The sequence below is a fragment of the Rufibacter sp. JT3400010 genome (assembly GCF_054956755.1).
This window is the reverse complement of the sequence record NZ_JBUDXA010000001.1, coordinates 1-115,343: the sequence shown is the minus strand read 5'-3', so window position 1 is coordinate 115,343 and position 115,343 is coordinate 1. Positions and strand designations below refer to the sequence as shown.

Genomic DNA, 115,343 nt, shown 5'->3' with positions numbered 1-115,343 from the left:
GCCGGTTTCATCGGTTACATCTACCAGCCACTTCACAATGCCTTTGGCGACGTCTTCTTCGCTGCGTTTCTCCTGGGCTACTTTTTCTTTGACCGTCAGCTTCACCCCGATGGTCATGCCGGGGTACACGGGTTTGGTGAAGCGGCAGTTCTCCAGACCATAGTTCAGCAACACAGGGCCTTTTTTTGGGTCCACAAACATACCGGCGGCTTTGGAGAGAATGTAATAGCCGTGGGCCACGCGGCCGGTGAACAAGGTGCCTTCCAACGATGTGGCGTCTACGTGCGCGTAGAAATGGTCGCCGGAGACGTTGGCGAAGTTAGTGATATCGGCTTCGGTGACGGTGTGGCGGTGCGTCACCCAAGTCTCTGAGATTTCCAGCTCCTCAAAATGCTTCCGGAACGGGTGTACGTCTAGTTCTATCTGCTGTGCGCCTTGCTGATACACGCCCGTAATGGCGGTAATCATAGTAGGCGAACCTTGTATGGCGGTCCGCTGCATAAAGTGCTTTACGCCTCTGATGCCACCCATTTCCTCACCGCCGCCTGCTCGGCCCGGACCTCCGTGCGTGAGCATGGGCATGGGCGAACCGTGGCCGGTGCTTTCTTTGGCGCAGGCATTGTCCAGCACCAGAATACGGCCGTGGTGCGTGGCGGCGCCAATGGCAAATTCCTGGGCAATGGCGGGATCAGCGGTGGCGATGGAAGACACCAGCGAGCCTTTGCCCAATTTGGTGAGTTCAATGGCTTCGTCCAGATGTTGGTAGGGCATGATGGTAGCCACCGGCCCGAAAGCCTCTACTTCATGCGTGTCTCTCAGGCGGAAAGGCTCAGGATTCAGCATGACTATGGGCGAGATAAAGGCTCCTTTTTCGGCATCGGCACCAATCAGATTCACCTTTTCCAGGTCGCCGTAGATGATGGGGGTCTGTTTGGCGAGTTCTTTCACCTGCTCCCGTAGCTTCTTCAACTGCTCCCTTCCCACTAACGCACCCATGCGCACTCCTTCCGCCTGCGGATCACCGATGGCGGTTTTGGAAAGCTCCCGGCCCAGCGCAATCTGCACGTCCTCCACCAATTTCTCCGGCACAATGGCGCGCCGAATGGCGGTACATTTCTGCCCGGCCTTAGCCGTTATTTCCTTGCGTATTTCTTTGATGAACAGGTCAAACTCCGGCGTGCCGGGTACCGCGTCTTCGCCCAGCACAGAGCTATTCAGAGAATCAGCTTCCATGGTAAACGGCACCGCTTCCTGGATGAGCCGCGGATGGGCTTTCAGCAACCTTCCGGTATGCGCCGAGCCGGTGAACGTGACCACGTCCTGGTACGTGAGGTGGTCCAGAATGCCTTCACCGGTACCCGTGACTAACTGCAACGCTCCCTCGGGCAGTAGCTTGGAGTTGATGATCTCGCGCACCACGGCCTCCGTGAGAAACGCTGTAATCGGCGCTGGTTTCACGATGGCGGGCATACCGGCCAGCAGGTTCACAGCAATCTTCTCCAACATGCCCCACACCGGGAAATTGTAGGCATTGATGTGCACGGCCACGCCTTCTTTGGGAACCAGAATATGGTGCCCCATGAACGTGCCGCCCTTTGATAACCCGATGGGTTCATCTTCCACGTAGTACGGCTTGTCTGGGAACTGCTTGCGCAGAGATGCATAAGCAAACAGGTTGCCTATGCCGCCTTCAATGTCCACCCAACTATCTGCGCGGGTGGCTCCGGTGCGGTAACTGAGTTTGTAGAAGTCTTCTTTTCTTTCCGTCAGGTGCAGCGCCAGCGCTTTGAGCATACGCCCCCGCTCCTGAAATGTCATCTTCCGGAGGGCTTTGTTTCCCTTCTCCCGGCCGTATTCCAGCATGGCCTCAAAGTCTAACCCGCCGCTAAAGCCGGTATAAATGAGCTCACCGGTGACGGCGTCCAAAATCTCGCTTTCTTTTCCAGAACCAGGCGTCCATTGGCCCATGGCATAATTCTGCAATACTGCGGTCATATTTTTAGTTGTTAGTTTCTGGTTGTTAGTCTTTAATGTGCAGAAAAGTAGAGTTTGGTTGAAGTGCGTTTTGAAGCCGATTTTCAAAAAACAGGCTCTAAAAGTAGTTCTCTACTCGCCTTTCCGTTCGTTCCAGGTCTGGTAACTGGTGTTCTGCTTCTTTCGGTTCGCTGGTACATCGCGCAGCGGTTCACAGGGCTTCAGGGTCGCATAGCAATCAGCTGGAAGTTGCATGTAAATCTGGGTGCCTTCGGTTTTCCAGTTCAGCATTTCGTCGCTTACCTGCTTCACAATCTTATGCGGATTGCCTACCACTACACTGCGGGGCGGAATCTTCTCATCAGCGCGTACAAAGCAGAGCGCACCCACCACGCTTTCTTCGCCAATCTCTACACGGTCCATGATGACGGCGTTCATGCCCACCAACACATTCCTGCCTATAGTAGCGCCGTGAACTATGGCTCCGTGCCCGATGTGCGCCATTTCCTTCAGGTGCACCGTGGTGCCTGGAAACATGTGAAGGGTGCAGTTCTCCTGCACGTTGCAATTATCCTCAATGATGATTTCGCCCCAGTCACCCCTGATAGCCGCACCGGGACCCACATACACGTTCTTCCCGATGATGACATTGCCCGTGACCGTAGCCTGCGGATGCACAAAAGCGCTCTCATGCACCACCGGAACATACCCGTTGAACTCGTAAATCATACCCGCTCAATAATTACCGCGTACCCTTGCCCCACGCCCACGCACATGGTCACCAAGGCGTAGCGTTTTTGTTGCCGTTGCAATTCCAGCGCGGCGGCGTTCAGGATTCTGGCGCCGCTAATGCCCAGTGGGTGCCCCAACGCAATTGCGCCACCGTTGGGATTGATGCGGGAATCATGGTCGTCAATGCCCAGACCGCGCGTGCAAGCCAAGACCTGTGAGGCGAAGGCTTCGTTTATTTCAATCAGGTCGATGTCTTTTAGGGAGAGTCCAGCCCTTTTAAGCGCCATCTGAGTGGCGGGCACCGGCCCGAAGCCCATGTACTTGGGTTCTACGCCGGCGGCACCCATGGCCACGAAGCGGGCTTTGGGTGTGAGATTGTATTGTTTCAGGCCTTCTTCAGACGCCAATAAAAGCGCAGCGGCCCCGTCATTCAACCCAGAGGCGTTGCCGGCCGTCACGGTGCCTTCCTTGTGGAAAGCTGGTTTCAGCTTGGCCAGTACTTCCAGGGTGGTAGTTGGTTTCAGAAACTCATCCTGGGCAAACACCTTGGGTTCACCTTTCTTCTGCGGAATGTTCACCGGCACAATTTCCTGCGCTAGAATTCCATTCTCCTGTGCTTTGGCCGCTTTTTGCTGCGACCACACGGCAAACGCGTCCTGGTCTTCGCGGGTGATGCCTTCGCGCCGGGCTAGATTTTCAGCGGTCTCGCCCATGCCATCGGTCCCGAATACCTCATGCATCTTCGGGTTCACGAAGCGCCAACCGAAGCTGGAGTCAAACATCTGAGCATCTCTCCCGAACGGCGTACTGGTTTTGGAAATAACCCACGGACCGCGCGTCATGTTCTCCAATCCGCCAGCCACGTACAGGTCACCGTCGCCGCACTGAATTCCCCGAGCTGCCGCCACTGCCGCCGACAACCCGGAGGCACAAAGGCGATTAACCGTTTCACCCGGCACCGAAAAAGGCAAACCCGCCAGCAACAGCGACATACGCGCCACGTTGCGGTTGTCTTCCCCGGCCTGGTTGGCGCAGCCCATGATGACCTCGGCAATAGCCGCAGGGTCAGCCGATGGATTGCGTTTCATCAATTCCTGAATCACCAGGGCACCTAAATCATCTGGCCGTACAGTGGCTAATGCCCCGCCAAAGTTCCCGATGGGCGTCCGGATGCCGTCCACTAGATATGCTTGCTTCATTTTATCTTTATTATCTGGTTGAACCAGCGTCAAATCTTAAATTCATACTCGCTCGCCTCTGGCGAGTGTGGGCTACCTGCGGCCTCTGGCCGCTTCTCAGCTCTTTCTAAATAAACGCCCTCTATGCGGCGGGACGCCACACGTAGCTCACACTCGCCAGAGGCGAGCGAGTGAATAATAAACGTTTAAGCCTTTTTCCTAAGTGGTTAACCTAAAAATGTTCTGTTCTCTCGCACCATTCTGCGCAGCAAAGGGCTGGTTCGGTAGCGATCTTCGTGGTACTCGTGGTACAGATTATCCAGCGTCTCCAGCACTTTTTCAAGGCCTAGTTCATCGGCCCAGGCCAACAAGCCTTTGGGATAATTCACGCCTTTGGTCATGGCCAGTTCCAGGTCTTCTTTGGAAGCGACATTCAAGGCCAAAGCATCTACGGCTTCGTTGATGAGCATGACCAGAATGCGTTGGAGAATGGTTCGGCCCAAGGCTTCGTCTTTGTTAGGTTCGGGAGCCAGAGCACCTTCGCGGTAATCATAGAAGCCTCGCCCTGATTTCCGCCCGAAGTAGCCTGCCTCAAACAACCTTTTCTGGGTGAAAGAAGGTTTGTAGCGGGGGTCGTAGAAAAAGGACGTGAACACCGATTCGGTGACGCGGTAATTCACGTCATGGCCAATGAAGTCCATGAGGGTGAACGGGCCCATCTTGAAGCCGCCCAGTTCCGTCATGGCCCAGTCAATGGTGGCGATGTCCGCAATGCCTTCCTCTAGAATACGCAGGGCTTCGCCGTAGAACGGACGGGCCACGCGGTTCACTATGAAGCCCGGCATGTCTTTGGCGAGCACCGGCGTTTTGCCCCAAGACTCCACTATTTCTTTTATTTCCTGGGCCAGGCCCTCCTGAGTTTGCACCGCCTGAATCACCTCCACCAGCGGCATAAGCGGGGCTGGGTTGAAAAAGTGAATCCCAATGAAGCGCTCCGGTTTCTCACACGCTGAAGCGATGGAGGTGATAGACAAGGAGGAAGTGTTGGTAGCCAAGATACAATCCTGGGGTACAATCATTTCCAGCTCCCGGAATAAGTTTTGCTTCACCTCCAGGTCTTCTACTACCGCTTCCAGCACCAGGTCACAGTCACCGAAGTCCTGGTAGGATTCCGTGAAGTGCAGCCGGTCGGTGATGTCCATGACGGCAATTTCTGAGAGCTTACCTTTGGACGAAAGTTTCCCCAAGGCTTTCTTAATCTGCTGCGCGGCACGCTCCAGCGCCTGGGTGTTCTTGTCCAGTAAATGGACTTTGTGCCCCGCCGTGGCGATGACCTGGGCAATGCCGGCCCCCATGGCCCCACTGCCAATAATACCTACTATCATTGTCCTGTGAAATTAGGTTTTCGTTTCTGGATGAAGGCTTCAACCCCTTCCTGGAAATCCTGGGTCTTACCGGCTTTCTGCTGGTACACCGCTTCCTGTTGCAGTTGTTCGTCCAGCGTGTTCCCGAAGGTCTGGTTCAGGAGTTGTTTGGTGTACGCCAACCCTTTAGTAGGCATTTTGGCCAGATTCTGCGCCAACGTTTTGACCTCATTTTCAAAAATATCGTCAGGAAACACTTTATAAATCATGCCCATCTGTACGGCTTCATGGGCGCTCACCTTTTCCCCCGTCATCATCAAAGCCGAAGCCCGTTGCAAGCCGATTAGCCGGGGAAGGAAAAACGTACCGGCGCTGTCTGGGATTAGCCCAATTTTGCTGAAAGCCTGAATAAACGAGGCAGATTCTTTAGCGACTACGATGTCACAGGCCAAGGCCAAATTGGCCCCCGCCCCGGCGGCTACTCCGTTCACGGCAGCTATAATGGGTTTGTTCAATTCTCGCAACAGCAGGATGATGGGGTTGTAATGCTGCACTACAATCTCAGAGATTTCCATGCTGTAAGGACCGGTTGCCTCTGCCAGGTCTTGTCCGGCGCAGAAGGCTTTACCCTCACCGGTGAGCAGCACGGCGCGCACTTCCTCACTTTCGGCGATGGAGCGCAGGTGCTCTTGTAGAGCCAGCGCCATCTCACGGTTGAAGCTGTTGAAGACGTTGGGCCGGTTCAGGGTAAGCGTGGCCACGCCGTTTTCCAGGGAGTATTTGAGGTAGTCAGTTTGATTCATAGGTTTATTTGAGGCACTTGAAATAGTCAAAGGGTTCCAGGCAGTCATGGCATTGGTAATGGGCCTTGCAGGAAGTGGAGCCGAACTGACTAGTCAATTTGGTGTTTTCTGATTTACAAAGCGGGCAACGCACCACTGGGTCGCGACCGAAGAGCGCGTGAATGTCCCCGTTGGGTTCAACGGGCGGCGCGATGCCGTATTCCTCCAGCTTTTGCTTGCCTTCGGACGTGAGCCAGTCGGTGGTCCAGGCGGGACTGAGTTGGAGGTCCACGGCCACGTTTTTGAAACCTTCGGAGAGCAATTTCATCTTCACATCGGCGGCAATGGTGTTCATGGCCGGGCACCCCGAATACGTGGGCGTGATGGTCACCTGCACCCGGCCGTCTTCCTGCACCTGCACCTGGCGCAATACACCCAAGTCTAGAATGCTCAAGACTGGAATCTCCGGGTCAGAGACCTCTTCCAGCAACTGCCATATTTTCTCTTCGGTAGTCAATTTTGGGGTATCAAGTAGCACGTATCAGGTAGCAAGACAAAGGAAATTCCTGTGTTAATCAATTTCTGTTTTAAGCATCTTTTCTGGTAATCGGCTCCGAAACGGAAAGTACGACTACCACTCCAGACCCGGATAGGTTCTTTGCAGGTATTGCAGTTCAGTAAGTATGTAGCCCAGGTGTTCTGAGTGACGGCCGGTTTTGCCGCCTTTCTGCATGAACACATTCTGCGGAACCTCCAGCATGGCTTCAGAAAAGACTTTGGTTACGTGGGCTTCCCATTGAGGCAGAAGAGTGGCGTAGTCTGGAATAATACCCGCCTGGGCGAGTTGCTGCTCAGTATCCGTCATGTGGAAGAGCTCACCGGAGAACATCCAGAGGTTGTCAATGGCTTTCTGGATGCGTCGTCTGCTTTCCTCGGTACCATCGCCCAACCGGATAACCCATTCTGAGCTCCACTTGAGGTGGTAGCTGGCCTCTTTGAACGACTTGGCTGCGATACCTGCCAACCGTTGGTCAGAACTGTTTTGAAGGTCTTTCAGCAAAAAGAAGTGAAAACCGTCAAAGAGAAACTGCCGCAGTACCGTATCTCCGAAATCGCCGTTGGGTTGCTCCACCAGCAGGGGGTTCTTGTATTCCACTGCATCCCGCAGGTAGGCCAAATCATCTTCAGTGCGGCCTTTGCCTTCCAGTTCTGCGGCATACTGGTAGAGGCTGCGGGTTTCGCCAATTAAATCCAGCGCGATGTTGGCCATGGCTAGGTCCTGCTCCAGAATCGGCCCGTGGCCGCACCACTCAGACAGGCGGTGGCCCAGAATTAGGCTGGTATCCGCGAGTTGCAAGGTGTAGTCCAGCAGCAGTGCCCGCAGTTCCGGCGAATAGTCCTGCACCGCAGGGGTTTGGGTATGTTGAAGGTCCATGGCGCTTACATGTTTTTGATTTCCGCGGGCACCTCATAAAAGGTGGGGTGGCGGTACACTTTGTCGTTGGCCGGGTCAAAGAAAGCGGCGGCCTCGTCTGGGTTAGACGCGTGGATGTACTTGGACTCCACCACCCAAATGCTCACCCCTTCCATGCGGCGGGTATAGACATCGCGGGCGTTCTGAATCGCCATCTCGGCATCTGCGGCGTGCAGGCTGCCTACGTGTTTATGGTCAAGGCCTTGTTTGCTTCTAATGAAGACTTCCCACAGGGGCCATTCTTTTTGCTGGCTCATGGATTGATTGAGAGATTGAGTGGTTGAATGAGAGAATGAAATGCAGGAGTTAGGCCGTTGCTTCGCGTTGGGCACGTTTCTGGGCGTGGGCTAAGGCCGCTTCGCGTACCCAAGCACCTTCTTGGTGGGCTTTCACGCGGGTGCTGATGCGGTCTTTATTGCAGGGGCCGTTGCCTTTTACCACGTTCCAGAATTCTTCCCAGTCCACGTCCCCAAAGTCGTAGCCGTTTTTGGCTTCGTTCCACTTCAGGTCTTTGTCGGGCACGGTCAAGCCCAGGAACTCGGCCTGCGGCACCATCATGTCCACGAAGCGTTGGCGCAGTTCATCATTGGTGAACCGTTTGATTTTCCAGCGCATGGACTGCTCGGTATTGGGCGATTCAGAGTCCTTCGGCCCGAACATCATGAGCGTAGGCCACCACCAACGGTTGAAGGCTTCCTGCGCCATTTTCTTTTGGGCGGGTGCTCCGTTGCACAAGGACATCATAATCTCGAAACCCTGGCGCTGGTGGAAGCTTTCCTCCTTGCACACCCGCACCATCGCCCGCGCATAAGGTCCGTAGGATGTTCTAATCAAAGGCACCTGGTTCATTATGGCGGCACCGTCCACCAGCCAGCCAATGGCTCCTATATCGGCCCAGGACAAGGTAGGATAGTTAAAGATGCTGGAGTATTTGGCTTTACCCGAATGCAGGTCAGCAATCATCTGGTCACGGGAGGTGCCCAGAGTCTCTGCTGCGCTGTACAGGTAAAGTCCGTGCCCCGCTTCGTCCTGCACTTTGGAGAGCAGAATGGCTTTGCGCTTGAGCGATGGGGCACGGGTAATCCAGTTGCCTTCGGGCAGCATGCCTACAATCTCGGAGTGGGCGTGCTGCGAAATTTGGCGCACCAGCGTCTTGCGGTATTGCTCCGGCATCCAGTCCTTCGGCTCTATGCGGATGTCGTTCGCGATCTTCTCTTCAAATACTTCTTCCAGTGATTTCTCTATGATCGTTTCCATACCTTTCTAACAGTTGTACTGATACTTACGTTTCTTGAAGGCCTTGCGGCAGATGTTTCCGTTTCGGAGCCGTTTTTCTGAAAATTGGCTCCTAAACAGAATATTTCTTTGTAGGGGCAATCCCTTGTGGTTGCCCTTTGCGGTTGTCACTGGTATTAGGGCAACCACAAGGGATTGCCCCTACAGGTTTATTGGTCAAAATCCACTACTACTCTTTCGGTAAGCGGACGGGCCTGGCAGGTGAGAATGTAGCCGGCGGCCACTTCATCGGGTTCCAGGGAGTAGTTGACGTCCATTTCCACTTCGCCTTCCAGCACTTTGGCGCGGCAAGTGCTGCAGACGCCGCCCTTGCAGGAATACGGCACATCGGCGCCGGTCTCGGCAGCCGCGTCCAAGATGGTGTTGCCGTAGTACGACATCTCCAGGTTGAGGTAATTGCCGTCCAGTTTCACCTGCACCTTGCTTTTCTTGTCTTCATGCCCCAAGGCGTTTTCGGCCCGTTTTTGGGATTTCTGCCCTGAATCAGCGGTGGTGAACAGTTCAAAGTGGATGCGTTCTTTGGGCACGCCGGCTTCTTCCAGCGCTTCCTTCGCCCCGAAGATCATTTCCTCCGGTCCACATAAGAAGCACTCGTCTATTTCCTCGGCTTTGATGATTTTCTCTAGAAACAGCTGGGTTTTCTGCTTGTCAATCCGCCCGAAGTTCAGATCTGTATCGCCGTGTTCACGGCTGAGCACGTGGTAGAGGCTGAAGCGGTTCAGGAATTTGTTCTTGAGGCCTTCAATCTCTTCCTTGAACATGATGGAGTTGCGCCCGCGGTTGCCGTACAGCAGCAGCACCTGGCTTTTGGGTTCGCAGAGCAGCACGGTTTTGATGATGGAGAGAATGGGCGTAATGCCGCTGCCCGCCGCCACCATCACGTAGCTTTTCTGCTGCTCGGGATGCAGTTGAGTGTAGAACTTGCCCATGGGCGGCATTACCTCCAGTTCCTCGCCGGGTTGCAGCGCCTCATTGGCGAAGGAAGAGAATCGGCCCTCGGGCACTTTCTTGATGGCCACTTTCCAGATATTCTCCAGCGGACTGGAACAGATGGAGTATGACCTCCGGAGTTCTTCGCCGTTATGGTGCCGCCGGAACGTGAGGTATTGCCCCTGCGTGTAGCGGAAGGTGTCTTTCAATTCGTCGGGCACGTCCAGTGTCACGGTCACGCAGTCGTGCGTTTCGCGCTGAACCTGCTTTATCTTTACTTTATGAAATCTGCTCATAGGTTTGTGTTCTCTAACCCCCTGAATAAAATGGTGAGGATAGACTCTTCTAATTCCTGGGTAGAAATCCCGCGGTTAGGCTTCCACCAGAGTTCCACCCACCGCACTGCTGATAGCAGCGTGAACAGCGCCACCGAGGTGTTCACCGGTTTCAGTTCGCCCGCCTTCACGCCGTTTTCTATCAAAGCCAATAAACTCTTCTCATACTGACTTCTCAAGCCTTTGAATTCCTGCAACGTCTCCTCCGAAAGGTACTTCCAGTCATTGTTGGTGACGGACACCTCAGGGCCTTTGGTCGTCATCAGATGAATGTGCAGCCGGATGAGGTCTTTGATTTTTTGGGTAAAAGGAAGCGCTGCCTGCTCTATCTCCGCTAACTGCGTCACATATGTATGGGCAATACCGAAGCAGATGGTTTTCAGGATTTCGTCTTTGGAACTGATGTAGTGGTACATGGTGGCGGCATCCATCCCAACCTGCTCGGCCAAATCACGCATAGACGTTCCCCCGAAGCCTTTCTGTTTGAAAAGCTTGGCGGCCTCTTCTATGATGCCTTCGCGCCGAATGTCTTTCTTTTTTCGTGTTTTGTCCACTTGTTCTTCTGCAAAGAGGTTTGGTTAAGCGCCTGTTCTCAGGCAACAGCATAAAACTATAAGCAGATTTAAAACAAGTATACTGAGTTATGTTATAAAAGTCAAATGTTTGTTTGATTTTCTTTTTAGGTAATTTTAGGGAAGCTTCACCTACCCTCTCTGCTGAAGCGGGGAACCCACTGACGCATTTATGGCTATTTTGTGTAAACGGACCGCAAACGACTTTGGCACAGACGCTCCTCCTCTTGGCCAATCTCCCTCCATCTATGATGTTCTTTCAAGATTAACTCATCCCAGATTCTGACAGCAGAGCTACAATTTCCAGCTCAGAATGACTTTCTTATATCTCCCTCAGATAACCTTGACCACTATTGACTCAGGCGTTAGTATATTTTTATATAATATTAAAAAAATCCTAATTGAAATTCAGCCCAAATATTCCAAAACATTTTCTTTTCGTTTGTAGTAGAGAAGAAAAATCTAGTTTACTTCTTACCAACTTTTTACCTTCTTCAGCACCTAAACCTCTGGAAAGCTTTCTGTATAAGCTGAAGGGGATTGTTTTGGGAAAACGGGGAAAATTCAGTTTTCATCGTTTTTAATAAGTACAATTATTTACCTCTTACTTAATTCTCACCTATGTTTCACCTTTACTATTTGATGTATGAAGAAAGTACTAACCGTTATATGGGCAGCCTTGCTGCTGGGCCACCAGTCTCTTGCACAGGCTATCATTGATTCGCATCTAATTCAGGCACTTCAAACAGCGACTGCACCAGTACAAGTGGTGGTTACATTTACAGGTAATGGAGCGCCTACCCCAACCCACCTCCAACTTTTAAACACCTTGGGTTTAACCAAAGGGGTATTGTTCAAGAGCGTACCCATGGCTGGGCTTCTTGCTACTCCCGCGCAAGTAGAGGCTCTGTCTAAAAGCCCTTATGTCAAATCTGTTTACCTGAACAAGAAACTCACCTATTTCAATAGTAATAGCACCCACATTACAGGAGTGCAACGCTTGCGCACAGATCCAACTTTTATCTCTAAGAACAAAGGAGTACCGGTTTCTGGCAAAGGGGTGGGGGTCATGATCAATGACAGCGGCGTAGACGGCACCCACGAAGACATTAAACTGGGAAATCACTTGGTACAGAATGTTTTGGGCTCCATCAATCTAAACTCCCTTTCTACTTTACTTCCGGTTACTTATCTGGAAAACGTGCCAAATACAGATACTAACTCAGGGCATGGCACCCATTGCGCAGGTACGGTAGGCGGAAACGGCGCAAGATCAAGTGGAGAATATGCCGGGGCTGCTCCCGGAGCTAATCTGATAGGGTATGGTTCTGGCGCTGCCTTGTTTATTCTGGATGCCATTGGGGGCTATGATTACGCTTTAACGCACCAATACCAGTACGGCATTAGAGTAATCAGTAATTCCTGGGGTACCAGTGGCGACTTTGACCCAGCCGATCCGGTGAACGTGATTTCTAAAAAGGCTTATGACCTTGGTATAGTGTCTGTGTTTGCCGCCGGAAATGATGGCCCCAGTTCAGATACGCACAACCCGTATGCCATTGCTCCTTGGGTAATATCTGTGGGAGCGGGAGATAAATTCGGGAAATTGGCTGATTTCTCTTCCAGAGGGGTGAAAGGTGAAGGCGGAAGCTTTACCGTGAACGGGGAAAACTGGCAATACGAGAACCGACCTACCCTTGTAGCGCCTGGGGTTGATGTGGTTTCTACCAGAGCCATTGCACCGGTGGCTTCCTTATCTGTGCAGATGGATGCCGAGTTACTGGAACCTGCCTATATTCCCTTTTATACGCACATGAGCGGAACGTCAATGGCAACTCCGCACGTAGCAGGTATAGTAGCATTAATGCTGGAGGCGAACTCTTCGCTCACCCCTGCCCAGGTAAAGGAGATCCTACAGAAAACAGCAACCAACATGCCGGGGTATGACTCCTGGGAAGTAGGTGCGGGTTATGTAAATGCGTATGCCGCTATTGACAACATTTACAGAAATACTGCCTTTGGGTCTTACCTGAATTACAACCGGAAGTTCTACAGCACGGTGAACACTTCCACAGAAACTCAGAATTTCAGCATTAACTTCAACCCTATTCTGACTACCGGAAATCAAATCACCTTTCAGGTGGCTCCCGGCACCAACAGCTTAGAAGCTAAATTCAATGCGACCGGTTTGCTGGGCCAAACCGGAAACCCTGTAAATCTGATTTTACTATCTCCCAGTGGGCAAGAGTATCGCTCCGGTATTCCAGTGACCTTTGTGTTGTACCCAGACCGGGGAATGGCAGTGGCCTCTCCAGAGCCGGGCACCTGGACTCTGAAAGCCGAAGGCTTGAACGGAGTGGCATTCCCAGAAACAATAAACGGAACGCTCATCAGAACGCAGACCACCGGCACTAGTGGTCTTGGCGATATAGCTGGTCATCCCGCTGAGGCTTCCATCAAAATGGCAGTTTCTAAACGCCTGGTAGATGCTTTAGGCAATGGTTTTAAACCCAATGAAACTTTGAAGCGCATTCAGCTGGCTGAGTATTTAATGATGGGGCAAGGTGTCCGGCAATATAAGCCCACTACTGGCGCAACATCTGTGAATGACGTGAGCGGCGCCCAGTTGCTGCTGGCAGAATCGGTTTTAGCCAAAGGAGCCGCTCTCAAAGATCGGACCCAAATCTACCAAGGAGTAATGCAAACCTCCTCTACAGGTAAGTTCAATCCTTATGGCACAGTTACCCGGGCACAGTTAGCCTATTCATTGGTACAGTCTTTAGGGTTAGAAGAGTTTGCGGCACAACGCAATGGGCAGAAAGTAACCGTGACAGTAGATGGCAAAACGTACCCGTTAGATGACGCAGCCACCATTCCGGCGGGGCTTGAAGGTTATGTGAGTGTGGCGTTAGAGCTAAACCTCATAAATGCTTTTTACACCGTAAGCCAGGGGCCGTTTGACTTGCTGCCTAAACTGCATGCCAGCTTCAAACCATTGCAGAATGTTACCCGCGGCGAGTTTGCTGTGATTGTCACCCGTACCCATGACAGTTGGAACGCCGGTATGCAACCAGTAGCTACCAATTCAGCTGCCCTGCTAGGAATTCCCGCACAGGAAAACGGCAAAAACTTTTCTTATCCCAACCCCTTTTCAGGTAGCACTACTATCTCCTACTCACTGGAGACAGCTGGATATGTAACTGTTGAGGTATATAACCTGCAGGGTGGTAAAGTGCGCACCCTGGTAGCTGAAGAGAAAGCAGCCGGTACGTACACAGTACCTTTTCAGGCAGGCAATCTTCCTACTGGTACTTATCTCTACAAGGTGTCTACTTCTGGAAAAGAGATCAGCAATAAAATGGTACTGACGAAATAATACTTACTTTAATAAAAATAAGCGAGGTTCCTGTACAAGGGACCTCGCTTATTTTTTACAGTCTAAAGGTGCTTTCAAAATGGTTTTAGTACGAAGGAAAAATATTTTTTCTTTTAAAAAGATACTTTTGAACGTTTTTTTTACTTACTTGGTACTACCTGTATAATTAAAAACAATATGAACAACGGTAAAGTAAAATTCTTTAACTCCGAAAAAGGCTTCGGTTTCATTAAAGACAGCAATTCAAACCAAGAGTATTTCGTACACGTTTCTGGTTTGGTAGACGAAATCAGAGAAAATGACGAAGTTACATTTGAACTGAAAGAAGGCAAAAAAGGGCTAAACGCAGTAAACGTTAGACTCGCTTAGTCTTTAGTCATAAAGACATTGAATTAAAGCCTTGCCCTTTGGCAAGGCTTTTTTTATGCCCTTTGGTGAACTGTTTTCACGCCATTTTCTGTAAAACAAGCCCTAAACAAGATTCTGCTAATCCCTAAGAGTTTGGCAACACTTTCACTATTCTCAAAGTCACTCATCTTGGCAAAAGTAGTTTTTTACCAATACTCCTACAATTCGGACCACTTTCTGTATTTCATGCTATCCTGCCCACCAACTTTACATCTTTTACGTTAGTTAGAACATTCCACTTACACCACTACTCAACTCAACAACAGTGCAGCATACCAAAGACAAAGAAGCCATTCTTCACCTTTATAATAAAATTCTGCCCCAACTGGCAGAGCGCATCTATCAAAATTTAACAGAGGTATTCCCGCTTTTTGATGATTTCAATCTGGAGAAAGTGGTTGATACCTGGACCAAAGACCCCAACAACTACTCAGACCAGGAGATCAGTATAGACAATGGCAACGTGCAACAAGTGGGACTTCGGCTGCGGCTCAATGGTTTCCACCGGGCCGGAACTCAAACCTTCGATTTAAGCAAAGAGCTGGTATTTAAGTTAGCGTATTACACGTACCAGATTGGTCCAGACAAAAGTACCTCCTGGCTGGAAAAAGCTTATTTACAAGCTTGGTCTGGCCCTGAAATAGATGAAATAGCTGAGCGTCTGGCCGAAGAGGTAATTGAGGAAATCACCCAAAAATTGCAAAGTTTTTAATAGTTCATTTGATCTGCAGTTCTAATTGCACTCTCTTGATAAATGTGAATTTCTGCAAAAAAGACTGCCTGTCAAAGACTTATCTTCTGGTTGCATAGTCCAAAATTTAAAAAAGTATAACTGAATTCACTTTAAAAGCCTCTTAAAAGATTTTTGGGAGGCTTTTCTATCTTATCTTATCAGCAGTTTTTTTAACTGGAACAAAGAAATTAATTGCTTCTTAACTTTGTTCTGATGCTTTAGATTTAGTATTTTCCAAAGTTGTTTCTAGTATTGCTAATACAGTTATAGAGTTAACTACTTCATCTATGGACAATATTTATGGTAGTCACCTTAAGTCACATCAGTATTTTGCGCCAACAGAACAGTTGTCAGTAGCTAATCTGGTGCTTGCCATTCGGTTGAATCGGTTGGGGCATTCTTTAGATTATATTACAGATTTTGTCTCCGGTTCTTGGAACATGATGCCCTTGGCACCAGACATGCAAGCTCCTTGTCCAGAACTCACTTTACCCGGCAGAAATAAGAAATAGCTTTCTAGCAATGGTTTGTAAGGCTAATCAAGAGTGCCACTTCAGAGTACCTCCTTTTCTCTTAACATCATACTGGAAAGCACCTGTCTAGCTGGCAAAAAATCCTTCAGCAATGGTACTCTTTACCTGATTCTTCGCTAGATTTACTCAAAAGCCATCTGCCCATGCTTCCTCCCAATGACGATGAAGGCTTCGCCGTGCCTGAGCAACTCCCGTTGTACTTGAAAGGGCGGGAGATATTCAGCCTTACCAAAAAAATTGTGGCCTTGATTGAAGAGGAGAACGAAGTCCTTTCTTCTCTGAAGGAATTCATGTTGCTGGATGCTTCCTTCTTAACCGTGAAAGTTGCCGGCGCCGAGGCCGCTGATCTCTATGATTTACGCATGGAAAACGCTACCCTCATCAGGAAAGCGGCCCAAGACCTCCTCTCCCATTGCCATAGCCTGGAAATGTTCGGGTTTAAGGATGTCCATTATTTTCAACTGCTGCGCGATGCCGTAGAAGAATACCGCTTTCTGTTTGTGGACTGGGTACAAGGCTTTGACCAGTGGAACTACATCACCGACCGTTGGGGCCTGTTCAATCCGCCAGGCATTCAACCCCATGATGCTGAAGACGACGGTTTTTGACCCAACCTCTCCAGTTCTTTACCCATTCATCATCGTCTCATTCCATCAGAAATTCTCTTTTTGGCAGTTTTTGCAAAACCATTTTAAAAACCCTCCGCTGGCGCGAGCCCCCGGCTCGTGTCCGCACGCGTACATGATCCTCTTATGCAACTCAGCAAGGAAGAGTTCAGCTATGCCTGCGGACACGAGCGTGGGCCCGCCGCAGCGGAGGAGTCTGCATGGAAAAAGCTGAAATTATACTGCGTCCGTATTGGATAGTTGCTTACCTGAATCCACATTACTTTAGTTAAAACAGCCCTAAAAAACGCAGTAAAGGTTATTTACCTACTGTCAGAATCAAGCAGCCTGTTTCAATCCTGCTGGTCAGAGCCTTTGATAGGAAATAAATTGATCGGATTGAGAAGGGACATGCAACCTTTCAGGTGGTAGGTGGCTCTTGCTTGAAAGGCGTTTCTTTTTAGACATTAACTTATCCTCTAACTACACGTGTATGCAGAAAAAATCTACTCCTTTTTTTCAGCTGACATTCCTTTGGCTGGTCTTGCTTAATGGGCTGTTGCTGGGCTCTTGTACCGATGACTGTCAGTCTACCATCACTTACACGGTCTATGTACCGGTGTATATGACCAAAGCCGAACTCAAGAACTCGGTTAAAATTGAAGCGCCCCGAGAGTTGCAAAAGCCCGGAAAAATCTACTCATATGGGCATTATCTTTTCGTGAATGAGCAGCAGGAAGGCATCCATATCATTGACAACAGCAATCCGGCTGCGCCCCAACGACTCAGCTTTATCGCCATACCAGGCAATGTAGACCTGGCGGTAAAAGGAGATTTCCTGTACGCAGATAACTACATAGATCTGGTTGTTATGGACATCTCCAATCCTTTGACGGTAAAACTTCTAAACCGGGTTGAAAACATTTTCACCATCAACAACACCTTCATCAGCGCGCAGACGGAGACGTTTATAGCGAAATACAACGAAAAAGTAGTGACAGAACCATACCAGGGAGACTGCGATGGTAATAACCAAGGAGTAGTCTTTTTTGATAATGTGGGTTCAGGAGGATTTCAGCTAAACTCATCAAAAGCACCTTTGAGTACCGCTCCCGGCGGAAAAGGAGGTTCTATGGCTAGGTTTACCATTACCGGAGATCATCTTTACGCCGTGAATGCCAGCTCTTTGCAGTTATTTGACATTTCAGACCAGGCGCATCCGCAGAGAGGAAATACCATTCAGTTGGGCTGGGGCATAGAAACCATCTTCCCGTACCAGGACAAGCTCTTCATTGGTTCTACCACGGGCATGCACATCTATGACAACAGCAACCCGTCTAATCCGGTACGTTTGTCTACCTATGCGCACGTAAACAGCTGTGACCCGGTGGTGGTAGACGGAGACTTGGCCTGGGTGACTTTACGTTCTGGGAACGCGTGCAATGGCTTCACCAATCAACTGGAAGTGATCAACATTAAAGATGCGCGTAACCCGCAACATGTAAAAACTTATCCTATGCAAAACCCGCATGGGTTGGGCATTGACCAATCTTTGCTTTTCCTCTGTGAAGGCACCTACGGGCTGAAAATCTTTGATATCAAAAATCCGTTGCAAGTGACAGACAATCTGCGCAAGCACTTCCAGAATTTACATGCCTATGATGTGATTCCGCTGGGGAGCACGCTTCTTATGGTGGGGGATGATGGTTTGTACCAGTACGATTACAGCAACCCGACTGATATTAAACTAGTGAGCAAAATTCCGGTTAAACCTGCCCAATCTTAAATGAAGAAATTGCTTTTTGCTCTCCTCCCCTGGCTGCTGCTGTTAACTTCCGCCGCCCAAGCGCAGGAAAATAACCACGCAGTGGAAGCTCCCGGCAGATACCAGGGCAGCATTGAACTAGGTTTCCTGTACCAGGATAACAAAGACAATGCCCCTTCCACCGCAGATACATCACCTACCGTTACCATCTTCAACGGGTACCGTTTTCACCGTCTTTTTAGTCTAGGAGTCACTACGGGTTTGGATTTATACAACCAGGTCCTGGTTACTCCAATTGCACTCGGCCTGCGTGGCACCTTGCTGAACACCCGCGTGAGCCCTTTCTATAGTGTAGATGCCGGTTACGGAACCACCTTCCTGAGCGATGAATCTGATCAGATTGAAAATAAAGGCGGCTGGATGTTCAACCCTGCTTTGGGCATGCGCGTGTCTACCGGAAACAATACCGCCTTCAGCTTCAGTCTGGGCTACAAAACCCAACGCGCCACCACCAAAGAACCCCTACCCTGGAATAACAACGCTATTATCACTGAAGAGCATTCCTTCAAAAGGCTATCGGCGCGTATAGGTTTTATGTTTTAGGCGGGTAGGGACTTAATAAGCTATTTGTTCCTGTTTAAGGGCTGATATTCTAAAATCAGCCCTTAAACAGGAACTTACTTTTTACACCAGTGAAGCACGTTAGCGGAAGTCTTGCCCCGCGAAGCTTGCAAAGTATGATCATTTTAGTAGCTTTATTTCCTCTGTTCCACTCTACGAATGATCTATGCCGAAAATCTCTTTTCCTGATCTGCAACAGCATGTATTAGCTAGATTAAAGCAAGGGTTGTCTCCTTTGTTAACCTATCATTCGGTGGCCCATACCTTAGATGTGCTCACCCAGGTGGAAGCTATTGCGAAGGAAGAGGCTGTCACAGATGAGGAAGAACTTCTGCTGTTAAAAACCGGCGCCTTGTACCATGACACCGGCTTTCTGGAAACGTACCAGCAGCACGAAGAAAAAGGAGTAGAACTTGCCAAGATGGAGTTGCCCCAATTTGGGTTCACGCCCGCTCAGGTAAACACCATCTGCGGCCTGATCATGGCTACCAAAATACCGCAAAATCCTGAGACGAAGCTCCAGCAGATCATGTGTGACGCTGACCTGGATTACCTGGGCCGCTCTGATTTCTTCGAGATTGGGAATGAGCTTTACCTGGAGTTCTTACGCTACGGGGTAGTGACCAATGAAGTGGAATGGAACCAGTTGCAGGTGCGTTTTTTGGAGAGCCATCGGTTTTTCACCTTGTTTTCAAAAAATAAACGCGAAGCACAAAAACAGATTCACCTGAACATGATCAGGGCTAAGCTCCCGCACTAGTCGTTTCCTTCTCCACCATTTTTATGTCCATCTGCCGGAGCCGTCGGCACAGGGTTTTCAGGATTCCTTTCAGAACCTCGGCATTGGAAATCATGATCTCGTAGAAGGGTTCCTGGTCCAGTTTGAGCAGGATGGTTTCTTCTAGAGTAGTGGCACTGGCAGAGCGGGGTTCGGCATCCAGAATGGAGAGTTCGCCCAGAATCTCGTTTTCTTCTAAGGTGGCAAAGGTGTGGTCTGCATCGTGGATACGCACTTTCCCTTTGTAAATGAAGTACATGCTGTCTCCCTGGTCGCCTTTGGCGAAAAGTTGGGTATTTGCCTCCAGGTGGATCTCTTTCAAGGCTCCCGCCAGTTCCACCAAATCCGCTTCTGGCGTGTCATGGAAAATTTCAGAAGAGTGCAGGGTGAGTACTTTTTCTATCAATAACATTTTTCAGAGGTGGTAAGCTGGGATAAGACATAGCCTCTGGTTTGCGCAAACAATTCATCAGAGGCGTTAGTAGTTTTTAGCACCGGGGCCAGATCATAGGCAGGTACTTGCAGCATGCAGTAGCAGGCAACAGACTTGGTCCAGGCAGAGCAACCCGCCGGATTTTGGGTGACAATTTCTTTGAGAAGCTGAGGCACGTCCCAATTCCTTTTTTCGCCGCTGCTGAGCAGGTGTTTGTCTTTGTCCAGTTGGTAGTCCAGCAACGCTTCCAGCGGAATGAAATACCTCTTGGGGATCAGTTCTTCCAGCATTTCTATGGCGTTGGCTAGCTTATGCTCGGCACCTAAAGAAAGGAGATCCATTACCCGGTTAATCTGCTGGCGGTCATACAGCAAAGCCAATCCTTTCAAGAGTTTTTGGCAGTCCTGCTTCAGTTCTGAGGCCAGAGAAGTCACCAGCAAAGGCAGTTGTTTCTCCTGCACCAAAGATTGATGGTACAGCGCCTTTTGCCGGCTTTGCCCTAGTTTGTTTTTGAGCCATCCTTCTACCAATTCTTTGTCTCCGGAGGTTAAAAGAGCGTTTTTAGACCACAACGCCTCCAGAGTTTCGTCCTGTACTGCAACCTGTTGTTGGCTTAAAAAAGGAAGTAAAAATCTGGTAGATACGTCACCTTTCACCTTGCTGGCTCCTTTGATAAACGACGACAGAACCTCGCCCTCCACAAGGGAAACCGGCATGTGCTGCGGCGTGAAGTATTGGTCTCCCAGATGCACCACCGCTTTCTGCAAAGAATAAAAATACTTCTGTTCCTGGGCCACCTTTACCGCCATGGGCAGCAGTTGAACTGCTTTCACCTTTCCCACCGTTTCCATGGCTTTCTTGGCCACTTGAGTGACGGAGTCTTGCAAGAGTAACTCCAGCATAGGAACAAAGGCCGAGTTGGTAAAAGACGAAAGGATATCTAAAGCAGCCATTCGTTCGGGTACACTTTCGCTTTTGGCTAGCTGCGCCAAAGACCCAAAAGCAAGCTGCTGGGCTGCTTCCTCTTTCCGCATGAATAAACCGGTTAAAGCACCTTTTTGCACCTCCAGGTTAGTTGTTTGAGGCAAAGCCTGGGGGCTAGTGCTCAGGTAATAGTAGGCTTGGATAAAGGCAGGTTGGTTACTTTCCAGTTCCAGTTGGGAAAGACGCTGTTCAATCAAAGGCAAGGCTTCGGGTAAGTGCAGGGCGGTCACTCGGGAGAGCACATACTTCGTAACCCCCTCTGACGGACTGTTCAGGAGCGGCAACAACCTTTCTTTTAATTTGCTATACCCCGATCGCTCCAGCAATTCCAGCGCAAGAATGACCTCTTTGGGATTAGCGCTTTCCAGTTTCTGCAACAGCAGATTGCGTACGGGTTTGTCGTTCAGGAACAATTCTGAACCCGTGAAATAGCCTTTTTTGAGGGCGTTCACCAGGGTGTGGAGGTATTCTTTTTTAATCAGGAAAACGGAGGTAATCCAGATGACCTGTAAACCCACCAAAATCTGGCAAACGGTCACAATGGAGATTCCCTGGTTGTAATATTTGTACACCGCCAGAAATCCGCCCGTTATAAATAAGGCAAAAGGCATGGTGTAGCCCTTGGAGATAAGGTGTCCTTTTAACCGGGAATGCGGATCTAAGGGCTGAAACAACACAAAGAACGCGGGCTCCTGCACCGCCGATTTCAGTACTTCAGACAGCAGCACCATAATCCCGAACGTGTACAGAATGGTTTGCTCGCTTTCTCCCGGAATGAGCATAAAAGCAGAGATGAGCAGCAAAATGACCGGCGCAATAAGCAGCGAATTGGAAAGACCCAAGCGACTGATCATGCGGCTACTAAATACCAGCTTGATGAGCAAAGCCAGCACTCGGCCTACGGCGAAGAAAACCGCAATAAAAGTAGCCAGTTGCGGGCTGCTGGTGAACCTTGATTTTACTTCGGCTAACAGCGTGTAATCCAGTAAGGAGGAGACTGTAAAGGCAATCAACGAGAAGATGGTGATGCTGAATATGAGCCGGTTCTGGAAAAAGCGGGAGATAAAAGAAGCATCATGGTTGTTGGCAGGTCCGTGGGATTCTTTATGGTCCGGGGTGTGGCTGTGGTCGCCAGGCTCGTGCACAGAGATGGCCTGGTGCTCAAACTTCTTCAGGAAATAATAGGCTAAGACAAAACCGGCAATGGAAAACCAAAGCAAGTTCTCTACCCCCAGCACCGGTGCCAGCACAGAAACAGCCGTGTAGCCCATTAATTTGGCCGGAATATCACCGGCGCCCACCACTGAAAAAAGCCTTTTACTTTCGCGTACATTGAAAATGATAGCGGCCATGCCCCAGAAGGCGTATCCTACTAGCATGTAGACTACCATGTTCCAGGCAGACAGCACAAACGGCAGCCAGTTGGCGCCCAGAAAGGAAACACCCGCCCAGGTAAGCAGAATGGAAACGGTAGAGAAAATGATAATGGCCTGCAACACCTTTTTCGCCGGAAGGCTCGCCTCCAGTTTGGCATAGAAGGTATTGGCAATCAAGAGCAGCCCCGCCGAAACCAGGTACACTTTCGGGATTTCCCGTACCTCAAAGGTGTGCAGAAACATGGCAAGGGTACTGGTAAACAGAAAAGCCGTGGCAATACCCAAAAAGAACTGAACCAAAAACAACTGCTTCACCACTTTGGCTTCGGCAGGTTTTATATTTAACAGCAAATTGATTTTGCTATTCATCATCGATACGAAGGTTACGCAATTACTATACTTCCTGCCCTTTTACCCCAACTCCCTTGTAGGCATCCTTTCCGCTACGTGCTGTTCTGTTTCGCACTTCCTTTTTCAAAAACACTACAGAATTAAAGATAAGCAGACTATTTGAAAGCACCTTACCAAATAGCTTCTTTTGCGGTTGAAGCAAAGAAATCTTGCCACAACGGAGTGTTGGCGAGTCAGATTATAAACGTCTGGTTGAGTAGGAATGCGTACGCCCTTACAGGGTAACGGCGCTACAGAATACTGCACGCGTACCTCGTTACCCTGTAACGAGGTACGCGTGCAGAGGAACAAAAAAGCCAAACCTCTCTTACGTGAAAGGCTTGGCTTTTAATACATAACAGCAGTTTAGTACAACTACTGGAGGAAGTTAATTTCAGCTTGCTTTTGGTAAAACAGCCCTGAAACCTTACTCCAAAACTTCATACACCACCACCGGTTTCATCTTGTTTTTCATAGAGACCTCCCCAATCTTCTGGCAGCTAAAAGACTCTTTAATTCTCTCATGCAAGGCTTCGGAAATGGTGATCTGGTTGGGCTTGGCCGCCGATTGCAGCCGTTGCGCCAGGTTGACGGCGTCTCCAATAACGGTGTAGTCCAGCCGCTTGAGGGAAGCCGAACCAATGTTGCCTGAAATCATTTCTCCGGAGTTGATGCCAATGGACACCTGCGGCGTGAATTCTTTATCACCCATGGCAATTGCCTGGGCGTTTTTGATCTTTTCCCTAACAGCCAGAGCGGCATCAATGGCCCGGTCCATGTGGTAATCTCCTCTGAAAACCGCCATAACCGCGTCTCCCATGAATTTATCAATGTGCCCGCCCTGCTCAATGATTTCCTTCACCAGCATGTCAAAAATGCTATTGATGAGTTTGACCACGGTATTGGCAGAAACGTGCTCGGTAATGGCGGTAAAGCCACAGATGTCAATAAACATGACCGTGCCGTCAATGGTCTCATTTTGCAGCAGACTTTGCTCAAACTCCTGGTGCACCATGAAATTGAGCACGTTCTCGTCTACGTACATCTTCAGGATGTTATTTTCCTTGATGGCTTTCACCGTCTCCCGTAACTGAATGACGTGCTGCACGGTTTTATCCATGGTCAGTTCCAAGTCCTCAAAGTTGACGGGTTTGCAGACAAAGTCAAAGGCGCCGCGGTTCATGGCCATTCTGATGTTCTCCATATCGCCGTAGGCCGAGACAATGACAGCTTTGAGGATGGGATTTGCCTCCGGTAATTTACTCAGCAAGGTAAGCCCATCCATAACAGGCATGTTGATGTCGGAGAGAATGATGTCCAGGTCTGGGTGCTGCTGCACTTTCTCCAGGGCTTCTGCCCCGTTTTGGGCAAATACAAACTCGTACAAGTTCTCGCGTATCTTCCGCCGGAATTTCTGCTTGATGAGCAACTCAAGGTCTACTTCATCATCCACCACTAATATCTTGGCCATCAGGAAGCAAAGGTTTTAAGTTTATCTTTAAGGGCACGAAAATCCAGGGGTTTGGTCAGGAAATCATCGGCCCCGAACTGCATGGCCTGCTGGTAATTCTCGTCATCGCCGTAGGCGGTCACCATCATGATGGTAGGCGGGGCGGAGGCAAACTGCCCCCTGATCTGCCGTAGCAAATCGATGCCGCTCATGCCGGGCATGTTAATGTCTGAGAGAATCAAAACTATTTCAGAGAGGTGTTCCTGCAGGTAGGTGTAGGCTTCTTCGCCAGACAAGGCAAAGGTGAAATCTATTTCGCCATTTTTGATTTCCCGCCGGAAACGCTGCAAAAACAAAGGCTGAACATCGGCCTCGTCATCTACCACCAGAACTTTCATAGAATGCTATTTGGAATCAAATTAGAACTTCTTTCTCTCTTTTGCTAAGAAGCTTGCCAATTATTTAGGTTTACCGGCCTTCTTCTGTTTTAGATCGCCAGCCCTGTCAGGGCCTTCACAACATAATCATGACTGCGCGAATAGTGATTTCATGAAGTAGAAAAGCTTCAAGTTTTTATGGCTGATATGCTATGAAACAGCTATTTATGTTCTTTCATACCCAAGATCGTTTTTACTCTTGTTTTGCCAAAACAGGCCTATTTCGCTTCGGAAAGAACAGAGACCGTTTCATCTTCTCCTTTATTCTCCAGCGGAAGCAAAATAACGAATGCCGCATAGGAACCTTCTTCGCTTTCAATGATCATTTCGCCGCCGTGGCCTTTGGTGATGATGTCATAGGAAAGCGACAAGCCTAGTCCGGTGCCTTCGCCGGTGGGTTTGGTAGTAAAGAAAGGCTGCAGGATTTTGTTTCTGATGGCTTCTGAAATGCCGTTTCCGTTGTCTCTGATCTCAATTCTGATGCCTTTCTCCTCTTGCCTAGTGCTTGCCATGACCAGAGGTTTGTACCCGGTAGCGGCTGTTTTCTGCTTTTGCTGCACCGCATAAAAGGCATTGTTGCAAAGGTTCAGGAGAACCCGGCCTAGGTCTTGCGGCACCACCTGTACTTTCTCCAGGTCTGGGGCCAGGTTAAATACCAGTTCAGCATTGAAGGTGCTGTCTTTGGCCCGCAGCCCGTGGTAACTCAGGCGCATGTATTCATCTACCAGCGTGTTGACATCGGTGGGTTCTTTCTGGCCGGAATTGGCGCGGGAATGTTGCAGCATTCCTTTCACAATCCTGTCGGCGCGTTTGCCGTGGTGGTTTATTTTCTGGAGGTTTCCTCTCACATCCTGGGCCAACGCCATCGCCTCCTCGGTATCGCCTTTTTTAAGTTCTTCCTCCAGTTCCTCAATCAGCTCGGCACTTACCTCAGAGAAGTTATTGACAAAGTTGAGCGGGTTCTGTATTTCATGGGCAATACCGGCGGTGAGTTCGCCCAAAGAGGCCAGTTTCTCCTGCTGAATGAGTTGCGCCTGGGTAGACTGCAGCTCTTTGATGGTTTTCTGCAGTTCGTCTTTCTGGAGAATGAGTTCTGCGGTGCGCGAGGCCACAATGATCTCCAACTTGGTTTTCTTAATGGAAATGAATTTCTTCTCCTCTTCTTCCAGAATTCTCTTGTGGCGCTCTTTCTCCAGTTCCTTCTGCCCTCGCTGGTAACTCACCCGCACTGCAACAAAGTAGACAAACGATCCTAAAAGCGCCATCCCAAAGAAATCTTTCCATTGCGTATAGAAGTCCTCGGCGAACAGCTGCACCACGCAGGTGAACGCCATGATGGCAGCAAATGGATAGGTCGCCTGCAACCACGAAGGAGTCGGTTTGAAATCGGGCTCTTTCTCTACAAACGCCAGAATACCAAAGAAATAAAACCCGGCTACCAGGTCACGCACTTCATTGCTGAACGCTTTGCTGGTGAAAAAGAAGAGACCCACGGTCACCCAGCTGGCAATGTTCAGGAATCTTTCCCATTTGGCCGCCAAAGGTGTTTCCAGCATGTTTTTCCGTAATTGTCTTAAAAGGAGAAAGGCGGCTACAAAGGAAAAGACATGCATAGCTTGTAAGAGAGTTAACCAGAACTAAAGGTAAGAGTTTAGAGAAAATTATTGTTATGCGTTAGACTGAAAACCCACCTAGCCTCAGATTCCTGAATGTGCCCAAGCATTAAACAGGTGAATCAAGGTGATACGCCGCTGGGGTTGGTTGCGGTACGGTAACCAAGGGTAGCTTGATGACGAACTCGGCATACTCTCCTACTTCTGAGTGTACTTCCAGTTCACCGCCGTGCCCTTTGGTGATGATGTCATAGCTGATAGACAAACCTAAGCCGGTGCCTTGCCCGGTAGGTTTGGTGGTAAAGAACGGCTGTAGAATTTTTAGCTTGTTTTCTTCAGAGATGCCTACTCCGTTGTCTTTTACTTTGATCTCTACCGTAGAACCTACTTTCTTTATTTTGGCACAAACCTGCGGCTTAAAGTCAGGGCCGTTTACCTTCTGCTTTTGCTGAACCGAGTAAAAAGCATTGTTGAAAAAATTGAGCAATACTCTGCCCAGGTCCTGCGGAACCACTTCCACCAACTCCATTCCAGGGGTGAAATCAGTCAGTAACTCTGCGTTGAAGCTCTTGTCCTTCGCCCGAAGGCCATGGTACGAAAGCCGCAGGTATTCCTCACAAAGAGAATTGATGTTGACGAACTCTTTTTTCCCCGTGCTGGCCCTTGAGTGTTGAAGCATTCCCTTAACTATGCCGTCTGCCCGTTTGCCGTGGTGGTTTATCTTCTTAAGGTTTTCCTGTAGATCATTGACCAGAAGGAGGGCTTCCTTCACCTCTCCCTTTCTTAACTCCTCTTGCAATTCATCCAACAATTCCACGCTTACCTCAGAGAAGTTATTGACAAAGTTGAGCGGGTTTTGAATTTCATGGGCTATGCCAGCGGTAAGTTCCCCTAGCGAAGCCATTTTTTCAGCTTGAATTAATTGTTTTTGGGTGCTTTTAATAAACTCAATTGAATTGCGAAGTTCTTGCTGTAATTCAACCTGCTTTTTAAGAAAGCTTTCCATCAAAAAGTAGATGATACCTAGCGTGGCAATGATATTAAGAGCAAAAAACGCATTGATGATAGACCTGGGTAAAGCAATAGGCTCTTGGATGAAATACGTCTCTATGACAGAAGCAAGGCATAAGGCTATAACAAATGCAAAGAAGTATCTTCTGGCTGTAATTGTTTTAGTAAAAAGCAAGGCCGTAGCCGGCGAAATAAAAGATGCTAAGCCTACAGCGCTGCTATTGATAAAACCACCAATAGACAATTGCGTAGCAATAGGAAAGATAATAATGAGTATGAGTTGCGCGGTTTTAAAACTATCAAAGTTTTGGGTAGTTCTTAAGTAGATTAAACTTGAAATACCGCACACAGCGTAAGTTAAAACCGCCATTGTCACATACGGGAAGCCTAACACTACATAAATGCATGAATGAACAATCCCAATCCCTACTGTAAGGACAGTAGCATATACGGCAGAAGTTCTTTTCTTGAATTCTTCTGGACTTAGGCTTTCAAACCCGAAACCTTTCCAAAATTGGTGTTTAGTCAGCATTTCTAAACAGTGGCCATCACTTCTGATGAAACCATAGGATGAGGTTGCGATTCTTTTTTGGGTTTATTTGCCAGAACTATATAAATATACACACCATCTAAGACGGCGTTTATGACACATAGTGATAATAAAAAGCCATCTGTAAAGTGCAAAAAACTAAATATTGCAATGCAGAAGGTTCCCACTCCCTTGCTCCAGGCAATTGGCATAGAGAATAAGCTTTTGTCATTTAGGTTGAAATAAAGGGAGATGTACATAGCTGACATGACCACGTTCAACATAAAGCCAGAATAAATTCCCATTCCACTAATGGGAGCATCATAGTTTTTGATGTAGAAATAGAAAATAAAGAGCCAGCATATTATACTAAACGCCATCAATGGTTTTGCCCACAAACGTAAACTTGGCGCTGTAATTTGTTTATATCCATACTTGAATAAGCTATATGTAATAAAACAATCCAGGAAGAACCAGCAACGGTAGCCCCACACGAAAAGGCTGCCCATGTTGTTTACGAAGACCCAACTCCATAGAAACTCCCAGGCAATGTTACCACATACGGCTATCAAAGGAATTTCTATAAATTTATTCTTTACCACGTTTTTAATAGTGTAAAAATAGGCTACTATCCAAAGCACACATCCTAGTCCAAAAGCAATAAGTTCTAAAAGCGTATAATCTTTTAAGTTTAGTAAAGGCTGATTCATAGCTTAATATTTAGGGGAATAATCTATAATATGTTTTCTTATTCACTAAAATTGATGTGGCAAACTACCAATCAGTTCCAATGTGAAATACTGAATGGTAGTATGAGCGTTTTACCGTTATTCTTTTCAATTTCAATCAACGGGCATTTCATTTTTAAGCCTCTTTCTTTTAAATACATTCATGATGTCTCTGGTGATACCAGAGACAAACTTCAATAAAAAGGGCACATGTGCTTTATAGGGCAAGCCTTGCTCAAAGCGTTTTTGATCTCTGTTTCTTAAACCGGCCAAAATTCCAGGTTCATGAAGATTCCAGATTTCACATTTATCTACTGAGGCTCCTGTCGCGTCAATGATGGCATTTACTGCCCGCCGTGCCGCTTCATTAGCTCCTTCCATGGTGGCAAGGTCTGTATAGGTCTTTACATAATCTGACGCCAGAAACAGATTGGGGATGGAAGTATAGGCCTCAGGCCGTAAAGCCCAGGAATTGACCGTATTGACCAGCAAGGGTTCTTTGTTACTATCCTTCTCATCATGATGGCACGTAATGTCCTGGTCAATAAACCAGCAAACCAAGTCCTCGTCCTTCAACATTTCAACACCATCTACATTCAGGCTACTCTTGAGTTGGGCCCATACTTCGTTTTTGATTTCAGCATGTGAGCATTCATTTGCCGGTCTGTTGCCTGTTTCAGGTAATATGCCGGGCTCCTCCCAGTTTGAGATATCTATTGATAAAATGCTTTTCACTTTCCCATCGTACCGGTTCTGTATATCATAGTTTTTCCAGAACTGCAACTGGGAAATAGAGGTGAGCGCCCAGGGCGAATCGGCGTAAATACAATGGCCATGCACAAAATCTATGGCGCGGGAGAGATAGAATTGAATGCCGTTCATCCAGGCCACACTTTTTGCCAGTGTTTTGACTCCTTGCAAAGAATGGTCAGCCTGAAGTACTTCCTCTGAGATTAACTTATCTGCTGCTTCTACCGGGGTGGCCAGAATATAGTAGTCAGCTGTGACTTGGATTTGTTCCGGCACACCGTTTTCGTACTCATCCAGCCAGACGCTTTTTACTTTTCCCTGGGCCATCTCAATTTTCACCGCCGATTTGTTGAAGTGATAGTTCACTCCCTTTTCACGCAGGTACGTCAGCCAAGGATTTATCCAGACGTCGTTGGTTGGTCCGTTGAGCACCCGGTCTGTGTGGACGCCTGGGTTAGACATATTGAAAAGCAACTGCAGAAAAATGTCTCCGCCGGTTTTAGTGCTGGCTTTCTTCGCATTGGCGGCCACCAGGGTACGGGTCAGTCCCTGTACCAGCAGCGCCCGGTACGTGTCAGAAAAACGGTCGGCCTCCAGGTAATCCCACCAGCCTATCTTTTCGTATTCACTCACCCGCCGGTCATAGCAGGTAGTCATCAGTTGCCATAATTTCTTCGCGAAAAATCGTTTTTCTTCCTGCGTTAAACCTGTATCGGCGTGAAAGGACTCTATGAAGGCTTCTATGTCAGTAAAAGACTGCGGAAAATTGACAATGGTACTGATTGCCTTCTTCCCGCTTCGGAACAAGCCTACCCTGTTCACCTGCACCAGATTGTCAAAAACCCCTTGTTTCTGGTTCCCAAACGGAATGCGCTTCATGGTGTCTACCACGTGTTTGTAGAATCCCGGAAAGAATCTGAACCCATGTTCACCGGGCAAATATTTGGTAGGATCAGGGGAGTTAGTGCCGGGCACATGCACGCTTCTGGCTTTACCTCCGGCATACAGACGGTGTTTGTCATAGACTTCCACCTCAAACCCTCTTTCAATAAGTTCATGGGCAGCACTCATGCCTGCTACGCCACCACCCAGAATAGCTACTTTGATCTTTGACATAAGCGTTTTATTTAAGATGAAGCCTAAGGACTAAATGAATTTAATATAATCTTATCAATAATTTATTGACTTATATAAAAATATTTTACAATAGTCAGCAGCTTATGGTATAGACTCTCTTTTTAATCTTTTTCACTTGAAAATTAGCTACTTTGAGTAGTGGCAAGCCGTCTCTTCCTGTTCTTGACCGGTTACTCAAAGACTGCACCATCGCTTTTTTATCATATGTAGGGTGTCATTTCTCTTGGCTTTGCTCCCAGCAACCCTATACTCCCACCAGAGTAGAAGACTTATCTTTGTTTTACTCCGAAAAAACACCGCTTTATCTTTCCATCAGTAGTCATGAAAGAGATCCAAGACATCGTAGCCTCCTTTGCGCAGCACCAGGCAAAAGGGAAACAAACAGCTTTAGCCACGGTGGTGCACGTAGAAGGCTCCGCTTACCGAAGGCCTGGCGCCCGCATGCTGGTTTCAGAAGACGGACAATTAACCGGGGCCATCAGCGGCGGTTGCCTGGAGGGCGATGCCCTGCGCAAAGCCCGCCTGGCCATGGTACAAGGGTCACCCAGCCTGGTAAAATACGACACCATGGATGACGATGACTCAAAACTGGGCGTGGGGCTGGGCTGCAACGGCATCATCCATATTCTCATAGAACCCATAAACGCGGCAGACCCGGCAAACCCCATGGTGCTGTTACAGCACGTAGTTTCCCACCGAAGAAGTGCGGTGCTGGTCACGCTCTTTACATTGCAAGACCGCCGAGGACCACAACCCGGCACCCGCCTGCTGCTCACCGAAGACGGCCTGCAACTGGGAGTTGCCCCAATAGAAGCCTGGCAAGAGCAAATCAGTCAACACGCTCAGGAAGCCCTGCAACAAGCCTGCTCCTCCTTTAAGACGTATGACGATGTACCTGAAATGACGGGTTTTATAGAGTTTCTACCACCGGCCCTATCACTAGTTGTTTGCGGAGCGGGGAATGATGTGATGCCTTTGGTGCACATGGCTAATATTCTAGGTTGGCACACCACCGTAGTAGACGGCCGGGCCAATTATGCCACCTCAGAGAGGTTTGCCAGGGCTCAGAAGGTGGTGGTAGCTAAACCAGAGCACGTGCTGGAACAGGTTCCGGTAGACAGAAGAACCGCCTTTCTGCTCATGACCCACAATTACAACTATGACCTGGCCATGCTCCGGAACCTGCTTCCGCTGGAACTTCCCTACATAGGTGTGCTGGGCCCCAAAAAGAAGCTGGAAAAATTACTGGAGGAACTTCAGGAAGAAGACCATCCCTTCAGCCCGCAACAGTTACAAAGCGTGTACGGCCCAACGGGGCTAGACCTGGGGGCCGAGTCATCGGAAGAAATTGCCTTGTCTGTACTGGCGGAAATCAAAGCCGTGTTCTCCCATAGAGACGGCAGTTTCCTGCGCAACAAAAAGGAAAGCATCCACGCCAACCCGCTGCCGGAACAGGCTCAACCCATTCTTTCGTAACATATGTCTAACACAGGCATCATACTTCTGGCAGCCGGTTCTTCCTCCCGATTAGGACAGGCCAAACAACAGCTTCTCTACCAAGGACAAACCTTGCTGCAACGGGCAATCCAAACAGCACTTGCCGCTGGCGTGCAGCAGGTATTGGTGGTACTGGGAGCTAATTCAAAGACCATCTCACCACACGTACCGCCTAATGAGGCACATATCGTCTACAATATTGGCTGGTCAGAAGGCATGGCGTCTTCCATAAGGCTTGGTGTCACAGAGTTGCAAAAAATAGCACCAGAGACCACCCAATTCCTGTTCATGCTCTGTGACCAACCCTTTGTCACGCCCACTTTGCTGAACCAGATGATTCAGCAGAAAGAAGAAACAGGTAAAAAAATAGTGGCCTGCTCCTACCAAGATACCCTGGGAGCCCCCGTTCTATTTGATCAAACCCTGTTCCCGGAACTACTGCAGTTGAAAGGCCAGGAAGGCGCCAAAAAGATATTGTCCAGACATCCGGATCTTATCGCTAGTATTTCTTTTCCTCAAGGAGCTATAGACATAGACACTCCTTCTGATTATACCGCTCTTTTGCAGCATACTACCGTTCAAGACTAAACACTCCGCTTTAACCTTCCTTCCTACCATCACCGTTTTAACACCATTTTAGTGAAACCGCTTTAAAAACACAAAAGACTTCTGGTAAGAAGCAGCGAATTCACCCCAGCGACGCTCCTACTAAAAGAGGAATCTCGCAGATGCGTTTCAGAATTGTTTTGCAAAAAACGGACTGAAAACCTGTGAAGTCACCTAGACCCCACAGGTTTAAAAAGTACTAACTCAACTGGCGCGAGACTCCCGTCTCGTGACAAAGGATGAAGCGAGTCTCCAGACTCGCTGGCAACCACCAGCAGGACCTGCGCTGCATCAGTGCCCACCTCTACGCCAAAATTCCAGACGCAAAAAGACACTTTTCCAGGAAGAAGAAACCAATGCGCTTTTGCAAAAGCAGGCCAAAAACTTCTACAGAAATCTGGTTGTATTCTAATATAAACCTTTTCGGACTAACTGAAAACGAAGTGAACCCGTAAAACTCCAGAATGGTAAGGGTACATCCCCTTGCAGGTGCGGTTGGATGAGCGAATACGTGCTCGTGGAGAAAGCAAATGTACAAGCTAGGGTACGCCTCAAAGAACACTGGCCTGCCCTTTAACAAATTGTTTCACCCGTTCAACCGGAATTTCCATGAGCACAGAAAACTCGCCGGGCAGCGGCACAGCCCAAAGGCCCACGTTGCCCGAGACCCGAACCGTCACCTTACGGGTGAACGGCACCACCCACCAATTACAACTTGCCCCCTGGACCTCGGTGCTGGATGCCTTGCGGGAGCACCTGCATTTAACCGGAACCAAAAAAGGCTGTGACCATGGTCAATGCGGCGCCTGTACCATTCTGCTGGACGGCAAACGCATCAATTCCTGCCTTACGCTGGCAGTAATGCAGGAAAACAAAGACATCACCACCGTAGAAGGCTTGGCCAAAGACGGCGAGTTACACCCGGTGCAGCAAGCCTTCATTGACCATGATGCCTTCCAGTGCGGCTATTGCACACCGGGGCAAATCTGCTCCGTCATCGGTCTGGTGAACGAAGGGAAAGCCAAGACGCTGGACGACATCAAAGACCTCATGAGCGGAAATGTCTGCCGTTGCGGGGCTTACGCGAACATTGTACAAGTAGCGCAACAAGCGCTGGAAAGGAACACCGGCCTATGAGACCATTTACGTTTACCCAAGCCCCAGATGTACCCACCGCTGTGCAGGAAATCACTGCCGATGGCGCCAAATTCATCGCCGGAGGCACCAATCTGCTGGATTTGATGAAAATTGACGTGATGCGCCCTAGCCATTTGGTGGATATTACGCAGATTGCCCTAAACAGCATTGAAGAAATCGAAGAAGGCGGCATACGACTAGGCGCACTCGCCAAAAACGCAGACACGGCCTACCATCCCTTGGTAGAAGCTCGGTACCCGCTGCTTTCCCACGCCATTCTGGCCGGGGCCACCGCCCAGTTGCGCAACATGGCTACGGACGGCGGCAATATTCTGCAACGCACCCGCTGCTATTATTTCTATGACACACAAACGCCCTGCAACAAACGCGAGCCCGGCTCGGGCTGCTCGGCGATTAAGGGCTACAACCGTGACCTGGCCATTCTGGGCACCAGCGAACATTGCATCGCGACGCACCCTTCAGATATGGCGGTGGCCTTGGCCGCGCTCGAGGCAACGGTGCACGTAACCGGCAAAAACGGAGACAGAGCCATTCCGTTCGCTGATTTTCACCGGCTTCCCGGTGACACCCCGCACCTGGACACCAACCTGCAGCCTGATGAAATCATCACCGCCATCGAGTTACCGGCCAAAGGCTTCGCTCAGCATTACACGTACCTCAAACTGAGAGACCGCGCCTCGTATGCCTTCGCTTTGGTATCTGTGGCGGCGGCGCTGGATTTGGATGGCGACACTATCAAAGAAGCCCGCATTGCCTTGGGCGGCGTGGCGCACAAGCCCTGGCGCGTTCCAGCCGCCGAAGCCTTGCTGCAAGGTCAACCTGCCACCAGAGAGAATTTCAGGAAAGTAGCCGAGGCGTATTTGCAAGGAGCCAAAGGTTACGGTGATAACACATTCAAGATTGAACTAGCCAAACGCGCCATTGTACGGGCATTGGAGCAATCTACAAAAATGGAGGCAACGTCATGAAAGAGAACTATACAGGAAAACCCGCCAACCGCGTAGACGGGCGGGCCAAAGTAACCGGCGAGGCGAAGTACGCGGCAGAGTTCGACGTACCTAACCTCTTGTATGGCGTAGTGGTGAACAGCGCTATTGCGAAAGGCACCATCAAGAGCATTGATACTTCTGCGGCCCTGCAGTTAGACGGAGTGGTTCAGGTGTTCACGCATGAGAACCGGCCGGGCTACACTTGGCTAGATAGCCATTACATGGATGAAGACGCACCTCCGGGTTCTCCGTTTAGGCCGTTGTACAACAACCAAATTACGTTCAGCATGCAGCCCATTGCCTTGGTAGTGGCCGAAAGCTTTGAACTGGCACGCTATGCGGCCATGCTGGTGAAAGTGGAATATGAGGCTCAGCCGCATGAAACGGACCTTGAAGCAAACCTCACAAGAGCCTACAAACCAAAAAAGTATAAATCTCCGCCATCCAGAGAAACGCGCGGCGATGCTGAAACTGCTTTTGCCCAAGCCGCAATAAAACTGGAAGGAGCCTATGCCCACCCGGCCCACCATCACAACCCCATGGAGATGCACGCTTCTATTGCCATTTGGCACGAAGACGGCAAAATGACCATCTATGATAAAATCCAGGGGGTACAGAACAGCCAGAAGTACATCTCCACCGCCTTCGGTATTCCGCAGGAAGATGTACAGGTAATTTCGCCGTTTGTGGGCGGTGCTTTTGGTTCAGGTCTTCGTCCGCAGTACCAATTGTTTTTTGCGGTGCTGGCGGCGCGTGAGTTGAAAAGAGCCGTGAAAGTGTGTTTAACGCGGCAGCAGATGTTCTCCTTCGGGCACCGCCCCGCCACCGTGCAACGACTGGCGTTGGGGGCATCGGCCGACGGCAAGTTACAGGCTGTGAAGCATAATGTCATGTCAGAGACTTCAAGGTTTGAGGATTACAACGAAGACGTGGTGATCTGGCCGGGCGTGTTATATGATTGTGAAAACTTGAAGCTAAGCCACCAACTGGTAGACCTGAATGTATTCACCCCCTTGGATATGCGCGCTCCTGGCGGTACCACCGGTACCTTCGCGCTGGAAGTAGCCATTGATGAGTTGGCCTATCGGGTAGGCATGGACCCGCTGGAATTTCGCCTGAAAAACTATACAGAGAGTGACCAGAACAAAGACAAACCTCACTCCAGCAAAGAACTGAAGGAATGCTACCGGCAGGCTGCCGAAAGATTTGGCTGGTCTAAACGAAAAATGGAGCCTCGCTCCATGAAAGAAGGTCACCAACTGATTGGCTGGGGCATGGCCAACGGCGCCTGGGAAGCCAAACAACAGGAAGCCGCCGCGAAGGCTGTCTTGAGTACGGATGGGAAACTCACAGTCTCTTGCGCCACCGCCGACATCGGGACGGGTACTTACACCGTCATGACCCAGATTGCCGCCGAAACCATGGGCCTTTCGTTGGAAGATGTCACCTTCAAACTGGGAGATTCCACCCTACCCAAGTCTCCGCTGGAAGGCGGCTCCTGGACAGTTTCCTCCGTGGGTTCGGCTGTAAAACTGGTGTGCGAGAAGTTGCAGGAGCAGCTTTTGGAACAGGCCCAGAAAATGGAAAACTCTCCGTTTAAAGATGCCAAGCCGGAAGAGGTCTCGTTTGCAGAGGGAAGAATGTTTTTAACCCAATCTCCGGCGCGATCCATTTCTATTCTGGAGGCAGTGCAGCAGAACGAAGGACAGCCTGTGGAAGCGGAAGCTTCCCAGAAACCGGAAAAGAATCACAAAAACTATTCCAGTTACTCCCACTCGGCCACCTTTGTGGAGGTAATGGTAGATGAAGACTTAGGCACTGTGAAAGTATCGCGTATTGTGACTGCCATAGCCGCGGGGCGCATTATCAACCCTAAAACAGGCCGCAGCCAGATTTTAGGCGGTTCTGTGTGGGGCATTGGAGCCGCCTTGCAGGAACACACCGTCATGGACAACCACCTGGGCCGTTTCATGAACCACGACCTGGACAAATACCACGTACCCGTCTCAGCCGATATCCATGAAACGGAGGTCATCTTTGTAGATGAGAAAGACGAGATTGTAAACCCGATTGGTGCGAAAGGTTTAGGCGAGATTGGAATTGTGAGCATCGCCCCAGCCATTGTCAATGCCGTCTTCCATGCCACCGGCAAACGCATCAGAGAACTGCCCATTACGTTAGATAAGTTAATGTAAGTGTTTAGGGGCTGTTTTCGGGAAAACAGCCCCTAAACCTTGTAAAACGCAACACTTCTTTGGTCTTCGTCGAAAAGAAAAGTAGATTTATAAAATGGTATTAGCCTACTTAGTGGTTGGCAAATAAAAACGAACGAACAAAATAATGGAAATACTCCTGTTTGGGATAACCCGTGAAATTGTAGGAGGGCCAACCCTGACGGTAGAACCAGAGCAACAATTTCAGACCGTAGGGCAGTTGAAAAACTGGCTGGCAGACCGGTACCCTGCAATCAAAAAACTAAGCTCATTGGCCGTAGCCGTAGACAGTGAATACGCCGATGATGCGCACCCTCTTGCCCCCGGACAAGAAGTGGCGTTGATTCCGCCGGTAAGCGGAGGATAAGATAACCTATGGTAATCAAGATAGTTACAGACGTTGACTTAAACGAAGCGTATCAGTACTTACAGGCACCAGGCGCCGGCGGAATTGACTTGTTTGTGGGTACCGTGCGTGACCATGCCAAAGGAAAAAAGGTGGTAAAACTGGTGTTTGAAGCCTATGCGCCCATGGCCCTGAAAGAAATGCAGAAAATTGCCGAGGCGGCTCAACAGCAATGGCCCATAGAGAAACTGGTTATGCTGCACGCCGTAGGCGAGAAATTGGTGGGCGAACCAGTGGTGATTATTGGCGTGGCCTCGGCCCACCGCGAGGCCGCTTTCTCTGCTTGCCGTTTTCTCATTGATGAGCTGAAAAAGACGGTGCCCATCTGGAAAAAAGAATTTTACGAAGACAACAGTGTGTGGGTCAATGCCCACCCCTAAACCCCAATGAGTAAACCCCTGTTGATAGATAAATACGGCCGACAATTGACGTACCTGCGGCTCTCGGTCACCGACCGCTGCAATTTCAGGTGCTATTACTGCATGCCTGAGGAAGGAATGGATTTTGCAGCGCGCCAAGAACTGCTCTCTTTTGAAGAACTGTACCGTTTATCAGCTGTTTTCTGCAGCCTGGGCGTAAACAAAATCAGGATTACGGGAGGCGAGCCGTTCGTGCGGGCCGGAATTATGCCGTTTCTGCGGAAACTAAGCCAGATTCCCGGTCTGGAGGAAATCACCGTCACCAGCAACGGTTCTCTTACCCAAAACCAAATACTAGCGCTACAGGACATAGGCATTCGTAAAATCAACATCAGCCTTGATTCTTTAGACCGGGAACGATTTTTCAAAATCACCCGCCGCGACAAGTTTGATGCCGTGTATGCCAGCATTTTCCAGTTGATTAACGCAGGGTTTGATATCAAGCTGAACTGCGTGGTAGCCGAAAACAAAAACATCCAGGACATTCTCCCCTTCGTGGAACTGACAAAGGAACATGCGCTGGCAGTCCGTTTTCTGGAAGAAATGCCCTTCAATGGCAGTGATACCTTTCAATTGCCGCAATGGAGCCACCGCGAGATTTACCAGCACATAGAAAACCAGTACCCCGTTATAGAAAAACTACAAAGCGAACCTACCTCTACCTCGGTCAATTACCGCGTACCGGGCTACAAAGGTTCCTTCGGCATTATTCCTTCCTTCAGCAGAACGTTCTGCGGCACCTGCAACCGCATCAGGCTAGGCGCTACCGGCGAATTACGCACCTGCCTTTACGGCCCCCCCGCTACCAACCTCCGCGACCTAATACGTCTTGGAGCCTCATCAGAAGAGATAGAACAGGCTATTTTGACTACAGTGAGCAACCGTGAGAAAGACGGTTTCGCCGCTGAAGCTAGTTATGCGCATTCTAAACATGAATCCATGTCGGTGTTGGGAGGATAGGCTGTAGACTCGACGAATGCCTATATTTATTGCTGTGCGTATAGTTAGCGGAAGCACTCTATGCACAAGTCGGACAGCCAATCTCCTGATAGGCGGGTACCTGGCACAGACGCTCGCAGGTCTTCCAGACACTGCGAGGTCTTTTGAGAAGCGGTATAGCGGTGGCAACCAAGAACTCCCCTCCTAAATTAGGAGGGGTGCCCGGAGGGCGGGGTGGTAAAAAGCAGGTAACGGAGTAGCAGCCGTGATTACCTATAGTCCCGGTTTCGCTGCGTTGCAGCGAGGGTAGTCAGAGACTACCCTTTACCCGTAGGCACGAGTCTGGAGAGTCGCGCCAGCAAAATAAAAAATAACGGCGGCCACCATTTTAAAGTCAAATTCCCGAAAACAGCTCCTAAAGAGTTATTACATAAAGAGAAGCATGAGTTCACTTTCACATATAGATGAACAGGGCCAACCTAGCATGGTAGATGTGTCACAGAAAGCGGTGACCACCAGAACCGCAATCGCAGAAGGCATTGTTCAATTTCCCGAGGCCGTTTATGAGCAGTTAGCTGGGCAGAACTTCTTAACCAAAAAAGGAGCTGTCTTCCAGACCGCCATTATTGCCGGAGTGATGGCCGCTAAAAAAACAGCCGACATTATTCCGCTATGCCATCCGCTGGCGCTGTCTACCTGTAAGATTGACATTGTACCGGCCCCTAATGCCTCTTTGAAAGTGACGTGCCTGGTGCGCTGCGAAGGCAAAACCGGCGTGGAGATGGAAGCGTTGACGGGCGTTTCGGCGGCGGCGCTGTGCATCTATGACATGTGCAAGGCGCTCACCCATGACATCGTGCTTGCAGACATCCGGCTGGTGGAAAAGACCGGCGGTAAATCAGACCTTCATTCAGCCCGCTAAACCCTCTGTGAAGGAAGCTTTTTAACAACTGAATCATGGACAACAGATATAGTCGCCAGTTACAACTCCCTGGTTTTGGGCCAGAAGCGCAAAAGAAGCTTCAAAACGCAAAGGTACTGGTTGTGGGCGCGGGCGGCTTGGGCGCGCCGGTGCTGCAATACCTGGCGGGCATGGGCATAGGAACGCTGGGCATGGTAGACGGCGACCAGATCAGCCTCACCAACCTGCACCGGCAAGTGCTGTATAGTACCGCTGAGGTAGGCCAACTGAAGGTGGAAGTAGCGGCCCAGAAACTGGCGCAGCTCAACCCAGAGATTCAGCTGATTCCTTACTCTACGAACCTCACCCCGCAGAATGCGCTGGAAATCATTGAAAGCTACGACCTGGTCATTGACGCCACCGACAACTTCGAGGCCCGTTACCTCATCAATGATGCCTGCGTGCTGCTGGGCAAGCCGTTTGTGTACGGAGCCCTGCACCAGTTTGAAGGCCAGGTGAGCGTGTTCAATTGGCAGGGCGGCCCCACCTACCGGTGCCTCTATCCTACTCCCCCTTCGGCCCAGGAAATCCCGGACTGCAATACCGCTGGAGTGTTGGGCGTGGTGCCCGGCCTGATTGGTTGCCAACAAGCCTTGGAGGCGGTGAAAGTGATCACAGGCGTTGGTACATCTCTCTCGGGGTATTTGCTGATGCTGGATTACCTGAACCAAAGTCAATACAAGATTAAGCTGAAGGCCAAGCCCGAGAACCAGAACATCACTAGTCTGCAGAATTCTTACGCGGTGGCCAGTTGCGCCACGGTACCCGAGGTTTCAGCCACGGAGCTGTATGCCTGGTTTAAAGAAGGTAAAAAACTTCTGTTGCTGGATGTGCGGGAACAGGACGAGTATATGAAAGGGCATTTGCAGAAATCGCTGCTCACGCCCTTGTCGGTGTTCAGGAACCAGTTAGACCATTTGCCGCAGCACCTACCCATTGTTACCATCTGCCAGAAAGGAAGCCGCAGCCAGAAAGCCGCCGAAATGCTGTTAGAGAAAGAGAGCGGGGCCGAAGTCTACAGTTTAGCCGGTGGCATGGAGGCTTGGATGAGCCAATTACCTAACAAAATGGTGGTGAAATGATGGGCTTTGATGTAAACCTGCTTCTGCTCATTCTCAGTTTCTTTGTAATTGCCACGCTGTATTCGTCGGTGGGCTTTGGGGGCGGATCCAGCTACTTGGCTCTGCTGGCGCTGTTTCTGCCCAATTTTCTGGAAATCAAGTCTACGGCGCTGCTGTGCAATCTGGTGGTGGTCACGGGCAGCACCTATCTGTTCGTCAAAGAGGGTATTTTCGATTTAAAGAAGTTCTTGCCCTTAGCCGTCTGCAGTGTTCCCGCCGCATTTCTGGGTGCTACCGTGCATCTTACGCAAGACGTATTCTTCATTTGCCTGGGGACAGTACTGGCGTTCTCCGGCGCGTTGCTGATTCTGCAGTTCTTTACCCAACCCGTAGCCAAGGAAATGCACTACGGCCAACACTCCCGCTTTTTCAACTTGTCACTAGGACTAAGTTCGGGTTTTGTGTCGGGCTTGGTGGGAATTGGCGGAGGCATTCTCTTATCACCGGTGTTGCATCTGCTGCGCTGGGCCGATGCCAGAACCATTGCAGCTCTGGCTTCATTTTTCATTCTGGTGAACTCCGTGGCCGGATTACTGGGGCAAGTGGCCGGAGGTAATTTCAAGGTAGATGGTTCGCTTCTACTGCCTTTGCTGTTAGCCGTTTTCCTGGGCGGACAGCTAGGCACGCGGGTGAGCCTCCAGAAAATCAAACCGCAGGCGGTGAAAGGCTTAACGGGCGTTTTCGTTTTGTTTATCGGCCTGAAGCTGGTCATCAGTTATCTTTAGCGGCATGAGATCAGTAGAGGAAGCGTTAAACTTAGTCTTGCAACACAAATGGAAACCGGGCATAGAAGAAGTTGACTTGCTCCAGTCTATGGGGCGGGTTCTGGCCCAGGAAGTGACCGCCGACCGGGACTTTCCGCCCTTTAACCGGGTAACCATGGACGGCATCGCGCTTAGAGCGCAGGATTTCGCCGCTGGTACCAGGTCTTTTCCCATTGAGCAGGTGCAAGCCGCCGGTGCGCCGCAAACCTCCCTACAAGAAGCCGGTCACTGCCTGGAAGTAATGACCGGGGCCATGCTCCCCCTTGGGACAGACGCGGTGGTGCGGTATGAAGATGTAGACATCCAAGGCAACGTTGCCCATGTACGGATAGAGCAAGTAACCACCGGGCAGAACATCCATCCGCAGAGCTCAGACAAAAAAGCGGGTGAGGTATTGGTGTCTGCTGGAAGTTACATAACTCCCGCCATCATAGGCAATTTGGCCTCCGTAGGTTTAGCGAAAGTGAAAGTCTACCAATTGCCCAAAGTGGCGATCTGCTCCACCGGCGATGAACTGGTGGAAATAGAGGAGACGCCCCTTCCGCACCAGATACGTCGCTCTAACGCGTTCATGCTGGCCGCTGCTTTACAGCAGGAAAACATTCGGGCCGCCCTTTTCCACTTGCCTGATGAACCTGAAATCATGCGGCAGCATCTAACTTCTATTTTAACTGAAAACGACGTTTTGATTCTCTCTGGGGCGGTGTCTAAAGGAAAGTTCGATTTTCTGCCACAGGTGTTAGCTGAACTCGGTTTACAGACGGTTTTCCATAAAATAGCCCAAAAACCGGGCAAGCCCATGCTGTTCGGGGTACTGCCGGAACAGAAGGTGGTGTTCGGGTTGCCGGGGAATCCGGTGTCTACGTTCGTGTGCTACCAGCTTTTTTTCAGGCCCTGGCTCCACGCTTCCTTGAATTTAGCTACGCCTACAGCTCAGGCCCAACTCGCCCAACCCCTCACGTTTAAACCCGCCCTCACCTATCATGTGCCGGTGAAAGTGACAAATGAAAACGGCACGCTGAAAGCTACTCCCATCCCCACCACCGGCTCCGGCGACCTCACCAGTATTCTGGCAGCCGATGGCTTGTTGAGCCTACCCCCAGATAAAAGCGAGTTTACCGCAGGCATGTCTTTCCCTCTTACTCTGCTTCAATAGCCTGGCGATACTTTCCTGAAGGTTAGCCTGTTGCCACTTCTTGAAGTATGGTTTTAGGGGTAGTTTTAGAAAAATCGAGCTAAAAACAAGAGCTGACTTCCCAATCCATAGCACCTGATTACGTACAAGGAAACAGGCATCACATTTGAAAACCATGGAAAATACAGCATATAACGCAGAGCGCTACCGGGAACTGAATGGGTACTTCCGCGACAAGATTCAGCATCAGTTAGACACAGATCCGCATTTGCAGAAGCAGGTGGCCGAGGGCAATAGTTTGCAACTTCAGGACGTTGTGGAGAGCATGACGTTACAGGATCAAGGTCTATGGAAAGAGTTTTTGCATCTTGATCAGCTTAAAATGCAGCAGGACTTGCAGAACCACTTAGAAGGAAAAGGCACTCCAATGCATAACGGTTCCGGGTTTTACCGTCAGCCAAACCAGGAAAATGGTGATGACAAGCCACTTTGGTGATTGAGCCCTGCTGAAAGCTCTTTAAAAAATTTATAAAGTGATTTCCTCGCTCGCCTCTGGCGAGTGTGAGCTACTCGCGGCGTCTCGCCGCTTTGTAAACATGCAAATACTCAAAGAAGCGGCCAGAGGCCGAAGGTAGCCCACACTCGCCAGAGGCGAGCGAGTGTTCAGGTTGGTCAATAATTTAAGTGCTGATTTTCTCTACAGGTTTTATTACTTCAGATAAGTCACGATTCTACTCTTAAGGCAAATTCCTCGTTTGAAGATGATTTTCCCCTTAAGGATTGCCTAAACGTGAGTTTGAGGCAGCAAGCGGAGCTAATAAATAGGGGTGTTTACAAAGGAAATCATGCATTGCACAAGCATCTAGAGGGTTTTAACCTTCCCAAATATGATTGATTAGAAATGATTGGATCAGCAGGCGTAAACACCCCTCTACGCTCCCCTCAAGGGGAGAATCTGCGGTTGGAACTAAAGTTGGGTTATTGGGCCGCAAAAATTGTTTTTTTCACTTTAAAGCAAAAGATCAAACCATAACTTTCATTAATTTACAGCAACTCACACCCAACTAGCCATTTATCTCAATGACTCAAAGCTATACTGGGCATCACTCCAGAATTCATCAAGCGCAATGATTCTAGGTTTTAAGAAGGAGATGAGGGCGGGCCAGTCTTCGCGATTGAAGATGTTCACGGGGCTGATTTCTTTGTAGATGCGGCTGATGGTTTCGCCAAACTCATTGGTGGTGTGCAGTTCCCATTCCCATTCTTCGCCCAGGGTTTCGTGCAGGTAGGTTCTTAACTCCAGAAACTGTTCAAAGAAGAGTTGCTGTATCTCGGGGTCTGGGTGCGTCAGTTCAATCCCGATGGAGGCGTTCTTGCTTTCGGCCCGCATTCTGAAATACACGTGTTTTAAGCCCGTCTTGTAGTTAGACCAGTTGATCTTGAGTCCTTCGGCCGAAGGATGGGGCGCAATGTATTGCCCAAACGTAGTCCAAAAGGCTTGTCTTAGTTGCGAGGCTTGTTCTCTGGTGTACATAGGCGGCAGATTGAGAATGGATGGGGATACGGTTGGCCGGTAGCGGATTCAGGTAAGAAAGTGCCATAATTGGTGTGTTCATCTTCTTACCGAGGCACCTCAGCGTACATCTTGTCGCTTTTACTTCTGATGGCGAACGCCAAAACAGCGCTATTTGGACGGCCTTAAAAAAAAGCATGTAAGTACATAAATACTTACTTTTAAGTATTTTTTCTAAATATAGAAAAACAGTAATTTGCAGACAGATGGAGTTAGTCATCTGACTTCATCACAGGTTTTACTTATGTTGAAAAAGGGGGCATCGGGGGACGCCCCCTTTTTTATTTTCATCCGGTAACTAGTCCGTTCAGCGGAAGTCTTGGTATTCCCTGCTCTTCTAAAAAACTGGCTGTCAAGACTAATCAACGCTTAGAGTATAAACTACCACAGATGATGCACGCTGGGCTTGATGTATTTCTCGTACACCCGGCGCACCCCTTCCATCTGCTCCTGGCTTAAAGCGGGTAAGACGGCGGCGTTCAGGTTAGAGGTAAGCTGCTCGGGGCGCGAAGCACCCGGAATCACGGTGCTTACTTCGGGGAACATGAGCACCCAGCGAAGCGCCCAGGTGGCCAAGGATTCCTGCCCCGGAAAAAGGGTTTTGAGTTCTTCCACAGCCTCCAGGCCTAAATCAAAGTCCACGCCTGAAAACGTTTCGCCTTTGTCAAAGGCTTCGCCGTTACGGTTGAAGGCCCGATGATCCTCGGGGTTGAAGGTGGTCTGGTGCGACATTTTTCCGGTGAGCAAGCCGCTGGCGAGGGGCACCCGCACAATCAGGCCCACGTTGTTTTCTTTGGCTACGGAGAACAGCTGCTCACTCGGCTTTAGCCGGAACATGTTAAAGATAACCTGTACGGTGGTCACGTTGGGGTACTTCATGGCCATGAGTGCCTCGTCTACCAATTCCACGCTCACGCCCAGATTACGGATCTTGCCCTGCTCCTTAAGGCGGTCAAATACCTCAAAGATCTCGGGGCGCGTGTACACCTCGGTGGGCGGACAATGCAACTGGATGAGGTCAATGGTGTCCAGTTTCATGTTGCGCAGGCTCTGCTCCACGTAGCCGGTCAATGCCTCAGGCGTATAGCCTTCCGGAACGTGCGGCTGTATCTGGCGGCCGCATTTGGTGGCAATAAAAACCTCTTCTGAGCGGCTTTTCACTACTTTGGCTACGGCGGCTTCGCTGAGGCCGTCGCTGTAGACATCGGCAGTGTCAATGAAATTCACGCCCGCGTCAATGGCTGCGTGCAAGATGTTTTCGGCGGTTTGCTCGTTGAACGGCTCTCCCCAACGGCCCCCCACCTGCCAGGTACCCAGAGAGATTTCTGATACGTTGAAGCCGGTTTTACCTAATGTTCTATAATTCATTCTTAGCTGTTTTAATGGAAGTCTATACTCGTATGTACTTGTGAAGGTCCTGAAAAGATAGCACCTAGGTTAATTTTTCCTGTTTCGCCCGTAAGGGAGTTGTTTTAAATGCGTTTTCACGAAAGTAGCCCTGAAACTGTGTAATCCATGAAAGAGTGACTTTCCGAGGAATTCAGGAAGCGTAGTTTTAGCGGTGTTGCTCGTAAGTTCCGGTGGGCACTTGCCTTTGTAACGCTTGCAAGACCTCCGTAGAAAGTGCCGCCGCTGAGGCCGCCTGCACCGCTTGTGCCAAGTGCTGCGGAGTTCTGATGCCTAACTCCGCCGAAGTGACCGCCGGATGGTGCAGCACGTACCGCACCGATGCCTCCATCACGTTTTCTTCGCCGGCAATGGCTTTGAGCGCCTCGGCGGTTTGGGTGACTTCTACGGCGGTGTGGTTCAGATACGGTTTTGGTGTTTTTCCCAGTAAAAGCCCCTGCGCCAGACTGCCCCGCGCCAACATGCCAATCTGGTGCTGGTGCAACAAATCCAGTATTTCTTCTTCGGGACGGCGGTCCAGCAGGCTGTACTGCATCATGACGCTGACCAGGTTAGATTTGGCTATATATTCACGAATCACGTTCGGTCTGATGGACGAAATGCCGTAGTGCCTGATTTTACCCTGCTGCTTTAGCAGTTCAAAGGCTTCAATGATCTCGTCAATAGGGTCTTCTATGGTGCCGCCGTGTAGTTGGTACAAATCAATATAATCGGTCTTCAGCCTGCGGAGGCTCTGCTCCACGGCTTCCAGAATGTATGCTTTGGTGGGGTTCCAGTCCCAGCCGCTGCCATCGGGCCGCCACTGGTTGCCTACTTTGGTGGCGATGATGACCTGGTCGCGTTTTCCCTGGAAGGCTTTGCCCACGGTTTCTTCGTTGCGGCCTTTCTCGTAGAGGTCGGCGGTGTCAAAGAAATTGATGCCTTGCTCCTGCGCCTGGTGCAACAACCGGATATTCTCCTCTTCAGAGCCGGTCAAAGACATACACCCGAAACTGACTTCGCTCATCTGTAAGTCTGATGTACCTAATGCGTTATAGTTCATACGTTCATCTTCTACTTGTAAAGAGGCATGCGCCTTTGCCGCCAAAGGTAACAGGAAACCGGTTTAGGGCTTAGTTTCCTAAAAGTAACTCCGAAACGCCGCAACCCGCTTACCTCTAAAACGAGCCTGCTTCAAGAAGATTTGGTACGTTTTGTCTTCCGCCTGAAAGCGCTCCTCTCCTTCTATACGCCCGTGTTTTTAGGTTGATTTACAGAAAGCGATGCAGAAACGGAAGTCTACCGCTGTGTTCTGACAGTTAGCGGGAATTGGGCGCTACACCTTCCGCCAGGGCTGAAGCCCTTCGGCTTTCATTCTGGTATAGAGCAGCAGAATGTACACCACATCCAACACAAAGATGCCGCAGTACAGCAAAATGAGCAGGTACGAATTAGGGAAATACAGGTAGAACAAGACCGATGGAAAAACCGTCCCGATGCATTTATTCAGGCCTATGTACAAAGACTGCCCCGCCGAGCTGTTCCGCTTGAGTAGCATTCTCACAAACAGCACCGACATCATCAGGTTTTGCGCGAAAGCGGCGTAAATGCCAATGTAGTCGTTGAATTCGCGGGCCATAAACGCGATGGTAAGCGCGCAGTACACCAGCGTGAAGAGGAAGGTGCCATAGAATAGCTTCTGCGGAAGTTGCCGGGGAAACTCGCCCCGGCCGTACTGCAGGTACTGCACCAGAATGCCCACGTCAAACAAAAGCCACAGGTAATCGATGGACAACTGCGGCTGCGGGTGCGGATACACAAACGCAAAGGTAAACTCCCAGGCGAGGTTGGCACAAAGCGCCACCATGGGCATGCCGTAGAGCTTGTCTTTGTACCCTCGGCGCAGAATCAGAAGATAGGTGATGGTCCAGAAAAGGCCACTGCCAATCATCAGGAAATGGCTTAGCCCGGTATCTAGGTGAACAGGATCTTGCAACATACTTTTCCTAAACAGTTTTTGGGGATTTTGGTTAGGCAAAGGTGGTGGGTTTTAATAGATGGGTATTTTAGCTTGGTGTTGATGTTACGTCAAAATCAATACTTCATATCTGAGAGTTTTTCTATATTTTGTACTATCAATCTATTCAAAAAATATATAGAAAGACATGCCCGTAAAAGACCTTCATGAAAAACCTTTCGATGAGTTTACAATAACTAAACTCAAAATATTTGAGCAGTATACCGATGCATGGTTACCAACTTTTGTCATGCAGAGCAAACCTAAAATATATATATTTGATTTTTTTGCTGGAACTGGATATGACAAGAATGGGGTAGCAGGAAGCCCCATAAGAATTCTAAAAGCAATAAAGAAGTTTGTGAATTTTATTTTTACAAAGAATGTAAATTTAGAGGTCTTCTTCAATGAAATGGATAAAGACAAATTCCTTGAACTGAAGAGATCGTGTGATGAGTTTTTTTTACAGAATGAAGAGTTTAGCAGGTTTCTAACTTGTCATTTCTACCAAGAAGATTTTGAAAAGCTTTTCCCTAAACTACTGCCTAAGATATCAGAAGCACCAAGTTTGGTATTCTTGGATCAAAATGGTGTAAAGTTTACCTCTAAAAAATACTTTCAAGCTTTAGCAAAAATAAGTCAAACCGATTTCCTCTATTTTGTTTCAACCTCATATATTTGGCGTTTTTCTGAAACCGAATCCTTTCAGAAGCACTTAGATTCCTCTTTAGATACTTCTAATAAAAGTAATTACAGGCTTATTCATAGAACATTGGTAGAACAATTGAGAAGTAATCTAGCGGATTATCCATCTATCAAACTTCTTCCGTTTTCATTAAAAAAAGGAACAAACATTTATGGACTTGTATTTGGTGCTAAGCATTACAGAGCAGTAGATAAGTTCTTAGATATTGCTTGGAAGGAGAATTCAGTGAATGGTGATGCAAACTTTGATATTGATGAAGATATTCCTCCCCAGCAACTTAGTATTTTTGACATCATTCAGCCTAGAATTAGCAAAGTTGAGAAGTTTAATAGATTTCTTGAGGCTACCATTAAAGAAAAGCTAAACGTGGATAGTAGATTTGTTTATGAATTCACTTTAAATCAAGGTCATCCAGTAAGGCATGCTTCAGATTTATTAAAGAAACTAAAAAAATTGGGTATTATTGATTATAAAGGTAGCTCACCTAAAATCAAGTATGATGCCTTTAAAAAAGATGAAGATAATGTTCCGATAAGGTGGAAAGGAAGATAATAAGTTTGTATATGGCTAATAATTTTGTCTTTAGATCTTTTATTGCTATTTTTATTAGTAATTTGTAATTAGACTATGGCGGCATCATCAATTGAATGGACAGAAGAGACATGGAACCCAACTACAGGTTGTGATAAGTTGTCTGCGGGTTGTAAAAACTGCTATGCTGAGGTGATGTCTAAGCGCTTGCATGCTATGGGAATTGAAAAGTACAGAAACAACTTTGACATTACCACTCATGAAAGCGAGTTGAACCGACCTTATACTTGGAAGAAAGGCCGTGTTGTCTTTGTAAATTCCATGAGCGACCTCTTCCACAAAGACGTGCCGCTTTCCTTTATTCTGAAAGTTTTTAAGGTGATGAATGAATGCCCACAGCACACCTTTCAAGTGCTCACCAAACGCGGGGATATACTTCATAAATACAACCCTTTTCTAAATTGGACACCTAACATCTGGATGGGTGTTTCTGTAGAGAACAGCAACTTTGTAGAACGTATTGATTACTTGCGAGATACTGGAGCTATAACCAAGTTTCTTTCACTGGAACCTCTGTTAGGTCCATTACCAAACCTTAATTTAGGGGGAATCGATTGGGTTATCGTAGGTGGTGAGTCCGGTCACAAAGCACGCCCAATAAAGGAAGAATGGGTATTAGAACTAAGGGATCAATGCAAGAATGCCAATGTAGCGTTCTTCTTTAAACAATGGGGCGGTAAGAACAAGAAAGCTTCTGATCGTTTGTTACAGGGTCGCACCTATGATGAGATGCCTACTCGCTCAAGACTAATCCACAAAGTAATTGCTCATTAGTTCTATTATTTTTTGATCTCTCAAGATTCAGAGTTATTTAATTGCATCAATAGTATTAACCAAGATCTAAAGCCACGAATTGATTCGTGGCTTTTTGTATAAACAAGTATTTAACATTATGAATAGTTAATTAAAAAAAATAAAGTACAACTAAAGTGCTGAAACAAGTCTGATGTCGTATCTACTTAAATCACAAAGTATTTAACACATGCCAACAAACCCGCTCATCCTAACGCTCACGCTAAACCTCGAAGCATTTGAGTTCTTTTCTGAGTTGCGGGACAAGCATTTTCCGCGGGAGCGGAATTTTCTGAAGGCGCATCTTACCTTGTTTCACCACCTTCCTCCGGCAGAAAACAGGATAACCGAACTGCTGGCAGACGTGTGTCAAAAGCAGACGCAACTACCATTAGAAGTGACCGAGTTGATGAGCCTGGGGAATGGAGTGGCCTACAGAATTAGAAGCGAAGCACTACAGCAACTGCACAAAGTGTTGCAGCGGCAATGGGAACCTTTCCTGACGCCGCAGGACATACAGAAACTGCGCCCGCACATCACCATTCAGAACAAGGTAAAGCCCGAGGTAGCCAAAGCACTGGAGAATGAGTTAAGAAGTACGTTCCAACCGTTTGAGATCACCGGCACAGGCTTCACCCTTTGGGAATATGAAGGCGGCCCCTGGAAGTTCTACCAGGAGTTTCCTTTTCTAGGCTAAAAACCCGAAAACAGCTAAAAAACAGGAACGGAGTAAGCCTTGAAGGAAAGCAACGGAAGCGATCATCTCCCCTTAGTCCTCCTGAAAGGAATTTGGGGGCAGACGGTGGTAGCGTTGCTTTAGAGCAATTCTCGCTCGCCCCTAAGATCCTTTCAGGAGGACAATTAGAGGGTGTTTTGTCAAAATCAGTTTTAAAATGGAATTAAAAGTAAGGGTCAAAATGCGTGCTTTCAAAACACATATTTTGACCCTTACTTCCCTCTGGCACTGGTGCTTCTTAGAATTTACCTAACCCCACTATGTAGTCTTTGCTGCCATCGGTAACCCAGGCATCTAACTGAGCAGGGTCTTTCATCTGCTGCCCGCGTTGGCGCGGCACGGCAATATACCCACACTTCAGATCCGGCAACGCCGACATATCACTCCACAGTTTTTCAATCTGCGCTACTGGGTAGATGTCTTCCTGGCCGTGTCCCCAACGGTATTTCACGTCTTTGATGGTCACGTAGGTTGGCATGCGGTGCGCCACGCTTCTAACGGCTTTGGCTAGCAGCGCCTCATCCCCGCGTAAATCTGCGCGGGTAAGCCCGAACAACGCCAGCAGCGGGTCTATCTGAATCCAGGTGGTCATGGTGTTGTAGTAGCTCAGGTTCAGTTCGTCTTCTTCGCGGGGCTGCGCCAGTCCCTCCAGCAAACGCACTTTTCCGTTCACGCGGGCCAATCCGCCGCCGCGGTCCTCAATACGGCGCGGCACTACCTCAAACGTGAGCACATTCCCGGAATCCAGGTGATGCCCCAAGGCAGCTGGGTTCAAGTCGGCACCCAGCGTATCAATGTTGTGCAGCATGAGGGTCTCTAACTGCGGATTCTCTTCTAATATCTGCGCCAGCACCCCATTCCGGAGCATGTTAGACACCTCGTACCAGTGTCCTAACGGCGAGAAACGCTGCGAGGCAATGTTGTCGGCGTAATCAGAACCTTCGCCCTTAGACTTGGCCCAATCAATCATAGACCTTCTGCCAGATTCGCGTACTTTCTGCTTGTTCTCGTCCAGGGTTTCCTGCGGCATTTCTTCCCACAAAAAACGCAAGTCGCGCTCCATAGGCACATAGCGCTGACCAATAGAACGGCCCGTAGACAAATACACTGGCCCCTCGTAGCCATATTTCTGCGTCAGCTCCAACTTTTTCCTTATCGGCTCATGCGTGAGGTAACTGGTGGCTACGATGTGCGGCAGCAAAGCTCCGTATTTACTTGAAACCGCTTTGGTTTTCGCCAAATGGATTTCCAGGAAGCTGCGGTGTACGCCTTCTACCTCCACAAAGGGGTTCAGGGCTTTGATAACGCCGGCTCCTTTGGTCCAGCGGCTACCAACCCCGGCGGCCAAACTCAACACGCCCACTTTGCCTGCTTTGATGGCATTTTCACCGGTTGCCACCGCGTTGGAAAGGCTTTCCAAGTTCGCTAAGTCTGACGGCTGCACGTCTTCAATGGTGGTCTCATTGGGCAGACGGTTGCGCGACAACCCGATGTAACCTTTCTGCAACTGCTCCCTTATTTCTTCGTGCTGAATAAAGTCGAAGCCGTTTTCTTTTTTGATGCGGTCGGCTTTCTCATTTTCATTGCTGCGCCCGCCCTGGCTGCTTGGGTCAGACACCTTGAACAGGTTGCTCACAATGGTGCGCAGCAATGGGTAAGCCACGTTGTTCTCCCCGCAATGCGTGGTGAAGAAGTCAATTTCGGCCCGCCGCACATACGAAATGCTCTGCGGGTCTTTCTTCACCAGGTCAGACACGTGAATGGCGTAGTATTGCTCTGGCATCATTGCCTCGTTGCCTACGTGCAGATAAGACCACGAGCCTTTGTGGTTGATGTTCCAGTTATACACTACCGGTTCCATGGCAAACGGCAAAGAGTCAGAAAGTTCTGCTTTGGTAGCCCGCAGGATCTCCAGCACCCGGCCCTTGTAGTCCTCGTATTGGTCTGGGTTCACAAACATGCCCATTCCGCCGCCCGACATACCGCCCAGCATTAAGAAGCCCAGGTAATTGTGCCCGAACTCTTTTCTGGCTCTTTTGATGATTTCTTCGGTAAAGTGCGTGGAAGCCCACGGAATAATAGTTTTGATGGGCTTTTCGAAATTATGCGCCGTATTCGCCGCTAACTTCCGGATGTCGCCTTCTCTGAGGGCCGCCAGAATGTTGTCAAACACTTGGTTAGTCTGCTGCCGCGCTTCCCACTCGTTCTCGCCTCTGAGCAGGTATTTCTCGGTCACCATCTCCAGAATTGGCCCCACGTTAGAAGCCATGCCGCCGTGCATGAGCACCAGCGAGTTCATGAGTTTATCGGCCATCTCTGGGTGAATCTCTTCGCCCTGCAATACGCGGTGCCTTGGCAACAAAGTACCACGGCTTATTCCGAATTCGGGGTCGCCTTCCTGGGCAAAGGTGCCTTGAATGGCTTTGATGCCCGGCCAAACACCACCGGAATCCTGCCAGCCACCGCCTGAACCGCCAATCCACTCGCCCAGAATGGCGCGGGAAGCCACCAAGCGGCGTTCGCTTTCATCCAGTCCGCCTACCAGGTTCTTGGTTTGGCCGGTAGCCCGCATCAATAAGCTAATGATGGAACCCAAGAGGTTGGTAGATACGGCAAAGCGGGAACCTTTCGGGATATCATTCACGCGGGTCACCAGTTCAATACCCATGCCCGGCGCCACAATGCGGGCCAGGATATCTGGTAACGACTGGTTGGTGCCTTCAAACGACGGCGGAATCAAGCCCGAGGCAATCACCCCGGCTTTCACCAGACTCAGGTAATCATTCCCGAAGTTGAACAGGTCGTCCAGCTCAGTAATATCTTTGGAGGTGTTCAGGTCAATGCTGGTCACCCGCAACACCGGCTCAGGAATGACCCGCACATACGACTGCAACGGCGGCCGAATGTCTTTGTCGCGTCCGAACACGCCCAGGTTAATGGAGATGTTCAGCACCCTGGCTCCCTCGGGGTAATCCATGCCCAGGAAGAAGATATCTGACCAGCCGCTGTGGGTTAAGTCCATGCGCACCGAAGTCTGCTCTTCCAGCACCGGGTAGAAAAGCGAGCTTTCCTGCCGCTGCAACAATTGCGGGTGAATCTTGATAGGATGCTCTTCCTGGTGCCCTACCCTGAACATCCACTGGTTTCCTTTGCTGGAACGCACGCTTTTGCGTACCTGGTTGGCCAATATCTGGAAAGACAGGTGATGGTAGCTTTCGGCCAGACCGCTGAACAAAGCGGCATTGGGTCCGTGCGTGTCTATCTCCTTTAAGAAGGTAGTGATAGCGTGCTCAAACCGGCGGGCCAGCAAATCCTCAAAACCAGCGTACGGAATCTTTCCGGTAGACGGAGTATCTGCGGCCTCCATTAAGAAGAAGCGGTAACCCGCGGCCAAAAAGAGAATGGCACGTACTTTGTCGTATAAACTAGGGGTGGTTTTTCTGAAATCATCTAATTCCCGCAGGGCCTTGAAAAGCTCTCTGGTAGAAAGACTCCGGCTCATCTGGAAAAAAGAGCGGTTCCGTTCTGCGGGGTCAGTAGATGTAATGGTTTGTATAAAGATATTCATCTGCCTCTTGTATAAGCAATTAAGCGCGTGCTAGTCACAGCCCCCAATTGCTGTAAAACCCTATTTCGTTTGACGTTGGTTGGCTTCGGCCAGAAGTTCTACCATGGTGGTGAGTGTTTCATCGTGGGCTTTGCCCGCCAAACCTAAGGCAATCTGCGCCTGCAACAACCCTTGCTTTTTACTCAGATCATAGCGGTTTCCTTTCACTTCCAACGCCAGGTATTTCTCGGTAGAAGCTAACTCTTGCAAGGCCGTGGTTAGCTGCACATTCTGGCTGCCGCTTTCAATCTGCGTCTGTAGGATAGAGAAAACCGAAGGCGTTAACACGTGCATCCCGAAGAAGCAGAGGTAATAACCGGCCCGTAAACCCGGCGTTTGCAGTTCCAGTTCGGCGGTGCTCAACGAGGGTTTTTCTATGATGCGGTCAATTTGGTACACGCCTTTCTGGTTAGGCTGGTGCTTGCCCGTAAGCGTGCCATATCGATGGATCTGGTGCTCAATGGTAGGATTCACCGCCGATACCGCGCAGCCTTCCTGCACTGCCAGGCTAATCAACTGCGCCGCACAACGCTGTTCTGCACTGGCTGAAACGTATAAGTGGTCTCCCAGCAAAAGCAAAAAAGGCTCCTCTTTCACGAACTCACGGGCACTATACACCGCATGACCGTAGCCCAGTGGCTCCTGTTGTTCTATGAATTGCAGGCGGGTGCGCAGGTTGTCTACTTTGTCGGCTTCTTCCTGGGCCCAATCAGAGTTTTTGAAAGAATCTAATAAGTTGTTCCGCAGCGAAGTGAATGCTTCCTGATAACGCGGACCGTCGCCGGGGGCGCAAATTACGCAGATTTCCTCTATACCGCTGGCAAACGCCTCTTCGGCAATAATCTGGATGGCTGGTTTGGGAAGTCCGTCAATGTCAATCACGGGCAACATGGCTTTCTGAACAGTATCGGCCACAGGATATAACCTTTCGCCACGGGCGGCAGCTGTGATGACAGCTTTTCTTATTTTCATAGAAATGTTAAATAGCAATGATTTGGAGAATAAACACAATATTCCGGGTGCTAATATAAGCTATTAATAGGCTTTGTAGCACGCCAAGTAGGTTGTTGCAATCGGATTTTGATTGGAACGAAGCAGGCCGAACTGGTCTAAAGTCCTTTACTATTGCCCATTTCAGAACTTCAGGACTTGAAGTGATTTTATGAAACGTATCTACTATTACTTAGAGATAAGCACGTTATCCAGGAATTTCCTCTACTTATTCCATAGAAAACATAGCGACTTGTTTATCAATGAAGAGGAGCCTTGGATTTTAGCTTGGTTTGGTGGAAAGGCATCAAAAACACTTTTGCTTGTGACTTCACGCCTACTGCGTCCATTCAAAGCATCTCCCTTTGAGTGGAGAATTCGCTTTTTGTTTACTATGGCGCGAATTTACTTCCGTGACTTTCACGTTTGTACTCAAATAGTCACGGAAGTAAATCCGCGCCACAGTTGGCCAACGAGAGAAGTTCAAGCTTCATTCTTCTGTTCCCGCACGTTTAAGCGTTGCAGAAAACACTGCATTTTGTCAAAATGAGAGCCTTTCCAGTACACGTGTTGGCAAAGGACACATTGGTAGAAAGTATGAAAATACTGCTTTGTCTTCGGCTCCAACACGTGCTCAATGGTCTTCTTTTCCACTTCCTGTATCTTTCCGTTGCAGGCCATACAACGGGTAAAAGGCGCTAACTGCCGATCAAGGTCAAATCGGACCAATACTTCCCTGAGTTGTTCGTCAGAATGCTGCGAACGGAGCCAGTAGCCCCATTTTATGGGCTTGTGCTTCAGTAAGCCTACGTCTCGGGTAAGCACAATGCGGTTTTCGTAGGCCGCTATATGCGCGATGGTCGCATCATCATAGTCGTTTTCATAGAAGGTATCTATGCCCAGCAGCCGCAGGTAACGGGCCAGTTTGCCCAAGTGCACGTCCAGAATAAAAGTGGAAGGAACGGGCGAAGGGATTTGCAAGGCCGGCAGGGGTTTCCCCTCACCTTCCGGTACCACCGGATAAACCTCTACTTTGACCCTGTGGTCTAAAGGGGCTGAAAACGTGGCCTCACGCCCATTCAGCGAGATACTTCCTACCTCGGGGTGCGGCACATTACACGCTTCTATGATATCCTTTACCGCCGGAGTGCCCGCAAAAGAATACGCCACCCACTGCTCCCGCTTCCCTTTGGGCAGGAAGTCGTTCAAAGAACCGTGAAAAAGAAGTTGCGCCACGTTCACCATAGTTTCCCGGCTTATAAATAAACTACTTTCAGGGCGAATAAAAGGTTGTTGTTTGCCTGGTAAATAGGTGGTGAATGCGTGGCTAGTTTCTGGCCTGAAATGCAGAAACTAGCCGTAAAATGGCGCAAGTTGAAACATTCCTCCTGTTCAGAAGTTATGCATGTGGAACCTTCTCCTTTACAAACCGACCTTTGCAAGTACCTATCGTTCTTTTCTGGTTCCGGCGAGATTTGCGTCTCACAGACAATGCCGGACTGTATCACGCCCTCACTTCGGGTTACCCTGTTTTACCACTCTTTATCTTTGACCAGGAGATTCTGGAGCAGTTGCCCACAGACCAGGACCGCCGCGTGGAATTCATTCATGAGGTGGTCACCACGTTAGACACGCAACTCCAAGCCTTAGGCTCTTCCCTGCTGGTAAAATTCGGCAAGCCGATGGAAGTTTTAATGGAGCTTTCAGAACAGTACCAACTACAGGCAGTCTACGCCAACCATGACTACGAACCGGCGGCCATCACCCGTGACCAGCAAGTAGCCGCGCTGCTGGAAAGGAAGGGAATTCCCTTCAAAACGTATAAAGACCAGGTCATTTTCGAGAATAGCGAAGTAGTGAAAGACGACGGCTCTCCGTACCGTGTATTTGGGGCCTACAAGCGGAAGTGGCTGGGTAAACTATCTAACTTCTATCTTTCCTCCTATCCAAACGAACGCTACCAGCAGCATTACTTTCAGACTACTCCTTTTCCTGTTCCCGCCTTGGAAACCCTGGGGTTCAGGAGAAGTTCTGAGGCCTTGTTTCCCTCGCTGGAAGTGCCGGAATCTATTATCAAGAACTATGACCAAACCCGGGACCTGCCTTTTCTGCCGGGCACGTCGCGGTTGGGTTTGCACCTGCGGTTTGGGACCATAAGTGTACGCGTGCTGGCCAGGCAAGCGCTGCAATTGAACGCGGTCTGGCTGGGAGAACTCATCTGGCGCGAATTCTTCATGATGATTCTATTCCATTTCCCGCAGGTGGTACACCGGCCCTTCCACCTGGAATATGAGCAGATGGAGTGGCTGAACCAGGAAGAAGCCTTTGAACGTTGGTGCGCGGGAACCACCGGCTACCCCATTGTAGATGCCGGCATGCGGGAACTCAACGCCACCGGCTTCATGCACAACCGCGTGCGCATGATTGCGGCCAGCTTTCTGGTCAAACACCTGCTCATTGACTACCGTTGGGGCGAAACATACTTTGCTCATAAGCTGCTGGATTATGACTTAGCCGCCAACAACGGAAACTGGCAGTGGTGCGCCGGAACCGGGTGTGATGCCGCCCCTTACTTCAGGGTCTTCAATCCTGAGACCCAGACCAAAAAGTTCGACAAACAGCAGGAGTACATCAGAAAGTGGATTCCGGAACTGGGCACCTCGGCCTATCCTGCGCCTATGGTAGACCATGCCTTTGCCCGCGACAGAGTTTTGAAAGCGTATAAAAGTGCGTTAAACAAAGCCCGGGGCACCGGGTCTGGTTCTTAACCGAAGAAGAAAGTCCGTGCGTGGTATCATTTGGGTAACGGAATTCCTAAAACTTCTTTTAAACAAACCGGTACATTCATAGACCATCCTTATTATGTACGAACATGGCACAGACACCAAAAACATACCAACCTACTTTTAACCTGGGCGCTGACCTTCCCATTAACCGCATGGGCTACGGGGCCATGCGGATCACCGGTGATGGCATCTGGGGACCACCCAAAGACCGGGAAGAATGTATTAGAGTTCTGCAACGAACCGTGGAACTAGGCATCAACTTCATTGACACCGCCGACTCTTACGGCCCCAACATCTCAGAAGAACTTATTGCCGAGGCGCTCTACCCTTACCCCAAAGACTTAGTCATTGGCACCAAAGGCGGCTTGCTGCGGACCGGTCCCAACCAATGGCCCATCAATGCCAAACCAGACCACCTCAAAGAAGCCCTGGAAGGCAGTTTGCAGCGCCTGAAATTAGACCGAATAGATTTGTACCAATTGCACCGCGTGGACCCCGAGGTTCCGTTTGAACAGACGCTGGAGTTTTTGCAGGATGCCCAGGAACAGGGTCTCATCAAACACATAGGTCTGTCTGAGGTTACGGTTGAGCAGATTCAGCAGGCGCAGAAGTTTGTAGAGGTGGTGTCAGTACAGAACATGTACAGCTTTGACAACCGCAAATGGGAAGCCGAGCTCATGTACTGCGAAGACAACGCCATTGCTTTTATTCCGTGGTACCCGCTGGGCGGCGGAAACATGAAAGCGCAAGAAACCCTTGACCGGGTAGCTCAAAAGTATAATGCCACTCCCCACCAGATTGCCCTGAGCTGGCTTCTGCACCGCTCACCCAACATTTTGCTTATTCCGGGAACCTCCAAGGTGAAGCATTTGGAAGAAAACTTCCAGGCCGGTGCTATTCCTCTTTCAGAGGAAGATTATGAAACGCTTAACCAGATTGGCTCTGATTCTTTCACCAGCTAAGCCAGAGTTCCTTCTAGTATGACATGAGCTTGCGCTTGTAAAATGGTTAGAGTGCAGCACGTTAATTCTAAACCTGTGAAGTCTTGAAGACCTCACAGGTTTTCCGTTTTAAGCCAGTTTCCGCAAAATAGCTTCACTACGTATTTGAGTCTTTCTGCCTGGGAGTAGCATACTTCCGCGCCATAATTGTTCCTCCTACTTAAAAACCGGACTTTATAGTCCCCTCGCTCGCCTCTGGCGAGTGTGAGCTACCTGCGGCGTCTCGCCACATTAAGACCGGAGTAGGTTATGCAATATATCGGCCAGAGGCCGAAAGTAGCTCACTCTCGCCAGAGGCGAGCGAGGGAAAAGCTGTCTTTTAGTCAAAACATAAAATCTTGGTTAAGACAAGGCAATTAAGTTCTATAATCATTTTAAACACTTTGATTGGGTTCTACGCTAGGATATTAACAGAAGAGGAGCTACTGAGTAGCTCCTCTTCTGTTGCTTGTATTATGCGTTTGCAAACCTTACTCTTTACGCCAGTTTCTTTCCAGAAACCCGGCTCTGCCGGAACCTACAAAATACCTTCCGTAATGGCCGGGATTTTTTCTGTAATAATCCTGATGGTACTCTTCGGCTCTGTAGAAGGGTGCGGCCGGAAGGATGGGCGTTACAATGGGTGTTTCAAACGGACCATTCCGCTGGATTTCCTCTTTGGATTTCTGGGCTTGTTCTTTCTGCTGTTCTGAGTGGTAGAAAATGGCGGTTCTATAGGAAGAGCCCCGGTCACCGAACTGGCCTCCCGCATCTGTGGGGTCAATGGATTCCCAGAAGATGTTTACGATCTCAGGATAGGAAATCACCTCCGGGTCAAACGTCACCTGCACGGCCTCGTAGTGCCCCGTGGTTTCGGAACAGACCTGCTCATAGGTAGGGTTGGGCACGTGACCGCCCGTATACCCCGAGACGACTTCCACCACGCCCTCGTATTTGTGAAAAGGCTTCACCATGCACCAGAAACAGCCGCCCGCAAACGTGGCGACTTCATATTGCTTATCGTTTTGCGTAGATTCCATGATGTTCTATTTTACGGCAAGAGGTAGTATTTAGCTGTAAACTCATTCTCTTCACTTTTGTTGCGCCCCCGCTTTGGAGCAGTTTTTCTAAAAGTAGCTTAAAACCGGAAGTCCCAAAAACACCGTTTAAGGAAAATCGGCTTCTAAATAGACAAACATATGCCCTACTTTCTACAGCACCAACCGGCTGCCCCAGCTCCGGAATCTACTTTCGGCGGAATAGAAGAAACGATTATTCAGGGGGTGCAGGGCCTGAAGCTCTTCATTGAAACCATTGGGGCTTTAATTATTGGCGTAGGCGTGCTCATCGCCCTTTATCACATCATCAAAGGCTTGTTTCCGCCGCAGGTGGAAAGTTACAACAAAATACGGTTGGTGCTGGCACGCTATCTGGCCTTGGCCTTGGAATTCCAGCTTGGTGCCGATATCCTCTCCACCGCCATCGCTCCTTCCTGGGACCAAATTGGTAAACTTGGCGCCATTGCCGTGATCAGAACAGCCCTCAATTACTTTCTGGCGCAGGAGATGAAAGAAGAGAAGAAAGCCGAGGCAGATGGAGCGATAGATAAAACCATGATTCCTGACACAAACCATTTCAAAAAGCCCGAATAACCACAAGCATGCAGATTGTAGGGGCAATCCCATGTGGTTGCCCTTTCATGCACGATCACATAACGCTTAGGGCAACCACGAGGGATTGCCCCTACTTTTTAGAAGCCGAGAGATCATCGCCTTTCTCAATGGCCTGGTAGATGGCATCCAGAATACGCTGTCTGGTGCGCAGGGACAATAACTTGTTAGATACTTTGGGATGCACCCGGTTGGAAAGGAACACATAGACCAACTCGTTTTTAGGGTCTACCCAGATGCAGGTTCCGGTGTAACCGGTGTGGCCGTAGGTTTCTGGCGTGGCCAAAGTGGACGGGTACTTTTGGGTAGTGTCTGGGTCCCAACGGTCAAAGCCCAGGCCTCTGCGGCTCACCTTTGATTGCTTGGAGGTGAACAGTTGCACCGTCTCGGGTTTGAGGTATTGTTTTCCGCCATAGGTGCCGCCATTGAGCATCATCTGGTACAGAATGGCAAGGTCATTAGCGGTGGCGAAAAGACCGGCGTGTCCAGATACACCGCCCATGCGCGCCGCACCGCCATCGTGCACGTAGCCTCTCAGCAGCATTTTCCGGAAACTGGCGTCTATTTCAGTGGGCACAATGCGGCTCTGGGGGAAACGATTCAAGGGCAGGAAACCGGCCGTTTGCATGCCCAGCGGCCCATAGAAGTTCTTCGCCACGAAGGAATCCAGGGACATATGCGCTTGATTTTCTACTGCCTCTTTGAGGTAATACATGCTCACATCGGCGTAGACGTACTTGTCTTTCACGCCCATTTTGGCGTTGAGCATACGGGGCCAGATCACCTCTTTGAAATAGTCTTTCCTGATGTAAGCGCTGTCTCCTGCTTTCACGGTGTAGTAGTCCGTGGGTACGGGACTTACATCCTGGGCCTGGAGCGGCAAGTTTACGCCCGCCGGTAACCCGGACTGGTGTAGCAGCAACTCCCGAATTTTGATACCGGCTTTATTGGTGTTTTTGGCGGAAGGCACATAAAACGCGAAAGAAGAATCTAAGGCCATTTTCTGCTGGTCATACAGGTTCATCACCGCCATAGTTGTAGCCGACACTTTGGTTACCGAAGCGAGGTCGAAAATATCTGTGATCTGGGTGGGCTGGGTATTCTCATAGGTGTGCGACCCGTAGGCTTTCTGAAAAATGACCTTTCCGTTTTTGGCCACCAGCACCACCGCTCCCGGCGTAGCCTGCTCTCTGATCGCCTCGGCCACAATGCCGTCAATGGAGGGCTGCAAGTCAGAGGTTTTGATGCCCACTTCCTCCGGAACGCTGTATTCCAACCGAATGGCCGTGGTTTTAAAACCATCTCCCTTCTTGAATTTAGTGGAGATCATAGTGGGCAAAGTACCCGAAGCCGCCACGCCCCCGAAGATAAGTTGGGCCGCATACGTCGCCGTGGCCGCTGTTTCTTTCTCAGACCAGATGATAGGAGCCGTCAAAGGTTCGGCATAGGCCAGGTGCTCCGGTTTACCAAACACCGCGAGTACCAGTCGCTTCTGGCTCTGGAGTTGCAACAGAAAGTCCAGGTTCTTTTTATTGCCCAGCGCTGAAGCCTCAACCTGCACAATCACCGTCTGAAACCCTGCCAACGCGCTGAGCAGTGGGGCAAAAGAATTGTTCTGGACATACACTGCCGCGGGAAACGCCGTGACACTGGTGTACTTATTCAGTAAACTGTCAAACTGAGCCGCGTAGGTCACATTCAAGGAAACACTCGCTATCTTCTGCTCCAGATTCTTGAGGGGAACCACTCCACTCTGGTTGTTGAGCAACACCGTGTTCTTGATGGCGTCTTTGTGTTGCTGCAGCCAGGTCTGGCTTTTCTTGTTTTCATTCCGCTGCGCCAGGGTACCGCAGGAAAAACTAGTCAAAATCACCAACACCAGAATACTCTGGAGAACAGAACTTTTTACCGCTTTTGAATACATGTGTTATGAATTGAACCAGGCAGATGCATGAAGTGCCTTTTCACACTTGAGCATGATACTACCCGCAGGAATACGAGATTTAGGAAGAAGGGCAATTTAGGAAAAAATGGCTGTTAATGTCTTCTCCATTGGTGTGAGAAGTGTAAGGCAGCCCCGTTTAAGTAACTGGAAAGGTTTGTGAGGGTTGTTAGCTGCGTACTGACTTCTATTGATGGTGCAGCAAACGTTTTTGAGGCTTTCGCTTCACGGAAGTTGCAAACTTCCGACCATTATGGGTCCAAGTCGAAAACTTGAACTATGTTTTTTTTTGCAAGCATCTATGTCACTCTATTCCCTCGAAAACATCTATGGCACGGAAGTTACTTCCGTGACTATAAGTAATTGAACCAAGTTGTCTTTAATCAACCTGTTCAATCCCTTTCCTCGGCCTGTCCCCTGACAGACCGATACTTTCAAGTGAAATCCTGTCAATATTGGTTTGGCTTGTCAGGGAACAGGCCAAGGAAACGGGATAAGCGGAGGAAGTGAGACTGATCAAGGAAACGAGACAACCAAAGAAAACGAATTAAGCCTCTCTCAAGCCATGGAAGGTACTACCAAGACATGAGAGAGGCTTCAAGAAATAAATAACCTAGATAGATATTCTATTCCTGATCATCCACAAACTTACCGTGTTTGGGGATGGCGATGGTTTCGAACTCATCTACCAGCTTTTGCAGGCCTTTGGTGAGTGCTTCGCCTTCCATATATTTCCCGTGGCCGGGTACAATCAGTTGGGGGTTGAGCGCGGCTAGTTTCCGAACCGATTCCCAGGCGGCTTGCCAGTCGGTGGTGAGGTAGCGGGGCGGGCCTTGTATTTCTTCTACCTGCATGAGGACTTTGTAAAACGAATCCTGTTTGACGGTAATGACGGCATCGGCGGAGATGAGGGTGCGGTCGGTTTCCCGGAAAAGGGCTACCTGCCCTGGCGAGTGGCCGGGTACAAACACCCAGTGCCAGTCTGGTAACACAGGAATGGTTCCGTCCTTGGGCAGGGGCAGCAAGTTAGCTTCGCTGATGTCAATGGGTTCATTGGGGTAAATAGCTGAAATTTTGGCCAGCATCCCTCCTTCCACGGTCACGTCTGGTTCTGGGTAGGCCTGTTTGCCGGTCAGGAAGGGGAACTCATACGGGTGCGCATACACGGGCACCTGCCAGGCTTCCAGCAAACCCACCAATCCGCCTACGTGGTCAAAGTGGCCGTGCGTCAGAACAATAGCTGCTGGTTTCGCATCCTTTCCGAAGATACTCTCCACTACTTCCTTTATTTCTTCGGATGATTTTGGCATACCAGCATCTACCAAGACCCAGTGCGCGGCAGTACCTATCATCACAAAGTTGACAATCTGGTTGGTGTAGTAGTAGACATCTGGTCTTACCTGCCAGGCTTTGCCCGAAGAGACAGAGGTCATGGGAATGAATTTATTGTCTTCGCTTTGGCGCATGTTTGAGTCCATCTTCTGTAGCGGGTTGGTTAGGTTTTTCTAAACGCCAACAGTTCAGAAGTGTTACAGCCCAAGGAACAAGCTTAACCTAAGATATATTTCGACTTAAAAATCAGCTATAAGTTTGCGCGTGTTTCAGAGCCGTTTTTCATAAATCAGCTTCGAAATGGGTAAATAGAAGAAAGTTAAACAGGAGCAGGACTAAGGTTAATGACAAACTAAACACCTATTTTGTCATCCTGAAAGGATCTTGTGAGCGAACGGCAATGGCGTTTATTTGCAGCTTTTCTAGTTCGTCCACAAGATCCTTTCAGGATGACAGGGAGAGAAGAAGATACTTTATTTCTGCCTAATTAATTAGGGGCAGTACCGTGTGGAAATAGGGGAAAGGAAATCTAGCTTACCCCAATCCTGCTTCCTTAGCCAAAGCCACCAGATCTGCTACATTGGCGGTACCCAGCCGGGACTGAATGTTCCGCCGGTGGGTATTCACGGTGTGTACACTTAGGTAAAGTTGATCGGCGATGGCTTTAGAGCTTTTCCCTTTGCAAACCATAGACAGTACTTCGGTTTCGCGCTTGCTCAGACTTTTGAAAAGAAGTTCGTTTTTATGCTTCAGGTTTTCCCGAAGGGCGGTAATCAACTGTTTTTCGGTGCTCATGCGGGGGCTCAAGTCCACATCTACGCAAAGAATCTCCTTCACGTGCCCGTCTTGGTCATGGCAGAAGGCCTTGGCCCAGCCAATAAACCACCGGTATTCTTTCTGGGCTTTGTGCCGGGCCCGGAAAACTCCACCAAATTCGGCTCCGGTAAATTCCTGGTAATGCGAGATGCTGTCTTCAGGAATGTTCAGGTCCTCTGGGTGTACAATCTGCTGCATGTAGGCCATGGTCCCCATCTCTTTGATCTCTTCCAGGGTATAGCCCAGCGTTTCCTCATTGGTTTTATTGCACCAGGTTACGCCGTTATGCAGGTCAGACACGTAGATGTTGGCCGGCACCTCATGAATGATTCTCTCCAGAAAAGCACATTTCTCCTGCATGGCTGTAAGTTGTTCCTGAAGCTTTTCCACCTCATCATTCTTCTTCACCGTATTCTTCATGCAACTCTTTTCTTATTAATTCTTGTATTTAAACGTTTTGCCCTGCCGCCAAAGCAAACTCCGGCACTTCTATGACGTGACCAGACGGCAATTTTCCTATCTCAATATCTCCAATTCTCACTCGTATAAGCCGGAGGGTTGGAAAGCCCACCGCCGCCGTCATTTTCCTGACCTGCCGGTTCTTGCCTTCTGTGAGGGTAATGGAAACCCAACTGGTGGGCCCGTGCCGGTCATCGCGCACTCGTCGGGACCGCTCCGGAAAAATGGGCGCTGGGTCTAACCGATAGGCCGCGCAGGGCAAAGTAAAATATGGTTGTTTTTCGTGTGAAATCTCAATGCCGCCTTGCCGCAGTTGCTCCAGGGCCTCTGGTGTGATGAGACCATCTACCTGGGCGTAGTACTCTTTTTCCACCTTCCGGCTTCGCACGTGCTCGCTCATTTTACCGTCTGTGGTGAGTAGTAGCAGCCCTTCGCTGTCCTGGTCTAACCTTCCAATGGCCATGGTACCCGCCGGAAACGCATACAAATCGCCCAGCAACTTCTTGTTTTTAGGATTGCCGATGAATTGACTGAGGTAGCCAAAAGGTTTGTGCAAGATGAAATGACGATGGGTATATTCTGGAACAGCCAAGGATTTGGGGGTATTTACAGGCTAATTTGCGTAAATAAGGCCAAAAATGGAAATAAAATAGATGTTTTGTCCAGTTTTTGGGAAATCAGCCGTTCATTAGATTGAACTATCACTCACATTCGCTCGCCTCTGGCGAGTGTGAGCTACCTGCGGCGTCCCGCCTCTGAGTACCTCACAGAAAACGTTATCACCAGCACAAGCAGAACCTAAGAAGCGGCCATTGGCCAAAAGCAGTCCACACTCGCAAGAGGCAATCAAGAGCCTATGAGAGTTGTTTACCGAGTTCAAGTTTAGGCAACTGTCTAAAGATGTAAGCTAAACAGCCGGGAAAAGGATTCGTATGGCTGTTTATGAATAAGAAGTTCATTACTTATCTGGTTTCCTTTGCGGCTTTTTTCGGGCCGTTTTCGCAATCTATTTATACGCCTTTGTTGCCATCTGTGCAGCAGCAGTTCCAGACTTCTGAATATACGCTGAACCTGACCATCTCCATCTTCACGTTTGTGATGGCCAGTATGCAGATTGTCTACGGCCCTTTGGTGGACATTCACGGTAGGCGTCGGTTGCTGCTGCCCGGAGTGGTGCTGTACATAGCGGCTTCCGTTGGAGCAGCATTTTCGGGCTCAGTGTACGGGCTACTATTTTTCCGGGTATTTCAAGCCTTGGGGATTGCGGTAGGCTCAGTGGTGGCTACTACTGTAATAAGCGATTTGTTTGAGGGAAAGGAACGTGGTCGCGCCATGGGCACTTTCCAGATGCTGGTGGCCCTTGGCCCCGTGGTGGGTCCTGTGATTGGCGGCTTTGTGGGGCAATATTTCGGCTTTCACGGGGTGTTCTGGGTTTTGGCAGGAGCCGCCGTTCTGCTATTAGGCTTCAGTTACCGTTTTCTGCCTGAAACCAGACCCGCCGTTAACCAGGGCAACCGTTTCCATGTGCGTGATTTTTCCAGCATCCTTACGCAACCGGCCGGGTCCGCTATCATGGCGCTGGGGTTTGCCCAGTATTTTTCGTTTTATATTTTTCTGGTGTTTTTACCCTCGCTGTTGACCCAAGTGTACCAGCTCTCCCCTAGCCAGAACGGCATGGTTTTCCTGCCTTTGTCGGTGGCGGTGATGGTGGGCAGCCTGGTAGGCGGGCGGTTACAGGAGCGGTTTGAACCAAGGAAGTTTTTGCTGACCTCCTCGGCATTTAATGTACTGGCAGTCTTTCTATTTGTGTGGGCAGCACCTGTATCTCTCGCCATTCTGATCGGCACTATCTCTTTTTTCGGCTTATGCCTGGGCGTGTCTTTGCCTATCCAGACTACTTTGCTGGCCAACGAATTCCCGAATAAACGTGCTACGGCCATTGGCGTGTATAATTTCTTCCGGTATGTGGGGATGGGTGCGGGGCCTTTGCTAGGAACGTATTTTTACCACCTTGGGAACAGGATGGAATTCGTGTTTGCCGGTATTTTGTTTGGGGTTGTGGTGGCGTTAGCTTTTTTTATGTTTTCTAGAAATACTGTTTCGGAATCATCGGCAATGACCTGAAGTTACTTAGGGTGAAGGTTGTCATGGGAATGCATGCTGTTTACTGTTTCCATGGTTTGGCTGCTTTTTGCGTGGGATTTTTTGGTGCATGCAGTTTGCCTGTTCCCTTGGCTTGGCTGCTTGATGCGTGGGTGCAAATGCTGGGTTGTTTCATCGTTGACGGTAAGCGCTCACGGCCGCGAGGCCCCGTCTTCCCCTCGCGCACTGCCCTTTCGGCCTACCTTGTCCTTTGCGTTTAGTTTTGCCTTTCCAGGGCCAAAAGCGAGGCGCGCTCGGGAAAGACTGGAACTGGCAATGTGTAGGGGAAAGTAGCGGAAGAGATGATAGTAGAACATATGTAGAGACCAGGCACTGCCTTGTCTCTAGTACGCATTGCTATCTTTTTAGAGAAAATATTCCCTCTAAAGAGGAGACTCCCCATTTGAAGGGGGCGAAGGGGGATGTTTACAACTGCCGATCACACGCATTGCTTTCTCCTTCAGAGCGAATTCCCATTAGGAAACATGGTTCAAGTCTGTGACTTGGACCTACCATGACCGGAAGTTTGCAAAACTGGGAGGTGAATGCCTTAAATACGTTTCCTTTGCAGCCTCTCTAGTATAGTTTAGGCGCGTTGCCTTCCTCAGAGGAGTTGAGTTTTCTCCTTCGGAGGCAATCCAACTCATTTAGTTATTACAGGTTCTAATTTGCTATTCGGCGACACATACTTGGTTTAGAGGATTTTTACCTTCACAGCATTACTACATGGCTCAATAATTTTGTCAAATCTTCACGAGCTATTCTGGCTTGTTTTCTGTAAAACAGGGCCAAAGTGGTTTAAATCATTTTCCTCCTCCATGGAGGAAGAGCTACGTTTTATCCGCCCAAGGGAAACTCTTCTACCACGGTATAGATAGGGTGCGGCGAAGCTAATTGTGACTGCCACAGGGCTAAGGACGAGACAGGATACAATATCTCCTGCGGCGGTGTGACAAGGGGCAAATCGCGCGGAATGGCTCCTTCCCTGCGGAAGCGACATAGCGTCACGTGCGGAATGAACTTCTCCTGCTTGGGTGGCGCGGGCGAAAGGGCCTGGGTCAGGTCCTGACTAAGTTGCGAAAAGGCCGTGTTTTGCTGAAAACGAGCCCAAATCAGGCGGGGTGATTTGGGTTTGGGTCCGGGTTCCAGTTGTTCTAGGGTAAGCGTGAACGGTGAGTGCCGCTGCGCTACCTGGGCCAGCGTCTGCCTGATGTATGTGTCTTCCGTAGCGGGCACGTTCCCGATGAAGTACAGTGTGAGGTGCAGATTCTGGTCCGGCACAGCTCTGATGTTGGGATCTTCGTACGCCTGCCGCGCCTCTGTGAGGTACGCAATTACCTCTTCCGGCAACCTGGCCGCTACAAATAATCGGATGGTGTCTTTCATGTGTTTTAGAAAATCATGATCGTCTTTGTTCTATCCATACGTTACAAACCTTCTCCAGGCAAAACCATCTCAATTGATTTAATTCAATTTAAGTATTAATCTCAAAATTGATTTTTGAAAGGTATGTCAGGTAGAAGGGTTACCTTTTGTGTAATATCTATTTCAGCAATACTGGGTTTTAAACGGATTAGGAATGCATTTAAAATATAGTTGATACAAGAATAATCATTCTTACTTGCTTTTAAATATTTTAACAACATTTCCAGAAATAGAAGCATCTTAATTAAATTCTACTTATTTCTACCAGGCTATAAAGTTGCCTTAATTATTATTTTATTTAATTTTTTTGAAAAGTACGCCCAAAATTAAGCAGTTGTTCAGGAATCGTATTAAACAATTCGTATTACTTATCTATAAAGCAATATTTAAAAAATCCAGTCAAGTAACTCCTGTCGTAGGTCTCTCCAGCAAAGCTTACTGAGTAGTAAGTGGTTATAACTCATCTTACATTACAAGCTTATGAGAATTTTTACGGGAGTACGACCCAAAATTTGGGTAACCGGACTGGCAATTGCTGGTCTATTTATCGCTGGAGTTACCAGTAATTATCTGGAATCATCCAGCCACAGGGAAGCACCTATTATTGCTAATGACCCTTTAGCTGACAATACGGACGTCTATGCTTTCCGGAGCCCCACCAATCCGAACAATGTAGTGATTATTGCCAATTTTATCCCTTTCCAACTTCCGCACGGCGGGCCTAATTATTTCAACTTCGGGGAAGATATTGCCTATGACATTCGGATTAAAAACAATACCAGGACTAATTATGATGATGTTATCTACCGTTTTGAGTTCAAAAAGGTAAACGAAGATCCTACTACTTTCTTCAAAATAAGACTAGGAAAGGAAAATCAGAAAGCCACCTATACCATTAATAAAAGCTTAGATGGGGGCAAAACCTGGAACATGATCTTGAGCAATGGAAAGGTAGCGCCTTATAACGTAGGTCCGCGTTCCATTGAAACGGCAGTAGGTTTAAATTCAAACTATGATGCCCTTATGCGATCAGCAATCATGAGAACGTCTGATGATTCAAGGGTATTCTGTGGTCCGGTAGACGATCCTTTCTTTATTGATGTGGGCGGTATCATGGACTTAGGCAATGTAAGGCCCCAAATGGCACCAGATGGACTTGCGAAATTGAATGTGCATACCATTGCCATGGAAATTCCTATTTACCGTGTGACTGATTTCTTCAGACCCGTTGACCAGGCGTTTGACATTCTTGACTCCAGGTTTACCATTGGGGTGTGGGCATCTGCCAGCCGCAAGCAAATGACGGTACGCAATACCAACGGCACCGTAACCAGCTCTGGACCTTATGTGCAGGTTTCCCGTTTGGGTATGCCGCTTACCAATGAGGTAGTTATTCCTATTGGCCGCAAAGACGAATGGAACGCCACCCCGTCCAGCGCAGACAACAAGGATTTTGAGCAGTACTTCGTGAACCCGGAACTGGCCTTGTACATGGATGATTCTAAGTTTGGAAGCGCTGTTCCTGGCTTTGCACCGTTGAGAATCCAGACCAGGTCCTTAGGCACCTATGACTTCAGAAACGGAGCTCCCGGCTTGTACCCATTATTGGGGAATCCGGCTACCAGAGGTACTGCCCTGGATAGCAGATTGTACGGTAATTACTTACTAAGACCCAACCAGCCGCGTTCCGTGGATTTGCTCCCTATCTTCATGACCGGCGTGCCCAATCTGGCACCCTACCAGTTGGCCACCGGCAAGGGAGGCAACCCACTGGCGAAAGGCAAACCGTTCATCAACAACTTCCTGCCCACTTTTGGCGACATGCTCCGGATCAACATGGCGGTGCCTGTTACCCCACGCAATTCACCAGACTTCAGCAGCTTAGGATTAGTGCAGGCGGCGGTTCTTGGTTTGACAGATGCGCGCTTCAATACCACCCCAAATCTGCAGTTCATTCCTAACATGGACGGCTTCCCTAACGGACGTCGCTTAGAAGATGACGTGACCCGCATTGAGTTGCAGGCGGTAAGTGGGGTGGTGTTAGCCGCCATTGGTTTGTGGTATGATGATTACGTACCCGGCGGCAGCCCTGTCACCCAAGATCTGGTAGATGTGTTGAGCTTTACCGAAGGCGTGGACAAAAACGATAAAGCGTTCCAGGCGCAGTTCCCGTATGAGGCCAAACCTTGGGAAGGATTCTCAGATGGTCACATCGCCATCAATTGTGACATAAACGGCAATCCTATTCCTATGACAGCCATAGCACCAGGCATGGCAATGAATCTGGCCGCTCCGGAAGTGGCGCTGCAACAGGTAGAGAACTACCCTAACCCAGCCAGAGACGTGACCACGTTCCGTTACAAGATTGGCCAACCCGGCGCGGTAAGTCTGCAGATCTACAATGAAACGGGTGTTTTGGTGGCTTCGCCGCTGAAAAAGGTACAAACCAAAGTGGGAGTTCATGAAACAGTTGTGAATGTGAGAAACCTGAAAAACGGAATTTATTTCGCCCGCATCCAAACCGGGCCAGATACTTTCCAAACCCTTAAGTTCATTGTGAACAAATAAGGCAAGCAAAGACCGGTGCCTTTGGTGCCGGTCTTTCATTTCTTCTTCTACCTCTTATTTCTACAGATATGAAAAAAAACTACCTATACATACCAGTGCTGGCTGCCTCCTTTTTGGTAGCATTTGGGTTCTTTTACCTGTACAAAGGACATCAGGAACCAGCTATTCCGCAATTGAAAGAACGCCAGGGTCCCATTTCCACTTCCAGCGAATGGCTAAACACCAAAGCGGCTATAAGTGGGTTGCAACGGAACCTGCGCGAAAAACCCAATGACCACCAAAGTAAACTTTTGCTGGCGTTGGCCTATATGCAGGAAGCCCGTATTACCGGCGATCACCCCTACTATTACCCAGCGGCGCTGAAGCTGATTGAGGAAGTGCTGGAGGACAAGCCAGAGTCACCGGTCATGGTGTACGAAGCCACCGTAGCCAAAGCCTCCATCCAACTCTCGCTCCACCAATTTGACAAAGCCCTGGAAACCGGAAAAGCAGCCCAGGCTATCAATCCGCGTGGCGCGGCCGTGTACGGAGTTTTATGCGATGCCAACGTAGAATTAGGAAACTATGAGGAAGCCATTGCCATGGCCGACCAGATGACGGCTCTCCGGCCAGATCTGAAATCGTACTCACGGGTATCTTACTTACGGGAAATACACGGAGACTTACCCGGTGCCATAGAAGCTTTGGCCGCTGCCGAAAGAGCCGGTTTTCCAGGGTTAGAGCAAACTGCCTGGACCCAATTCACTTTAGGGCAGTTATATGAGAAAACCGGAGATCTGGCTAAAGCCGAATTCCAGTATCAAAAAGCGTTGGCTGAATACAACCAGTACGCGTTTGCTTTAGGAGGCTTAGGCCGAATTGCCCTTAAGAAAAATCAGCAAAAACAAGCGCTTGCTCTCTTTGTGAAAGCAGCCAACACGCTGCCCGAATTTACCTTTCAGGAGGAATTAGTGCGGTTTTACCAAAAACACGGCCAAAACAGAAAAGCCGAAGAGACTTTAGAAGAACTCATAGCGGGCATGGAAGAAGACCAGGAAGCAGGCCACATAGTGGATCTGGAGCTGGCGAACATCCACCTGGAGTTAGACAAGAACATACCCAAAGCCCTGGAATACGCACTCAAAGAATACGAGCGAAGACCAGCGAATATAGACGTGAACAAGACTTTGGCCAATATTTACTACCACCAGCAAAACTACGCCAAAGCGGCCGTGCACATCCAGAAAGCCAACCGCACCAACAGCCAGGATGCCGACCTTATTTGCCTCACTGGCCTCATCAACTACCGCATGGGGAAATTGGCAGCCGGACAAAACCTGATCAAAAAATCATTCGCCATTAACCCTTATCAAACTTCACCCCTTAGCTTTGAAGGCAAAAATCTCTTAGGTTCTTCTATCTCCAAATTATAAGAACCATTGGTATGAAGAAGCTCTGTTTGTTTCTGTTGCTGTGTTTGAGCATAGCACGGCTCGCTTATGCGCACGAAATTTCCATCAAAGGCGTGGTGTACAACAAAGGAACCAATACTCCCTTAGAAGGAGCCGTTGTTTCCATTTCCCAACTGGAAAAGATCTCCATCACAGATAGGTTTGGCAAATACGCTTTTCATAACCTGAAAGAAGGCGAGTATGAGTTAACAGTTTCTTACCTGGGTTTTCTGCAGGAGGTGAAAATGGTATCGGTGGCCAACGGCATTCCCGCCACGTTGACGTCGCACCTGGAAACCAGCAATCTGGAGTTGCAAGCCGTATCTGTGACGGCAAAGCGCGATAATCCGCTGCACCTGATCAGTGCGGTAGATGCCCAATTACGCCCCATCCAGAATGCCCAGGAAATGCTGCGCCTGATTCCAGGTTTGGTGATTGCCCAACACGCCGGCGGCGGCAAAGCCGAACAGATCTTCTTACGCGGCTTTGACATTGACCACGGCACCGACATCAATCTAACCGCCGATGGCGTTCCGGTGAACATGGTTTCGCACGCGCACGGACAGGGCTATTCAGATCTGCACTTTTTAATTCCCGAGACCATTGAAACCGTTGATTTCGGGAAAGGGCTTTATCATGCAGAGAAAGGAAATTTTGCCACGGCCGGCTACGCCGATTTCAAGACGAAGAACGCCCTTGACCAAAACTTACTCAAACTGGAAGCCGGAAGGTTTGACACGTACCGGGCGGTGGGCATGGTGAACCTGTTGGGCCAGAAAGCCCGTAGCAACCAGCAGAACGCCTACTTAGCAACCGAATACCTGTTCAGCAACGGGTATTTCGATTCGCCGCAGGGACTGAACCGTTTCAATGCTATGGGCCGTTACCAGGGTATTTTAGACAAAAGCACTCTTTTTAATGCTTCTCTTTCGGCTTTCAGCAGCAACTGGGATGCCTCTGGCCAGATTCCAGAACGGGCCATCAAAGAAGGGCTCATCAGTCGGTTTGGGGCCATTGACAACACCGAGGGTGGTCATACGTCGCGCTACAGCGCTAACTTCAACCTGGACAAAACCTTTGAGAACGGCGCTATCTTCAGAAACCAGGCATACGCAGTAGATTACAGCTTTGAGCTTTATTCTAACTTCACCTTCTTCCTGAATGACCCCGTGAACGGCGACCAGATTCGGCAGAAGGAAAACCGACAGATCTACGGCTACCAGGGCAGCTATGAGCAGGACCAGAGCTTTTTGGGCTTGCCGCTGCGCCACAAAGTGGGCATTGGCTTCCGCTATGATGACATCCACGATTCTGAATTATCGCGCACCAAGAACCGCACCACCACCTTAACCCAGGTACTAAAAGGCGACATAGACGAACTGAATGCCTTTGCCTTCCTGGATGAAACTTGGGAATTAACATCCCGCTTCTCTGTGAATGCCGCCTTACGGGCCGACCGCCTGTTCTTCACCTACCGTGATGCCTTGGCCGGTGAAGGAATGCCACGCCTGCAAAAAAATGCGCAGACCCGCCTCAGCCCCAAACTAAACCTCACTTACGCGGTTACCCCAGTATTGCAAATGTACCTGAACTCAGGCATGGGCTACCACTCCAATGACACCCGAGTTTCGGCGGGTTCCAGCGGCCGGGCAGCATTACCAGCCGCCAAAGGCACCGACCTAGGGTTCACCATTAAACCGGGCAACCGATGGTTTGTGAACACGGCTCTGTGGTTTTTAGACCTGGATCAGGAATTGGTGTACGTGGGCGATGAAGGCGTAGTGGAGCCCTCGGGCAAATCACGCCGGTACGGGGTAGATATTTCCGTAAGGGCGCAGTTGTCTCACTCCTTCTACCTGGATACTGATCTGAATTTCGCCCGGCCGCGGGCCCGAGAAGAAGAAAACGGCAAAGACTACATTCCGCTAGCTCCAACTTTTACCAGCACCGGCGGGTTAAGCTACCAAAGCAGCAAAGGTCTGAAAGGAAGTTTGCGGTACCGGTTCCTGGGCGACAGAGCCGCCAACGAAGACTACAGCCTTACCGCCCATGGGTATTTTCTGGTAGATGCGGTGGTGAGCTATACCCATAGAAACCTAGAGTTCAAACTTAGTGGCGAAAACCTGTTGAACAGCAACTGGAAAGAAGCCCAGTTTGAAACCGAGTCAAGGCTGCGGAATGAGGTAGAACCGGTCTCAGAAATCCACTTCACCCCCGGTACTCCCTTCTTCGTCAAGTTTGGCGTTTCTTACACGTTTGGTCAATAAGGAAGAATAGCCTTAGATTAAGTTGATGACGAAGAAAAAAGGACCGTAAGCATCTAAGCCTCTTCCAGTTAAGATTCTCCCTTTGAGGGGAGCGAAGAGGGGTGTTTATACAAGAGCAGGTTTTGCCGAGTTTTCTAAAGAAGGTCAAAATGTAGCATCAAAAAATTAGATTCAGCAATACGTGGATCGGCAGGTGTAAACACTGCTCTTTATCTCCCCTCAAGGGGAGAATCTGTATTAAGAAGCGCAGAAGGTATTTATATGGTTGTCTATTGCGGTGGCTACTTCTGAATTCACAATAGTGTAAAGATGATGCTAATGGCAGAAGAACTAAGAAGCTTTTACACTTACAATTCAGAGTCGTTTTTCCGAAAATAGCCCTGAAACGCTTGGCCTCACTCCTGCTTTCACCATAGCTGTCCATTCAACCACTCTTACTTAGGTACGTAGAAAGAAAACACATCTTGTGAGACGCACCTTAAAAGAAATTGACCATGGAAGAGAATCATAAAACAGAACAGGACCCAAACCCAACCCAGGGAAAGCAGAGCGAAGCAGACCCGCATGCCACTTACAACCCAGACACCGAAGAACTGAGAAACAGCGCCTCTACCTCTACGTATGATGCCGGCTCCTCGGGGAACACCGGGCATGAGGGATTCCTTTCCCGCCAGGATGAGGACGACCTGAAAAGCCGCACAGACGAACCGGAGAACCGGTAAGCCCCTTTCCTGAAAGAAAAGTAAAAGCGAAAGCCATAGATTCTGAATCTATGGCTTTCGCTTTTACTGCGATCAATAAGCGGCTAACGCACCATGAAAAAGAGGCTGTTTTAAGCTTGTTTCCTGAAAAACAAACCTAAAACAGCCTCTTCTAGGCTAAGAACGGTTCCTGTACAGAGGTTCTTATTTAAGCGCTACCGGCACTTCCAGGTTCTCCCATAGCAATGAGAAGCCTTTAGGTGTTACGTTGTACGCCAAACGCTCACTCATTTTGGCAGCTTTCTTCGGCTTCACGTTTACGGTTAACACGTTGTTGGCTGGGTCAAAGTTGGCACCTTCGCGGGTGGTTCCCCATTGGCCCGTTTGCGAGTTGAAGATTACTTGCCATTCGTTCTCACCAGGTACCATGAATACGCTATACTTGCCCGCCTTCAGGGGTTTGCCTTGTACGGTGATGTCTTTGTCTGTGGTGAAAACAGTAGCTTCGTTCGCGCCCGCTCTCCACGGCTTGCCGTAAGGCACCAGCTCTCCCCACACTTTCCGTCCTTTCACGGCCGGGCTGCTGTAGGCAATGGAAATGTTGGCGGCTCCCACTTTCCCGGTGGCCGTAGCGGCCGGGCTTGCTTTTGGTTTAGGGGCATCTTGCGCAAATACCGAAGCGGTCATGGTTAACAGAAAAAGGACTGTTAACAGGAGGAAGTTTTTCTTTGGAGTGTTCATAGTTCTAACAGTTATGTTGTAGAGATAAATGTAAAGGATTTTCAGGTGTAAAGAAATGTTTCTGCCAAAACGCTGAAGCAGCAGATGTGTTGTCTAGAAATATGCAGCTGTGCTTTTTGTTTTGGGCCTCCTTTCCTGAAAATAGGCCTAAAATAAAATCATCCCTGTTTTACCAAAGCGCAATCTAACAATCGGCTACAACAATCATAGATTAGACTACAAGAGACAAGCGCGGCCTGTAGAATTTTGCTTCTGTTAAACCAAAGGCAAAAAAAATGAAAATTGTAGTGACAGGCTCATTAGGCCACATCAGTAAGCCGCTTACCGAAGAGTTGGTGCAAAAAGGACACACCGTTACCGTGATCAGCAGCAATCCGGGAAAGCAAAAAGACATTGAAGCCCTGGGTGCCGCCGCCGCCATCGGTTCCCTAGAAGACGTGGCCTTTCTTACCGCAACGTGCATGGGGGCAGATGCCGTGTACACCATGGTGCCGCCCAACAACTATTTTGACCCTTCTCTGGACCAGTTGGCATATTACCAGAGATTGGGCGCCCACTACCGTCAGGCTGTTGCCGAGGCGGGCGTACCGCGGGTGGTGAACCTGAGCAGCATTGGTGCGCACTTAGAGAAAGGTAATGGCATACTGGTGGGCACGCATGACGTAGAACAGACGCTGAACCAATTGCCCCAGGAAGTTTCCCTCACGCATCTGCGCCCTACTTCTTTCTACTACAACCTATATGGTTATGTAGACATGATTAAGCAGACAAACATGATTGCCGCTAATTACGGAAGCACGGTCATCCCTTGGGTTTCGCCTATAGACATTGCTGCCGCTGCCGCGGAAGAGCTGGTGAGTTCGGCCTCCGGCAGAAAAATCCGCTACGTAGCCAGTGACGAGTTTACCGGAGAGCAGACCGCCCACATCTTGGGCACCGCCATCGGTCAACCTGATCTGAAATGGGAAATTGTTTCTGATGAAGCCGTTCTAGACGCGTTGGTAGCCGCGGGCATGAACCCGCAGATTGCCCAGGGGCTGGTAGAAATGTATGCTGGTTTACAGAACGGCACCCTCGCCGAAGATTACTTTCAGCACCGCCCCGCGCCAATGGGCCAGGTAAAGCTGCACCAATTTGCCCAGGAATTTGCTGGTGCTTTTCATTGAAATCTATACTATTGCAGTATGACTAGTCCAGCTCCCCTCAGGTTCAAAACCATTACAGAGTACCACCGGCTCATGGGGCTTCCGGCACCGGAGCACCCGTTGGTGAGCGTGATCAACCTGGAAACGCTCCCCTACCCGCCAGACCTTGGCAGCCGCAGTTTCGTGCTTGATTTCTATAATATCGCCTTAAAACGGAATCAAAATGTGCGGTTTAAGTACGGGCAGCAGGACTATGATTTTGATGAAGGCATTCTGTTTTTCATCGCCCCGGGGCAGGTCTATAGAGTAGAAGTGCCGCAGGCAGAAGAGGTTCAACGGTCTGGGTGGATGCTGCTGCTCCATCTTGATTTCTTCTGGAACACGCCACTGGCCGCCAACATCAAGCAATATGAATACTTTGACTACTCCGTGAATGAAGCCTTGTTTCTTTCTGAAAAAGAAGAAACAACCATTACCAGCCTCTTGCAAAGCATACAGCAGGAATATCATTCTAACATTGACAAATACAGCCAGTCAGTTATTATTGCACAGTTAGAATTGTTGCTGACCTACGCCGAACGATTTTACCATCGGCAGTTCATAACCCGCAAAATCACGAACCATCAGATTCTACACAGGTTGGAAGAAATCCTGAACAATTACTTCAAGAGTGATGCTTTGAAAGAAGCTGGTTTGCCTACTGTTCAATACATTGCTGATGCCTTACATGTTTCTCCTACGTACTTAAGCAGTTTGTTGAAGGTATTAACCGGGCAAAGTACCCAGCAACACATTCATGACAAACTAATAGAAAAGGCGAAAGAAAAACTGTCTACTACTACTTCCTCCATTAGTGAGATAGCGTTTGAACTGGGTTTTGAGCATTCGCAGTCATTCAGTAAACTCTTCAAAACCAAGACCAGCCTTTCTCCATTGGAATTCAGGCAATCTTTCAACTAGCTGGGTTCATTTCTGGATAGAGAAGCGCAGTTAAAAAGAAAAGCCATAGAATTCAATCTATGGCTTTTCTTTTATATAGCTAGCACCAGTTTGGGGTTAATCCCTATTATACATCTTCGTCCAATCTCTCAACTGCTCCTCGGTTTGCTTAGATACTTGACCGGGTACTAAGCGCCAGCCCCAGTTGCCTTCGCCTTTGCCAGGGGTGTTCATGCGGCCTTGCTCGTCAATGCCCAGTACGTCTTGCATAGGCAGGATGGCGGTTTTAGCCACCGAGGCATAGGCCAGGCGGGCCATTACCCACCAGATATCATCTTCGCTCAGGCCACGGCCCACGTAGTGCTCAATCTGCTGGTGGTACTCCTTGCCTTCATTGCGGTACCAACCCAGCGTGGTGTTGTTGTCATGGGTACCGGTGTAGGCGATGAAGTTACGCGCGTAGTTGTGCGGCATGTAGGCGTTCTGCGGCATCTCATCACCCCAGGCGAATTGCAGAATCTTCATGCCCGGCAGGTTGAAATCATCGCGCAGTTTCAACACCAGGTCGTTAATTTCGCCCAAGTCCTCGGCAATGAACGGCAGGCTGCCCAGTTCCTTCTCCACGAAGGTGAAAAAATCGGCCCCTGGCCCTAGTTTCCACTCACCATTCTTGGCGGTCTCTTCCCCGGCTGGTACTTCCCAGTAATCGGCGAACGCCCGGAAGTGGTCTAACCGTACCAGGTCAAACAGCTCCATGTTCTTGCGCAAACGGCCCATCCACCAAGCGTAATCCTGTTCTTTGAGCACGTCCCACTTAAACACCGGCATGCCCCACAGCTGACCATCTTCTGAAAAATCATCGGGTGGTACGCCCGCCACGCCCGTCATCTTGCCCAACTCGTCTACCTCAAAAATGTCGCGGTTGCTCCACACGTCCACGCTGTCATAGCTGATGTAGAACGGCATATCGCCAAACATCTGGATGCCGCGGTTGTTGCAGTAGGTACGCAGGCGCTTCCACTGTTTGTTGAAGATGAACTGCACCCATTTGATTTTCTCCAGCGCCTCGGCATTTTCGCGCACCAGACGCTCTAACCCTTCCGGGTGGCGTTGCTTGAACTCATCAGGCCACTGGAACCAGGCGCTGCCCTCGTGCTGCTCTTTCAACACCACATACATGGCGAAGTCATTCAGCCAGCCCGCCTCTGTGAGGCAATACTCCGTAAACTGCTGTTGCAGCGTCGCGAACTCTCCGGCTTTAAACGTCTGCCAGGCCTTTTCCAGCAACTCGTCTTTTACCCGTTTAGCTTCTTCATAGTCCACGCTGCCTGCCTGCGGCAAATGGTATTGCGGCAATTCTTCTTCGTTCAATAGGCCTTCTCTAGCCAACAGCACCGGCGAGATGAGCAACGGATTACCCGCACGGCTGGAGATAGAGCTGTACGGCGAATAGCCCTGTCCCGCCTCTACCGGATTGAGCGGCAGTAACTGCCAGTACTTCTGGTTACTAGCTTGCAGGAAATCGGCAAACTTACGTGCCTCCGGTCCCATGTCCCCAATCCCAAATAAAGAAGGTAACGAGGTGATGTGCAGCAATATACCCGCGCCACGCTCATTCTGCGCTCTCAACTTGAGCAAAGCCAGCGGGAATATCCCGAACAGGTCCTCAATGCGCAGTTCATGGGCGTATTTGCCCGAGGTACGCACCAAGCTGTCCTGCCAGTCCATAGGCGCTTCTTTAGGGATAATGACTTTGGTGTCTTTCCAGTCAATTTCCTGAATGGTTTCCACGCCTTGTGCTTTCGCCAGCGCGGCCAGGTGCAACGGCACGGCCACCACGTACCAGGTTTGCAGGTGCTTCCGCGAGAAAGCCAGCACGTGGTCTTTGTACTCGCCCTCTACTTCCAGCGGCAGGTATTCGCCTTTGGCGAAGAGGTCGGCGTTGTTCTTTCTCTCGGTGAACAGGTTCCTGATGAGCCACAGCTTAATGCGGGCATCATAGCGGTTCTCCCACAGGTCTTCCCACAGGGCTTCCTGTTTGTTCAGGTCATAGCTGTCCAGATCTTCGAGCCAGGCGTACCGTTTCTCATAGTCCACGGCGCGGCGGTTGTCTGGGTCTACCAGACTGAAATCCCACAGCTCGGTGCCTTGGTACACATCCGGTATCCCCGGTGCGGTGAACTTCAGGAGCACCTGACTCAGGGAATTTACAATCCCGAAGTCGGTGGTTTTAGCCCTGAATTTCTCATAACTGGCCCAAAACGGACGGCTCTTGTCCAGCAGTTTCACCGCGAAGGCTTTGGTTGCGGCTTCGTATTCTTCGTTAGGCGTGGTCCAGTTGGAATTGACTTTAGCCTCCCGCAAAGCCTTTTGCAGGTACTCCTGAATGCGGTTCTCAAAGTCATCCTCGTCCTGACCCGGCATCGGGTACGCGCCCAGTAACGTCTGGTAGATGAGGTATTCGTCGTTTACATCAGGGGCGTTGTTCTGCTTCAGGTCGGCGTTCATTTCGCGCCATTCCTGCACGGCGGTGGTCCATTCCTCGCCTAGTTCGGTGAGTACGTTCAGGCGCGCCCGCACGTCTTCGCCACGTTTGGTGTCATGGGTAGAAGTTCCGTTAAGCGACAGCGGCCAGTTAGCCTGACGGTCCAGCATAATGTTGTGGAACTCCTCCGGGCTTACGCCGAAAGCCTCCGGCGAATCTCCCACCTCATTGTGCCCGATGAAGCGGTTGTAGGTGTACATGATGGTGTCTTCCACCCCTTTGGCCATCAAGGGACCGCTGAACTGCATCAAACGCTGGTAGAACCGCTGCGAACGTTCCAGATAGGTATCATCCTCTCCTTCCGGCGCATTGCCTAGAATGGCGCGTTCCAGCAATTCCACCACCCCAGCCATTTCCGGTTTACTTTCCCGAATACGGTTGAAAATCGTCTGCACCGCCTCGGCTTCTTCGCCGTCCAGCGGCATCTTGTTTCCATAGTATCGGTACACCGGGCACTGAATCAGGAACTCGCCAATGGCGGCTTTCAGGGTTTCTGGCTCTACGGTGCTCAACACTTCCTCGTATACCAGGCGTTGCTCCAAAAAGAACTGGTACAGGTTCTCGCGCTCGCCACCCATGTTCTCGTTGAGGATATAGGCCTTTTTCTCATGAATCTGCTCCTGCACCTCGGCCCTTTCGCCTACCAGTTGGTGGTACAGCGTGTTGAAGGCTTCCTCACCCGGTTTGTAGGTAAACAGGTTGTTCACGTAAGACAGGAAGTCGTAGCCAGTGTTGCCTTGGATGGGCCATTGCTTGGGCATGGGTTCGCCCGGCTCCAGGATTTTCTCCACGGCAATGTACGTCTCCTCACCCGCCAGTTCACGCAGTTGCTGCAGGTACCCGGTGGGGTCATACAGGCCGTCTACGTGGTCAATGCGCAAGCCCTGGAACACGCCTTCGTCCTGTAGTTGCTTGATGTATTGATGGTAAGTGGTAAATACTTCGGGGTCTTGGATATTGAGGCAGATGAGCCCGTTCACGGTAAAGAACCTCCGGAAATTTATCTGGTAATCTGTTTCCTGCCAGTGGCACAGTTGGTACACCTGCTCCTCAGTCAGTTGCTGCACCTTCTCCGGATTCTGATTGAACGCCTCAAAGCTTTTCTCAATGGAAGACTTTACCGTTTCGTCTTTCATGAGCGAAACCAACTGCTGCCGGAACTCATCCCACTTCAGAGAGAAGCCTTTTGGGTCCTCGTCGTTATGCACTTCCTCCAGCTTGGTCAGCAACTGCTCAATGGCTTGGTTTGACTCACCTTCGCCTCGTAGGATGTCATCATACGACTTTGGATTCAGTGGATAGGCACTGTCATAGTATTTGAGCACCAAACGCTGCTGCTCCTCATCAAACGCCACTTTCAGCTCGCCGTTCTGGATGACTTCTTCCAATTTAGAACCCAGAAACGGCACCATTACACGGCCATTGTACAAAGAGCTGGTCCACCCAATGTCAAAGAATTTGCGGTATTGGCTTAGCGGCCCTTTCTCCAGCACATCCATCAACCAAGGATTCTTCGGGTGGTAAGCCATGTGGTTGGGCACAATGTCCTGCAACCAGTTCACGCCGCTCTCCTTCAAACCGCTGGCCAAGGTTTTCAGTTGTTCCTCGGTCCCAATCTCAGGGTTGATGCGGTGCGGGTTCACCCCGTCATAGCCGTGCGTACTGCCCGGCGTGGCTTCAAAAATAGGCGAAGCATAAATGGTGCTTACCCCCAGTTTCTGTAAATATGGAATAATGCGCTCAAAGTCCTCAAAAGTAAACTCCTTGTGAAACTGCAAGCGATATGTCGCGACAGGGTTATGCATATGTTTTTCAGATTTGAAGATTTGGAAATGGGGAGATGTGAAAATGAATCTCGCCATGGTACCTCTCACGTAAAGAGGGTTCTATGAGTTTCTATTTTGGGCAGCTTTTACGGAAAACAACCTAGAAAATGTTATATATTTTTCTTGTAGTTAAGTCAATCTAAAAATGCCGCAAGTTTGAGCGTAGCGGTAACTTGTGGCTGCCCTTGATGCCAGTTTGTAACTGGCCTGGTGCATTATTTTGATAAAGTGTTTCGCCAGTTACAAACTGGCTATCATTTCTACTCCAAGTTACCGCTGCGCTCAAACTTGAAGTATGTTAAGGGTTGCATATATAGCAAACATAAAGTCCTTTGCTGGCGCGAGTGGTAGTAGATTGTGGCAGGAACTGTAGAGACAAGGCATGCCTTGTCTCTACAGTATTAAATTCCATTATCAGGTTACTACTATCAGGTTACTACGCCTGGTACACTACCACACTTTCCGGTTGCAAGGTCACCTCTGTTCCTCCATTTACACTAGTTTCAGCAGCTTGAGGACCGCTCCATTCTGGGGCTGCGGAGTCTAGTACCACGTTCCAGTTCTTTCCGCCAGTGGGCAGGGACATGGGTTGCGGGGCGGCATTGAAGTTCATGAGGCAGATTACTTGTTGGTCACCATTCCAGCGGCGGAGGGTGAGGGTTTTCTTGGCCTCATCACAAGTTACTTCCAGGGTTTTGCGGTCCAGGTGCTTCAAGGCAGGTAACTCGCGGCGCAGGCGCAGGAGGGTCTGGTAGTACCGGAACATCGTTTGGTGTGGGTACTGCTGGATTAAATTCCATTGCAGCTTGGAGTTGTTAAACGTCTCTTCGGCCATGGGATCTGGCGCCTCACCCTGGGCATGGAACGCGGCGAATTCTTCTTTGCGGCCTTTGCGCACAGCTTCAGCCAAATCAGGGTCTGTGTGGCTCACGAAGTACTGGAAGCGGTTGGGTTCTGCGTACTCCTCTCCCATCCAGAGCATAGGCAGGTACGGGCTGAAGATGACGGCGGCGGCAGCCAGTTTCTGCATTTCAAAGCTCACCAGTTCGCCCAGGCGCTCGCCCAGCATGCGGTTGCCAACCTGGTCATGGTTCTGGGTGAAGACAATGAACTGTTTACCGGGGTTGTTCTCAGCTTTAATCCCGAAGGTTTTGTTCCGGTGCGGAGAGAACTGTCCGTCATAAACGTAGGCGTCTTCATAGGCTTTGGCCAGGTGCGCGATACCGCTGAAATCTGAGTAGTAGCCGGTGTTTTCGCCGGTCATGGTTACGCGCAGGGCGTGGTGAAACTCGTCCACCCACTGGGCATCCATCCCGAAGCCTTGCTCCTCCAATGGATTAATGAAGCGGGTGTCGTTCAGGTCCAGTTCCACAATCATGTAGTGGGTGCGTCCGGTGGCTTCCATCAGCTCGTTCACGTGCTGCTTCATTTCGCGCAGAATATGGTTGGGGCTGAAGTCTTTGATGGCATGTACGGCATCCATGCGCACGGCATCAATGTGGAAGTCACGGAACCACATCAAGAGGTTCTCGGTGAAATAGCGGCGCACGCCATCACACCAGGCATCATCAAAGTTGATGGCCGGACCCCACGGAGTATTGTACTTGTCTGTGAAGTAATGGCCGTACACACCCAAGTAATTGCCCTCCGGGCCTAGGTGGTTGTAGACTACATCCAGCACCACCGCCAAGCCTTTCTGGTGACATACATCTACCAAGTGCTGCAAGGCTTTCGGCCCACCGTATGAATCCTGTACCGCGTACGGGAACACGCCGTCATAGCCCCAGTTCCGATCTCCGGGGAACTGCGCTACCGGCATGATTTCGATGGCGTTTACACCTAATTCCTTCAAGTAGTCCAGCTTTTCTTCCAGTCCGGCAAAGGTGCCGTCTTCTGAGAACGTACCGGTGTGCAGTTCATAAAGCACGTAGTCCTCCAGCGGCACGTTCTGCCAGGCATCATCAGTCCAGTTGAACTTCTGCAAATCCAGGGCCTGCGAAGGGCCGTGTACGCTTTGGGGTTGGGAGGTGGAAGCCGGGTCTGGGTATTCCTGGTCTTCGTCTAGGCGGTATTTGTAGGTATCGCCGGGTGAGAGTTGGTCGGTGGTTTCATACCAGTAGCCGAACTCGCCTTTTCTCAGGGGTATGATGGTGTTGCCTTCGTTCAGGGTTATTTCCACCTGCTTTGCCTTGGGGGCCCACACCAGCACTTCGGCCTTGCCGTTGCTGGTGAAGGAAACGCCCAAAGTTCTTTTGGTCACGTCTATTTTATTCATTGGGGCTATGAAAAATAGGGTTCTTTAAGACTAATACTGATCTGCCTTCCACCAGGAATGACTCGCCGGCTTTGTATTTGGTTGGCTCTTCTGGTTCCACCAGGTTGCGGAAGGTGTCCAGCGCCACGGTCCATTCTTTGCCGTATTTCTCGTTTGGCGCATGAAACACCAAAGAATCATGGTAGGCGTTGAAAATCACGTAAAAAGAATCATCCAATACCACTTCGCCTTTAGGTCCACGGGAATGCACGCCCCGGCCGTTCAGGTAGATGGCCAGTGATTTGGCGTGGTCCTGTTCCCAGTGCTCATAAGACATTTCCTCTCCGTTGGGCAGGAACCAGGCTATGTCTTCCAACCCTTGCCCTTTGATGGATCTTCCCTGGAACCAGCGGCGGCGGCGGAACACCGGGTGGTTTTTGCGGAAATGGATGAGTTTCTTGGTGAACTCCATTAAACTGGTGTCGGCCTTTTCCCAGTTGAGCCAGGAGATTTCATTGTCCTGGCAATAGGCGTTGTTGTTCCCGTTCTGGGTGCGGCTTAACTCATCACCGGCCACCAGCATGGGCACACCCTGAGACAGGAACATGGTGGTTAGGAAATTGCGTTTCTGGCGGTTACGAAGGTCATTCACCCATTGGTCATCGGTGGGGCCTTCTACCCCGCAGTTCCAGGATCGGTTGTGGTCATCGCCGTCTTTGCTGTCTTCCCCGTTGGCCTCGTTGTGCTTCTCATTGTAAGAAACCAGGTCATTCAGGGTGAAACCGTCATGAGCAGTGATAAAGTTGATACTGGCCGTTGGCCGACGGTAATCGTCATAATATAAATCTGAGGAACCGGTGAAGCGGTTGGCAAAATCCGCCAGCATACTTTCTTCGCCGCGCCAGAAGTCGCGCATACAATCGCGGTACATGCCGTTCCACTCGGTCCAGCCCGGCGGGAAGTTTCCTACCTGGTAACCGCCCTCGCCTACGTCCCAGGGTTCGGCAATGAGCTTCACCTGTGAGATGATAGGGTCCTGGTGGATAATATCAAAGAAAGAACTCAGCTTGTCTACCCCGTGCAGTTCCCTCGCCAGCGCAGAGGCCAAATCAAAGCGGAAGCCGTCTACGTGCATCTCGGTGATCCAGTAGCGCAGGCTGTCCATGATCAGGCGGAGCACGCTGGGCAGGTTGGCGTTGAGCGTATTGCCCGTGCCGGTGTAGTCCATGTAGTAGCGCTTGTCTTCTTCTACCAGACGGTAGTACGATGCGTTGTCAATGCCCTTAAAGGACAGGGTTGGACCTTTCTCGTTGCCTTCGCCGGTGTGGTTGTACACCACGTCCAGAATGACTTCAATGCCCGCCTTGTGCAAGGCTTTGACCATGCTCTTGAACTCCGAAACCTGCTGGCCCAGCACCCCGCTGCTGGAATACCGCACGTCTGGCGCGAAGAACCCGATGGAGTTGTAGCCCCAGTAATTAGTAAGGCCTTTTTCCTGCAAGTGCCAGTCTGTGATGAAATGGTGCACCGGCAGTAATTCAATGGCGGTTATTCCCAGGTCTAACAGGTACTGAATGGTGACAGGGTGCCCAATGGCCGCGTAAGTGCCCCTGATCTCCTCCGGGATTTCGGGGTGCATTTTGGTGAAGCCCTTAACGTGCGCCTCATAAATAATGGATTTATGGTAGGGCAGTTTGGGCGACTGATCATCTTCCCAATCAAAGTTAGGGTCTACCACTACAGATTTAGGAATGTAGGGCGCACTATCCAAATCACTGTAACTCAGGTCTTCGTCTTCATGCCCAAACTTGTAACCAAACAGCGACTCATGCCAGTTAATGGTACCGGCTATGGCTTTAGCGTAGGGGTCAATCAAGAGTTTGTTGGGGTTAAACCGATGCCCTTGTTCCGGCTCATATTCGCCGTACACGCGGTAACCGTACAGTTGGCCGGGTTTCAGGTCTGGCACATACGTATGCCATACTTCATAGGTCCGTTCCTCCATTTTAAACCTTGCCGATTCTTTCTCGGACTCAGGAGTGTCATATAAACAGAGCTCTACGTGAGAGGCATTGTGGGCATAGAGGGCGAAGTTCACACCTTCTCCATCCCAGGTGGCACCCAATGGGAAGGGCTTCCCTGGATAAGTAATTATGTTCATAGATTTTTGTATCTGGTACAGTTGCAGGAAAAATTGAGTATTAATTTTTTGCTCGCGTACCGTCTACGCAATTCTGGCATTAGGGATATGCCTAACAGAGAAGAATATTCAAAAATGTATAAGTTCAGATATAAGTACGTAGTCTCTTTCTTCCTTTTAGCTGTAAAATCGTTAAGGATTGTACAGTATTCTGGCTGTTCTTGAAATAAGCCCTGTGCAGAATGCCGCTGTTTTCAGCTAGTTTCCCGAAAATGGGTCAAAAGCAGTTTTCAAGGAGTTTAGGTGTTATCTGCTGAAGTAGAACCCACCCCTGCCCCTCCGAGGAGGGGAATTCTCTTTGCACGAAGATTAATCTATCTCGCTAACATGGTTCAAGTTTTCAACTTGGACCTATAATGACCTGAAGTTTGCAACTTCAGTGAATTGAAGATTCAAAGTGGAATATTTGTACACTATGGCACTGAAGTAAATCCGCGCCATAGGCGAACCATGTGTTTAGAATTTTTTTGATTTTCAAAAGGGACAGTATTAATATAAGTACTTCGAATTAAATTGACACAAAAAAGCCGCCGCAGTTTTCACCGCGGCGGCTTTTGGCCTTTATTCTGAAAAACAGGCCTAAAAGATGAACTTGGTAGAGAGGAAGTTAGACTGTCCTTCGCTCACAATCTGGTTCAGGAGTTGCTTGTTGTTCTCGTTGAACTTTGTGGCGACTAGTGACCGGATGGAGAACGAGCGCAGCGCATCTACTACCGATAGGGTACCTTCGGCGCTGTCTTTTCTTCCGGTGAAAGGGAAAGCATCTGGGCCGCGCTGGCATTGACAGTTGATATTCACGCGGCTTACCTGGTTTACCAGCGGGTCAATGAGGGAAGCCACTTCAGAAGCATCCTGGCTGAAGATACTCACCTGCTGCCCGTGGGTAGACTCTATCAAATATTGAATAGGTTCCTCCAGATCATCATAGGCCACCACCGGAATAATAGGGCCGAACTGCTCCTCGCGGTAGAGCTTCATGTTCTCATTCACTGGGTAGAGAATAGCCGGATACACGAAGGACTCAAAAGCGGTGCCTCCGCCTGGGTTTACCACTTGGGCACCGTTTGCCAAAGCGTCATCAATGCACTCTTTGAGGTAGGCGGGTTTGTGCGGCTCGGGCAATGGGGTCAGGGACACGCCTTTTTCCCAAGGCATGCCGTACTTCAGTTTGCCCACGGCTTCGGTCAATCTTTCCAGGAACTCGTCTACTTTGCTGCGGTGCACGAAGATAATCTTGAGAGCTGTGCAGCGCTGACCATTGAAAGAAAGCGCTCCTAGCACCGTCTCCTCTACAGACAATTTCAGGTCTGCGTTTTGGGTGATGATGGCGGCGTTTTTAGCGTCTAGTCCTAAAATAGCGCGCAAACGGTTCACTTTAGGGTGCAGCTTTTTCAGTTCGTCGGCTACTTTGCTGGAACCAATGAGTGTGAGTACGTTCACCTGTCCGCTTTTCATCAAAGCAGGCACAATGGCGTGGCCACGGCCATAGATGGTATTTACTACTCCCTCGGGGAACGTATCGCGGAATGCTTCCAGCAAGGGGTAAAACAACAACGTGCCGTGCTTGGGTGGTTTGAAGAGGATGGTGTTGCCCATAATGAGTGCCGGAATGAGCGTGGTGAAGGTCTCATTGAGCGGGTAGTTGAAAGGACCCATACACAATACCACGCCTAGTGGCGAGCGGCGCACCTGCGCAATAATGCCCTGCTCTATCTCGAAACGGGAACTTTGCCGATCCAGGTTTTTCAGGGCGTCAATGGTGGCGTAGATGTACTCTACCGTACGGTCAAACTCTTTTACTGAGTCAGCGAAGGATTTGCCTATTTCCCACATGATGAGTTTCACCACGGTGTCTTTCTGGGCGATCATCTTCTGGGTGAAGCGTTCCACGCATCTGATGCGGCCGTCTACCCCCATGGTGGGCCAGGCGCCTCTGCCGTTGTCATAGGCGTTCACGGCAGCGTCTAACGCTTCCAAGGCCTCTTTCTCGGTACACACCGGGTAGGTACCAATAAGCTTGCGGGCGTACGTTCCGTCTGGTTGTGCCAAGGCTACCGGTGAATACACTTCGTGCGAGGCACCGTCCCAAGCCTTCATGAATCCGTTGGAGAGATATTCCCGCTGGTGCAGTTCTCTGCCTAGTGAGAATTCGGCTGGAACCTGCTCTTCAGAGACGAAGATGGACCTCAGTTGCGCCTGAGTCACAGCCGCCACTTTGTTTGTTGTTTCCATATACTGATAACGTGTTTAGTATCAATGCGAAAACTCAATCTTAGGGATAAAACGAATAGCCTCAAAATAAAAGTTTACAGATTAATGATTTTTCTATTATCGAATATTAAAATTAAACTTATTATAAATAAATGGCCTTTAAATAAAAATATTTCAACCAAAAACACCCTAACTGTTGTTTGTTTAATAATTAGACAATAACTTTTACAAGTTGCCATTACCCAGCGGAGATGAAGCAAGAGCGAAAAAATATGTGAAAGTTTTATTGCAGAAAAACGAATGCTGTCTCTATATTGACCGCATTATTTATTTAAAAAGAGTATACTAAATTAAGAAGAGTCATTACGGCAAACGCACTTGAAGAGACGGGGTTAATTGCACTCACCAAAGGAGCGAAAAGGTCATGTGCAACAGCAAGGCAACAACTGTGCAATTAAGCGGTTTACAGACAATGTACGTTATGCATAACACTTTTCATTTTAAGGCTCTTTTGGCTAACTTCGCCGCGAGGCGTCACAACCTAATTAAACAAACCTAAAGAAGTAATATGTCTGATTTTGCTGAACTAACTCTTGAGGGCAAATCGTACCAGTTTCCGATAGTAACGGGCACTGAGAACGAGAAAGCCATTGATATTAATGCTTTACGCGCGCAAACTGGTTACATCACCCTTGACTCGGGTTACAAAAACACGGGTGCTACAGAGAGTGCCATCACGTTTCTGGACGGTGAGGAAGGAATACTTCGCTACAGGGGCTATCCTATTGAGCAACTGGCCGAAAAGTCTTCTTTCATGGAAGTGGCGTACCTGCTGATTTATGGCAAACTGCCTTCTCAGGAAGAATTAGATCACTTCGCAAATCAGATCAAAGTCCATACGCTGGTAAACGAAGACATGCGCAAGATTCTGGACGGTTTCCCTTCCACGGCGCACCCCATGGGAATGCTTTCTGCCCTGGTTAGCTCCCTGACGGCTTTCTACCCAGAGTCTCTGAAATCAAACCAGACCAAAGAAGAAGTGGATCTTTCCATTATTCGCTTGATGGCGAAGCTGTCTACCATTGCGGCCTGGTCTTACAAGAATTCCGTGGGGCATCCGGTAAACTACCCAAAAAACAAGCTGGACTACTGCTCTAACTTCCTGCACATGATGTTCGCGTACCCTACCGAGGAGTACGAAATCAATCCAGTGGTAGTAGATGCCCTGAACAAGCTGTTGATCCTGCACGCCGACCATGAGCAGAACTGCTCAACCTCTACCGTGCGTCTGGTGGGTTCTGCCCACGCCAGCTTGTATTCATCCGTTTCTGCGGGTATCAGTGCCCTGTGGGGACCTCTGCACGGCGGTGCGAACCAAGCGGTAATAGAGATGCTGGAAGCCATCAAAGCCGACGGCGGTGATTCCAAGAAATACATTGAAAAAGCAAAAGACAAGAACGATCCGTTCCGTCTGATGGGCTTCGGGCACCGGGTGTACAAGAACTTTGACCCACGCGCCACCATCATCAAGAAAACTGCCGACGAGGTGCTGACTGCCCTGGGCATCAATGACCCTATCCTGAACATTGCCATGGAACTGGAGCAGGCCGCCTTGACTGATCCTTACTTTGTAGAGCGCAAACTGTACCCGAACGTAGACTTCTACTCTGGCATCATCTACCGCGCCATTGGTATCCCAACCGAGATGTTCACGGTAATGTTCGCCCTGGGTCGTCTCCCCGGCTGGATTGCCCAGTGGAAAGAAATGCGCGAAGCGAAAGAGCCCATCGGTCGTCCACGTCAGGTTTACACCGGTGAGACGGTGCGTGATTACACACCTGTGAACGAACGCTAATTCATACCACCCAAAAGCAGAAGGCCAGACTACAAAGTCTGGCCTTCTGCTTTTTAGATAATACGTTTTGGACTTGTTTTAGGAAAAGCGGGCAGATAGGGACTTAATCCAGATCAAGAACAATCTTGATGCTTTCTTTGATTTTACTTCTGGTAGTTTCATCTAGCTGCCCAATCTTATGCAGGAGCCTGGTGTTATCAATTGTCCTGATTTGGTCAACCATGATGTCGCAGTCTTCTTTCACATTGGCAGTACCTTTGGAGAGATGAACCCGCAAAATCTGGGACTTTGGCTGTACATTGGTGGTGATGGGGCAAATGACGGTAGACGGATGAGACTTGTTCAATAAATCTGTCTGCACAATAACTACCGGCCTTACTTTTCCAGTCTCAGTTCCTCTTCTTGGGTTCAGATCAGCAATCCAGAGTTCAAACTGTTTAACCTTCATCTTCCAGGTCTTCAAACTCTTTAAGCACCGAAAGAGAGTCTGAAGCCACCAGCTTTGACTCCTGGTCAAGTTGATGGGCTAGAAGACGGCGTTTTTGTAGTTTATTGTAGAATCCCAATGCCTCATTTATATACCTGTTGCGGTTCTTATTCACTTGCGCCAGAATACTCTCCGTTTCCTGGAAAATATCATCTTCTAATTTCAAAGACAGGTTCTTCATTTTTTATAGCTTTTAAGCAACGGTATATTCTTCCAGTATATACTAAAAATAAGCAATTTGGTTTATATGAGCAAGTTACTGCCTTGAGTGTAGAGGTAAAAGCAAGCTCAACAATGGCTTTCCTCAATCAGCGGTTGACTTTCTGGTAGGAATCGGTTCTGCCGATAAAGCCTTGCCCCTGTTGAAAGATTTCCAGCCGCGCCAGGTACCGGTAGAATCATAATACTGCCAGTCACCGTGCCATTTGTACATAAGTAAATTATTTTCCTCAAAGAGATAAGCGAGCCCTTCATGCGATACTTTCCCGTTGGGGTGGTAAAAAGTGGTTCTGATGCGTTTGTGTTTGGGCTCGTACTTCTCCAGCCGCTCTAGCTTTCCGTTTTCAGCATACGTTTTCCAGGTACCGCGTTCTTTGCCGTTCCTGAACCAACCGGTGTACATGAGTTGATTGGGTTTATGGTCATAGTAGGCCCGCCACTTCCCCACTCTATTACCTTCTTTGTTCACCTGGTTCCATTTCCAAGGCCAGGCAAACCCTTGGCTGGTGAGCGGAACAGAAAGACAAACGAGAAATAAAACTGCCAGAATTGCTTTTCTTAGGTGTTGCACAAGCCTTTGGGTTAAGGATAGAAGTTCTTCTTTATGACGTAGCGGTAAACGGAAGTTCAGGAAAAAGTAAGGATAAACACTCGCTCGCCTCTGGCGAGCGAGTGAAATGCTATTTCTTTGATTTTGTCACACTGCTCAGTACCGGCATATCGGTGGTGGGATTGCCTTTCACAAAGGTTTTTACTCCTAATGATTTTCCCTCCTGGTCAAAGTACTCCCAATCGCCCTCCCAGTAGAAATGAACACCGCCGTTTTCGGCATCCCGCATGTAAGCCATGCCTTTGTGGGAGATTTTGCCGTTTGGGTGGTAGTAAACGGTTTGGTAGCTCCTGTTCCGCCGTTTTATGCGCTCTGTGAAATAGAGCTTTCCGTCTGGGGTGAAGGTTTTCCACTGTCCCACTTCTTTCCCGTGCCGGTATTTGCCTTTGTAATGCACCACCTTTTCTTCACCATCATGGAACGTGCGCCAGCGGCCGTGTTTCAGTTGTTTTTTATCATAGCGGTTCCAGTTCCAGGGCCAGGCGGGAGCGGCCTCACTAAGAAAGACCATTCCCAAGGTCAACAATACCGTTAACCAGACTTTTTTAGGCGAAGGTGAGTACAAGGTTGCCATTTTCTTTGAAGTGAACAGGGTGAGACACAGGATAAAAGAAAGAACGGTAACAGAAATTTAATAAGTCTGTTTTCAATTTCGAAACGAAAAAATCACCATCTTAGGTATCACAGATGCGCTCCTTTGCAACGTCTTTTTTCCACTCTTAAACCCTTTCGCGTGCAGACCTCACCCACCACCCGCAAACGTGCCGCCAAGCCGAAAGCCGAGGCGCAGAAATTGAAAAAAGCATTCGTCCTGGACACGTCCGTCATTCTCTATGACCATAGCGCCGTGGAGCACTTCGGGGAGCATGACGTGGCCATTCCCATTACGGTGCTGGAAGAGCTGGACAACTTCAAGAAAGGGAATGACATCAAGAACTTTGAGGCTCGGGAGTTCATCCGGTACATAGACAATCTTTCGGCGGAGCACATGCTTCAGACCTGGATTCCGCTGGAGGGGACCAACAAAGGCCGGTTCAAGGTCTTGATGGGAACCAGTTCACCCATTGATGCCGAGAAGATTTTCAACGAAGACAAAGCCGACCACAAAATCTTGAACGCCACTTTGTCCTTGCAGCACGAAATGCCCGACCATAGGGTCACGCTGGTCACCAAAGACATCAACCTTCGGCTGAAAGCCAGAGCACTCAACTTGTCGGCGGAAGATTATGAGACCGGCAAAATCCAGAACGTGACCAACCTGTACCGCGGAAATGATTTGGTGGAAGACATTCCGCAGGCGGTTATCAGCAAGCTGTACGATCAAGGCGAATGCCCTGTGGAAGAGGTCATGCCTAATCCTCCTTCAGACAACCATTACTTTATCTTACGCAGTTCTAAGTCTTCTGCCTTAGCGTATTATAATCCGCAGGAAAGAATATTGGAACGTGTAGACAAACCCCATGCCGTAGGCATAAAACCCCGTAACGCCGAGCAGACCTTCGCGCTTCATGCCATCATGCACCCCGATATAAAGCTGGTTTCCATTCAGGGCGTAGCAGGCACCGGTAAAACATTATTAGCCTTGGCTGGAGCACTGGAGCAGCGCGAGACCTACCGTCAGATCTATCTGGCTCGCCCCATTATTCCACTCAGCAACCGCGACCTGGGTTTCCTGCCCGGCGACGTGAATTCCAAGATTGGACCCTACATGGAGCCACTTTGGGACAACCTCAAGTTCATCCAAAACCAGTTCCCCGAGCACAGCAAAGAAGCCAACCGCATCAAAGAAATGGTGGAAGATGACCGGCTGGTCATCACGCCGCTGGCTTACATACGCGGCCGGAGTTTGTCTAACATCATCTTCATTGTAGACGAAGCCCAGAACCTGACGCCGCATGAAATTAAAACCATCATTTCCCGTGCGGGCGAAAACACCAAAATCATCTTTACCGGAGACATTTACCAGATAGACACCCCCTACCTGGACAGCCAGAGCAACGGCCTCTCCTACCTCATAGACAAAGTAAAAAACCATCCGCTGTACGCCCACGTGACCTTACAACGCGGCGAACGCTCAGAACTGGCCAACCTGGCAAATCAGCTTCTTTAATTGCTGGTTGTTTATTGCTGATTGCTGTTGGATAATACTAAAACGCTTTAAAGGCCTTCCATCTTAGGCCAGGCAGATTCTGGCGCAAGCGTTTGCTTTTGTATGCACGCATAACTGACCTGCAAAATGAGGACACAAGCGGACGATTGCGCCAGAAAGCTTTTGGAAACATCAGGAGTAGATAACCGAAGAATCCCTTTTAGAACCGTTTTCTATAAAACGCGCCTGAAAGGGATTCTTCGGTTCTGTCCTACATGAGAAGAGCAACAAGAAACAATCAACAATAGGAACTTAAAGCTTCACCAAATAGCGCTCTTTGAGAATGTTCAGGTGATGGTGTTCATGTCCGGCAATGATGAAAGCCAGGGCCGCTACCGTGACCGGACTGCCGTTCGCGTTGCCCACTCGGGTAACAGCCGAAGCGGGCAGCGCATCAAAGAGCGCGATGGTGGCTTCCCTGACTACCTGGTGTTCGGCCAGCAGACCGCCGAGGGTACGTTCGCTGAAAAATGCATTAGCTACGTATTCGTTTTCATCAAAACCGGGCAGGGGGCTCTTTTCTCCGCGGGCAATGCAGAGAGCCCGGTACGCCATAATCCGTTCGGTATCGTTCATGTGGCCTAACAGTTCTTTGATGGACCATTTTCCGGGACCATAGGCGAAATCAGCTTCTTTCTCGCTTACTCGGCCAAACAACTGCATCACATCATATCGCTGCTTTTGCAGGAGTTCCAGAACGTCGGTCTGCTCCGGTATGTTTTCGATGTACTTCTGGTAATAAGGATTGTATTCGCCGGGTTTTGGTTTGGAGATCATAGCGTATGTTTCTGAAGGAGAAAATCAAGTAAGCAAGACCAAGGCTAAATTGCAACTCGCAGGTGAACATAGGGCAGCAGGAGCTTTACTGAGACACCTTGATAGGGGTTACCGTGACCGTGCTATCACCGTTTTCATGGTAGCGAATTTCAATCAAATTGCCGTCTTTCCTCATCATGGTTATTCCAGTTCTAGGGCGTTTCTCATTGGGCTTTTCCCCTTTCTTGTACACCACAGCTTTAGGCGGAGCTTTGGAGAGCACTACTTTTCCGTCTGCATAGGTGGTTTTAACCGGCCATCCCTCCTCATAGAAAACGGTTCTATCCTTACTCCCATCTTCGGTGAAGTACTGCCATTCATCCTTCAAATAAAGGCGGGGCGTTTTACCAGTACGGTCGAACACCGAAACTCCTTTTCGGGCAATTTTCCCATTGGCGTAGAACTCAACGGTCTCAATCAAATTACTTCCGTTGGAAAGCCGACTATTCTCCACTTTCCTGAGTTTCTTATCTGAGGAGAAGGTTTTCCATTTGCCAACCATGCTCCCATGGTGGTAGCGCCCTTTGGTTTTCATTTTCTCGTTTTCCCCCACGGCATCGGTGAAGAAAGCCCAACGGCCATGGTGAAACCCATTTTTATCGAATTGGTTTTTGAAAAACAGATTCACTACCGGCCAGGCTTTAAACTGCGCCTGCGCCGGAGAAAGCAGCAGACAACAGTACAGGCACATCAGTACTTTTAAACCTTTCACCATCTCTCAAGCATTTAGGGATTATGTTTATGAACGTGTATGGTAAGTTGTAAACGTTTTATACAGATGAATTTGTACACTCCTACTCAAGCATAACTTGAATATACCTGATACTTCTAACTAAATATAGAGAATTTATATACTTTCAGTTATTGTCTCAGCTATTTTAAGGTTGATTTCTGAAAACAAGCATAAAACCTGCATTTCATAGCCAGAGAAGAAACGGGCGCGTATAAGTGTCCACAATACTAAATGAAACTCCTTCATTATGAGCTCACTTGCAGAAAAAGGATTGATGATATCCAAAAACGTTTTCTTCAATTTTATACTCTCTAAAGCAGCGGGTATCGTAAAAAAGCCAGTCAAAGTAGGCCTGCTTCTAACCACCGCTTATGAAAAGCTGAAAGATGCCAACAGTTCAGAAAGTGGCTTTGCCCAAATCAGAGACATCATGTTCCGCCTCATCCGGCTGGTGAAAGCCTACTACAAAGGCACCTATAGAGATGTAGAAACCAAATCTGTCTTGCTGGGAGTTGCTGTGCTCCTCTACATGGTCACTCCCATTGATTTAGTGCCAGATTTTATTCCCATCATCGGCTTTGCCGATGACCTCAGCCTGATGGCCTGGTTTATCTCTGCCTTTCAGGATGAACTTCAGAAATTCCAGGTTTGGGAAGAAGGCACCGTAGCCGTCGGGCACTCGTAAGAAGCCGTAAGTAAGCTTAATGCACAGTCAAGTTGCTTGTCCCGTTTAGAGGTTGTTTGAAGAAAACAGCCCCTAAACGGGACATTTTGGTTTAATGAAGTAATCAAGGAACGTTTTTGAGGCTTTCGCCTCACGGATTTGCAAACTTCCGGTCATGTTGGGTCCAAGTCACAAACTTGAACCATGTTTTCACCTTTGCAGGAGAAAGGAATGCGTGTGACCGGCTGGTGTAAACATCCAGTCTAGCCCACTTTAAAGGGCAGGGCCGTTAAGTTCTACATTGGAGGTTTAAACTGCGGTAAAGTCCATTGCCTTTCTTGCAGAGTTTGAGGCTAACGCCTCACTGATTTGCAAACTTCAGCTCATTTTAGGTCCAAGTTGAAAACTTGAACCATATCAATTTTTAGAACTTAACGGCCCTGCCCTTCAAAGGGGGAGTCTCCGCTACTTCTGCTACTTTCCCCTTTCCAGTCTTTCCCGAGCGCGCCTCGCTTTTGGCCCTAGAATGGCAATACTAAGCGCAAAAGACATTGCAGGCCGAAAGGGCAGTGCGCGAGGGGAAGACGGGGCCTCGCGGCCGTGAGCGCACGGAGGGCAGCCATGCAACAACAAAGCATAAGGGCACCGCATCAACCCACCGCATCAACCCACCGCCACGCCAGCGACAGGCAAACTGCGTGCACTCAAACAAAAGCAGACAACCAACTGAAACAATAAACTGCTTGTACCAACCAAAAGCAGACTCTCACTATCCACCTCCATAAACCAGAATTGAACAAAAAGCGCCTTCAGGATTTACCCTTCCCCTTTACCCGCATCTCCCAGCGTTTTTGTACTTTTGAAGATCACAAACCAAAACGAACGTATGTTTAACCGCAAACAACTCTGTCTATGGGTGTTGTTGGCCCTTAGCTCATTTTCTGCTTCCGCCGATGAAGGAATGTGGCTTCCCATGTTGCTCAAGCAACTGAACGAAGCCGACATGCAGAAAAAGGGCATGCGCCTTTCCGCCGAAGACATTTACAGCATCAACAAATCCAGCCTGAAAGACGCCATTGTGCAGTTCGGGGGCGGCTGTACCGGCGAGATTATCTCCAACCAAGGCCTGCTACTCACCAACCACCATTGCGGCTACGGCCAGATTCAGTCGCACAGCTCGGTAGAGAATGATTTATTGACCAACGGTTTCTGGGCCATGACCCGGGACCAGGAGAAAGCCAATCCGGGCCTGACGGCCACGTTCATCGTGCGCATGGAAGACGTGACCAAGCAGATTCTGGGCGATGTGCCGGCAAACTTACCAGAAGCCGAACGCGAGCAGCGGGTACAAGCCAACATCAAAAAGGTACAGGCCCAGACCACCGCAGGCACGCATTATGATGCCATCATTCGGCCGTTTTTCTACGGGAACGAGTACTACATGTACGTGACCGAAACCTTTAGAGACATTAGGTTGGTGGGCGCTCCGCCCGAAAGCATCGGGAAATTTGGCGGCGATACGGATAACTGGATGTGGCCGCGCCATACCGGCGATTTCTCCTTGTTCCGCATCTATGCCGGTCCCGACAACAAACCCGCCGCTTACTCGCCCAACAATAAGCCGTACGTGCCTAAGCACCACCTGCCCATTTCCCTTTCCGGAATTCAGGAAGGCGATTTCACCATGGTTTTCGGATTTCCGGGCAGAACCACCGAGTATTTGCCTTCACAGGCCGTACGCGAAATTGCCGAAATCTCGGACCCCGCCAAGGTGAAAATCCGCACGGTTAAACTAGGCATCCTGGACCAGGATATGAAAGCCGACCCAAAAGTGCGCATCCAGTACGCGGCCAAATACGCCAGCGTGAGCAATTCGCATAAAAAATGGATTGGTGAGATGCGCGGCCTCCGCAAACTGGACGCCATCGCTAAAAAACAAGCCCTGGAGCAGCAGTTCGCCAATTGGGTAGCGCAGGAAACGGGGCGCAAAGCTGTTTACAGCCAGGTGTTACCGCAGTTTGAGCAGAATTACGCCACCCTGGCAAAAGGCATTACCCTGGCCCGCGACTATTTCAATGAGGCTGTTTTAGGCGTAGAATTGCTAAACTATGCCCAAAACTTCATAAACCTGGCCGCCAACATGCAACAGGCTGGCTCTGCCGCCTCGTCGCAACCGGCTATTCAGGAACAGGTGAATAGATTAAGCACCTCGGCCGCTGGTTTCTTCAAGAACTACAACCAGGCCACTGATAAAAAGGTCTTCAGTGCTTTGTTGCAGCTCTACGCCAATGACCTCGACGCGCAATACCACCCGGCCGTGCTGCAAACCGTTGCCAAGCAATTTAAAGGCAACTGGTCGGCGTACGCCGATGACGTGTATGCCAAATCTAATCTGTCCTCCGAGGAAAAGGTGAAAAGCCTGTTGCAACTGGCACCGGCCCAGCTTTTGACCAAATTGATGGACGACCCAGCCATTCAGTTGATGCAGGGCTTCGCTACGGTTTACCGCACCAAGGTTCTGCCCACCTACACCACCCTCACCGACCAGAACACGCTCTTGAACCGCACGTACCTGCAAGGCTTGCGCGAAATGCAGAAAGACCGCAAGTTCTACCCAGATGCGAACCTCACGTTACGAGTTTCTTACGGACAGGTAGACACCTACAAACCCGCCGATGGGGTGACTTATGACTATTACACCACGCTGGAAGGAATCATAGAGAAGGAAGACCCTACTATTTCTGATTACAAGGTGCCTGCCAAGTTGAAAGAGTTGTACCAGAAGAAGGATTACGGCCCGTATGGCGTGAACGGCCAGATGCCGGTCGGCTTCATTGCCTCCAACCACACCACCGGCGGTAACTCTGGCTCACCGGTCATCAATGCCCGGGGCGAATTGATAGGCACCAACTTTGACCGCAACTGGGAAGGCACCATGTCTGACATCATGTATGACCCAGACCGCGTGCGGAACATTAGCATGGATGCCCGTTATTTCCTGTTCATTGTAGACAAATTCGCGGGAGCCGGACATCTGGTGAAAGAGATGACACTGGTGAACAATGGCCCACAAGCTGCTGCCCCTTTGCAAGGAAGTGCGAACTCCAAGATCAAAATAAAGCAGGAGAAGAATAATAAGAAGCTGAAAGTAAAAGCAGACTAAGACTGTTTCTGCCCTGTTTTCACTAAAAAAGCCCAGAAATACTCCGGGCTTTTTTATGTCTTGAATGCCAGTAATATCTCGGCTTTGTGTCTTTTGGCAGACTATGAGAGAAAACTATACAACTATGGCGCGGAAGTTACTTCCTTGCCTTCTGCAATGTTCCAAAGTCACGGAAGTAACTTCCGCGCCATAGTTGGTTTCTGCCCCACTTTTACAAAGAAAGCCCGGAAATGCTCCGGGCTTTCTTATGCCTCTAATACGCCGTTCTCCACCGCCACCTTAAAGTATTGGAGTCTGTTCCTGATATCAGTGCGGAGAAGCCAACAGATGAACGGGTTTAAAAACACGCGGCCCACTGTGCCATATTTAACCTGAAAGTTGTATCGGAAGAACACCCATGTTCTGCCGGTAGCGTCTGGTTTGAACCGCCAACTACCCGAGAACTTCCGGAAAATCCAAGGGCCTTGGGTCATTTCCATCGCAACATGGGTTGGAGCCTGGAAGCTAATGTACCGCACCCTCATTCCTATTCCTTTGCTGCTTTCACAAAAGGCCTCTACTCCTTTCGCTGCTACTTGTGCCTCCTGTTCCAACCTAGCCACCCGCAGGTATTTGTCCCACAGAAGTCTTTTGTGATAATCCTGCGATAACCAAAACAGCTTTTCTTGGGACGCTTGGATAAGGATAGAGCCTTCTAAGGTTGGCATCTTCTATTCTTTTCCGTCGGTTTTATTTCCGCGTACCATCTGTTCAATGGTATCCCACATCTCATGGGGTACCTGGTCCAGGTAATTGAACTCGCCGCCGCCATAGAGCCACTCGCCGCCGTCAATGGTGACCACTTCGCCGTTCACGTAGGCTGAGTAATCTGAGATAAGATACGCCGCCAGGTTAGCCAGTTCCTGGTGCTCGCCGTAGCGCTTCACGGGTATTCGGTTCAAAGGGTCCAGTTTCTTCGCCAAGGCATCGGGAAACAAGCGGCTCCAGGCGCCCTCTGTGGGGAAAGGCCCTGGGGCGATTGCGTTGGAACGGATGCCGTATTTGGCCCACTCAGCGGCTAGGGAACGAGTCATAGCCAGAACTCCGGCTTTGGCCGTCGCCGAGGGTACCACGTACCCGGAGCCGGTCCAGGCGTAGGTAGTCACAATGTTGAGAATGGTGCCGGGTTGCTGTAGATCAATCCAATGTTTACCTAAGGTAAGGGTACAGTTGTAACTGCCTTTCAGGACTATATCCACAATCACGTCAAATGCTTTCGGCGAAAGCCGTTCCGTGGGACTGATGAAATTTCCGGCGGCATTGTTCAGCAGTGCGTGTACGGCTCCAAACTTCTCCAGGGTGGCTCGTAGCATGGCTTCCACTTCCAGTGGTTTGCGTACGTCACAGGCTACGGGTAACACCTGCCCGCCCGTCTCTTGCGCCATCTCTTGGGCAGCTTTCTCCAGAACGTCCATTTTACGGCTGGTAATGACCAAGTTGGCCCCTAATTTAAGGAAGTAAATGCCCATGGATTTGCCCAGGCCGGTTCCGCCGCCCGTGATAATAATCGTTTTGCCGTTCAGCGCACCCTCGCGCAACATTGGTTCTGTGTATGTAGCCATAGTTTTTGTCTAAGCCTGTAAGTTAATAGTTAAGCTGAATTTTAGAATTACCCTGAAAACCAATATCTTTATAAAAAGATAAATTACTACTGGCAAACCGCTTTGCTCTCCCTCAAAATACTTACTTGTGAGTATTTCAAAAGTTAGGCAGTTCTTGTAAACTGACAAGTACTATAACTTCTGAGTGTACATGCCATCTGTACTTATATGAAAAAATTATACTTTCTTTTTTTCTGGTTCAGCTTGGCCGCTTTTCCCCTCTTAGGACGCAATCCGGTGGTTTTGATGCAGGAGTTGAAACGCACTACTTCGCCCCAGAAAAAGGTAGAACTCTACAACCTCATCAGTGAATATTACCGCGAAGTAGACCCGCAACAAACCGTTCTATACGGCCAAAAAGCCGCTGCCTTGGCTTCAGAGATGAATGATGTCAAGCAACTCGCCACTGCGTTCACCAACATAGGTATTGGACACTATTGGCTTGACAACCTGGTCCAAGCCTCAGACTTTACTTACAAAGCACTACGCATCCGGGAAAAACTGCATGATTCTGTGGGCATGGCTACCAGCTACAATGCCTTGGGCAATATTCACCGGAGCCAGGAGAACTTAGATAAGTCGCTTGATTTTTTCCATAAATCATTAAGCATCGGGCGTAAAATCAACAAACTGATGACCGTTAGTACTGCGCTGAATAACATAGGAGCTACCTATGAACTAATGCAGCAGCCGGAGAAGGCGCTAACGTATTACTTGCAGGTACAGGAAATAAACAAGAAAACCAATGATCGGTTTGATCAGGCATTGAGTGACCTGAACTTAGGTAACATTTACTTTAAGTTGGGGGAAAAAAACAAGGCATTGTCTCACTTGTATAAGTCACTAGCTACTAGTAATGAGATACGCAACGAGATAAACAAGATATTCATCTACCGTTCTCTGGGGCAAATTCACCTGGAAGCCAAAGAGTACGCAAAAGCGATCAACTTTGCCAAAAAAAGCCTGGAAATATCTCAGCAAGTACCCTCACCAGATGGCGTGAAGGAAGCGTCCTGGCTTTTGAACGAGATCTACAAGGCCCAGGGTAACTTCAAGGAAGCCCACCAGTACCTCACCCTTCATTCCGCTTACAAAGACAGCCTGCAGAGCCGAGAACGCAGTGAGGCGCAGGCCGAAATGCACGCCAAATACGAGCTGGAGAAAAAGGAAGCCGAAAACCACCGGCTTAGAATGGAACAGGAACTACAGAAAGAGAAACTGTTGCAGCGGGAGTTGATTCAGTACACCACCGGTATTCTGCTTTTGATGGCCCTGGCGCTGGCCTATGTCTTTTTTAAAGGCAGAAGAAGAGCCAAATCTGTAAACCAGCAACTCTCAGACTTCAACCAGGTTATTCTGGAGAAAAACCAGAACATCCATAAACAGAAGGAAGAACTGGAGAAACTGAACCACCAGAAAGACCTGCTTTTTTCCATCATTGCGCATGATTTGAGAAGCCCCCTTATCTCTTTGCAGTCCCTGTTGCAGTTGCTGGCCATGGGAAAACTGCCGCAGGAGAAGCTGGACCGCTTTGTGAAGGAACTGGATACCCAGCAACAGAACACCTTAGGTCTGTTAGACAACTTACTGGTATGGGCTAAAATCCAGATGAAAGGGGCCAGCCTAGAGCCCGAGCCGCTGCAGTTGCACACCTTGGTGGAGCAGAATATCAGCTTGCTTCAGCCGCAGGCCCAAAAGAAAGGTATTTCTTTGCTAAACAGCGTTTCTGAGGAGCATTGGGCGTTGGTAGACGAAGAAACCCTGAAGCTGGTATTCCGGAACCTGATTTCCAACTCCATTAAGTTCTGCCATGAAGGTGCCGAGGTGGAGATTCTAGCCGAGGTGCTGGATGACGACCAGTTAGTAGTCACCGTGAAAGACTGCGGCGTAGGCATCAGCTCGGAGAAACAACTGAAACTCTTCGGTCCGAACCACTTTAAGGAAAAAGGCACCGCCAACGAGAAAGGAAATGGCTTAGGTTTAATGCTCTGCAAAGAGTTCATCGAGAAAAACGGGGGCGAAATTTGGGTGGAGAGCGAAGAAGGCGTTGGTTCCCTCTTCCACTTCACGGTGCCCTCCTGCCAGGTGTTGGAGCAGGAAGAAGCCTTTTCCTAAGCAGGCACCGTTGGGGTTTTTGCCCTGATTTTTCAAAAATGGTCCCGTAACAGCTTGCGGGCAGCAATAATCCCGCTCAGGCACACCCCGGGGATTCCCTGCCCCGGATACACCGTATCACCGCACACATAGGCTTTATGGCCATCTAACCTAGCATCTTTCATTTGCCACGGCTTGATGCGGCGGTACTGAGGATACCCTCCAACCTGGCCCCACTCCCGCCCCGTCCATTCAATCCAGGCACCGGGCGTAGCCGATTGCACAAACCGTACCTGGCTTTCTTCCCAAAAGCCCTGCTCGGCTAAATAGTGAACCACCCATTGCTCCAGTTCCTTCTTCTGGTGTACCCAATTGCCTTTGGGATCAGGTACGTGTGTACTCACCGAAGCCACACACATTCCTTCGGGGGCTCGTTGCAGGTCTTCCGGATGGCTTAAACTGACGAAGATGCTCTGGCTATTCAGATACGGAACACCGCCCGGCACATGCAACTGGTGGTGCAGCACGCTGGGCGTGTTAGCGCTTCGCTCGAAGACAATCCCCCACGTAACAGCCCCGTTTACTTCTTCCGAAGAGAGCAGATACGGGCTCAGTTTCTCCCGTACCTTTTCACTCTGGAACAGCGCCGACACATTGTTCAGCGGTACGCCGCATACCACAAATTCCGCTCTAAGAAGACCTTTATCGGTATCCAGGAGGTAACCAGCAGAAGTAGGCGTTATCTGTTTCACCACTCGTCGGTAAAGCATCTGGCTCCCCTGCTGCTCCAGATAATGCACCAACGTCTCGCTTAACTGCCGAAGTCCGCCGGGCATGTAGTAATTTCCATACAACGTGTAACACAGGGCTGTAGCCCCAAACAGCACGTTCACCTCGGCATGGTAGTTCTGAGCCGTGATCAGTAACTGTTGGTCTACAAAAGAAACAAACCGCTCGTTCTGTAATAAGCCAAACTGGGCCAGCAGATCCCGAATGGTTTTAAAAGCTTTCGGTACCAATCCTATTTGCTCCAGGCGTACGGCTTTGGCGGCTTGCCAAAGGTCAGACAGAGAACTGAAGGGAAAGCTTACCTGCCGCAAGGAAGTACGCCACACATTCTGGCTAATCTGGTAACAAGCCTCCCAAAACGGCCGCTGCCCCTCCTGCCCAAATACCCGCTCGGCTTCCTGTATCCAATCTTCCAAACGGGGGAAACGGGTGATGAGGGTACCATCTGCCAGCCGCACTTGCATAGGGGTTTCCAGCTTCAACAGCGGCAATGTTAGATTCAACTCCCTTTGAAGATACCAGAGCGGCATGTTCTCGTCTAGCCCTACCACCGTGGTTGCCCCGGTTTCAAACCAATAGCCTTTCCGTTTGTAAGACGAAGCGCAGCCTCCCGGATAGTTGTTCTGCTCCAGCACCGCAACTTGCAACGCTGCTTTCGCAAGCAACGCCGCCGCCGTAAGTCCGCCAAAACCTGTGCCGATGACCGCTACCTGTACCTGTGGTGTTTCCATGTTTTACCAAAACCGAAACCAATCCGTTTTGTTGCGGTCCTCTCCTTTTTGGCCGTTCTTTGCAAAATGCAGCAGAAAACGATTAGTGTCTTAGGATGTGGCTGGCTGGGTTTGCCCCTGGCTCAGGAACTGGTAAAACTAGGCTACCGTGTGAAAGGCTCCACTACTACGCCCGGCAAACTAGAGCTTCTTCAAACCGAAGGTATTGAACCGTTTCTGCTTTCTTTTGAAGAAAACAGCCCCAAAACCAACCTGGAGAATTTCCTGACCTCAGATATACTGGTCTTCAATGTTCCGCCTTCCCGGTCTTCTTCTACCACAAGCTCTTATGAGCAATTGCTTCAACAAATGCTGGAAGCCGCACCGCCTACTCTCTCTTCCATCTTGTTTGTTTCTTCTACCTCAGTTTACCCAGATCTGAACCGCGATGTAACCGAAGCAGATGCCTTGGCTACGGCTAATGCTTCTTCTCTTATGTTGCGAAGTGAGTTTCTGGTGCAGAACGCGCCGGGTAAAAAATCCACCATCGTGCGGTTTGGCGGACTGATGGGCGGTACCCGTCACCCCGGTAGATTTCTGGCCGGAAAAACTGATGTTCCCCAACCCGAAGCGCCGGTTAACATGATTCACCTGACGGATTGCGTAAATATCCTGACTTCCCTTATCCAGCAGGAGAAATGGGGCTATACGTTTAATGCCTGCGCGCCGAAACATACTTCCCGAAGCGCTTTTTACACCCAGGCCGCCCGGCAACTAAGTCTTATGCCGCCCTCCTTCGCTCCGCAAACTGAAAACAAGTACAAGCGCATTAACAGTGATTTCATGCAGCAGGAGCTAGGCTATACCTTTCAGTACCCAGACCCGCTGTTGTGCCTTTCCGCTCCCGGGTTCTAAAGGCGGACTCCTGTTTTTTGCCTATTTTTGCAGAAGAAAGCGAAAAAGATGCAAGAGACCGTTGTGATTATTGGAGGAGGTGCCGCAGGCTTCTTCGGGGCTATTACCTGCGCCGAGACCAACCCTGCGCTGCGGGTGATTTTGGTAGAAAAGACGTCTAAATTGCTTTCCAAAGTACGTGTGTCGGGCGGCGGGCGCTGCAACGTGACCCACGCCTGTTTCCAGACCTCCACGTTTTCGCAGTATTACCCTAGAGGCCAGAAAGCCCTGAAAAAACTGCTCCCGCTCTTTAGTGCCCAGGACACCATTGCCTGGTTTGAAAAGCGTGGTGTGAAACTAAAGACCGAAGCCGATGGCAGGATGTTTCCGCAATCTAACACTTCAGAAACTATTGTAGACTGTCTCCTACAGGCGGCTCGTCATGCGGGTGTCATTATCAACACTAGCACCGGCGTTGATAAAATTCAGGTACAGCCCGAAGCTGCTGCCCTTGAGCGGTTTCAAGTCCATTTAAGCAGTGGAGGGATCCTTCCAGCGTCCAAAGTATTAATCGCTACAGGCGGAAATCCGAAGGCAGAGAACTACCAATGGCTTCAGCAATTAGGCCATACCATAGAAGCTCCGGTGCCGTCTTTGTTTACCTTGAATGTTCCGGTCTCCCCCTTCAAAGACCTCCAGGGCGTTTCGGTGCCGAAAGCCAAAATTAAATTAACGGGCCAGAAACTGGAAACTGAAGGCCCTTTGCTCATCACCCATTGGGGAATCAGCGGTCCGGCGGTGTTACGTTTCTCGGCCTGGGGCGCCAAAATCATGCATGGGCTGGCGTACTCGGGAACGGCACTGGTTAACTGGGTGCCAGATTTCACCGAAGACCAGGTACGGCAACACATCCTTCAGCAACGGCAGACCTCCCCCCGCAAAACCGTCTTTACCAACGCCCTCTTCCAATTGCCCAACCGCCTTTGGCAACGTCTCTGCGAACTCTCTGAGGTGCCTGAAACCGTGAAATGGTCTGAATTGGCGGGCAAAGCCCAGAACAAACTCATTGAACACTTACTCCGGACGCCTTTTGATGTGAAGGGGAAAACTACCTTTAAAGAAGAATTTGTAACGTGTGGGGGGATTAAGTTAGAGGAATTGAACTTAGAGCGCATGGAAAGCCGCTTGGTGCCCGGTTTATTCTTCGCGGGTGAGGTGGTGGATATTGACGGGATTACTGGTGGGTTCAATTTTCAGGCAGCCTGGACGGGGGGGTATTTGGCGGGGAAAGCGATGGGGAGGCAAGGGTAAGTCTGCTTCGATTTTTTTGTGTTTACGTGGTAGGCTGATGCCTAGGCTGTGCGGCTTTATGAATGGTTGCATGCAGTTTGCTGATGACTTGGAGTTGCTATTTTCTGCGTGGGTCGAAGTAGGTGGACGCAGTTTGTAGTTCCCTAGGCTTGGCTGCTTTTTTGCGTGGGTGCAAGTGCTTTGTTGTTGCATTGTTTCCGGTAAGCGCTCACGGCCGCGAGGCCCCGCCTTCCGCCCTCGCGCTGTGATTTCTCCCCACCTGCTTCGCTGGCGCTCACAGGCGGTCGAACTCTAGGCGCTCAAGCGAAAGGCTGGAAACGGAAATGCGTGTCTTTCTTCCCCGCTGGCTCTTTTTTCTCGCTGGCGCGAGTCTCTGACTCGTGCCTACTGTGCAGGGTAGTCTCTGAAACCCTCGCTGCCCCGCAGCGAACCTAAGTATTGCGAGTTCTTCTATGGCGCGGATTTACTTCCGTGCCTTTCTAAAATTCCCTTCACAGATGCATTCTGCCATAGACTCTGTTTTACCCCTTCTTTCCTAAAAACGGCCACTAAACGGTTGAGGTAGGCACAAAAAAAAATCGCGGTCTCTTCTGGACCGCGATTTTTTTAAAACAGATACTAAACCCTTTATTAACTTTTAAGCTCTGTCCCTCAGTTATACGGGGCGCTTTTGGGTAGGGTTATGGTATTTGGAAAAATATATTAGAAATCTCTTCTTTTTCTTTCTCGGAAGCCACCGCCGCCGCTGGTACCACGGTCACGGTCTCCGCCGCCGAAACTCCTTCCACCACGGTCGCCACCACCGAAAGCTCTGCCTCCGCGATCAGCACCCCGGTCTCTGTCACCTCCGCCGTATGAACGTCCGCCTCTGTCACCACCACGGTCACGATCTCCGCCGTAGCCGCCTCTGCTGCCACCTCTGTCACGGTCTCCGCCACCACGGTTGTTGTTGAACGGCCCATCGTAGAATTTCTTTCTAGGACGATCTTCCAATTCCTGCAGTTCGCGGCCGCCTTCAGCGGGGTCCATGGTTTTCTTCTCGGCTTTCTGGAATTTCACGGTCATGCCATTGATTTCAGTCACCGAAAGTTGCTCAAGAATTTCAGCGGTATATTCGGTAGGCACCTCAATAAAGCTGAAGCGGTCATACAGGTCAATATCGCCTACTTTGTTACCTGGTATGCTGGTGCTATTGGTTAAGATATCTACCAGATCTTTGGGGTGCAGACGGTCTTTTTTGCCTAAGGTCACGAACAAGCGGTCGAAACCAGCTTTAGGACCACCTTTGGCTTCACCTGCCTCGGCGCTTTTCTCTTTGGCTTTGGTGTCTTTCATCACCATTTTCAACAAAGCCGCAGCAATGTCCATGGTCGTGAAATCCTGGTCTACCAGACGCTCAATCTTCAAAATGTGCTTGGCCAGGCCACCTTTCTGAATCACTTCTTTCACCTGATCCAACACCAACGTGGTGCGAACTTCGGCTACGTCTTCATAAGTAGGTACGTTCTGACGGATGATTTTCGCTTTGGTGAAGCGTTCAATGTCCCGCAGTTTGTACAGGTCACGACCGGCCACAAAAGAGAAAGCCTTGCCAGATTTACCGGCGCGGCCTGTACGGCCGATACGGTGCACGTAGCTTTCATCGTCCTGCGGAAGGTCATAGTTGATTACCGCTTCCACATTGTCTACGTCAATACCACGGGCGGCCACGTCAGTAGCCACCAGGATCTCCAAAGTACCGGCTTTGAACTTGCCCATCACGTTGGAACGCTGGTTCTGGTTCAGGTCACCGTGTAAGCCATCGGCGAAATAGCCGCGGGCCTGCAGGTTGCTCACCAGTTCGTCCACCATGCGTTTGGTGTTACAGAAGATGATCACCACCTTGAAATTGTACATGTCAATGAGACGCGTGGTTACCTCCATCTTGCCACTGCTGCGCACTTCAAAGTACACCTGCTCAATGTTGGTCACGGTTAGCTGCTGCTGGGTTACCTTCACAATCTCAGGATTGGTCTGGTACTTGCGCGTCAGGTCCATGATAGGTTTGCTCATGGTAGCCGAGAAGAAAACCGTCTGGCGGTCTTCGGGCATCTTGGTAAGCACAAACTCAATGTCTTCTCTGAAACCCATGTCCAACATTTCGTCGGCCTCATCTAAGATGATGGTTTTGGTGGTTTCCAGATTAAGGGTGCCTCTTTCAATATGGTCCATCACGCGGCCGGGCGTCCCGATCACGATCTGTACTCCTTGTCTGAGGGCGCGTAACTGGCGCTCATAGGGCTGACCACCATAGATAGGCACTACGCTGATGCCTCTTTTATATTTTACTAGTTTCTGAATCTCTTCTGATACCTGAATAGCCAACTCACGGGTTGGGCAAAGAATCAACGCCTGCACCTCGCGGTTGTTAGGGTCAATGCCTTCAATAGTAGGGATCGCGAAAGCGGCAGTCTTGCCGGTACCGGTTTGGGCTTGTCCGATTACGTCGCGGCCTTCCAGCAAAATGGGAATAGCAGCGGTCTGAATAGGGGAAGCCTCTTCGTAGCCTAAGTCCACGATAGCGCGCTGGATTTCTTCCGACAACGGAAGCTCCTGGAATTTAATTCTTTCCATTAATTTTTGATAGTGTGATTAAAGACAATACACCTGCCCTAGGGTATTCGTCATTTATCAAGATTTCGTTGCGAGAATTCGCACAGAGGTTTGCTTGAGAAGTGCCTTATTGCCAAAAATTGAGACCAACGAAGTCTCGGCGTGTATTGTGGTGCAAAGGTACAGAAAAAAATAGTGGGTTCCTAATATAGAAAAGAAACTAACTTTATAATAATGCTTGAACAGTTTTTTCTGTTATTATTCCAGATGGTTCAGTGCTGCGCTTTAGTCTTTGGGTTATAGGGGTATTATGCGTGAGCGTGTATGTTTATGCAGGTTGGGTGTTCACATAGTATTGGTACATGCAGTTTGCTGTTCCCTAGGCTTGTCTGTCTTTTGCGTGAGTGCAAGTGCTGTTTTGTTTCATCGTTGCCGGTAAGCGCTCACGGCCGCGAGGCCCCGTCTTTCCCTCTCGCACTGCCCTTTCGGCCTGCACTGTCCTTTGCGCTTAGTTTTGTCATTCTACGGCCAAAAGCGAGGCGCGCTCGGGAAAGACTGGAACTGGCAATACGTGGAGGAAAGGTGTGATGGTTTGGTTTGGATTTATTGGTGTTTATAGATTATTAGACTACTAGTTCATAGAGTACTAGAGAATAAGACTGCTTAAATGCCTACCAAACTACTTGTCTCAGTAAACCCTGCCGCAAGTTTGTAACTTGTGGCCTCTATGTCGGAAGTTTGTAACTTCCGTTGATTCTTAGTTCTGTTCAGTAGATTAAACACGCAAGTTGCAAACTTGCGGCATGAAAAGCTCCAAGTTGCAAACTTGAAGCATCGTTGTTTAGTCCGTACTACTAGAAGCATCTACTTGACGCGCTGCATTCCCTATACGCATTTCTGATTTCCCCGCTGGCGCGAGCCTCCGGCTCGTTTCCGCATGCAATTTTGATCTTTTTCTCCAAACCAGCCCAAATTCCCAGCAATACGTAGTTTCGCTGCGGGGCAGCGAGGGTAGTCTGGAGACTACCCGGCACAGTAGGCACGAGTCAGAGACTCGCGCCAGCGGGAAAGAAAAACACGCATATCCAATTCCAGCCTTTCGCTTGAGCGCCTAGAGTTCGACCACCTCTGAGCGCCAGCGAAGCAGGTGGGGAGAAATCACAGCGCGAGGGCGGAAGGCGGGGCCTCGCGGCCGTGAGCGCTTATCGCCTAAAATGAAACAACATAGCACTTGCACCCACACAATAAGCAGACAAGCCTAGGGAACAGCAAACTGCATGCACCCACGCAAGAAGTCGCACAACCAGAAGCAAACCACAAACTACAAAAAGAACATTTCACCCCTCTCTCCTCTTTTTTCCCTATTTTCGTCAAAACAGCCTGAAAGCGGCAAATCACCTTCGGCGCAGCCGAAATTCTCAATCCTAAATTCACCAAAGTGCCTTCTACTTTTAAAATATACTCTTCCTCGGCCGGCTCCGGCAAGACGTACCAACTCACCAAAGAGTACCTGAAGCTGGCGTTGCAGAGCGAAGATCCCTCCTATTACAAGAACATCCTGGCCATCACGTTCACCAATGACGCGGCCCAGGAAATGAAGAACCGCATCTTGGGGGCATTGCGCGGGTTCAATGAAACTCAGCTTTCAGAGAAGGAGAAGAAAAACAGCGACCAACTTTTATTGAACATAACAGAAGAGATTAAGACGGAGTATGAGCAACCCACTTTAACGGAAGCGCAACTGCGCGGACGGGCGGCGCGGGTATTCGACCATTTGCTGTTCCATTATTCTGAGTTTGCGGTGAGCACCATTGACTCCTTCGTAAACCGGGTGGTGAGTGCGTTTACCACCGAGTTGAAGTTGCCACACAACTTTGAGGTAGACATGGATGCGCAAACATTGCTGAGCACTGCCGTCAGTTTGCTTCTGAACAAGGTGAACACCCGTGATGAGAACAAACTGCTGGCCGAAACCCTGCAACAGTATGCGCTGGAGAAAGCCGATGAAGGCAAAAGCTGGAACAACCTGCCCGAGGAACTGGCGGAGTTTGCGCGACACCTGCTCAACGAGCAGACCTATGAACATCTGCTGGACATCGGCACGCTTACCTTGCAGGATTTCAAGAAAATACGCAGTTCGCTGTACACGCAGAAAGTGGAGATTGAAAAGCAGATTCAGGCACTGGCGCAGGAAGCGGTGAATCTGATTGACACCCACCACATTCAGCCCGAGGAAATGTCTTACGGCAAGAACGGCATCTACTCCTATTTCCGGAAGTGGAACGCGGCATTTGACATCACCATCTCCAACAGCAACGCCACCAAAACGGTGAATGAAGACAAGTGGCCCAGTGCGAAGGCGAGCACGGGTGCCAAGGTAAGCCTGGACCAGATCAAAGACCGACTGGCGCAGATTTACCGGGGCATTGAAGAACTGAAGGAGCGCGAAACGCAGAACCACATCATCATCTCAGCCATGCTGCCGCATTTGTACAAGCTGAGTGTGCTGAGTGAGTTGGAGCGGTGCATTCAAGAGATAAAGCTGGACAAGAACCTGGTGCATATCTCGGAATTCAACAAGCGCATCACGGACATTGTGTTGCAGGAACCCATTCCGTTTATCTATGAGCGGCTAGGCGAGCGGTACCAGCACATCTTGATTGACGAGTTTCAGGATACCTCGGTGCTGCAGTGGAACAACCTATTGCCGTTGGTGGAAAATGCATTGAGCGGCGGCGGGTTTAACATGGTGGTGGGCGATGCCAAGCAGGCCATTTACGGTTGGCGCGGCGGCGAGATGGAGCAGATTTTGCACCTGCACCGTAACCAGACCCAGCACCTGTACCAAAACTCCCGCTTCGAGGAAAACGTGGCGCCGCGGTATGACACCCTGCGTTGGACTATTTCGCCGCAGTTGCTAAGCACCAATTACCGCAGCGCCCCTGAGATTATCACGTTCAACAATGAGCTGTTCCGGTTTATCAGTGAGGCGAATCCGCAGTTGCACATGCTGCAGGCCATTTATGACGAGAACTTCAAGCAGGAATCGCCGGCGGGCAAGGAAACAGGCAAAGCGCACCTGCAAATCTTGTTCACGCAGGACGAAGATAGTCCGCGCAAATATGACCTGGACGCATGCATGCGCACGGAGGAAATCTACGAAGGCTACGCCGAAGACGACCTTCTCTCCTACCAGGAAAGCACCTTGCAATTGGTTCTGCAGATGGTGCAGCAGGCCCAGGCTGATGGCTACGCACCGCGCGATATTGCCGTTTTGAGCCGCACCAACCGCAACAGCAAACTGGTGGCGAACTTCCTGAAGCAGAAGAAATACGACATCATCTCGCAGGATTCGCTTTCGCTACAGTTCGCCGAGGTCATCAACCTGATCATTTCCTTTTTCAGGATTCTGAACCAGCCGGGCAACAGTTTGGCGCGTTCGGAGGCCTTGTACCTCGTGTACAAAGTGGTGCACCGGCAGTTGCCGGACAACGTGACTACCAACAAGATTGCGGCCTTGGCTACGAACCCCAGCATTGACCCGTTCTTTGCCTATTTGCAGGAACAGGGCTTTGAGCTGGCGTACCGCGATGCCGGGAACCTGTCTATTTATGAACTCACCGAGAAGCTGATTAGGGTCTTTGATTTGCTGGGCAAGAACAATGAGTGCGAGTACCTGTTCCGGTTTCTGGATTTGGTGCTGGAGTACACGCTCAAGTACAGTAACAACCTCAACAACTTTCTGGAATACTGGGACCTGCACAAGGAGAAGCTGAGCATCAATACGCCCAAAGACCGCGACGCGATTACCATTACCAGCATCCACAAGGCGAAAGGTCTGGACTACCCGGTGGTGATTGTGCCGTTCTGCGACTGGAGCCTGGAGCCGCAAACCTCTACTCTGCTATGGGGCACGTTGCCTGCCTCGGTGGCCGGGGACAGCAAACTGCGGACGGCGGTGGTCACGCTGAACAAAAAGCTGGAGCAAACCGCCCTCAGTGAGCAATACACCCAGAAGCTGGAAAAGACGTTTATTGAGAACCTGAACATGCTGTACGTGGCCCTTACCCGCCCCGTGGACCGGCTGTACCTCATTGCCAAAGGGCAGAATTTCACCAAAGGCGGCGCGCAGAAAAACGTGAGTTACTGGCTGCACAAGTATTTGGAAAGCAAACAGCTCTGGAAGGAAGGCACCCACTGCTACCAACTGGCCAAAGGTCCGCAGCAGGCCGTGAGCCACAAAGCGGTGACCGAGGACGTGTACGTGCTGGACAAATTCACCTCGGCGGACTGGGCCAAAAACCTGAAGCTGAAGCAGCACGCCAACAACGTCTTCGACTTTGAGACCCAGCAGGAACACCGCCGCTGGAACCGCAAACTGCACTACGCCCTGGCCCGCATCACCTACGCCGAGGAAGCGCCCAAAGCCCTGCGCCAACTGGTGCACCAGGGCATCATCTCGCAGCGTGAACTGCCTACCCTCACCCAGATGGTACAGCACGTGCTCCAACACCAACAAATGCAGCGTTACTTCAGCCGTGCCGTGACCGTGGAGAACGAGCGCGAAGTGCTGGACGTGCGCACCAACCGCTACAAACCAGACCGCATCGTGTTCGGGGAGACCGGCGACGTGACGCTCATTGACTACAAATTACCACCCGCCAAACCAGAATACGCCGAGAATCTGAACTCTTATGCGGCGCTCTTTCGGGAATTGGTGTTCAGCAAGATTACGTGCGTGGTGTATTATTTCGAAGAGGAACGCGTGGAGGAATGGGAATATGTAGGGGAAGTGGTGGAGTAGAAATAGTTAATTTAAGTAGCAAGAATGACTACTTTGATTATTCATTAATTTTCGAAAAAAAGATTAAAAATATTAATATATGCAAGTTAATATAAACAGTATAGTCACATATTTTATATCAACAACATTAATAACAAGTGCAATAATTTATATAGCAAAACTAATCATTAACAAAATTGCAGAATCAAAAATCGAAAAATTTAAAAACAACCTTACTAATGAAACTGAAATTCACAAACATTCTCTAAATTTACAAGCAGAGAAGTTCAAAAGCAAACTCAATATCTCACCTCTAGAACATCAAATTAGATATACTAAATTATATGAAGAACGTGGGCAAGTAATTAAATCAATTTACTCTAATTTATATGAGTTAGAGAAAGGTCTTGAAAACTTAACAACACCTTTCCAAGGCCCTGAATGGATAGATGATTCAGAGAGAGATGAAAAAGTAACAGAAAAAATTTCTTTATTAAAAGAGGAACTAGAAATAAACAGACTTTTTTTTACTGAGAATCTATGTAATAGAATTCT

At 49.6% G+C, this 115,343-nt stretch carries 91 protein-coding genes (1 of these 91 running past the window's edge); 44 read left to right on the top strand and 47 right to left on the bottom strand.

All coding sequences use genetic code 11. The annotated features are described in order from the left end of the window. The 11 genes from paaZ to ACY0JR_RS00405 form a co-directional block, all read right to left on the bottom strand. Window positions 1–1,995 carry the 5' portion of a phenylacetic acid degradation bifunctional protein PaaZ gene (gene paaZ / locus ACY0JR_RS00455; RefSeq protein ID WP_462631819.1) on the bottom strand. The gene continues 57 nt to the left of window position 1, outside the view, so 1,995 of the gene's 2,052 nt are visible here — the first part of the coding sequence; its start codon is at window positions 1,993–1,995; its stop codon lies off the left edge, out of view. Window positions 1,996–2,106: 111 nt separating this feature from the next. Next, window positions 2,107–2,703, bottom strand: coding sequence for an acyltransferase (locus tag ACY0JR_RS00450; protein WP_462631818.1), 597 nt, complete (start codon window positions 2,701–2,703; stop codon window positions 2,107–2,109). After that, window positions 2,700–3,905: a 3-oxoadipyl-CoA thiolase gene (gene pcaF, locus ACY0JR_RS00445; protein ID WP_462631817.1), complete on the bottom strand. Its 1,206-nt coding sequence runs from the start codon at window positions 3,903–3,905 to the stop codon at window positions 2,700–2,702. The genes ACY0JR_RS00450 and pcaF overlap by 4 nt, the downstream gene beginning before the upstream one ends. Before the next feature lie 206 nt (window positions 3,906–4,111). Further along, window positions 4,112–5,269 (bottom strand): 3-hydroxyacyl-CoA dehydrogenase NAD-binding domain-containing protein, encoded by a 1,158-nt coding sequence (locus ACY0JR_RS00440; protein ID WP_462631816.1) that lies wholly within the window; start codon window positions 5,267–5,269, stop codon window positions 4,112–4,114. Further along, window positions 5,266–6,051: an enoyl-CoA hydratase-related protein gene (locus ACY0JR_RS00435; RefSeq protein WP_462631815.1), complete on the bottom strand. Its 786-nt coding sequence runs from the start codon at window positions 6,049–6,051 to the stop codon at window positions 5,266–5,268. The genes ACY0JR_RS00440 and ACY0JR_RS00435 overlap by 4 nt, the downstream gene beginning before the upstream one ends. 4 nt (window positions 6,052–6,055) lie before the next feature. After that, window positions 6,056–6,568, bottom strand: coding sequence for a 1,2-phenylacetyl-CoA epoxidase subunit PaaD (gene paaD, locus ACY0JR_RS00430; protein ID WP_462631814.1), 513 nt, complete (start codon window positions 6,566–6,568; stop codon window positions 6,056–6,058). A gap of 93 nt (window positions 6,569–6,661) precedes the next feature. After that, window positions 6,662–7,465, bottom strand: coding sequence for a 1,2-phenylacetyl-CoA epoxidase subunit PaaC (paaC, locus tag ACY0JR_RS00425; RefSeq protein ID WP_462631813.1), 804 nt, complete (start codon window positions 7,463–7,465; stop codon window positions 6,662–6,664). A gap of 5 nt (window positions 7,466–7,470) precedes the next feature. Continuing rightward, window positions 7,471–7,761, bottom strand: a complete 291-nt coding sequence (gene paaB / locus ACY0JR_RS00420; RefSeq protein WP_462631812.1) for a 1,2-phenylacetyl-CoA epoxidase subunit PaaB — start codon at window positions 7,759–7,761, stop codon at window positions 7,471–7,473. Window positions 7,762–7,810: 49 nt separating this feature from the next. Next, window positions 7,811–8,761, bottom strand: a complete 951-nt coding sequence (gene paaA / locus ACY0JR_RS00415; protein ID WP_462631811.1) for a 1,2-phenylacetyl-CoA epoxidase subunit PaaA — start codon at window positions 8,759–8,761, stop codon at window positions 7,811–7,813. 188 nt (window positions 8,762–8,949) lie between these two features. Further along, window positions 8,950–10,026, bottom strand: a complete 1,077-nt coding sequence (gene paaE / locus ACY0JR_RS00410; protein WP_462631810.1) for a 1,2-phenylacetyl-CoA epoxidase subunit PaaE — start codon at window positions 10,024–10,026, stop codon at window positions 8,950–8,952. Next, complete coding sequence (locus ACY0JR_RS00405) at window positions 10,023–10,619, bottom strand: TetR/AcrR family transcriptional regulator (RefSeq protein WP_462631809.1); 597 nt, start codon at window positions 10,617–10,619, stop codon at window positions 10,023–10,025. Before ACY0JR_RS00405 ends, paaE begins: the two co-directional genes overlap by 4 nt. 664 nt (window positions 10,620–11,283) lie before the next feature. Here ACY0JR_RS00405 and ACY0JR_RS00400 point away from each other — a divergent pair. The 8 genes from ACY0JR_RS00400 (at window position 11,284) to ACY0JR_RS00365 (ending at window position 19,438) form a co-directional block, all read left to right on the top strand. Then, complete coding sequence (locus ACY0JR_RS00400) at window positions 11,284–14,013, top strand: S8 family serine peptidase (protein WP_462631808.1); 2,730 nt, start codon at window positions 11,284–11,286, stop codon at window positions 14,011–14,013. A 177-nt stretch (window positions 14,014–14,190) separates the two neighbouring features. After that, on the top strand, window positions 14,191–14,382 hold the full coding sequence (locus tag ACY0JR_RS00395) for a cold-shock protein (RefSeq protein WP_062545120.1): 192 nt from the start codon (window positions 14,191–14,193) through the stop codon (window positions 14,380–14,382). Window positions 14,383–14,686: 304 nt separating this feature from the next. Next, window positions 14,687–15,133 carry a hypothetical protein gene (locus tag ACY0JR_RS00390; RefSeq protein WP_462631807.1) on the top strand — a complete coding sequence of 149 codons (447 nt, stop codon included), beginning with the start codon at window positions 14,687–14,689 and terminating at the stop codon, window positions 15,131–15,133. Window positions 15,134–15,441: 308 nt separating this feature from the next. Continuing rightward, window positions 15,442–15,666: a hypothetical protein gene (locus ACY0JR_RS00385; RefSeq protein ID WP_462631806.1), complete on the top strand. Its 225-nt coding sequence runs from the start codon at window positions 15,442–15,444 to the stop codon at window positions 15,664–15,666. A 164-nt stretch (window positions 15,667–15,830) separates the two neighbouring features. Beyond that, window positions 15,831–16,295 carry a hypothetical protein gene (locus ACY0JR_RS00380; RefSeq protein ID WP_462631805.1) on the top strand — a complete coding sequence of 155 codons (465 nt, stop codon included), beginning with the start codon at window positions 15,831–15,833 and terminating at the stop codon, window positions 16,293–16,295. 490 nt (window positions 16,296–16,785) lie between these two features. Continuing rightward, window positions 16,786–18,078 (top strand): LVIVD repeat-containing protein, encoded by a 1,293-nt coding sequence (locus ACY0JR_RS00375; protein WP_462631804.1) that lies wholly within the window; start codon window positions 16,786–16,788, stop codon window positions 18,076–18,078. Next, on the top strand, window positions 18,079–18,660 hold the full coding sequence (locus ACY0JR_RS00370) for a hypothetical protein (RefSeq protein ID WP_462631803.1): 582 nt from the start codon (window positions 18,079–18,081) through the stop codon (window positions 18,658–18,660). A 184-nt stretch (window positions 18,661–18,844) separates the two neighbouring features. Continuing rightward, a complete protein-coding gene (locus ACY0JR_RS00365) occupies window positions 18,845–19,438 on the top strand; it encodes an HD domain-containing protein (protein WP_462631802.1) in 594 nt (197 codons plus the stop codon). Here ACY0JR_RS00365 and ACY0JR_RS00360 read toward each other — a convergent pair. The 6 genes from ACY0JR_RS00360 to ACY0JR_RS00335 form a co-directional block, all read right to left on the bottom strand. Beyond that, window positions 19,422–19,868 carry a Crp/Fnr family transcriptional regulator gene (locus ACY0JR_RS00360; protein WP_462631801.1) on the bottom strand — a complete coding sequence of 149 codons (447 nt, stop codon included), beginning with the start codon at window positions 19,866–19,868 and terminating at the stop codon, window positions 19,422–19,424. The genes ACY0JR_RS00365 and ACY0JR_RS00360 overlap by 17 nt on opposite strands. Next, complete coding sequence (locus ACY0JR_RS00355) at window positions 19,859–22,621, bottom strand: hypothetical protein (protein ID WP_462631800.1); 2,763 nt, start codon at window positions 22,619–22,621, stop codon at window positions 19,859–19,861. Before ACY0JR_RS00355 ends, ACY0JR_RS00360 begins: the two co-directional genes overlap by 10 nt. 445 nt (window positions 22,622–23,066) lie before the next feature. After that, window positions 23,067–24,113, bottom strand: coding sequence for an adenylate/guanylate cyclase domain-containing protein (locus ACY0JR_RS00350; RefSeq protein ID WP_462632104.1), 1,047 nt, complete (start codon window positions 24,111–24,113; stop codon window positions 23,067–23,069). Continuing rightward, a complete protein-coding gene (locus tag ACY0JR_RS00345) occupies window positions 24,110–24,487 on the bottom strand; it encodes a response regulator (RefSeq protein ID WP_462631799.1) in 378 nt (125 codons plus the stop codon). The genes ACY0JR_RS00350 and ACY0JR_RS00345 overlap by 4 nt, the downstream gene beginning before the upstream one ends. A gap of 257 nt (window positions 24,488–24,744) precedes the next feature. Then, complete coding sequence (locus ACY0JR_RS00340) at window positions 24,745–26,082, bottom strand: sensor histidine kinase (RefSeq protein WP_462631798.1); 1,338 nt, start codon at window positions 26,080–26,082, stop codon at window positions 24,745–24,747. Window positions 26,083–26,248: 166 nt separating this feature from the next. Next, window positions 26,249–27,043: a sensor histidine kinase gene (locus ACY0JR_RS00335; protein ID WP_462631797.1), complete on the bottom strand. Its 795-nt coding sequence runs from the start codon at window positions 27,041–27,043 to the stop codon at window positions 26,249–26,251. Window positions 27,044–27,167: 124 nt separating this feature from the next. Here ACY0JR_RS00335 and ACY0JR_RS00330 point away from each other — a divergent pair, with 124 nt between their 5' ends. Further along, window positions 27,168–27,476 carry a hypothetical protein gene (locus tag ACY0JR_RS00330; protein ID WP_462631796.1) on the top strand — a complete coding sequence of 103 codons (309 nt, stop codon included), beginning with the start codon at window positions 27,168–27,170 and terminating at the stop codon, window positions 27,474–27,476. Window positions 27,477–27,684: 208 nt separating this feature from the next. Here the strand turns inward: ACY0JR_RS00330 and ACY0JR_RS00325 are convergent, their stop codons facing one another. Beyond that, window positions 27,685–28,389 carry a transmembrane-type terpene cyclase gene (locus ACY0JR_RS00325; RefSeq protein ID WP_462631795.1) on the bottom strand — a complete coding sequence of 235 codons (705 nt, stop codon included), beginning with the start codon at window positions 28,387–28,389 and terminating at the stop codon, window positions 27,685–27,687. Window positions 28,390–28,521: 132 nt separating this feature from the next. Further along, complete coding sequence (locus tag ACY0JR_RS00320; protein WP_462631794.1) at window positions 28,522–30,273, bottom strand: hydroxysqualene dehydroxylase; 1,752 nt, start codon at window positions 30,271–30,273, stop codon at window positions 28,522–28,524. 342 nt (window positions 30,274–30,615) lie between these two features. On the opposite strand from ACY0JR_RS00320, the gene ACY0JR_RS00315 reads away from it, so the two are divergent. The 13 genes from ACY0JR_RS00315 (at window position 30,616) to ACY0JR_RS00255 (ending at window position 42,998) form a co-directional block, all read left to right on the top strand. After that, a complete protein-coding gene (locus tag ACY0JR_RS00315; protein WP_462631793.1) occupies window positions 30,616–31,770 on the top strand; it encodes an XdhC family protein in 1,155 nt (384 codons plus the stop codon). A gap of 3 nt (window positions 31,771–31,773) precedes the next feature. Next, a complete protein-coding gene (locus tag ACY0JR_RS00310) occupies window positions 31,774–32,379 on the top strand; it encodes a nucleotidyltransferase family protein (RefSeq protein ID WP_462631792.1) in 606 nt (201 codons plus the stop codon). 627 nt (window positions 32,380–33,006) lie between these two features. After that, window positions 33,007–33,534: a (2Fe-2S)-binding protein gene (locus ACY0JR_RS00305; RefSeq protein ID WP_462631791.1), complete on the top strand. Its 528-nt coding sequence runs from the start codon at window positions 33,007–33,009 to the stop codon at window positions 33,532–33,534. After that, window positions 33,531–34,523 carry an FAD binding domain-containing protein gene (locus ACY0JR_RS00300; protein WP_462631790.1) on the top strand — a complete coding sequence of 331 codons (993 nt, stop codon included), beginning with the start codon at window positions 33,531–33,533 and terminating at the stop codon, window positions 34,521–34,523. Before ACY0JR_RS00305 ends, ACY0JR_RS00300 begins: the two co-directional genes overlap by 4 nt. Next, window positions 34,520–36,739 carry a xanthine dehydrogenase family protein molybdopterin-binding subunit gene (locus ACY0JR_RS00295; protein WP_462631789.1) on the top strand — a complete coding sequence of 740 codons (2,220 nt, stop codon included), beginning with the start codon at window positions 34,520–34,522 and terminating at the stop codon, window positions 36,737–36,739. The genes ACY0JR_RS00300 and ACY0JR_RS00295 overlap by 4 nt, the downstream gene beginning before the upstream one ends. 145 nt (window positions 36,740–36,884) lie before the next feature. Continuing rightward, window positions 36,885–37,124 (top strand): molybdopterin converting factor subunit 1, encoded by a 240-nt coding sequence (gene moaD, locus ACY0JR_RS00290; protein WP_462631788.1) that lies wholly within the window; start codon window positions 36,885–36,887, stop codon window positions 37,122–37,124. A gap of 8 nt (window positions 37,125–37,132) precedes the next feature. Beyond that, the gene (locus ACY0JR_RS00285) at window positions 37,133–37,543 is read left to right on the top strand and encodes a molybdenum cofactor biosynthesis protein MoaE (protein WP_462631787.1); all 411 of its coding nucleotides are present in this window, start codon (window positions 37,133–37,135) and stop codon (window positions 37,541–37,543) included. A 6-nt stretch (window positions 37,544–37,549) separates the two neighbouring features. Further along, window positions 37,550–38,542 (top strand): GTP 3',8-cyclase MoaA, encoded by a 993-nt coding sequence (moaA, locus tag ACY0JR_RS00280; RefSeq protein WP_462631786.1) that lies wholly within the window; start codon window positions 37,550–37,552, stop codon window positions 38,540–38,542. Between the two features lie 421 nt (window positions 38,543–38,963). Then, window positions 38,964–39,443 (top strand): cyclic pyranopterin monophosphate synthase MoaC, encoded by a 480-nt coding sequence (gene moaC, locus ACY0JR_RS00275; RefSeq protein WP_462631785.1) that lies wholly within the window; start codon window positions 38,964–38,966, stop codon window positions 39,441–39,443. Between the two features lie 35 nt (window positions 39,444–39,478). Next, window positions 39,479–40,564 (top strand): molybdopterin-synthase adenylyltransferase MoeB, encoded by a 1,086-nt coding sequence (moeB, locus tag ACY0JR_RS00270; protein ID WP_462631784.1) that lies wholly within the window; start codon window positions 39,479–39,481, stop codon window positions 40,562–40,564. After that, a complete protein-coding gene (locus tag ACY0JR_RS00265; RefSeq protein WP_462631783.1) occupies window positions 40,561–41,328 on the top strand; it encodes a sulfite exporter TauE/SafE family protein in 768 nt (255 codons plus the stop codon). Before moeB ends, ACY0JR_RS00265 begins: the two co-directional genes overlap by 4 nt. 4 nt (window positions 41,329–41,332) lie before the next feature. Continuing rightward, window positions 41,333–42,523, top strand: a complete 1,191-nt coding sequence (locus ACY0JR_RS00260) for a molybdopterin molybdotransferase MoeA (RefSeq protein WP_462631782.1) — start codon at window positions 41,333–41,335, stop codon at window positions 42,521–42,523. Window positions 42,524–42,677: 154 nt separating this feature from the next. Then, the gene (locus ACY0JR_RS00255; protein ID WP_462631781.1) at window positions 42,678–42,998 is read left to right on the top strand and encodes a hypothetical protein; all 321 of its coding nucleotides are present in this window, start codon (window positions 42,678–42,680) and stop codon (window positions 42,996–42,998) included. A 576-nt stretch (window positions 42,999–43,574) separates the two neighbouring features. Here ACY0JR_RS00255 and ACY0JR_RS00250 read toward each other — a convergent pair. From ACY0JR_RS00250 to ACY0JR_RS00235, 4 genes are all read right to left on the bottom strand, one after another. Beyond that, window positions 43,575–44,036 (bottom strand): DUF4268 domain-containing protein, encoded by a 462-nt coding sequence (locus ACY0JR_RS00250; RefSeq protein WP_462631780.1) that lies wholly within the window; start codon window positions 44,034–44,036, stop codon window positions 43,575–43,577. 420 nt (window positions 44,037–44,456) lie between these two features. Beyond that, window positions 44,457–45,443 (bottom strand): aldo/keto reductase, encoded by a 987-nt coding sequence (locus ACY0JR_RS00245; RefSeq protein WP_462631779.1) that lies wholly within the window; start codon window positions 45,441–45,443, stop codon window positions 44,457–44,459. A gap of 187 nt (window positions 45,444–45,630) precedes the next feature. Then, window positions 45,631–46,524, bottom strand: coding sequence for an aldo/keto reductase (locus ACY0JR_RS00240; protein WP_462631778.1), 894 nt, complete (start codon window positions 46,522–46,524; stop codon window positions 45,631–45,633). A 273-nt stretch (window positions 46,525–46,797) separates the two neighbouring features. Then, entirely contained in the window at window positions 46,798–47,460 is a 663-nt protein-coding gene (locus ACY0JR_RS00235) for a transmembrane-type terpene cyclase (RefSeq protein ID WP_462631777.1), read from the bottom strand. Between the two features lie 166 nt (window positions 47,461–47,626). Here ACY0JR_RS00235 and tcmP point away from each other — a divergent pair, with 166 nt between their 5' ends. The 3 genes from tcmP (at window position 47,627) to ACY0JR_RS00220 (ending at window position 50,264) form a co-directional block, all read left to right on the top strand. Next, entirely contained in the window at window positions 47,627–48,736 is a 1,110-nt protein-coding gene (gene tcmP, locus ACY0JR_RS00230; protein ID WP_462631776.1) for a three-Cys-motif partner protein TcmP, read from the top strand. 75 nt (window positions 48,737–48,811) lie between these two features. After that, on the top strand, window positions 48,812–49,549 hold the full coding sequence (locus ACY0JR_RS00225; protein ID WP_462631775.1) for a DUF5131 family protein: 738 nt from the start codon (window positions 48,812–48,814) through the stop codon (window positions 49,547–49,549). A 208-nt stretch (window positions 49,550–49,757) separates the two neighbouring features. Beyond that, entirely contained in the window at window positions 49,758–50,264 is a 507-nt protein-coding gene (locus ACY0JR_RS00220; protein ID WP_462631774.1) for a 2'-5' RNA ligase family protein, read from the top strand. A gap of 277 nt (window positions 50,265–50,541) precedes the next feature. Here ACY0JR_RS00220 and ACY0JR_RS00215 read toward each other — a convergent pair whose 3' ends face one another. The 3 genes from ACY0JR_RS00215 to ACY0JR_RS00205 all read right to left on the bottom strand — a co-directional run bounded on the left by ACY0JR_RS00215 (window position 50,542) and on the right by ACY0JR_RS00205 (window position 56,145). Next, entirely contained in the window at window positions 50,542–53,871 is a 3,330-nt protein-coding gene (locus tag ACY0JR_RS00215; protein WP_462631773.1) for a UTP--glucose-1-phosphate uridylyltransferase, read from the bottom strand. A gap of 60 nt (window positions 53,872–53,931) precedes the next feature. Continuing rightward, complete coding sequence (locus ACY0JR_RS00210) at window positions 53,932–54,882, bottom strand: UTP--glucose-1-phosphate uridylyltransferase (protein ID WP_462631772.1); 951 nt, start codon at window positions 54,880–54,882, stop codon at window positions 53,932–53,934. 501 nt (window positions 54,883–55,383) lie between these two features. Then, window positions 55,384–56,145 (bottom strand): Mut7-C RNAse domain-containing protein, encoded by a 762-nt coding sequence (locus ACY0JR_RS00205; RefSeq protein WP_462631771.1) that lies wholly within the window; start codon window positions 56,143–56,145, stop codon window positions 55,384–55,386. Between the two features lie 191 nt (window positions 56,146–56,336). On the opposite strand from ACY0JR_RS00205, the gene ACY0JR_RS00200 reads away from it, so the two are divergent. Together ACY0JR_RS00200 and ACY0JR_RS00195 are read left to right on the top strand one after the other, a co-directional pair. Then, window positions 56,337–57,668, top strand: a complete 1,332-nt coding sequence (locus ACY0JR_RS00200; protein WP_462631770.1) for a cryptochrome/photolyase family protein — start codon at window positions 56,337–56,339, stop codon at window positions 57,666–57,668. 104 nt (window positions 57,669–57,772) lie between these two features. Next, on the top strand, window positions 57,773–58,648 hold the full coding sequence (locus ACY0JR_RS00195) for an aldo/keto reductase (protein WP_462631769.1): 876 nt from the start codon (window positions 57,773–57,775) through the stop codon (window positions 58,646–58,648). A 509-nt stretch (window positions 58,649–59,157) separates the two neighbouring features. Here ACY0JR_RS00195 and msrA read toward each other — a convergent pair. Next, window positions 59,158–59,706, bottom strand: a complete 549-nt coding sequence (gene msrA, locus ACY0JR_RS00190; RefSeq protein WP_462631768.1) for a peptide-methionine (S)-S-oxide reductase MsrA — start codon at window positions 59,704–59,706, stop codon at window positions 59,158–59,160. A 159-nt stretch (window positions 59,707–59,865) separates the two neighbouring features. Here msrA and ACY0JR_RS00185 point away from each other — a divergent pair, with 159 nt between their 5' ends. Further along, the gene (locus ACY0JR_RS00185) at window positions 59,866–60,318 is read left to right on the top strand and encodes a DUF1622 domain-containing protein (protein ID WP_462631767.1); all 453 of its coding nucleotides are present in this window, start codon (window positions 59,866–59,868) and stop codon (window positions 60,316–60,318) included. A 91-nt stretch (window positions 60,319–60,409) separates the two neighbouring features. Here the strand turns inward: ACY0JR_RS00185 and ACY0JR_RS00180 are convergent, their stop codons facing one another. The 4 genes from ACY0JR_RS00180 to ACY0JR_RS00165 form a co-directional block, all read right to left on the bottom strand. Beyond that, a complete protein-coding gene (locus ACY0JR_RS00180; RefSeq protein ID WP_462631766.1) occupies window positions 60,410–62,260 on the bottom strand; it encodes a serine hydrolase domain-containing protein in 1,851 nt (616 codons plus the stop codon). 644 nt (window positions 62,261–62,904) lie between these two features. Next, window positions 62,905–63,756 carry an MBL fold metallo-hydrolase gene (locus ACY0JR_RS00175; protein WP_462631765.1) on the bottom strand — a complete coding sequence of 284 codons (852 nt, stop codon included), beginning with the start codon at window positions 63,754–63,756 and terminating at the stop codon, window positions 62,905–62,907. Window positions 63,757–64,144: 388 nt separating this feature from the next. Further along, entirely contained in the window at window positions 64,145–64,846 is a 702-nt protein-coding gene (locus ACY0JR_RS00170) for a LuxR C-terminal-related transcriptional regulator (protein ID WP_462631764.1), read from the bottom strand. A 28-nt stretch (window positions 64,847–64,874) separates the two neighbouring features. After that, window positions 64,875–65,441: a pseudouridine synthase gene (locus ACY0JR_RS00165; protein WP_462631763.1), complete on the bottom strand. Its 567-nt coding sequence runs from the start codon at window positions 65,439–65,441 to the stop codon at window positions 64,875–64,877. 386 nt (window positions 65,442–65,827) lie between these two features. On the opposite strand from ACY0JR_RS00165, the gene ACY0JR_RS00160 reads away from it, so the two are divergent. Next, window positions 65,828–67,009 (top strand): MFS transporter, encoded by a 1,182-nt coding sequence (locus ACY0JR_RS00160; protein WP_462631762.1) that lies wholly within the window; start codon window positions 65,828–65,830, stop codon window positions 67,007–67,009. Window positions 67,010–67,864: 855 nt separating this feature from the next. Here ACY0JR_RS00160 and thpR read toward each other — a convergent pair. Further along, window positions 67,865–68,413 (bottom strand): RNA 2',3'-cyclic phosphodiesterase, encoded by a 549-nt coding sequence (gene thpR, locus ACY0JR_RS00155; RefSeq protein ID WP_462631761.1) that lies wholly within the window; start codon window positions 68,411–68,413, stop codon window positions 67,865–67,867. Between the two features lie 519 nt (window positions 68,414–68,932). Here thpR and ACY0JR_RS00150 point away from each other — a divergent pair. From ACY0JR_RS00150 to ACY0JR_RS00135, 4 genes are all read left to right on the top strand, one after another. Beyond that, window positions 68,933–71,020: a DUF4331 family protein gene (locus ACY0JR_RS00150; RefSeq protein WP_462631760.1), complete on the top strand. Its 2,088-nt coding sequence runs from the start codon at window positions 68,933–68,935 to the stop codon at window positions 71,018–71,020. A 68-nt stretch (window positions 71,021–71,088) separates the two neighbouring features. Next, a complete protein-coding gene (locus tag ACY0JR_RS00145; protein WP_462631759.1) occupies window positions 71,089–72,432 on the top strand; it encodes a tetratricopeptide repeat protein in 1,344 nt (447 codons plus the stop codon). A gap of 11 nt (window positions 72,433–72,443) precedes the next feature. After that, window positions 72,444–74,717 (top strand): TonB-dependent receptor, encoded by a 2,274-nt coding sequence (locus ACY0JR_RS00140; protein WP_462631758.1) that lies wholly within the window; start codon window positions 72,444–72,446, stop codon window positions 74,715–74,717. Window positions 74,718–75,211: 494 nt separating this feature from the next. After that, window positions 75,212–75,439 (top strand): hypothetical protein, encoded by a 228-nt coding sequence (locus ACY0JR_RS00135; protein WP_462631757.1) that lies wholly within the window; start codon window positions 75,212–75,214, stop codon window positions 75,437–75,439. A 183-nt stretch (window positions 75,440–75,622) separates the two neighbouring features. On the opposite strand, the gene ACY0JR_RS00130 is transcribed toward ACY0JR_RS00135, so the two are convergent. After that, window positions 75,623–76,105 carry a DUF2911 domain-containing protein gene (locus ACY0JR_RS00130; protein WP_462631756.1) on the bottom strand — a complete coding sequence of 161 codons (483 nt, stop codon included), beginning with the start codon at window positions 76,103–76,105 and terminating at the stop codon, window positions 75,623–75,625. Between the two features lie 329 nt (window positions 76,106–76,434). Here ACY0JR_RS00130 and ACY0JR_RS00125 point away from each other — a divergent pair, with 329 nt between their 5' ends. Together ACY0JR_RS00125 and ACY0JR_RS00120 are read left to right on the top strand one after the other, a co-directional pair. Then, window positions 76,435–77,325: an NAD(P)H-binding protein gene (locus tag ACY0JR_RS00125; protein ID WP_462631755.1), complete on the top strand. Its 891-nt coding sequence runs from the start codon at window positions 76,435–76,437 to the stop codon at window positions 77,323–77,325. 18 nt (window positions 77,326–77,343) lie between these two features. Then, window positions 77,344–78,264 (top strand): helix-turn-helix domain-containing protein, encoded by a 921-nt coding sequence (locus ACY0JR_RS00120; protein WP_462631754.1) that lies wholly within the window; start codon window positions 77,344–77,346, stop codon window positions 78,262–78,264. Window positions 78,265–78,360: 96 nt separating this feature from the next. Here ACY0JR_RS00120 and treY read toward each other — a convergent pair whose 3' ends face one another. The 4 genes from treY to ACY0JR_RS00100 form a co-directional block, all read right to left on the bottom strand. Beyond that, window positions 78,361–82,593 carry a malto-oligosyltrehalose synthase gene (gene treY, locus ACY0JR_RS00115; RefSeq protein ID WP_462631753.1) on the bottom strand — a complete coding sequence of 1,411 codons (4,233 nt, stop codon included), beginning with the start codon at window positions 82,591–82,593 and terminating at the stop codon, window positions 78,361–78,363. A 457-nt stretch (window positions 82,594–83,050) separates the two neighbouring features. Further along, window positions 83,051–84,889, bottom strand: coding sequence for a malto-oligosyltrehalose trehalohydrolase (gene treZ, locus ACY0JR_RS00110; RefSeq protein ID WP_462631752.1), 1,839 nt, complete (start codon window positions 84,887–84,889; stop codon window positions 83,051–83,053). Further along, window positions 84,882–87,029 carry a glycogen debranching protein GlgX gene (glgX, locus tag ACY0JR_RS00105; protein WP_462631751.1) on the bottom strand — a complete coding sequence of 716 codons (2,148 nt, stop codon included), beginning with the start codon at window positions 87,027–87,029 and terminating at the stop codon, window positions 84,882–84,884. Before glgX ends, treZ begins: the two co-directional genes overlap by 8 nt. Window positions 87,030–87,647: 618 nt before the next feature. Further along, entirely contained in the window at window positions 87,648–89,300 is a 1,653-nt protein-coding gene (locus ACY0JR_RS00100; RefSeq protein ID WP_462631750.1) for an NADP-dependent glyceraldehyde-3-phosphate dehydrogenase, read from the bottom strand. 547 nt (window positions 89,301–89,847) lie between these two features. Here ACY0JR_RS00100 and ACY0JR_RS00095 point away from each other — a divergent pair. Further along, a complete protein-coding gene (locus ACY0JR_RS00095; protein WP_462631749.1) occupies window positions 89,848–91,134 on the top strand; it encodes a citrate synthase in 1,287 nt (428 codons plus the stop codon). 103 nt (window positions 91,135–91,237) lie between these two features. Here the strand turns inward: ACY0JR_RS00095 and ACY0JR_RS00090 are convergent, their stop codons facing one another. The 4 genes from ACY0JR_RS00090 to ACY0JR_RS00075 all read right to left on the bottom strand — a co-directional run bounded on the left by ACY0JR_RS00090 (window position 91,238) and on the right by ACY0JR_RS00075 (window position 93,024). Next, a complete protein-coding gene (locus ACY0JR_RS00090; RefSeq protein WP_462631748.1) occupies window positions 91,238–91,582 on the bottom strand; it encodes a type II toxin-antitoxin system PemK/MazF family toxin in 345 nt (114 codons plus the stop codon). Next, window positions 91,572–91,802: a hypothetical protein gene (locus ACY0JR_RS00085; RefSeq protein ID WP_462631747.1), complete on the bottom strand. Its 231-nt coding sequence runs from the start codon at window positions 91,800–91,802 to the stop codon at window positions 91,572–91,574. The genes ACY0JR_RS00090 and ACY0JR_RS00085 overlap by 11 nt, the downstream gene beginning before the upstream one ends. Before the next feature lie 123 nt (window positions 91,803–91,925). Continuing rightward, entirely contained in the window at window positions 91,926–92,411 is a 486-nt protein-coding gene (locus tag ACY0JR_RS00080; protein WP_462631746.1) for a toxin-antitoxin system YwqK family antitoxin, read from the bottom strand. Between the two features lie 109 nt (window positions 92,412–92,520). Then, the gene (locus ACY0JR_RS00075; RefSeq protein WP_462631745.1) at window positions 92,521–93,024 is read right to left on the bottom strand and encodes a toxin-antitoxin system YwqK family antitoxin; all 504 of its coding nucleotides are present in this window, start codon (window positions 93,022–93,024) and stop codon (window positions 92,521–92,523) included. Window positions 93,025–93,183: 159 nt separating this feature from the next. Here ACY0JR_RS00075 and ACY0JR_RS00070 point away from each other — a divergent pair, with 159 nt between their 5' ends. Then, on the top strand, window positions 93,184–94,560 hold the full coding sequence (locus ACY0JR_RS00070; RefSeq protein ID WP_462631744.1) for a PhoH family protein: 1,377 nt from the start codon (window positions 93,184–93,186) through the stop codon (window positions 94,558–94,560). Between the two features lie 291 nt (window positions 94,561–94,851). On the opposite strand, the gene ACY0JR_RS00065 is transcribed toward ACY0JR_RS00070, so the two are convergent. Together ACY0JR_RS00065 and ACY0JR_RS00060 are read right to left on the bottom strand one after the other, a co-directional pair. Next, window positions 94,852–95,376 carry a DinB family protein gene (locus ACY0JR_RS00065; protein WP_462631743.1) on the bottom strand — a complete coding sequence of 175 codons (525 nt, stop codon included), beginning with the start codon at window positions 95,374–95,376 and terminating at the stop codon, window positions 94,852–94,854. A gap of 85 nt (window positions 95,377–95,461) precedes the next feature. After that, window positions 95,462–96,130, bottom strand: coding sequence for a toxin-antitoxin system YwqK family antitoxin (locus tag ACY0JR_RS00060; RefSeq protein ID WP_462631742.1), 669 nt, complete (start codon window positions 96,128–96,130; stop codon window positions 95,462–95,464). Between the two features lie 265 nt (window positions 96,131–96,395). On the opposite strand from ACY0JR_RS00060, the gene ACY0JR_RS00055 reads away from it, so the two are divergent. Together ACY0JR_RS00055 and ACY0JR_RS00050 are read left to right on the top strand one after the other, a co-directional pair. Then, window positions 96,396–96,833: a YkvA family protein gene (locus ACY0JR_RS00055; RefSeq protein WP_462631741.1), complete on the top strand. Its 438-nt coding sequence runs from the start codon at window positions 96,396–96,398 to the stop codon at window positions 96,831–96,833. Between the two features lie 865 nt (window positions 96,834–97,698). After that, window positions 97,699–99,975: a S46 family peptidase gene (locus ACY0JR_RS00050; RefSeq protein ID WP_462631740.1), complete on the top strand. Its 2,277-nt coding sequence runs from the start codon at window positions 97,699–97,701 to the stop codon at window positions 99,973–99,975. 245 nt (window positions 99,976–100,220) lie between these two features. Here ACY0JR_RS00050 and ACY0JR_RS00045 read toward each other — a convergent pair whose 3' ends face one another. After that, complete coding sequence (locus tag ACY0JR_RS00045) at window positions 100,221–100,682, bottom strand: type II toxin-antitoxin system RatA family toxin (protein WP_462631739.1); 462 nt, start codon at window positions 100,680–100,682, stop codon at window positions 100,221–100,223. A 3-nt stretch (window positions 100,683–100,685) separates the two neighbouring features. Then, window positions 100,686–101,576: an SDR family oxidoreductase gene (locus ACY0JR_RS00040; protein WP_462631738.1), complete on the bottom strand. Its 891-nt coding sequence runs from the start codon at window positions 101,574–101,576 to the stop codon at window positions 100,686–100,688. Window positions 101,577–101,783: 207 nt separating this feature from the next. Here ACY0JR_RS00040 and ACY0JR_RS00035 point away from each other — a divergent pair, with 207 nt between their 5' ends. Beyond that, the gene (locus tag ACY0JR_RS00035; RefSeq protein ID WP_462631737.1) at window positions 101,784–103,730 is read left to right on the top strand and encodes a tetratricopeptide repeat-containing sensor histidine kinase; all 1,947 of its coding nucleotides are present in this window, start codon (window positions 101,784–101,786) and stop codon (window positions 103,728–103,730) included. A gap of 32 nt (window positions 103,731–103,762) precedes the next feature. On the opposite strand, the gene ACY0JR_RS00030 is transcribed toward ACY0JR_RS00035, so the two are convergent. Beyond that, window positions 103,763–105,229: a phytoene desaturase family protein gene (locus ACY0JR_RS00030; RefSeq protein ID WP_462631736.1), complete on the bottom strand. Its 1,467-nt coding sequence runs from the start codon at window positions 105,227–105,229 to the stop codon at window positions 103,763–103,765. Between the two features lie 66 nt (window positions 105,230–105,295). On the opposite strand from ACY0JR_RS00030, the gene ACY0JR_RS00025 reads away from it, so the two are divergent. After that, a complete protein-coding gene (locus tag ACY0JR_RS00025) occupies window positions 105,296–106,123 on the top strand; it encodes an SDR family oxidoreductase (RefSeq protein WP_462631735.1) in 828 nt (275 codons plus the stop codon). Window positions 106,124–106,171: 48 nt separating this feature from the next. Further along, a complete protein-coding gene (locus ACY0JR_RS00020; RefSeq protein WP_462631734.1) occupies window positions 106,172–107,413 on the top strand; it encodes a BaiN/RdsA family NAD(P)/FAD-dependent oxidoreductase in 1,242 nt (413 codons plus the stop codon). Between the two features lie 702 nt (window positions 107,414–108,115). On the opposite strand, the gene ACY0JR_RS00015 is transcribed toward ACY0JR_RS00020, so the two are convergent. Further along, window positions 108,116–110,026: a DEAD/DEAH box helicase gene (locus ACY0JR_RS00015; protein WP_462631733.1), complete on the bottom strand. Its 1,911-nt coding sequence runs from the start codon at window positions 110,024–110,026 to the stop codon at window positions 108,116–108,118. Between the two features lie 1,417 nt (window positions 110,027–111,443). Between ACY0JR_RS00015 and ACY0JR_RS00010 the strand changes: the two genes are divergently transcribed. Next, complete coding sequence (locus ACY0JR_RS00010; protein ID WP_462631732.1) at window positions 111,444–114,809, top strand: UvrD-helicase domain-containing protein; 3,366 nt, start codon at window positions 111,444–111,446, stop codon at window positions 114,807–114,809. A gap of 79 nt (window positions 114,810–114,888) precedes the next feature. Continuing rightward, window positions 114,889–115,343 (top strand): hypothetical protein (locus ACY0JR_RS00005; protein ID WP_462631731.1); only part of this gene is annotated, 455 nt, incomplete at its 3' end.

What these genes read in the sequence shown, in the direction of transcription:
- ACY0JR_RS00450 (WP_462631818.1), bottom strand. Translation starts at nt 2,703, where the DNA reads ATGATTTACGAGTTCAACGGGTATGTTCCGGTGGTGCATGAGAGCGCT.
- pcaF (WP_462631817.1), bottom strand. Translation starts at nt 3,905, where the DNA reads ATGAAGCAAGCATATCTAGTGGACGGCATCCGGACGCCCATCGGGAAC.
- ACY0JR_RS00440 (WP_462631816.1), bottom strand. Translation starts at nt 5,269, where the DNA reads ATGATAGTAGGTATTATTGGCAGTGGGGCCATGGGGGCCGGCATTGCC.
- ACY0JR_RS00435 (WP_462631815.1), bottom strand. Translation starts at nt 6,051, where the DNA reads ATGAATCAAACTGACTACCTCAAATACTCCCTGGAAAACGGCGTGGCC.
- paaC (WP_462631813.1), bottom strand. Translation starts at nt 7,465, where the DNA reads ATGGACCTTCAACATACCCAAACCCCTGCGGTGCAGGACTATTCGCCG.
- paaB (WP_462631812.1), bottom strand. Translation starts at nt 7,761, where the DNA reads ATGAGCCAGCAAAAAGAATGGCCCCTGTGGGAAGTCTTCATTAGAAGC.
- paaA (WP_462631811.1), bottom strand. Translation starts at nt 8,761, where the DNA reads ATGGAAACGATCATAGAGAAATCACTGGAAGAAGTATTTGAAGAGAAG.
- paaE (WP_462631810.1), bottom strand. Translation starts at nt 10,026, where the DNA reads ATGAGCAGATTTCATAAAGTAAAGATAAAGCAGGTTCAGCGCGAAACG.
- ACY0JR_RS00400 (WP_462631808.1), top strand. Translation starts at nt 11,284, where the DNA reads ATGAAGAAAGTACTAACCGTTATATGGGCAGCCTTGCTGCTGGGCCAC.
- ACY0JR_RS00395 (WP_062545120.1), top strand. Translation starts at nt 14,191, where the DNA reads ATGAACAACGGTAAAGTAAAATTCTTTAACTCCGAAAAAGGCTTCGGT.
- ACY0JR_RS00385 (WP_462631806.1), top strand. Translation starts at nt 15,442, where the DNA reads ATGGACAATATTTATGGTAGTCACCTTAAGTCACATCAGTATTTTGCG.
- ACY0JR_RS00380 (WP_462631805.1), top strand. Translation starts at nt 15,831, where the DNA reads ATGCTTCCTCCCAATGACGATGAAGGCTTCGCCGTGCCTGAGCAACTC.
- ACY0JR_RS00375 (WP_462631804.1), top strand. Translation starts at nt 16,786, where the DNA reads ATGCAGAAAAAATCTACTCCTTTTTTTCAGCTGACATTCCTTTGGCTG.
- ACY0JR_RS00370 (WP_462631803.1), top strand. Translation starts at nt 18,079, where the DNA reads ATGAAGAAATTGCTTTTTGCTCTCCTCCCCTGGCTGCTGCTGTTAACT.
- ACY0JR_RS00365 (WP_462631802.1), top strand. Translation starts at nt 18,845, where the DNA reads ATGCCGAAAATCTCTTTTCCTGATCTGCAACAGCATGTATTAGCTAGA.
- ACY0JR_RS00360 (WP_462631801.1), bottom strand. Translation starts at nt 19,868, where the DNA reads ATGTTATTGATAGAAAAAGTACTCACCCTGCACTCTTCTGAAATTTTC.
- ACY0JR_RS00355 (WP_462631800.1), bottom strand. Translation starts at nt 22,621, where the DNA reads ATGATGAATAGCAAAATCAATTTGCTGTTAAATATAAAACCTGCCGAA.
- ACY0JR_RS00345 (WP_462631799.1), bottom strand. Translation starts at nt 24,487, where the DNA reads ATGAAAGTTCTGGTGGTAGATGACGAGGCCGATGTTCAGCCTTTGTTT.
- ACY0JR_RS00340 (WP_462631798.1), bottom strand. Translation starts at nt 26,082, where the DNA reads ATGCTGGAAACACCTTTGGCGGCCAAATGGGAAAGATTCCTGAACATT.
- ACY0JR_RS00335 (WP_462631797.1), bottom strand. Translation starts at nt 27,043, where the DNA reads ATGGCTTCGCTAGGGGAACTTACCGCTGGCATAGCCCATGAAATTCAA.
- ACY0JR_RS00325 (WP_462631795.1), bottom strand. Translation starts at nt 28,389, where the DNA reads ATGAATCAGCCTTTACTAAACTTAAAAGATTATACGCTTTTAGAACTT.
- ACY0JR_RS00320 (WP_462631794.1), bottom strand. Translation starts at nt 30,273, where the DNA reads ATGTCAAAGATCAAAGTAGCTATTCTGGGTGGTGGCGTAGCAGGCATG.
- ACY0JR_RS00315 (WP_462631793.1), top strand. Translation starts at nt 30,616, where the DNA reads ATGAAAGAGATCCAAGACATCGTAGCCTCCTTTGCGCAGCACCAGGCA.
- ACY0JR_RS00310 (WP_462631792.1), top strand. Translation starts at nt 31,774, where the DNA reads ATGTCTAACACAGGCATCATACTTCTGGCAGCCGGTTCTTCCTCCCGA.
- ACY0JR_RS00305 (WP_462631791.1), top strand. Translation starts at nt 33,007, where the DNA reads ATGAGCACAGAAAACTCGCCGGGCAGCGGCACAGCCCAAAGGCCCACG.
- ACY0JR_RS00300 (WP_462631790.1), top strand. Translation starts at nt 33,531, where the DNA reads ATGAGACCATTTACGTTTACCCAAGCCCCAGATGTACCCACCGCTGTG.
- ACY0JR_RS00295 (WP_462631789.1), top strand. Translation starts at nt 34,520, where the DNA reads ATGAAAGAGAACTATACAGGAAAACCCGCCAACCGCGTAGACGGGCGG.
- moaD (WP_462631788.1), top strand. Translation starts at nt 36,885, where the DNA reads ATGGAAATACTCCTGTTTGGGATAACCCGTGAAATTGTAGGAGGGCCA.
- ACY0JR_RS00285 (WP_462631787.1), top strand. Translation starts at nt 37,133, where the DNA reads ATGGTAATCAAGATAGTTACAGACGTTGACTTAAACGAAGCGTATCAG.
- moaA (WP_462631786.1), top strand. Translation starts at nt 37,550, where the DNA reads ATGAGTAAACCCCTGTTGATAGATAAATACGGCCGACAATTGACGTAC.
- moaC (WP_462631785.1), top strand. Translation starts at nt 38,964, where the DNA reads ATGAGTTCACTTTCACATATAGATGAACAGGGCCAACCTAGCATGGTA.
- moeB (WP_462631784.1), top strand. Translation starts at nt 39,479, where the DNA reads ATGGACAACAGATATAGTCGCCAGTTACAACTCCCTGGTTTTGGGCCA.
- ACY0JR_RS00265 (WP_462631783.1), top strand. Translation starts at nt 40,561, where the DNA reads ATGATGGGCTTTGATGTAAACCTGCTTCTGCTCATTCTCAGTTTCTTT.
- ACY0JR_RS00260 (WP_462631782.1), top strand. Translation starts at nt 41,333, where the DNA reads ATGAGATCAGTAGAGGAAGCGTTAAACTTAGTCTTGCAACACAAATGG.
- ACY0JR_RS00255 (WP_462631781.1), top strand. Translation starts at nt 42,678, where the DNA reads ATGGAAAATACAGCATATAACGCAGAGCGCTACCGGGAACTGAATGGG.
- ACY0JR_RS00250 (WP_462631780.1), bottom strand. Translation starts at nt 44,036, where the DNA reads ATGTACACCAGAGAACAAGCCTCGCAACTAAGACAAGCCTTTTGGACT.
- ACY0JR_RS00245 (WP_462631779.1), bottom strand. Translation starts at nt 45,443, where the DNA reads ATGAATTATAGAACATTAGGTAAAACCGGCTTCAACGTATCAGAAATC.
- ACY0JR_RS00240 (WP_462631778.1), bottom strand. Translation starts at nt 46,524, where the DNA reads ATGAACTATAACGCATTAGGTACATCAGACTTACAGATGAGCGAAGTC.
- ACY0JR_RS00235 (WP_462631777.1), bottom strand. Translation starts at nt 47,460, where the DNA reads ATGTTGCAAGATCCTGTTCACCTAGATACCGGGCTAAGCCATTTCCTG.
- tcmP (WP_462631776.1), top strand. Translation starts at nt 47,627, where the DNA reads ATGCCCGTAAAAGACCTTCATGAAAAACCTTTCGATGAGTTTACAATA.
- ACY0JR_RS00225 (WP_462631775.1), top strand. Translation starts at nt 48,812, where the DNA reads ATGGCGGCATCATCAATTGAATGGACAGAAGAGACATGGAACCCAACT.
- ACY0JR_RS00220 (WP_462631774.1), top strand. Translation starts at nt 49,758, where the DNA reads ATGCCAACAAACCCGCTCATCCTAACGCTCACGCTAAACCTCGAAGCA.
- ACY0JR_RS00215 (WP_462631773.1), bottom strand. Translation starts at nt 53,871, where the DNA reads ATGAATATCTTTATACAAACCATTACATCTACTGACCCCGCAGAACGG.
- ACY0JR_RS00210 (WP_462631772.1), bottom strand. Translation starts at nt 54,882, where the DNA reads ATGAAAATAAGAAAAGCTGTCATCACAGCTGCCGCCCGTGGCGAAAGG.
- ACY0JR_RS00205 (WP_462631771.1), bottom strand. Translation starts at nt 56,145, where the DNA reads ATGGTGAACGTGGCGCAACTTCTTTTTCACGGTTCTTTGAACGACTTC.
- ACY0JR_RS00195 (WP_462631769.1), top strand. Translation starts at nt 57,773, where the DNA reads ATGGCACAGACACCAAAAACATACCAACCTACTTTTAACCTGGGCGCT.
- msrA (WP_462631768.1), bottom strand. Translation starts at nt 59,706, where the DNA reads ATGGAATCTACGCAAAACGATAAGCAATATGAAGTCGCCACGTTTGCG.
- ACY0JR_RS00185 (WP_462631767.1), top strand. Translation starts at nt 59,866, where the DNA reads ATGCCCTACTTTCTACAGCACCAACCGGCTGCCCCAGCTCCGGAATCT.
- ACY0JR_RS00180 (WP_462631766.1), bottom strand. Translation starts at nt 62,260, where the DNA reads ATGTATTCAAAAGCGGTAAAAAGTTCTGTTCTCCAGAGTATTCTGGTG.
- ACY0JR_RS00175 (WP_462631765.1), bottom strand. Translation starts at nt 63,756, where the DNA reads ATGGACTCAAACATGCGCCAAAGCGAAGACAATAAATTCATTCCCATG.
- ACY0JR_RS00170 (WP_462631764.1), bottom strand. Translation starts at nt 64,846, where the DNA reads ATGAAGAATACGGTGAAGAAGAATGATGAGGTGGAAAAGCTTCAGGAA.
- ACY0JR_RS00160 (WP_462631762.1), top strand. Translation starts at nt 65,828, where the DNA reads ATGAATAAGAAGTTCATTACTTATCTGGTTTCCTTTGCGGCTTTTTTC.
- thpR (WP_462631761.1), bottom strand. Translation starts at nt 68,413, where the DNA reads ATGAAAGACACCATCCGATTATTTGTAGCGGCCAGGTTGCCGGAAGAG.
- ACY0JR_RS00150 (WP_462631760.1), top strand. Translation starts at nt 68,933, where the DNA reads ATGAGAATTTTTACGGGAGTACGACCCAAAATTTGGGTAACCGGACTG.
- ACY0JR_RS00145 (WP_462631759.1), top strand. Translation starts at nt 71,089, where the DNA reads ATGAAAAAAAACTACCTATACATACCAGTGCTGGCTGCCTCCTTTTTG.
- ACY0JR_RS00140 (WP_462631758.1), top strand. Translation starts at nt 72,444, where the DNA reads ATGAAGAAGCTCTGTTTGTTTCTGTTGCTGTGTTTGAGCATAGCACGG.
- ACY0JR_RS00135 (WP_462631757.1), top strand. Translation starts at nt 75,212, where the DNA reads ATGGAAGAGAATCATAAAACAGAACAGGACCCAAACCCAACCCAGGGA.
- ACY0JR_RS00130 (WP_462631756.1), bottom strand. Translation starts at nt 76,105, where the DNA reads ATGACCGCTTCGGTATTTGCGCAAGATGCCCCTAAACCAAAAGCAAGC.
- ACY0JR_RS00125 (WP_462631755.1), top strand. Translation starts at nt 76,435, where the DNA reads ATGAAAATTGTAGTGACAGGCTCATTAGGCCACATCAGTAAGCCGCTT.
- ACY0JR_RS00120 (WP_462631754.1), top strand. Translation starts at nt 77,344, where the DNA reads ATGACTAGTCCAGCTCCCCTCAGGTTCAAAACCATTACAGAGTACCAC.
- treY (WP_462631753.1), bottom strand. Translation starts at nt 82,593, where the DNA reads ATGCATAACCCTGTCGCGACATATCGCTTGCAGTTTCACAAGGAGTTT.
- treZ (WP_462631752.1), bottom strand. Translation starts at nt 84,889, where the DNA reads ATGAATAAAATAGACGTGACCAAAAGAACTTTGGGCGTTTCCTTCACC.
- glgX (WP_462631751.1), bottom strand. Translation starts at nt 87,029, where the DNA reads ATGAACATAATTACTTATCCAGGGAAGCCCTTCCCATTGGGTGCCACC.
- ACY0JR_RS00100 (WP_462631750.1), bottom strand. Translation starts at nt 89,300, where the DNA reads ATGGAAACAACAAACAAAGTGGCGGCTGTGACTCAGGCGCAACTGAGG.
- ACY0JR_RS00095 (WP_462631749.1), top strand. Translation starts at nt 89,848, where the DNA reads ATGTCTGATTTTGCTGAACTAACTCTTGAGGGCAAATCGTACCAGTTT.
- ACY0JR_RS00090 (WP_462631748.1), bottom strand. Translation starts at nt 91,582, where the DNA reads ATGAAGGTTAAACAGTTTGAACTCTGGATTGCTGATCTGAACCCAAGA.
- ACY0JR_RS00085 (WP_462631747.1), bottom strand. Translation starts at nt 91,802, where the DNA reads ATGAAGAACCTGTCTTTGAAATTAGAAGATGATATTTTCCAGGAAACG.
- ACY0JR_RS00075 (WP_462631745.1), bottom strand. Translation starts at nt 93,024, where the DNA reads ATGGCAACCTTGTACTCACCTTCGCCTAAAAAAGTCTGGTTAACGGTA.
- ACY0JR_RS00065 (WP_462631743.1), bottom strand. Translation starts at nt 95,376, where the DNA reads ATGATCTCCAAACCAAAACCCGGCGAATACAATCCTTATTACCAGAAG.
- ACY0JR_RS00060 (WP_462631742.1), bottom strand. Translation starts at nt 96,130, where the DNA reads ATGGTGAAAGGTTTAAAAGTACTGATGTGCCTGTACTGTTGTCTGCTG.
- ACY0JR_RS00055 (WP_462631741.1), top strand. Translation starts at nt 96,396, where the DNA reads ATGAGCTCACTTGCAGAAAAAGGATTGATGATATCCAAAAACGTTTTC.
- ACY0JR_RS00050 (WP_462631740.1), top strand. Translation starts at nt 97,699, where the DNA reads ATGTTTAACCGCAAACAACTCTGTCTATGGGTGTTGTTGGCCCTTAGC.
- ACY0JR_RS00045 (WP_462631739.1), bottom strand. Translation starts at nt 100,682, where the DNA reads ATGCCAACCTTAGAAGGCTCTATCCTTATCCAAGCGTCCCAAGAAAAG.
- ACY0JR_RS00040 (WP_462631738.1), bottom strand. Translation starts at nt 101,576, where the DNA reads ATGGCTACATACACAGAACCAATGTTGCGCGAGGGTGCGCTGAACGGC.
- ACY0JR_RS00035 (WP_462631737.1), top strand. Translation starts at nt 101,784, where the DNA reads ATGAAAAAATTATACTTTCTTTTTTTCTGGTTCAGCTTGGCCGCTTTT.
- ACY0JR_RS00030 (WP_462631736.1), bottom strand. Translation starts at nt 105,229, where the DNA reads ATGGAAACACCACAGGTACAGGTAGCGGTCATCGGCACAGGTTTTGGC.
- ACY0JR_RS00025 (WP_462631735.1), top strand. Translation starts at nt 105,296, where the DNA reads ATGCAGCAGAAAACGATTAGTGTCTTAGGATGTGGCTGGCTGGGTTTG.
- ACY0JR_RS00020 (WP_462631734.1), top strand. Translation starts at nt 106,172, where the DNA reads ATGCAAGAGACCGTTGTGATTATTGGAGGAGGTGCCGCAGGCTTCTTC.
- ACY0JR_RS00015 (WP_462631733.1), bottom strand. Translation starts at nt 110,026, where the DNA reads ATGGAAAGAATTAAATTCCAGGAGCTTCCGTTGTCGGAAGAAATCCAG.